The 114130-nt window shown below is 69.9% G+C and carries 103 protein-coding genes (2 of these 103 only partly in view); 40 read left to right on the forward strand and 63 right to left on the reverse strand.

Annotated features, from left to right (window positions below):
* Positions 1-188, forward strand: partial view of an ABC transporter ATP-binding protein gene (locus tag MIAR_RS07175; protein ID WP_285633422.1) — the final stretch only. The gene continues 601 nt to the left of window position 1, outside the view; the window shows 188 of its 789 coding nt (coding positions 602-789); its start codon lies beyond the left edge, outside the window; it ends in the stop codon at positions 186-188.
* Here the strand turns inward: MIAR_RS07175 and MIAR_RS07180 are convergent.
* Genes MIAR_RS07180 through MIAR_RS07195 form a run of 4 tightly spaced genes read right to left on the reverse strand, consistent with a single transcriptional unit; the run spans position 172 to position 2917 of the window.
* Entirely contained in the window at positions 172-921 is a 750-nt protein-coding gene (locus MIAR_RS07180; RefSeq protein WP_285633425.1) for a hypothetical protein, read from the reverse strand. The two genes, MIAR_RS07175 and MIAR_RS07180, sit on opposite strands and share 17 nt — an antisense overlap.
* 12 nt (positions 922-933) lie before the next feature.
* Positions 934-1437 (reverse strand): GNAT family N-acetyltransferase, encoded by a 504-nt coding sequence (locus MIAR_RS07185; protein WP_285633428.1) that lies wholly within the window; start codon positions 1435-1437, stop codon positions 934-936.
* A complete protein-coding gene (locus MIAR_RS07190) occupies positions 1434-2132 on the reverse strand; it encodes a uracil-DNA glycosylase (RefSeq protein ID WP_285633431.1) in 699 nt (232 codons plus the stop codon). The genes MIAR_RS07185 and MIAR_RS07190 overlap by 4 nt, the downstream gene beginning before the upstream one ends.
* Positions 2132-2917: an SDR family oxidoreductase gene (locus MIAR_RS07195; protein ID WP_285633434.1), complete on the reverse strand. Its 786-nt coding sequence runs from the start codon at positions 2915-2917 to the stop codon at positions 2132-2134. Before MIAR_RS07195 ends, MIAR_RS07190 begins: the two co-directional genes overlap by 1 nt.
* A gap of 136 nt (positions 2918-3053) precedes the next feature.
* Here MIAR_RS07195 and MIAR_RS07200 point away from each other — a divergent pair, with 136 nt between their 5' ends.
* A complete protein-coding gene (locus MIAR_RS07200) occupies positions 3054-4376 on the forward strand; it encodes a bifunctional o-acetylhomoserine/o-acetylserine sulfhydrylase (RefSeq protein ID WP_285633437.1) in 1323 nt (440 codons plus the stop codon).
* Between the two features lie 68 nt (positions 4377-4444).
* Here MIAR_RS07200 and MIAR_RS07205 read toward each other — a convergent pair whose 3' ends face one another.
* The gene (locus MIAR_RS07205; RefSeq protein ID WP_285633439.1) at positions 4445-6472 is read right to left on the reverse strand and encodes a cell wall-binding repeat-containing protein; all 2028 of its coding nucleotides are present in this window, start codon (positions 6470-6472) and stop codon (positions 4445-4447) included.
* Between the two features lie 149 nt (positions 6473-6621).
* Here MIAR_RS07205 and metX point away from each other — a divergent pair, with 149 nt between their 5' ends.
* The gene (gene metX / locus MIAR_RS07210; protein WP_285633441.1) at positions 6622-7827 is read left to right on the forward strand and encodes a homoserine O-acetyltransferase MetX; all 1206 of its coding nucleotides are present in this window, start codon (positions 6622-6624) and stop codon (positions 7825-7827) included.
* 33 nt (positions 7828-7860) lie between these two features.
* On the opposite strand, the gene MIAR_RS07215 is transcribed toward metX, so the two are convergent.
* From MIAR_RS07215 to MIAR_RS07235, 5 genes are all read right to left on the reverse strand, one after another.
* Positions 7861-9051, reverse strand: coding sequence for an MFS transporter (locus MIAR_RS07215; RefSeq protein ID WP_425561585.1), 1191 nt, complete (start codon positions 9049-9051; stop codon positions 7861-7863).
* Positions 9052-9142: 91 nt separating this feature from the next.
* Entirely contained in the window at positions 9143-9793 is a 651-nt protein-coding gene (locus MIAR_RS07220; protein ID WP_285633446.1) for an NUDIX hydrolase, read from the reverse strand.
* 1 nt (position 9794) lies between these two features.
* Positions 9795-10112, reverse strand: a complete 318-nt coding sequence (locus MIAR_RS07225) for a thiamine-binding protein (protein ID WP_285633448.1) — start codon at positions 10110-10112, stop codon at positions 9795-9797.
* 27 nt (positions 10113-10139) lie between these two features.
* Positions 10140-11369 (reverse strand): hypothetical protein, encoded by a 1230-nt coding sequence (locus MIAR_RS07230; protein ID WP_285633451.1) that lies wholly within the window; start codon positions 11367-11369, stop codon positions 10140-10142.
* 46 nt (positions 11370-11415) lie between these two features.
* Positions 11416-12252, reverse strand: coding sequence for an ADP-dependent NAD(P)H-hydrate dehydratase (locus tag MIAR_RS07235; RefSeq protein ID WP_285633454.1), 837 nt, complete (start codon positions 12250-12252; stop codon positions 11416-11418).
* 85 nt (positions 12253-12337) lie between these two features.
* Here MIAR_RS07235 and MIAR_RS07240 point away from each other — a divergent pair, with 85 nt between their 5' ends.
* Complete coding sequence (locus tag MIAR_RS07240; protein ID WP_285633458.1) at positions 12338-13405, forward strand: NADH:flavin oxidoreductase/NADH oxidase; 1068 nt, start codon at positions 12338-12340, stop codon at positions 13403-13405.
* A 61-nt stretch (positions 13406-13466) separates the two neighbouring features.
* Here the strand turns inward: MIAR_RS07240 and MIAR_RS07245 are convergent, their stop codons facing one another.
* The 3 genes from MIAR_RS07245 to guaB1 form a co-directional block, all read right to left on the reverse strand.
* Positions 13467-14522: a hemolysin family protein gene (locus tag MIAR_RS07245; protein WP_285633461.1), complete on the reverse strand. Its 1056-nt coding sequence runs from the start codon at positions 14520-14522 to the stop codon at positions 13467-13469.
* Entirely contained in the window at positions 14519-15844 is a 1326-nt protein-coding gene (locus MIAR_RS07250; protein ID WP_285633464.1) for a hemolysin family protein, read from the reverse strand. Before MIAR_RS07250 ends, MIAR_RS07245 begins: the two co-directional genes overlap by 4 nt.
* 114 nt (positions 15845-15958) lie before the next feature.
* Positions 15959-17419, reverse strand: coding sequence for a GMP reductase (guaB1, locus tag MIAR_RS07255; RefSeq protein ID WP_285633467.1), 1461 nt, complete (start codon positions 17417-17419; stop codon positions 15959-15961).
* A 163-nt stretch (positions 17420-17582) separates the two neighbouring features.
* Here guaB1 and MIAR_RS07260 point away from each other — a divergent pair, with 163 nt between their 5' ends.
* Positions 17583-21251 (forward strand): multifunctional oxoglutarate decarboxylase/oxoglutarate dehydrogenase thiamine pyrophosphate-binding subunit/dihydrolipoyllysine-residue succinyltransferase subunit, encoded by a 3669-nt coding sequence (locus MIAR_RS07260; RefSeq protein ID WP_285633470.1) that lies wholly within the window; start codon positions 17583-17585, stop codon positions 21249-21251.
* A gap of 95 nt (positions 21252-21346) precedes the next feature.
* On the opposite strand, the gene MIAR_RS07265 is transcribed toward MIAR_RS07260, so the two are convergent.
* The 12 genes from MIAR_RS07265 to MIAR_RS07320 all read right to left on the reverse strand — a co-directional run bounded on the left by MIAR_RS07265 (position 21347) and on the right by MIAR_RS07320 (position 34282).
* Positions 21347-22648: an APC family permease gene (locus tag MIAR_RS07265; protein WP_285633473.1), complete on the reverse strand. Its 1302-nt coding sequence runs from the start codon at positions 22646-22648 to the stop codon at positions 21347-21349.
* 108 nt (positions 22649-22756) lie between these two features.
* The gene (locus MIAR_RS07270) at positions 22757-23764 is read right to left on the reverse strand and encodes an N-acetylglucosamine kinase (RefSeq protein WP_285633476.1); all 1008 of its coding nucleotides are present in this window, start codon (positions 23762-23764) and stop codon (positions 22757-22759) included.
* A complete protein-coding gene (locus MIAR_RS07275; protein WP_285633479.1) occupies positions 23761-25017 on the reverse strand; it encodes a family 4 glycosyl hydrolase in 1257 nt (418 codons plus the stop codon). Before MIAR_RS07275 ends, MIAR_RS07270 begins: the two co-directional genes overlap by 4 nt.
* Before the next feature lie 36 nt (positions 25018-25053).
* A complete protein-coding gene (locus MIAR_RS07280; protein WP_285633482.1) occupies positions 25054-26199 on the reverse strand; it encodes an ROK family transcriptional regulator in 1146 nt (381 codons plus the stop codon).
* An 84-nt stretch (positions 26200-26283) separates the two neighbouring features.
* Positions 26284-27141 (reverse strand): ABC transporter ATP-binding protein, encoded by an 858-nt coding sequence (locus MIAR_RS07285; RefSeq protein WP_285633485.1) that lies wholly within the window; start codon positions 27139-27141, stop codon positions 26284-26286.
* On the reverse strand, positions 27141-28070 hold the full coding sequence (locus MIAR_RS07290) for an ABC transporter ATP-binding protein (RefSeq protein ID WP_285633488.1): 930 nt from the start codon (positions 28068-28070) through the stop codon (positions 27141-27143). Before MIAR_RS07290 ends, MIAR_RS07285 begins: the two co-directional genes overlap by 1 nt.
* Positions 28067-29131 (reverse strand): ABC transporter permease, encoded by a 1065-nt coding sequence (locus MIAR_RS07295; protein WP_285633491.1) that lies wholly within the window; start codon positions 29129-29131, stop codon positions 28067-28069. Before MIAR_RS07295 ends, MIAR_RS07290 begins: the two co-directional genes overlap by 4 nt.
* Positions 29124-30128, reverse strand: a complete 1005-nt coding sequence (locus MIAR_RS07300) for an ABC transporter permease (protein WP_285633494.1) — start codon at positions 30126-30128, stop codon at positions 29124-29126. Before MIAR_RS07300 ends, MIAR_RS07295 begins: the two co-directional genes overlap by 8 nt.
* A 38-nt stretch (positions 30129-30166) precedes the next feature.
* On the reverse strand, positions 30167-31696 hold the full coding sequence (locus MIAR_RS07305; RefSeq protein ID WP_285633497.1) for an ABC transporter substrate-binding protein: 1530 nt from the start codon (positions 31694-31696) through the stop codon (positions 30167-30169).
* 285 nt (positions 31697-31981) lie between these two features.
* Positions 31982-33292: a GNAT family N-acetyltransferase gene (locus MIAR_RS07310; protein ID WP_285633500.1), complete on the reverse strand. Its 1311-nt coding sequence runs from the start codon at positions 33290-33292 to the stop codon at positions 31982-31984.
* 79 nt (positions 33293-33371) lie between these two features.
* On the reverse strand, positions 33372-33617 hold the full coding sequence (locus MIAR_RS07315; protein ID WP_285633503.1) for a zf-HC2 domain-containing protein: 246 nt from the start codon (positions 33615-33617) through the stop codon (positions 33372-33374).
* Entirely contained in the window at positions 33614-34282 is a 669-nt protein-coding gene (locus MIAR_RS07320) for a sigma-70 family RNA polymerase sigma factor (RefSeq protein ID WP_285633506.1), read from the reverse strand. Before MIAR_RS07320 ends, MIAR_RS07315 begins: the two co-directional genes overlap by 4 nt.
* Before the next feature lie 50 nt (positions 34283-34332).
* On the opposite strand from MIAR_RS07320, the gene aroA reads away from it, so the two are divergent.
* The 3 genes from aroA to bcp are packed head-to-tail and all read left to right on the forward strand — an operon-like array spanning position 34333 to position 37184.
* Complete coding sequence (aroA, locus tag MIAR_RS07325) at positions 34333-35658, forward strand: 3-phosphoshikimate 1-carboxyvinyltransferase (RefSeq protein ID WP_285633510.1); 1326 nt, start codon at positions 34333-34335, stop codon at positions 35656-35658.
* Positions 35655-36698: a ribosome small subunit-dependent GTPase A gene (gene rsgA / locus MIAR_RS07330; protein ID WP_285633513.1), complete on the forward strand. Its 1044-nt coding sequence runs from the start codon at positions 35655-35657 to the stop codon at positions 36696-36698. The genes aroA and rsgA overlap by 4 nt, the downstream gene beginning before the upstream one ends.
* 9 nt (positions 36699-36707) lie before the next feature.
* Positions 36708-37184: a thioredoxin-dependent thiol peroxidase gene (gene bcp, locus MIAR_RS07335; RefSeq protein WP_285633516.1), complete on the forward strand. Its 477-nt coding sequence runs from the start codon at positions 36708-36710 to the stop codon at positions 37182-37184.
* 12 nt (positions 37185-37196) lie between these two features.
* On the opposite strand, the gene MIAR_RS07340 is transcribed toward bcp, so the two are convergent.
* Positions 37197-37607 carry a hypothetical protein gene (locus MIAR_RS07340; RefSeq protein ID WP_285633520.1) on the reverse strand — a complete coding sequence of 137 codons (411 nt, stop codon included), beginning with the start codon at positions 37605-37607 and terminating at the stop codon, positions 37197-37199.
* 206 nt (positions 37608-37813) lie between these two features.
* Here MIAR_RS07340 and MIAR_RS07345 point away from each other — a divergent pair, with 206 nt between their 5' ends.
* A complete protein-coding gene (locus MIAR_RS07345) occupies positions 37814-38062 on the forward strand; it encodes a WhiB family transcriptional regulator (RefSeq protein ID WP_071641453.1) in 249 nt (82 codons plus the stop codon).
* A gap of 60 nt (positions 38063-38122) precedes the next feature.
* Here MIAR_RS07345 and MIAR_RS07350 read toward each other — a convergent pair whose 3' ends face one another.
* Both MIAR_RS07350 and MIAR_RS07355 read right to left on the reverse strand, forming a co-directional pair.
* On the reverse strand, positions 38123-39595 hold the full coding sequence (locus MIAR_RS07350) for a sensor histidine kinase (RefSeq protein WP_285633529.1): 1473 nt from the start codon (positions 39593-39595) through the stop codon (positions 38123-38125).
* Positions 39596-39647: 52 nt separating this feature from the next.
* Entirely contained in the window at positions 39648-40040 is a 393-nt protein-coding gene (locus MIAR_RS07355) for an Rv3235 family protein (protein ID WP_285633532.1), read from the reverse strand.
* Positions 40041-40197: 157 nt separating this feature from the next.
* Between MIAR_RS07355 and MIAR_RS07360 the strand changes: the two genes are divergently transcribed.
* Positions 40198-40800 (forward strand): hypothetical protein, encoded by a 603-nt coding sequence (locus MIAR_RS07360; RefSeq protein WP_285633535.1) that lies wholly within the window; start codon positions 40198-40200, stop codon positions 40798-40800.
* 51 nt (positions 40801-40851) lie between these two features.
* Here the strand turns inward: MIAR_RS07360 and MIAR_RS07365 are convergent, their stop codons facing one another.
* Entirely contained in the window at positions 40852-41130 is a 279-nt protein-coding gene (locus MIAR_RS07365; RefSeq protein WP_285633538.1) for a helix-turn-helix domain-containing protein, read from the reverse strand.
* 97 nt (positions 41131-41227) lie between these two features.
* On the opposite strand from MIAR_RS07365, the gene MIAR_RS07370 reads away from it, so the two are divergent.
* Together MIAR_RS07370 and MIAR_RS07375 are read left to right on the forward strand one after the other, a co-directional pair.
* Positions 41228-41842 carry an SAF domain-containing protein gene (locus MIAR_RS07370; protein ID WP_285633541.1) on the forward strand — a complete coding sequence of 205 codons (615 nt, stop codon included), beginning with the start codon at positions 41228-41230 and terminating at the stop codon, positions 41840-41842.
* Positions 41839-43041 (forward strand): CpaE/TadZ family protein, encoded by a 1203-nt coding sequence (locus MIAR_RS07375; RefSeq protein WP_285633544.1) that lies wholly within the window; start codon positions 41839-41841, stop codon positions 43039-43041. Before MIAR_RS07370 ends, MIAR_RS07375 begins: the two co-directional genes overlap by 4 nt.
* Here MIAR_RS07375 and MIAR_RS07380 read toward each other — a convergent pair.
* From MIAR_RS07380 to MIAR_RS07390, 3 genes are all read right to left on the reverse strand, one after another.
* Positions 42989-44212, reverse strand: coding sequence for a pyridoxal phosphate-dependent aminotransferase (locus MIAR_RS07380; protein WP_285633547.1), 1224 nt, complete (start codon positions 44210-44212; stop codon positions 42989-42991). The two genes, MIAR_RS07375 and MIAR_RS07380, sit on opposite strands and share 53 nt — an antisense overlap.
* An 88-nt stretch (positions 44213-44300) precedes the next feature.
* Positions 44301-44975: a GntR family transcriptional regulator gene (locus tag MIAR_RS07385; RefSeq protein WP_285633550.1), complete on the reverse strand. Its 675-nt coding sequence runs from the start codon at positions 44973-44975 to the stop codon at positions 44301-44303.
* 35 nt (positions 44976-45010) lie between these two features.
* Positions 45011-45967 carry a carbamate kinase gene (locus MIAR_RS07390; protein ID WP_285633553.1) on the reverse strand — a complete coding sequence of 319 codons (957 nt, stop codon included), beginning with the start codon at positions 45965-45967 and terminating at the stop codon, positions 45011-45013.
* A 143-nt stretch (positions 45968-46110) separates the two neighbouring features.
* On the opposite strand from MIAR_RS07390, the gene MIAR_RS07395 reads away from it, so the two are divergent.
* Genes MIAR_RS07395 through MIAR_RS07420 form a run of 6 tightly spaced genes read left to right on the forward strand, consistent with a single transcriptional unit; the run spans position 46111 to position 53629 of the window.
* Positions 46111-47085 (forward strand): oxamate carbamoyltransferase subunit AllH family protein, encoded by a 975-nt coding sequence (locus MIAR_RS07395; protein WP_285633556.1) that lies wholly within the window; start codon positions 46111-46113, stop codon positions 47083-47085.
* Complete coding sequence (locus tag MIAR_RS07400) at positions 47078-48397, forward strand: purine-cytosine permease family protein (protein ID WP_285633559.1); 1320 nt, start codon at positions 47078-47080, stop codon at positions 48395-48397. Before MIAR_RS07395 ends, MIAR_RS07400 begins: the two co-directional genes overlap by 8 nt.
* Complete coding sequence (locus tag MIAR_RS07405; protein ID WP_285633562.1) at positions 48394-48999, forward strand: ankyrin repeat domain-containing protein; 606 nt, start codon at positions 48394-48396, stop codon at positions 48997-48999. Before MIAR_RS07400 ends, MIAR_RS07405 begins: the two co-directional genes overlap by 4 nt.
* A 21-nt stretch (positions 49000-49020) precedes the next feature.
* A complete protein-coding gene (fdrA, locus tag MIAR_RS07410; RefSeq protein WP_285633565.1) occupies positions 49021-50571 on the forward strand; it encodes an acyl-CoA synthetase FdrA in 1551 nt (516 codons plus the stop codon).
* Entirely contained in the window at positions 50571-51995 is a 1425-nt protein-coding gene (locus tag MIAR_RS07415; protein ID WP_285633568.1) for a YlbE family protein, read from the forward strand. The genes fdrA and MIAR_RS07415 overlap by 1 nt, the downstream gene beginning before the upstream one ends.
* Positions 51992-53629, forward strand: a complete 1638-nt coding sequence (locus MIAR_RS07420; RefSeq protein ID WP_285633571.1) for a hypothetical protein — start codon at positions 51992-51994, stop codon at positions 53627-53629. The genes MIAR_RS07415 and MIAR_RS07420 overlap by 4 nt, the downstream gene beginning before the upstream one ends.
* Positions 53630-53774: 145 nt before the next feature.
* Here MIAR_RS07420 and MIAR_RS07425 read toward each other — a convergent pair whose 3' ends face one another.
* Entirely contained in the window at positions 53775-54386 is a 612-nt protein-coding gene (locus MIAR_RS07425) for a TetR/AcrR family transcriptional regulator (protein WP_285633573.1), read from the reverse strand.
* A gap of 98 nt (positions 54387-54484) precedes the next feature.
* Between MIAR_RS07425 and MIAR_RS07430 the strand changes: the two genes are divergently transcribed.
* A complete protein-coding gene (locus tag MIAR_RS07430; protein ID WP_285633575.1) occupies positions 54485-54838 on the forward strand; it encodes a DUF6463 family protein in 354 nt (117 codons plus the stop codon).
* 75 nt (positions 54839-54913) lie between these two features.
* Here the strand turns inward: MIAR_RS07430 and secA are convergent, their stop codons facing one another.
* Positions 54914-57673 carry a preprotein translocase subunit SecA gene (gene secA / locus MIAR_RS07435; protein WP_285633578.1) on the reverse strand — a complete coding sequence of 920 codons (2760 nt, stop codon included), beginning with the start codon at positions 57671-57673 and terminating at the stop codon, positions 54914-54916.
* Between the two features lie 211 nt (positions 57674-57884).
* Between secA and MIAR_RS07440 the strand changes: the two genes are divergently transcribed.
* Positions 57885-58478: a PadR family transcriptional regulator gene (locus MIAR_RS07440; RefSeq protein ID WP_285633581.1), complete on the forward strand. Its 594-nt coding sequence runs from the start codon at positions 57885-57887 to the stop codon at positions 58476-58478.
* A 92-nt stretch (positions 58479-58570) separates the two neighbouring features.
* The gene (locus MIAR_RS07445; RefSeq protein ID WP_285633584.1) at positions 58571-59893 is read left to right on the forward strand and encodes a coiled-coil domain-containing protein; all 1323 of its coding nucleotides are present in this window, start codon (positions 58571-58573) and stop codon (positions 59891-59893) included.
* 64 nt (positions 59894-59957) lie between these two features.
* On the opposite strand, the gene hpf is transcribed toward MIAR_RS07445, so the two are convergent.
* From hpf to mtrA, 5 genes are all read right to left on the reverse strand, one after another.
* A complete protein-coding gene (gene hpf, locus MIAR_RS07450) occupies positions 59958-60614 on the reverse strand; it encodes a ribosome hibernation-promoting factor, HPF/YfiA family (protein ID WP_285633588.1) in 657 nt (218 codons plus the stop codon).
* A gap of 90 nt (positions 60615-60704) precedes the next feature.
* Complete coding sequence (locus MIAR_RS07455; RefSeq protein WP_285633591.1) at positions 60705-61370, reverse strand: ComF family protein; 666 nt, start codon at positions 61368-61370, stop codon at positions 60705-60707.
* Between the two features lie 99 nt (positions 61371-61469).
* Positions 61470-63176, reverse strand: coding sequence for an LpqB family beta-propeller domain-containing protein (locus MIAR_RS07460; RefSeq protein ID WP_285633594.1), 1707 nt, complete (start codon positions 63174-63176; stop codon positions 61470-61472).
* Positions 63173-64849: an MtrAB system histidine kinase MtrB gene (gene mtrB, locus MIAR_RS07465; RefSeq protein ID WP_425561561.1), complete on the reverse strand. Its 1677-nt coding sequence runs from the start codon at positions 64847-64849 to the stop codon at positions 63173-63175. The genes MIAR_RS07460 and mtrB overlap by 4 nt, the downstream gene beginning before the upstream one ends.
* 8 nt (positions 64850-64857) lie before the next feature.
* The gene (gene mtrA, locus MIAR_RS07470) at positions 64858-65538 is read right to left on the reverse strand and encodes an MtrAB system response regulator MtrA (protein WP_285633597.1); all 681 of its coding nucleotides are present in this window, start codon (positions 65536-65538) and stop codon (positions 64858-64860) included.
* Positions 65539-65707: 169 nt separating this feature from the next.
* On the opposite strand from mtrA, the gene MIAR_RS07475 reads away from it, so the two are divergent.
* The 5 genes from MIAR_RS07475 (at position 65708) to MIAR_RS07495 (ending at position 71390) form a co-directional block, all read left to right on the forward strand.
* Positions 65708-67210, forward strand: coding sequence for a hypothetical protein (locus MIAR_RS07475; protein WP_285633599.1), 1503 nt, complete (start codon positions 65708-65710; stop codon positions 67208-67210).
* The gene (locus MIAR_RS07480; RefSeq protein WP_285633601.1) at positions 67207-67863 is read left to right on the forward strand and encodes a DUF4129 domain-containing protein; all 657 of its coding nucleotides are present in this window, start codon (positions 67207-67209) and stop codon (positions 67861-67863) included. The genes MIAR_RS07475 and MIAR_RS07480 overlap by 4 nt, the downstream gene beginning before the upstream one ends.
* On the forward strand, positions 67860-69074 hold the full coding sequence (locus MIAR_RS07485) for a DUF4350 domain-containing protein (RefSeq protein ID WP_285633604.1): 1215 nt from the start codon (positions 67860-67862) through the stop codon (positions 69072-69074). Before MIAR_RS07480 ends, MIAR_RS07485 begins: the two co-directional genes overlap by 4 nt.
* Positions 69075-69157: 83 nt before the next feature.
* On the forward strand, positions 69158-70081 hold the full coding sequence (locus MIAR_RS07490) for an AAA family ATPase (RefSeq protein WP_285635680.1): 924 nt from the start codon (positions 69158-69160) through the stop codon (positions 70079-70081).
* Position 70082: 1 nt separating this feature from the next.
* Positions 70083-71390 carry a DUF58 domain-containing protein gene (locus tag MIAR_RS07495; protein ID WP_285633608.1) on the forward strand — a complete coding sequence of 436 codons (1308 nt, stop codon included), beginning with the start codon at positions 70083-70085 and terminating at the stop codon, positions 71388-71390.
* Between the two features lie 99 nt (positions 71391-71489).
* Here the strand turns inward: MIAR_RS07495 and katG are convergent, their stop codons facing one another.
* Positions 71490-73769: a catalase/peroxidase HPI gene (gene katG, locus MIAR_RS07500; protein WP_285633611.1), complete on the reverse strand. Its 2280-nt coding sequence runs from the start codon at positions 73767-73769 to the stop codon at positions 71490-71492.
* Positions 73766-74227, reverse strand: coding sequence for a Fur family transcriptional regulator (locus MIAR_RS07505; RefSeq protein ID WP_425561586.1), 462 nt, complete (start codon positions 74225-74227; stop codon positions 73766-73768). Before MIAR_RS07505 ends, katG begins: the two co-directional genes overlap by 4 nt.
* 159 nt (positions 74228-74386) lie before the next feature.
* Between MIAR_RS07505 and aqpZ the strand changes: the two genes are divergently transcribed.
* Positions 74387-75145 carry an aquaporin Z gene (gene aqpZ / locus MIAR_RS07510; protein ID WP_285633617.1) on the forward strand — a complete coding sequence of 253 codons (759 nt, stop codon included), beginning with the start codon at positions 74387-74389 and terminating at the stop codon, positions 75143-75145.
* A gap of 104 nt (positions 75146-75249) precedes the next feature.
* Here aqpZ and MIAR_RS07515 read toward each other — a convergent pair whose 3' ends face one another.
* The gene (locus tag MIAR_RS07515) at positions 75250-76239 is read right to left on the reverse strand and encodes a stage II sporulation protein M (RefSeq protein WP_285633620.1); all 990 of its coding nucleotides are present in this window, start codon (positions 76237-76239) and stop codon (positions 75250-75252) included.
* Positions 76240-76255: 16 nt separating this feature from the next.
* On the opposite strand from MIAR_RS07515, the gene MIAR_RS07520 reads away from it, so the two are divergent.
* Positions 76256-77065: an RDD family protein gene (locus MIAR_RS07520; RefSeq protein WP_285633623.1), complete on the forward strand. Its 810-nt coding sequence runs from the start codon at positions 76256-76258 to the stop codon at positions 77063-77065.
* Positions 77066-77110: 45 nt separating this feature from the next.
* Here the strand turns inward: MIAR_RS07520 and MIAR_RS07525 are convergent, their stop codons facing one another.
* From MIAR_RS07525 to MIAR_RS07540, 4 genes are all read right to left on the reverse strand, one after another.
* A complete protein-coding gene (locus MIAR_RS07525) occupies positions 77111-78322 on the reverse strand; it encodes an ABC transporter permease (RefSeq protein ID WP_285633626.1) in 1212 nt (403 codons plus the stop codon).
* Entirely contained in the window at positions 78319-79131 is an 813-nt protein-coding gene (locus MIAR_RS07530) for an ABC transporter ATP-binding protein (RefSeq protein WP_285633629.1), read from the reverse strand. The genes MIAR_RS07525 and MIAR_RS07530 overlap by 4 nt, the downstream gene beginning before the upstream one ends.
* Positions 79128-80024, reverse strand: coding sequence for an efflux RND transporter periplasmic adaptor subunit (locus tag MIAR_RS07535; RefSeq protein WP_285633631.1), 897 nt, complete (start codon positions 80022-80024; stop codon positions 79128-79130). The genes MIAR_RS07530 and MIAR_RS07535 overlap by 4 nt, the downstream gene beginning before the upstream one ends.
* 180 nt (positions 80025-80204) lie before the next feature.
* Positions 80205-80429, reverse strand: a complete 225-nt coding sequence (locus MIAR_RS07540) for a DUF3499 family protein (RefSeq protein WP_285633634.1) — start codon at positions 80427-80429, stop codon at positions 80205-80207.
* A gap of 98 nt (positions 80430-80527) precedes the next feature.
* Between MIAR_RS07540 and MIAR_RS07545 the strand changes: the two genes are divergently transcribed.
* Positions 80528-80959, forward strand: coding sequence for a hypothetical protein (locus tag MIAR_RS07545; RefSeq protein WP_285633637.1), 432 nt, complete (start codon positions 80528-80530; stop codon positions 80957-80959).
* Between the two features lie 128 nt (positions 80960-81087).
* Here the strand turns inward: MIAR_RS07545 and MIAR_RS07550 are convergent, their stop codons facing one another.
* The 4 genes from MIAR_RS07550 to manA form a co-directional block, all read right to left on the reverse strand.
* Positions 81088-82473, reverse strand: a complete 1386-nt coding sequence (locus MIAR_RS07550) for a DUF5719 family protein (RefSeq protein WP_285633640.1) — start codon at positions 82471-82473, stop codon at positions 81088-81090.
* Positions 82470-85406 carry a glycosyltransferase gene (locus tag MIAR_RS07555; RefSeq protein ID WP_285633642.1) on the reverse strand — a complete coding sequence of 979 codons (2937 nt, stop codon included), beginning with the start codon at positions 85404-85406 and terminating at the stop codon, positions 82470-82472. Before MIAR_RS07555 ends, MIAR_RS07550 begins: the two co-directional genes overlap by 4 nt.
* A 113-nt stretch (positions 85407-85519) precedes the next feature.
* Positions 85520-85837 carry a WhiB family transcriptional regulator gene (locus MIAR_RS07560; protein WP_285633645.1) on the reverse strand — a complete coding sequence of 106 codons (318 nt, stop codon included), beginning with the start codon at positions 85835-85837 and terminating at the stop codon, positions 85520-85522.
* A gap of 191 nt (positions 85838-86028) precedes the next feature.
* Positions 86029-87165 carry a mannose-6-phosphate isomerase, class I gene (gene manA, locus MIAR_RS07565; RefSeq protein WP_285633648.1) on the reverse strand — a complete coding sequence of 379 codons (1137 nt, stop codon included), beginning with the start codon at positions 87163-87165 and terminating at the stop codon, positions 86029-86031.
* A 129-nt stretch (positions 87166-87294) separates the two neighbouring features.
* Here manA and MIAR_RS07570 point away from each other — a divergent pair, with 129 nt between their 5' ends.
* Positions 87295-88713 carry an O-antigen ligase family protein gene (locus tag MIAR_RS07570; RefSeq protein ID WP_285633651.1) on the forward strand — a complete coding sequence of 473 codons (1419 nt, stop codon included), beginning with the start codon at positions 87295-87297 and terminating at the stop codon, positions 88711-88713.
* Positions 88710-90008: an O-antigen ligase family protein gene (locus MIAR_RS07575; RefSeq protein WP_285633654.1), complete on the forward strand. Its 1299-nt coding sequence runs from the start codon at positions 88710-88712 to the stop codon at positions 90006-90008. Before MIAR_RS07570 ends, MIAR_RS07575 begins: the two co-directional genes overlap by 4 nt.
* Before the next feature lie 25 nt (positions 90009-90033).
* On the opposite strand, the gene galE is transcribed toward MIAR_RS07575, so the two are convergent.
* Positions 90034-91023, reverse strand: a complete 990-nt coding sequence (gene galE, locus MIAR_RS07580) for a UDP-glucose 4-epimerase GalE (RefSeq protein ID WP_285633657.1) — start codon at positions 91021-91023, stop codon at positions 90034-90036.
* Here galE and MIAR_RS07585 point away from each other — a divergent pair.
* From MIAR_RS07585 to MIAR_RS07595, 3 genes are read left to right on the forward strand one after another with little or no spacing between them, the layout of a single operon-like run.
* Entirely contained in the window at positions 90989-93013 is a 2025-nt protein-coding gene (locus tag MIAR_RS07585) for a glycosyltransferase (protein WP_285633660.1), read from the forward strand. The two genes, galE and MIAR_RS07585, sit on opposite strands and share 35 nt — an antisense overlap.
* A complete protein-coding gene (locus tag MIAR_RS07590; RefSeq protein ID WP_285633663.1) occupies positions 93010-93963 on the forward strand; it encodes a glycosyltransferase family 2 protein in 954 nt (317 codons plus the stop codon). The genes MIAR_RS07585 and MIAR_RS07590 overlap by 4 nt, the downstream gene beginning before the upstream one ends.
* A complete protein-coding gene (locus MIAR_RS07595) occupies positions 93963-94553 on the forward strand; it encodes a hypothetical protein (protein WP_285633666.1) in 591 nt (196 codons plus the stop codon). The genes MIAR_RS07590 and MIAR_RS07595 overlap by 1 nt, the downstream gene beginning before the upstream one ends.
* 7 nt (positions 94554-94560) lie before the next feature.
* Here the strand turns inward: MIAR_RS07595 and MIAR_RS07600 are convergent, their stop codons facing one another.
* From MIAR_RS07600 to MIAR_RS07630, 7 genes are all read right to left on the reverse strand, one after another.
* Positions 94561-95298, reverse strand: coding sequence for an ABC transporter ATP-binding protein (locus MIAR_RS07600; RefSeq protein WP_285633669.1), 738 nt, complete (start codon positions 95296-95298; stop codon positions 94561-94563).
* Positions 95298-96116, reverse strand: coding sequence for an ABC transporter permease (locus MIAR_RS07605; RefSeq protein ID WP_285633672.1), 819 nt, complete (start codon positions 96114-96116; stop codon positions 95298-95300). Before MIAR_RS07605 ends, MIAR_RS07600 begins: the two co-directional genes overlap by 1 nt.
* Positions 96117-96123: 7 nt before the next feature.
* The gene (gene glf / locus MIAR_RS07610) at positions 96124-97272 is read right to left on the reverse strand and encodes a UDP-galactopyranose mutase (RefSeq protein WP_285633675.1); all 1149 of its coding nucleotides are present in this window, start codon (positions 97270-97272) and stop codon (positions 96124-96126) included.
* 290 nt (positions 97273-97562) lie between these two features.
* A complete protein-coding gene (locus tag MIAR_RS07615; RefSeq protein WP_285633678.1) occupies positions 97563-99002 on the reverse strand; it encodes a cell wall-binding repeat-containing protein in 1440 nt (479 codons plus the stop codon).
* 90 nt (positions 99003-99092) lie between these two features.
* Positions 99093-100298, reverse strand: a complete 1206-nt coding sequence (locus MIAR_RS07620) for a hypothetical protein (protein WP_285633681.1) — start codon at positions 100296-100298, stop codon at positions 99093-99095.
* Between the two features lie 4 nt (positions 100299-100302).
* Positions 100303-101598 carry a nucleotide sugar dehydrogenase gene (locus MIAR_RS07625; protein ID WP_285633683.1) on the reverse strand — a complete coding sequence of 432 codons (1296 nt, stop codon included), beginning with the start codon at positions 101596-101598 and terminating at the stop codon, positions 100303-100305.
* Between the two features lie 43 nt (positions 101599-101641).
* Positions 101642-102805 carry a glycosyltransferase family 4 protein gene (locus MIAR_RS07630; RefSeq protein ID WP_285633686.1) on the reverse strand — a complete coding sequence of 388 codons (1164 nt, stop codon included), beginning with the start codon at positions 102803-102805 and terminating at the stop codon, positions 101642-101644.
* A gap of 128 nt (positions 102806-102933) precedes the next feature.
* On the opposite strand from MIAR_RS07630, the gene MIAR_RS07635 reads away from it, so the two are divergent.
* On the forward strand, positions 102934-104712 hold the full coding sequence (locus MIAR_RS07635; protein WP_285633690.1) for an ABC transporter ATP-binding protein: 1779 nt from the start codon (positions 102934-102936) through the stop codon (positions 104710-104712).
* Between the two features lie 12 nt (positions 104713-104724).
* Here the strand turns inward: MIAR_RS07635 and MIAR_RS07640 are convergent, their stop codons facing one another.
* On the reverse strand, positions 104725-105810 hold the full coding sequence (locus tag MIAR_RS07640; protein ID WP_285633693.1) for a glycosyltransferase: 1086 nt from the start codon (positions 105808-105810) through the stop codon (positions 104725-104727).
* Positions 105811-105981: 171 nt separating this feature from the next.
* Here MIAR_RS07640 and MIAR_RS07645 point away from each other — a divergent pair, with 171 nt between their 5' ends.
* Genes MIAR_RS07645 through MIAR_RS07665 form a run of 5 tightly spaced genes read left to right on the forward strand, consistent with a single transcriptional unit; the run spans position 105982 to position 110848 of the window.
* Positions 105982-107142 (forward strand): N-acetyl sugar amidotransferase, encoded by a 1161-nt coding sequence (locus MIAR_RS07645; protein ID WP_285633695.1) that lies wholly within the window; start codon positions 105982-105984, stop codon positions 107140-107142.
* Entirely contained in the window at positions 107139-107744 is a 606-nt protein-coding gene (gene hisH / locus MIAR_RS07650; RefSeq protein WP_285633698.1) for an imidazole glycerol phosphate synthase subunit HisH, read from the forward strand. Before MIAR_RS07645 ends, hisH begins: the two co-directional genes overlap by 4 nt.
* Positions 107741-108505 carry an AglZ/HisF2 family acetamidino modification protein gene (locus MIAR_RS07655; protein ID WP_285633701.1) on the forward strand — a complete coding sequence of 255 codons (765 nt, stop codon included), beginning with the start codon at positions 107741-107743 and terminating at the stop codon, positions 108503-108505. The genes hisH and MIAR_RS07655 overlap by 4 nt, the downstream gene beginning before the upstream one ends.
* A 22-nt stretch (positions 108506-108527) precedes the next feature.
* A complete protein-coding gene (locus tag MIAR_RS07660) occupies positions 108528-109694 on the forward strand; it encodes a glycosyltransferase (RefSeq protein WP_285633704.1) in 1167 nt (388 codons plus the stop codon).
* Positions 109691-110848, forward strand: a complete 1158-nt coding sequence (locus MIAR_RS07665; RefSeq protein ID WP_285633707.1) for a glycosyltransferase family protein — start codon at positions 109691-109693, stop codon at positions 110846-110848. The genes MIAR_RS07660 and MIAR_RS07665 overlap by 4 nt, the downstream gene beginning before the upstream one ends.
* 33 nt (positions 110849-110881) lie before the next feature.
* On the opposite strand, the gene wecB is transcribed toward MIAR_RS07665, so the two are convergent.
* The 4 genes in view from wecB to MIAR_RS07685 are tightly spaced (at most 40 nt apart) and all read right to left on the reverse strand, a layout consistent with a single transcriptional unit that may run on beyond the window.
* Positions 110882-111934 (reverse strand): non-hydrolyzing UDP-N-acetylglucosamine 2-epimerase, encoded by a 1053-nt coding sequence (gene wecB, locus MIAR_RS07670; RefSeq protein ID WP_285635682.1) that lies wholly within the window; start codon positions 111932-111934, stop codon positions 110882-110884.
* 40 nt (positions 111935-111974) lie between these two features.
* Positions 111975-112964 (reverse strand): Gfo/Idh/MocA family protein, encoded by a 990-nt coding sequence (locus MIAR_RS07675; protein WP_285633711.1) that lies wholly within the window; start codon positions 112962-112964, stop codon positions 111975-111977.
* A complete protein-coding gene (locus tag MIAR_RS07680; protein WP_285633714.1) occupies positions 112964-114061 on the reverse strand; it encodes a DegT/DnrJ/EryC1/StrS family aminotransferase in 1098 nt (365 codons plus the stop codon). The genes MIAR_RS07675 and MIAR_RS07680 overlap by 1 nt, the downstream gene beginning before the upstream one ends.
* Positions 114058-114130 carry the end of an acyltransferase gene (locus MIAR_RS07685; RefSeq protein ID WP_285633717.1) on the reverse strand. 539 nt of this gene lie beyond the right edge of the window, so only the last 73 of its 612 coding nucleotides appear in the window; its start codon lies beyond the right edge, outside the window — the gene reads right to left on this strand; it ends in the stop codon at positions 114058-114060. Before MIAR_RS07685 ends, MIAR_RS07680 begins: the two co-directional genes overlap by 4 nt.

The following is a 114130-nucleotide window of genomic DNA, read 5'->3' on the forward strand; positions in this document are numbered from 1 at the left end:
ACGAGGGCCTGACGGTCATCATGGTCTCGCACGACATCGGCGTTGTGCAGAACCTCGCCGACACGGTCATGGTGATGAAGGACGGACGGATCGTGGAGCACGGACCGACGGATGCCGTGCTGCAGCACCCCGCCGAGGACTACACGAGGCGGCTGCTCGCGGCGATCCCGGTCATCCCGCACCCCTGACCGCGATCCGGCGTCCGGATCCGAACGCGGCGATCTGGGCGCCGAGGTCGGAGAGACCGACCGCGACATCGACGAGGTCGAGGTCCGCAAGGGCATCCGCCAGCAGGAGACACTCGCCGGACAGCTCTCGTCGCAGCCTTCGCCCCTCGCGCGTGCGCCGCCACGTCCGCGAGCCGGCGAGTCCTGCTTGCAGTGCGTCGAGATCGACGAGCAGCTCCCACATCTCGGGATGCACGATCATCCAGTTCGACGTCATCGCCGGCAGGCGGTGGTCGGCCAGCAGGCCGGCAGCCGCGAGCTGCGCCCTCCGGCGAACACGCCACCGTCGCAGCGGTGAGAGCCGCGCGAGCAGACGGCTGAGCGGGGCGAACAGCAGAACCTCCTCGTCGTCGACGGCGACGGCGAGACGACGCCGCCCGCTCCGGCGCGTCAGCCGGCTCTTGCCGTCCAGGTGCGGGACCGCGATCCTCACCAGGCCGGCGAGGTGCTCGCGCACCTCATCCGCACTCAGGTCGACATCGATGATGTCCCTGGTGAAATGGCCGTCGACGACGAGGGAGAACCAGGTCGCTCCCGTCGAGTGCACGACCGCCCACCGTGTGGGGTCGCTGGTGCTGAGGAGGCTCAGGAACGCCGAGTCGCTCCGCAGCGTGACGCACGAACGGATGCCGGCGTCGACCGGCTTCAGGGCGATGAGCGCGGCGCGGACGTCATGCAACGGATCGGCGGTCACGGAGCCCCGCGATCACAGGGTCTTCTGCAGCAGGAACACTCCTTGCGGCTCGCCGAACTTCAGACCGACCTCGGTGAGCCGCCCCGCATCGGTGAAGCCCGCCTTGCGGTGCAGGGCGATGGAAGCCTCGGCCCCGCGGTCGGCGATCACGGCGATGACCTGGCGCAGACCCGCCGTGCGGCAGGCGTCCAGGAACTCGGCGAGCAGCGCCCACCCGATCCCCCGCCCACCGGCCGTCGGGGCGAGATAGATCGAGTTCTCGATCGTGAACCTGTACGCCGACTTCGGGGACCACTGCTGGCCGAGCGCGTAACCGAGGAGCTCGCCGTCCTCGGTCTCGGCCACCAGGAACGGGATGCCCGCGTCCGCGATCTTCGCGGCCTTGTCCGCCCAGGTCTGCTCCGTGGACTCGACCTCGTCGTACGTGACCGTCGAGGTGCGCACGTAGTGGTTGTAGATGTCGCGGATCGCCGGCAGATCGGCGTCCGCCACCTGCCGGATGCGCAGCGCGCTCATGCCTCTCCCTCCACACGCCAGTCGACGGGCTGCGCGCCCATCGACTCCAGCATCGTATTAGCCCGGGAGAACGGCTTCGACCCGAAGAACCCCCTGCTCGCCGACAGCGGCGAGGGGTGGGCGGACTCGATGATGGGAGTGTCCTCCAGCAGGGGCTTGAGGCCCCGGGCATCCGCTCCCCAGAGGATCGCGACCAGCGGCTTCCGGCGCGCGACCAGCGTGCGGATCGCGAGCTCGGTGACCTTCTCCCAGCCCCAGCCGCGGTGCGAGGCCGGGGTGCCGGGCCGCACGGTCAGCACCCTGTTCAGCAGCAGCACGCCCTGGTCGCTCCAGGCGGTCAGGTCGCCGTGCGGAGCCGGGGGGATGCCGAGATCGTCCTGGCGCTCCTTGTAGATGTTCCCGAGGCTGCGCGGCAGCGGCCGCACCTCGCGGTCGACCGCGAACGACAGGCCGATCGGATGCCCCGGCGTCGGGTACGGGTCCTGACCCGTGATCAGCACGCGCACGTCCGCCAGCGGCCGCTGGAAGGCACGCAGCACCTGGGCCCCCGCGGGCAGGTACCCGCGACCGGCGGCGTTCTCGGCGCGCAGCCGGTCCCCCAGCTCCGTGATCAGCGGCTGCACGGGCGCGAGCGCCTGTGCCCACTCCGGATCGATCTGCCCGGCCTCGGCCAGCTGGGCGAGCGTCTGCGGCATCAGTCGACGTCGGTGCGCACGTGCAGCGGCCCGCGCGCCAGCAGGTGCTGCGCGGACTGCGCCACAGGACGCATGGTCACGAGATCCAGGTTCACGCGACGCGGCGCGTTCAACGCGAAGGCGATCACGTCGGCGACGTCCTCGGCCAGAAGCGGCTCCTCGACGCCCGAGTAAACGGCATCCGCGGCGACCCGGTCGCCCCCGAGACGATTGAGGGTGAACTCCTCGGTGTGCACCATGCCGGGAGCGACCTCGACAACGCGGATGGGCTCGCCGTTCAGCTCCTGACGCAGCACCTTGACGAGCATCGACTCCGCAGCCTTCGCCGCGTTGTACCCGGCGCCGCCCGGATAGGCGGTCTGCGCGGCCGTCGACGTCACGAAGACCGTGTCGGCGTGGCCGGAGTCCTCCGCGGCGCGGCGCAGCAGCGGCAGGACGCCGGCGACGAGCCGCTGCGTCGAGAGCACGTTCGCGTCGTACATCCACTGCCAGTCGTCGATCGAGCCGTTCTCGACGCTGTCGGTGCCCCGGGCGCCGCCGGCGACCTGCACGAGCGCGTGCACGGGGCCGGTGCGCTCGAGCTCCTCGATGAGCGCGGCCACGGCATCCGGATCGGTCAGGTCGCAGGCGATCGCCGACGATCCCGTCTCCGCGGCGAGCGCCTCCAGCCGTTCCGCCCGTCTGGCGACGCCGACCACGTCCCAGCCCTGCGCGCGCAGCGCACGCACTGCGGCCTCTCCGATACCGGTACTCGCCCCTGTTACCACGGCACGTCTGTTCAGCATGCATCCACCGTACGGCTTTCGGGGCGCTTCGCTGTGTTACGTAACATTTCCCGGCGGTTGTCCGGCGTCGTGCTCGCTCCGTAACCTCGCTTCCAGGCATCCGGCCGCACGACCACACTCACTCTGGGAGAACCTCATGTCCACACCCGAGAACTGGCGCTTCGAGACCAAGCAGATCCACGCCGGCGCGGCACCCGACCCGGTCACGAAGGCGCGCGCCACGCCGATCTACCAGACGACCTCCTATGTGTTCGACAACGCCGACCACGCCGCGAACCTGTTCGCCCTGGCCGAGTTCGGGAACATCTACACCCGCATCCAGAACCCCACCCAGGACGTGCTCGAGCAGCGCCTCGCCGCGCTCGAGGGCGGCACCGGTGCCCTCGTGCTCTCCAGCGGCCAGGCGGCGTCCACGTTCGCCGTGCTGAACATCGCTCAGGCCGGCGACCACATCGTGTCGTCCAGCTCGATCTACGGCGGCACCTACAACCTCTTCAAGTACACGCTCGCCAAGCTCGGCATCGAGGTCACCTTCGTCGAGAACCAGGACGACCCGGCCGAGTGGCGCGCGGCGCTCCGCCCGAACACGAAGCTGTTCTTCGCCGAGACCATCGGCAACCCGAAGATCAACGTGCTCGACATCCGCGCCGTCGCCGACATCGCCCACGAGGGCGGCGTGCCGCTGATCGTCGACAACACGATCGCCACCCCGTTCCTCATCCGCCCGTTCGAGCACGGCGCCGACATCGTCGTCCACTCGGTCACCAAGTTCCTCGGCGGCCACGGCACCACCATCGGCGGCGCGATCATCGACGGCGGCTCCTTCGAGTGGTCGAAGAACGTCGAGAAGTTCCCCGGCCTCACCGAGCCGGACCCCTCCTACCACGGCGCGAGCTACACCACCGCCGTCGGCGACGGTCTCGCGTACATCATCAAGGCCCGCGTGCAGCTGCTGCGCGACCTCGGCTCCGCGATCGCCCCGCAGAGCGCCTGGAACCTGATCCAGGGCATCGAGACCCTCTCGCTGCGCGTCGAGCGTCACGTGCAGAACGCCCAGGAGATCGCCGAGTGGCTCGAGAACCACGACGACGTCGCCTCCGTGAACTACTCGGGCCTGCCGTCCTCGCCCTGGTACGCCAAGGCCAACGAGTACGCCCCGAAGGGCGTCGGCGCGGTGCTGTCCTTCGAGCTCAAGGGCGGCGTGGAGGCCGGTCGCGAGTTCGTGAACAGCCTCACGCTGTTCAGCCACCTCGCCAACATCGGTGACGTGCGCTCCCTGGTCATCCACCCGGCCTCCACCACCCACTCCCAGCTCTCGCCCGAGCAGCAGCTCACCGCCGGCGTCACGCCGGGCCTGGTGCGCCTGTCGGTCGGCCTCGAGAACATCGACGACCTCAAGGCGGACCTGGAGACGGCGCTGGTCGCCGCGCGTCGCGTCGCCGAGGCCGCTCGCGCCTGATCGCGCTCTCCTCCTCAGAGACATGGATGCCCCGGACCGCGCGGTCCGGGGCATCCATGCATCCGGGCTCAGTTGCGCGCTGGGCAGGCCGTCACGGCGCTGAAACCGAGCACGCCGTATCCGCCGAGGAGGCTGACACGCTCGACGCCGGTGCGCACGAGGTCGCCGACCACCGCCGCAGGAGTGCACGTCGCGGGTGCCAGGTAGATCGCTCCAGGCCTCACGCCCTGCAGCGTCGCGGCCGCGAGCGCATCAGGGTAGTCAGCGCCCGCCGCGATGTAGGCATCGGCTGACGGACCAGGCGCCGCCAGGCGCGCCACCGCCAGGGCCGTCTCGTACCGATCCGCGCCCGCTGCTCGCACCACCTTCGCGCTGGGGCTCAGGCTTGAGGAAACGCCGGTCGTGACCGCGCCTGTGCCGCCGAGCACCGTCAAGGTCTGCACCCCGAGCCGCCGCAGCTCGGCGACGGTTGCCGCGTCGGCGCGGCCGGCCGCGCCGTCGACGAGCAGGATGGGAGCCGACCGGGCGATCGCGGCCGGAACCGCCGCGACAGCGTCGGGGAAATCGCGGCCCGTCGCGACGAGCGCCTCGCCTGCCGTCCCGGTGGGGAACGCCGATGCGATCACGGCGCGTGACGTGGCGTAGCGATCGGCGCCCCAGATACGGGAGACCGAGGGGGCGAGGGAGCGCAGCTGCGTGAGGACCTGCTCCGACACCGCTCCCGCCCCGCCGACGACCACGATCCGCGCGGGATGCAGCCGGGACAGTTCGGTGCGCGTCACCGACGGCAATGACGACGGCGCGGTCAGCAGCAACGAGGCGTGGTTCTTGGCGACGACCGGCCCCACGGAGAGCGCATCGGCGAAGGAGGCACTCGAGGCGATGTACACCGTGCGCGGACCCGTGCCCGGGAACGCGGCCCGCGAGATCGCCGCTGCGGTCGCGTAGCGGTCGGCGCCACTCAACCTGGTGGTGCTCGCCTCGCCGATCACCGCGTCGTAACAGGAGTAGTCGCTCACGGGAACTCCGCCGGCGGTGCTGGCGGTCTCGACCAGGCACACCCGGTGACCGGCGGCCTCCACGGGGAGGACCATCGACCCGCCGGGCGTCGTGCTGGCTATGGTCGCGGCGTCGAGATCGACATCACTGAGCACATTCCAGCCCGCGCCGTCCGAGGCGCCGCGCTGCCAGATCAGCCGGTCCACAACCGAGGCATCGGCCGGAACCCAGGTGCCCGGCGTCATGGAGACGGCCCTGCCGACCACCAGGTTCGAGGTGCCCGGGCCTGTGGCGCGACTGGTCGCGTACGCGGAGTCGATCGTGATCGTCCTGCACGACGGATCGGTGACCAGTCCCGCGTTCTCATCGCCGAACGTCGCGCAGACGGTGTAGGTCCCCGGCGGCGCGGGATCGATCACCTGGACCACGCTGTGCAGGCCGATGGCTCCCGGATGCTGCGACGCCAGCTCCGACGGGGGCGGCGCGGTGTAGGGGCCGCCCACCAGTCCTCGCGGCGGCCGCTGATCAGCGGGCACGCCGCTCGCCGGCGTGTAGGTCACCTCGAATCGCCCCCAGCCGTGGCGGTCCCAGCTGTCGCTGAGCCATCCGTCGATGTACAGACCCGACTTCCCGGGGTGCGGGCCGATGCCCGTGACCGCACCGTCCACCGCCCGGGGCGGCACGGTGACGCTGCTGCATCCGAGGCTCGTCCACGTCGTGCCGGGGACGCCCGGCGCCGCGGACGCGCACGCCCTGTACACGCCGGGTGCGGTCGGGGACGCGATCGTCCAGAACCCATGGTGCACGATGTTGCCGAACTGGTCCCGACCGGGGTGATCATCCACGCCGTTGTCGAACTGGTGGGTGGCCAGCAGCGGCTGATCGAACGCGGTCGAGACCGCGGCACCGTCCGGTCCGGTGAGAGTCACGCGCACGGCGTTGTTGTTGCCGACCTCTGCGCCGGAGAGCTTCGCCCAGCCGTAGATCTCGATGACCGGCCCCTGTTGGTATCGCACCGAGATGAGTTCGATCCGGCCCGTCATCGTGGCCGTCGCCGCGGTGGCCGGCCCGGCCGCGAACAGCGATGAGAGAGCCACAAGTACAGAAATGAGCAGAGCTGTCCGACGCGCCATCGCGCCCCCTTCGTCGGGATGGCCTGAATGTTCGAGAGACTACACCCGAGCCGCGCGCGGCGTGCGCTGTAACCTGCCGCTCCCGCGGGCGGGCACCCGGGAGAATGGGACACATGGACTGGCAGACGACCTCAGAGGACACGGTGCCCTCGGCACCCGTGACCGAGGCCGACCAGCGACTGCTGCGCGCCCGTCCCCCCGCCACCGGCGCCTGGCGCGACGGCGACCCCGCGGGCGACCGCCGCTTCACCTTCCTGGGCGACCTGCGCACCGAGAGCGGCCAGCACCTGCCCGTGATGCGCCTGGCCTGGGAGTCGTGGGGCGAGCTCAACGCGGCACGCGACAACGCGGTACTCATCCTGCACGCGCTGACCGGTGACAGCCACGTCCGCGGCGAAGCCGGCGCAGGGCATCCGACGGCCGGCTGGTGGGATTCCGTGGTCGGCCCGGGTGCGGCGATCGACACCGATCGCTGGTTCGTGATCGCCCCGAACATGCTGGGCGGATGCCAGGGATCGACCGGCCCCGCGAGCATCGCCCCGGACGGCCGGGAGTGGGCGTCTCGCTTCCCCTACCTCACGATCCGCGACCAGGTGGCGGCGCAGATCCGCCTGGCCGACGAGCTCGGCATCGAGACCTGGGCCGCCGTGATCGGCGGCTCCATGGGCGGCATGCACGCCCTGGAGTGGGCCGTCATGGAGCCTCAGCGCGTCGAGCGCCTGGCCGTGCTCTCCTCTCCCCCGGTGACCACGGCGGATCAGCTGGCCCTGAACTTCGTGCAGCTGGAGACCGTGCGCATGGACCCGCGCTTCGCCGGCGGCGAGTACTACGACGCGGCGCTCGGCGAGGGCCCCCACCGCGGTCTGGCGCTGGCCCGCCGCATGGCGCTGCTGAACTACCGCAGCCCCATCGAGCTGAATCAGCGGTTCCAGCGCTCCTGGCAGTCCGGGGTCTCCCCGCTCGGCCACGGCGGTCGCTTCGCGGTGGAGTCCTACCTGGACTTCCACGGCAACAAGTTCACCCGCCGCTTCGACGCGAACAGCTACATCACCGTGGTCGAGGCGATGAACTCCCACGACATCGGTCGCGACCGCGGCGGTGTCGAGGAGGCGCTGCACACCGTCACCGCGAAGAGCCTGGTGATCGGCATCGACACCGACCGGCTGTTCCCCGTCGACGGACAGCAGCGCATCGCGCGCAGCATCCCGAACCTCATCGACGACGAGGCGATCGTGCTGGCCAGCGACTTCGGCCACGACGGCTTCCTCATCGAGACCGACGAGGTCGGGATGCATCTGCAGCGGCTGCTCGACGCCTGAGTCGTCCCGCAGCGACCGCCGGCGACCCGCGGCTCAGACCATGACCGATGCCTGTTGCGACCGCCGCTCGGCACGGTACGCGATGACGGTGATGCCGAGTCCCAGCAGCGCCAGCCCTGCGCCCACCCACTCCGGAGCGGTGAAGCCCAGCCCGAGCGATATCGCGATGCCGCCGAGGAACGCGCCCAGACTGTTGCCGATGTTCAGCGCGGAGTGGTTCAGCGCAGCGGCGATCGACTGGTTGTCTCCGGCGACGTCCATCAGCCGGGTCTGGATGGCCGGGCTGATCATCGCCGAGAGCGCGCCGACGATCAGCGCCAGGACCACCAGCGCGGCGAACGACCAGGCCAGCATCGCGAGCAGGACGAGCGCCGCGGCGAGGCCGGCCAGGCCGAAGTGCAGCGTCGCGCGCAGGTCGCGGTCGGCGAAGTAGCCGCCTGCGAGGTTGCCGATCGTCATGCCCACACCCACCAGCACCAGCGTCACGGGGACGGCCCACTGCGGCGCTCCGGCGACCTCGGTGACGAGCGGGGCGATGTAGCTGTACACCGCGAAGAAGCCGCCGAATCCGATCGCGCCGATGCCCAGCGTCAGCCACACCTGCGAGGAGCGGAACACGCCCAGCTCGGAGCGCATCGTGCGGCCGGGATCGCCCTCGTGGGCGGGGACGAACAGCGCGATGCACACGGCGCCGAGCGCGAAGACCAGGGTGACCACGAGGAACGCGGTCCGCCAGCCCCACTGCTGACCGAGATAGGTGCCGACGGGCACGCCGACGACGTTCGCGATCGTGAGTCCGGTGAGGATGAAGGCCACACCCTGAGCGCGACGCCCCGGCCCCAGAACGTCGGCCGCGACGAGCGCGCCGATGCCGAAGTAGGCGCCGTGCGGCAGGCCGGCCAGCAGACGCGCCATGCCGACCAGCCCGAAGCCGGGCAGCACAACGACGAGGGCGTTGAACAGGGTGAGGGCGACGGCGAGGCCGAGCATCACCCGGTGACGCGGATACCGCGCGACCGCACCGGCGATGGTCGGCGCGCCGATCACGACGCCCAGCGCGTACATCGACACGAGCACGCCGCTCTGGCCGATCGCCTGCTCCTGGCTGCGCGCCCAGAGGTCGGGCAGCAGGTCCTGGGCGATGTCGGGAAGCAGGCCCATCATGACGAATTCGGTCATGCCGATGCCGAAGCTGCCGATGGCGAGAGAGAGGAGCGCCCTCATCGCCGCACCCCTCGAGAGGTTCGAGGGAGTCACCTGTCCATGCTAGCGGCGGGCGAGCGCCACGATGACGGGATGACCAGCGGATGCCGCATCAGCGGCGCTCGTAGCGCCAGGGCAGCGTGCCCATCAGGAGCCGATGCCTGGCATCCGGTCCCCCGGGCTCCTCCGCGTGCTCGGCATCCCCCGCCCAGAGCGCGAAGCGGCCGTCGACGCCGTCGCGCAGGTTCGTCGCGTAGAGCGCCGGTTCGCCGACGGCGGCGAGCGCGTCATCGACCGTCCGGTGCCCGAGCAGTCCGTTCAGGGTCACCCAGGTCGGCGGGAAGAGCGTCAGGCTGCTCGCCTCGTGCTGCGCGAACATCTGCTCCGGGCTCAGCCACATCGCCTCCTCGATCTCGCCGGGGTTCACCCGCACCTCGTCGCCGAGGTCGCGAGCGAGGAAGAACCACGTGCGGAACTTCACGGGCTGCTCGGGCGGCGGCGTCCAGCGCGAGAGCAGGGTGACATCCGCGATACGGATCGCGGTCTCCTCCCGCGTCTCCCGCACGGCCGCGGCGCGGGCGGCATCAGCCTCATCCTCCGCATCCCCCCAGTCGCCGGGGTCGACACGTCCACCGGGGAACACCCAGGCTCCTGCGAACGACCCCTTCGACGGGCGCCGCAGCATCAGCGTCTCCACGCCCTCCGGTCCGTCGCGGAGCACGACGGCGGTGCCCGCGACGCGGATCTCCCCGTCGGCGCTCATCTCAGTCCTGGTCGGCGGCGTCGATCGCCGCTTCGAGCCGCTCGATCTTGGCGTCCAGCTCCCCGCTGTAGCCGGGACGGATGTCGGCCTTCAGCACCAGTGAGACGCGGGAGCCGAACGGCATCACCGCCTCTGTGGCGCGCTTGACGACATCCATCACCGTGTCCCAGTCCGGGCCCTCGATCTCGGTGAACATGCTCGTGGTGCGATGGGCGAGACCGGACTCGCGAACGACGCGCACCGCGGCGGCGACCGCGTCGTGGACGGAATCGCCGGAGCGGCCGTTGCCGGACGGGGCGACTGAGAAGGCGACGAGCATGGGCGTCCTCCGATTTCAGGGGTGGTTTCAGGTGGTGGTCATAGATCCGCGCGGTACGCGCACGACCGCGCGCACCGCATGGACGAGCAGGACGACCAGCAGCAGGTTGCGCGCGGTGAGCAGCAGCACGGGCAAGGCTTCGGCGCGCAGCAGCTGGTCGTAGGTGAGCGGGTAGATCGCGAACGTCAGCGCGCACAGCACCAGGACGAGCAGCGCCGCGGTGCGCGCTCGGACGCGGTCGAAGACGATCCAGAGGATGACCGGCGGGATCAGCCAGGTGTGGAACTGCGGAGAGCCGACCTTGTTGGTCACCCTCAGCCCCGTCACCAGCGCCAGCGTCAGCGGCGGCAGGAGTCGCTGCCACGCCGCCCCGCCACGCGCGCGAAGAGCGCCGACGACGAGGATCCCGGCGACGACGAGCACCATCAACGGCGTCAGCAGTGTGGAGACGAGGTCGGCCCCGGGCGCCGTGATCTGGAAGGTGAGGATCTCATAGCTGTACTCGATGCGCGCGGCGCCGACCACGACCATCCACAGGAACGGCGTGGCCCCCACGGCCTCGATCTGCAGGCCGCGGCCGGTCTGCATGCCGAGGAAGCCCAGCAGATTCCCGCCTGCGCCCAGCATCAGCAGCACGCCGATGATCACGATCGTGACGGATGCTGCGCTCAGCAGCACCTGCCAGGACCGCCGGCCGGCGGCGATCGCGGCAACGACCACCGCGCCGGGCCAGATCTTCACCCACGCGCCGATCGTGAGCAGAGCGGCTCCCACCCGCGGTCGGTGCGCGAGCCACAGCCCGCCCGCGACCACGACGGGCACGGTGATCGCGTCGATCCGGTACATGGCGATCGGCCCGAGCAGCATCAGGGCGCTGATCCAGAACCACGCGGCGACCCGGCGGCGCCGGGTGCCGCCACGGCCGACGAGCGCCGCGAACCCGAGCAGGTCGCAGAGCGTGACCAGCAGCGCCCACCCGATCAGGTAACCGGCCTGCTGTCCCAGGGCGACGGTGAACGGCACTGCCAGCAGCTGCGCCAGCAGCATCGGCGCCAGCGCCAGCTGCGGGTAGACCCAGCTCTCGGTGATCCCGACGACCGGGCCACCGCCGAGCGCGGCGGACGACCAGGGCTGATAGACCAGCACCACGTCGCCCATGGGCTGCGCGGGCAGAACCCAGCCGAGCCAGGCTACGACCGCATGCACGGCGAGGAACACACCCCACAGCGGTGCGGCGCGGCCGGACTTCCCTGTCATCCGCATGCCGGCTCTCGGCCGCCGGCGCGCACGCTCCACGCTGCGTTCATGCGATCAGCTCCCCGATCGCGAGGGGAAGCGCGTCCGCGACGTCGATGGCGACGATCGGGTGCCCGACGGCACCGTCGCCGGATCCCGACGCGACCGCCGCCGCGCGCCCGTGCAGCCAGCTGGCCGCCGCCGCGATCTCGGCGAGGGGCTTTCCGGCGTTCGCTGCGAGCAGGGCGCCGAGCACGCCTCCCAGCACGTCGCCCGTGCCGGCCGTGGCGAGCCATCCCGGCCCGTTCGACACCAGGATGGGCTCCGCGTCCGGTGCCGCGATGATCGTGCGGGATCCCTTGCACAGCACGACGGATCCCAGCGTCTGCGCGGTCTCCACGACCTCGGCGATCCGCTGACCGCCGGACGCGGACTGCTCCCCCGAGGCGAGCCCGAGCTGCTCGCGCAGCCGGGCGAGCTCGCCGGCGTGCGGGGTCAGGATGCACGGTGCGGTCGCGCCGCGCGCGAGATCCAGGGCGCCCGCGTCCACCACGACGGGTGCGGATCCGGCGAGGATGCGGCGCAGCGCCTCCTGCTCCTCCGGGCTGCGATGGGCGGCATCCGTGCCCGAACCGATCACCCAGGCATCGACCCTGGTGCGCCCGAGATCTGAGCCCACCACGGTCTCCGGGCGGCGCGCCAGCACGGCATCCGAGGCCTCGCCCGCATACCGGACGTACCCCGAACCCGCGCGCCAGGCCGCCTCCACACCGAGCACCGCCGCACCGGGGTAGGCGGCGGATCCGGTGCGCAGCGCGACGACGCCGCGGGAGTACTTGTCGTCATCGGCCGCGGGAACGCGGAGGAAGCCGGCGGTGTCGGCCTGCGTCCATTCGCGCGTCATGAGACCACGCTATCGCGCGGAGGCCGAGGACCGTCCCGGATCCGGGACGGCCCTCGCCCGTGTCCTCAACGGGTAGCGTCGTAGGGTGACCCTGCTGTTCTCGCCGCTCACCCTCCGCTCCCGCACCTTCCGCAACCGCCTGTGGGTGTCGCCCATGTGCATGTACAGCGCTGTGGAGGGCGTGCCGCAGTCCTGGCACCGCACGCATCTGGCGCAGTTCGCATCAGGCGGCGCAGGACTCATCGTCGCCGAGGCGACCGCCGTGACCCCGGAGGGCCGCATCTCCCCGCGTGACACCGGGCTGTGGACCGACCAGCAGCGCGACATCTGGGCGGAGATCGTCTCCGACGTGCACGCGCGCGGCGGCATGATCGGCATCCAACTGGCGCACGCGGGTCGCAAGGCGTCCACCTGGTGGCCGTGGGCCGATGAGCAGGGATCCGTCCCCGCGGATCAGGGCGGCTGGCAGACCGTCGCGCCGTCCGCGGTTCCCTTCGAGGGTTTCGCGCCCGCCGAGGCGCTCGACTCCGCCGGCATCGATCGCATCGTGGCCGGGTTCGCCGCCGCGACGCGTCGGGCAGTGGATGCCGGATTCGACGCGCTCGAGGTGCACGGCGCGCACGGCTATCTTCTGCACCAGTTCCTGTCGCCGCTGTCGAACGTCCGCTCCGACGAGTACGGGGGTTCGCTGCAGAACCGCGCCCGGCTGCTGCTGCGGATCGTGGACACGGTCCGGGAGATCGCGGGTCCCGATCTGCCGGTGCTCGTACGGCTCTCGGCGACCGACTACGCCGAGGGCGGCTTCGTCCCCGAGGAGGCGGCGGAGGTCGGCAGGTGGGCGATCGAGCACGGAGCCGACCTCGTCGACGTCTCCAGCGGCGGCACGATCGCGCACCCGAAGGTGCAGCTGCGTCCGGGCTACCAGGTGCCGTTCGCGGAGATCGTCCGCGCCGGCGGGCGGGTGCCCACCGGCGCGGTGGGGCTGATCACCTCCGCGGCCCAGGCCGAGGAGGTGCTCGCCTCCGGCGCAGCGGATGCGGTGTTCGCCGGCCGCGAGTGGCTGCGCGACCCGCACTTCGCGCTGCGCGCGGCGCATGAGCTGGGCGCCGAGGTCACCTGGCCGCCGCAGTACCTGCGCGCGCGCTGGCGCTGAGCGTCACCTCCGCGGGAGGCAGCGCTCAGCAGCCGCGTCGCACTCGGCGATGGCGCGGCGCTCAGCGGCCGTGGCCACGGCGCGTGGCATCCTGCACCTCGCCGACGAGCTCCTCGAGGATGTCCTCCAGGAAGAGCACCGCGGTCGTCTCCCCCGAGGAATCCCGCACCTTCGCGAGGTGACGTCCGCCCCGGCGCATCGCGGCGAGCGCGTCCTCCAGGTCGGTGTCCTCCTGCACGGGCACCATGTGGTGGATCCGCTTGGCGGGCAGCGGCTCGTCGATGTGCGAGTCGGACTCCTCGGAGGCCCGCAGGACGTCCTTGAGATGCACGTAGCCGATCGCCACGTCCTCGTCGTCGACGATCACGTAGCGCGAGAACCCGTAGCGGGCCACTGCCTTCTCCACATCGCCGGGCGTCGCGGTGTCGGGCAGGGTGATCAGCTCGGCCAGCGGCACGGCGACATCCCGCGCCTTCTTGTCGGTGAACTCGACCGCAGCGGCGACTGCGCCGGAGGTGTCCGTCAGGACGCCCTCGCGACGCGAGCGGTCGACGATCGTCGCGACCTCCTCGATCGTGAACGTCGAGGCCGCCTCGTTCTTCGGCTCCACGCCGAACAGCCGCAGGACCAGGTTCGCCGAGCCGTTCAGCAGGGCGATCACGTGCCGGAACACGCGGGAGACCCACACCAGCGGCGGTGCCAGGATCAGCACGGCGCGGTCGGGCACCGAGAACGCCAGGTTCTTCGGCACCATCTCGCCGAACACGACGTGCAGGAACGACACCAGGGCCAGGGTGATCACGAAGGCGAGCACCGAGATCAGCCCGGGATCCCAGCCCAGCGCGTGCATCGGGATCTCCAGCAGGTGATGGATCGCCGGCTCGGACACGTTCAGGATCAGCAGCGAGCAGATCGTGATGCCCAGCTGCGAGGTCGCCAGCATCAGCGTGGCGTGCTCCATCGCGTACAGCGCGGTCTTCGCCGCGCGCGAGCCCTGCTCTGCGAGCGGCTCGATCTGCGAGCGGCGCGCGGAGATGACGGCGAACTCGCCGCCGACGAAGAACGCGTTGGCGACCAGCAGCACGATCAGCCACACCAGGCCTGCCCAGTCGCTCATCGGCGGGCCTCCGTCTCGTCGTCGGTCTCGGCGGCGGGGTCGGCGATGTAGCGGATGCGATCCACCCGCCTGCCGTCCATGCGCACCACCGTGAGAGTGCCCGATCCGATGCGCACCTCGTCGCCGAGGGCGGGCACGCGCTCGAGCAGGCTCATCATGTAGCCGCCGATGGTGTCGTAGACCTCGCCCTCGGGCACTTCGATGCCGGTGCGTGCGAGGAGTTCGTCCGGGCGCAGCTCGCCGGGGAAGGTGATCGAGTCGACCCGGCGGACGATGCCCGCGCGGGAGCGGTCGTGCTCGTCGAACACCTCGCCGACGATCTCCTCGATGAGGTCCTCCAGGGTGACGATGCCGGCGGTGCCGCCGTACTCGTCGACGACGATCGCCATCTGGTACCCCTTCGAGCGCAGCTCGGCGACCAGGGCGTCGAGGTGCACGGTCTCCGGCACCCGCAGCGGCTCCGTGCTGAGTGCTCCGACGGGCACCTCCAGACGCCTCTCGCGGGGCACGGAGACGGCGGCCTTGACATGCACGACGCCCGTGATGTCGTCGAGGTCGTCGTCGTACACGGGGAAGCGGCTGTGACCGGTGCTGCGGGCCAGGCGGATGACGTCGTCCGCGCAGTCGCCGACCGAGATCGCGTGCATGCTCGGGCGCGGGGTCATGATGTCATCGGCGGTGAGGCGGGCGAAGTTGAGGCTGCGGTCCAGCAGCGTCGCCGTGTCCTCCTCGAGCACGCCCTGGCTGGCCGACCGGCGCACCAGCGAGGAGAGCTCCTCGGCGCTGCGTGCGCCGGAGAGCTCCTCCTTCGGCTCGATGCCCATGGCGCGCAGCACGGCGTTCGCGCTGCCGTTGAGCATCAGCACCGCGGGCTTGAACACCACGGTGAACGCCGTCTGGAACGGGATGACCAGCTTGGCCGTCTGCAGCGGGAGGGCGAGCGCGAAGTTCTTCGGCACCAGCTCGCCGATGATCATCGACAGGAATGTGGCGACGAGCATCGCCACGGTGACCGAGACCGGTACGGCCGCGGCATCCGGAACGCCCCATGCCTCGAGCAGCGGCTCGAGGAGCTTCGAGATCGCCGGCTCCATGGTGTATCCGGTCAGCAGCGTGGTGAGCGTGATGCCCAGCTGCGCCGAGGAGAGATGCGTCGAGGTGATCTTGAGAGCACGGATGGTGAGCATCAGCCGGGACTCGCCGCGCGCCTGGCGCGCTTCGAGCTCTGCGCGGTCGAGGTTGACCAGGGCGAACTCGCTGGCCACGAACAGGCCGGTCCCGACGATGAGGAGGAGCCCCACGCCCAGCAGCACGAATTCCATCAGCTGAAGTCCTCACTCAGGGCGAGGATCGGGCGGTGGGGCGAGGGACTGCAAGAAGGAGGGTCGTCCATGGTGCGGACGATCTTACAGAATCCTGCTGTGAGCCGCGCGACGCTACCAGCTCACCGGCAGCGCCTTGCCCTCCTCGTAGCCGGAGGCGGACTGCAGGCCGACCAGGGCGCGGTCATGGAACTCGGCGACGGTGGCTGCTCCCGCATAGGTGAACGAGGAGCGCACGCCCGAGGTGATCATGTCCAGCAGGTCCTCCACGCCGGGCCGGAGCGGGTCCAGATAGATCATCGACGAGGAGATGCCCTCCGCGAACAGCTCCTTGCGAGCGAGCTCGTAGGGGTCCAGCCGCTCGAACCTGGCCTGCACCGCCTTCGTGGACGCCATCCCCCAGGACTCCTTGTACGCGCGACCCTCGGCGTCGTGCATCAGCTCGCCCGGCGCCTCGATCGTGCCGGCGAACCACGATCCGATCATGACGGATGCTGCGCCCGCGGCGAGCGCGAGCGCGACGTCACGCGGATAGCGCACTCCCCCGTCGGCCCACACGTGCGCGCCGAGCTCGCGCGCCGCCTGCGCGGTCTCGAGCACGGCGGAGAACTGCGGGCGCCCGACGGCGGTCATCATGCGCGTCGTGCACATCGCGCCGGGCCCCACGCCGACCTTGAGGATCGACGCCCCTGCCCGCACGAGGTCGTGCACGCCGTCGGCGGTGACGATGTTGCCGGCGACCAGCGGGATGCCGAGATCCAGACCCGCGACGGTCTGCAGCGCGCGCAGCATCCCCTCCTGATGCCCGTGGGCGGTGTCGATCACCAGCACGTCGACTCCGGCGGATGCCAGGGCGCGGGCCTTGCCCGCGACGTCCCCGTTGATGCCGACCGCGGCCGCGACCGCAAGTCGCCCTGAGGAATCCACCGCAGGGCCGTACAGGCTCGAGCGCAGAGCGGTGCGCGGGGTCAGGGTGCCGACCACGTGCCCGTGATCGAGCACCAGGACGATCTCGGCATCCGCCGCGTCGATGGCGTCGTACGCGGCGCGTCCCTCGCCGATGTCCTCGGCGGCCAGTGCGATCGGCCCGGCGTGCACGAGGTCGCCGAGGGCGGCGTCCGGCAGCGCGGTCGCGAGCCGCGGCGCGGGCAGGATGCCCTGCACGTCGGCGCGCTCGAGAGGCCCGTCCCCGCGGTGATCGGCGACGACGATGCCGTGACCGGGCAGCGAAGGCAGCAGCCGCAGCGCGTCGGCGACCGTCGCCCGCGGGGAGAGCACGAGAGGCGTGTCCCAGCGCACCGGCTGGCGCTTGACCCAGCGGATCGCCGCATCCAGCTCCTGCAGCGGCAGGTCCTGGGGCAGCACGCCGATCCCGCCGCGCCGGGCGAGCGCGGCGGCGAGCCGCGGCCCGGTCACCGAGTTCATGTTCGACGACACCAGCGGAATCGTGGCGGGCGTGCCGTCGTGCGGCGCCAGATCCACCTGGAGCCGGCTGGAGACGGCGGATCGCCGTGGCACCAGGAAGACGTCCGAATAGGTCAGATCCACTGCGGGCAGCTCACCGGAGAACTTCATATCGTCACGCTACCCCTCCACGCCCGGAGCGAACCGCCTGACCGGGGAGCATCCCGATGGCGATTGGCATTAGGCTGGGAGACTGTTACAGACGTGCGACCCGACGCGCTCTCGCCGCCGAGCCGCATGCACAGCTTCAGCGATGAAAGTAGGGCGGTAGAGCGTGTCGAACCAGGTGACCGGCGTCGGGGGCGACGGGGGGTTCGGAGCCAATTCGTGGCTCGTGGACGAGCTGTACGAGCAGTTCAAGCAGGATCGCAACTCCGTCGACAAGGAGTGGTGGCCGATCCTGGAGAACTACACTCCGGATGCCGCTGCGGCGCAGACCGCGCGCACGTCGGACACGCCGAGTGTCGCACCGGTGACGGCGCCGATCCCCGTGATCGGTGCACAGCCAGTGGCCCGCACCACGACGAAGCCCGCGAAGCAGGCGCCGATCCCCGCACAGGCGCCCAAGCCGCAGGCCAAGGAGGAGACGGAGTCCGCTGAGGAGGACAAGGTCACGCCGCTGCGCGGCATGCCGAAGACCCTCGCCGCGAACATGGACCAGTCGCTGACGGTCCCGACTGCGACCAGCGTCCGCACCATCCCGGCCAAGCTGATGATCGACAACCGCATCGTCATCAACAACCACATGTCCCGCACCCGCGGCGGCAAGGTCTCCTTCACGCATCTGATCGGCTGGGCGCTGATCAAGACGCTCAAGGAGTTCCCCAGCCAGAACGTGTTCTACGCCGAGATCGACGGCAAGCCGTCGGTGGTCGCGCCCGCTCACGTCAACCTCGGCATCGCGGTGGACGTCCCCAAGCCCGACGGCACGCGCGCCCTGCTGGTCCCCAGCATCAAGCGCGCCGACACGATGACCTTCGGCGAGTACCTGCTCGCCTACGAGGACCTCATCGCGCGCGCCCGCAACAACAAGCTGACGGCGGCGGACTTCGCCGGCACCACGGTCTCGCTCACGAACCCCGGCGGCATCGGCACCGTGCACTCCGTGCCGCGTCTGATGAAGGGCCAGGGCGCCATCATCGGCGCCGGCGCGCTGAACTACCCGGCCGAGTTCCAGGGCTCCAGCGAGAAGGTGCTCACCGAGCTGGGCATCGGCAAGGTCATCACCCTCACCAGCACCTACGACCACCGCGTCATCCAGGGCGCCGGCTCGGGCGAGTTCCTGAAGAAGGTGCACGAGCTGCTGATCGGCGAGCGCGGCTTCTACGACGACATCTTCGCCGCGCTGCGCATCCCCTACCAGCCGATCCGCTGGAACGCGGACATCGCCGTCGACCTCGCCGAGCGCGTCGACAAGCAGTCCCGTGTCATCGAGCTCATCAACGCGTACCGAGTGCGAGGCCACCTGATGGCCGACATCGACCCGCTCGAGTACGTGCAGCGCTCGCACCCCGACCTGGAGATCGAGAGCCACGGCCTGACCTTCTGGGATCTCGATCGCGAGTTCGTCACCGGAGGCTTCGGCGGCAAGCGCGTCATGAAGCTGCGCGAGATCCTCGGCGTGCTCCGCGACTCGTACTGCCGCACCCTCGGCATCGAGTACATGCACATCCAGGATCCCGAGCAGCGGCGCTGGTTCCAGGAGAAGGTCGAGGTCAAGTACGTCAAGCCCGGCCACGACGAGCAGCTGCGCGTGCTGAGCAAGCTCAACGAGGCCGAGGCGTTCGAGACCTTCCTGCAGACGAAGTTCGTCGGGCAGAAGCGCTTCTCGCTCGAGGGCGGCGAGTCGCTGATCCCGCTGCTCGACGAGATCCTTCAGGGCGCGGCGAACGCGGGCCTGGACGGCGCAGCGATCGGCATGGCTCACCGTGGCCGTCTGAACGTGCTCACCAATATCGCGGGCAAGACGTACGGACAGGTGTTCCAGGAGTTCGAGGGAACCCTCACCCCCGGGAACCAGCGCGGCTCCGGCGATGTGAAGTACCACCTCGGCACCGAGGGCACCTTCGTCGCCGAGGACGGCGCCGAACTGCCCGTGTACCTCGCCGCCAACCCCTCCCACCTGGAGACGGTCGACGGCGTCCTGGAGGGCATCGCCCGCGCCAAGCAGGACCGCAAGCCGATCGGCACCTTCACCTGGCTGCCGATCCTCGTGCACGGCGACGCGGCGTTCGCCGGTCAGGGCGTTGTGGTCGAGACCCTGCAGATGTCGCAGCTGCGCGGCTACCGCACCGGCGGCACCGTGCACATCGTGGTGAACAACCAGGTGGGCTTCACGACGCTGCCGACCGACTCGCGCACCTCGGTGTATGCGACCGATGTCGCCAAGACGATCCAGGCCCCGATCTTCCACGTGAACGGCGACGACCCCGAGTCGGTCATCCACGTGGCCCAGCTGGCGTTCGAGTACCGCGAGCGCTTCCACCGCGACGTCGTGATCGACCTGGTCTGCTACCGCCGCCGCGGTCACAACGAGGGCGACGACCCGTCGATGACCCAGCCGCTGATGACCGACCTCATCCAGGCGAAGCGCTCGGTGCGCAAGCTGTACACCGAGGCCCTGGTGGGACGCGGTGACATCACCGAGGAGGAGTACGACAAGGCCAAGGCCGACTTCCAGAACCGCCTGGAGATCGCGTTCGCCGAGACGCACGCCGCCGAGACCGGCGCCACCCCGATCGCCCCCGAGCTGACGCAGGTCGACCCCCAGGTCGGCGAGCCCGAGGTCACCGGCGTGCCGCTCGAGGTCATCCACCTCATCGGCGACGCGCACGCGAACAAGCCCGACGGCTTCACCGTGCACCCCAAGCTGCAGCAGCAGCTCGACAAGCGCGTCGAGATGAGCCGCACGGGCGGCATCGACTGGGGCTTCGGCGAGCTGCTCGCGTTCGGCTCGCTGCTCGTCGAGGGCACCCCCGTGCGTCTGGCCGGTCAGGACTCCCGCCGCGGCACGTTCGTGCAGCGCCACGCCGTGCTGCACGACCGTGAGAACGGCCAGGAGTGGCTGCCGCTGACGAACCTGTCGGCCTCTCAGGGACGGTTCTTCGTGTACGACTCGCTGCTCAGCGAGTACGCCGCACTGGGCTTCGAGTACGGCTACTCGGTCGAGAACACCGAGGCGCTGGTGCTGTGGGAGGCGCAGTTCGGCGACTTCGTGAACGGCGCCCAGTCGGTCATCGACGAGTACATCTCGGCTGCCGAGCAGAAGTGGGGCCAGCAGTCCGGTGTGGTCCTGCTGCTGCCGCACGGCTACGAGGGCCAGGGACCGGACCACTCCTCCGCTCGCATGGAGCGCTTCCTGCAGCTGTGCGCCCAGGACAACATGACCGTGGCACGGCCCTCCACGCCCGCGTCGTACTTCCACCTGCTGCGTCGTCAGGCGTACACGCGTCCGCGCAGGCCGCTGATCGTCTTCACCCCGAAGGCCATGCTGCGCCTGCGCGGTGCCACCAGCCAGGTCGAGGACTTCACCCAGGGACGCTTCGAGCCGGTCATCGACGACGACCGCGCTCTGGACCGCGCCGCGGTGAAGCGCGTCGTCGTGCACGCCGGCAAGATCCACTGGGACCTGGCCAGCGAGCTGGAGAAGAACCCGAACCCCGAGATCGCCCTGGTGCGCCTCGAGCAGTTCTACCCGACGCCGATCGATGCACTGAAGGCCATCACGGACTCGTACCCCAACGCCGAGCTGGTGTGGGCGCAGGACGAGCCCGAGAACCAGGGCGCCTGGCCGTTCCTGGCGCTGGCGTTCGCCGAGGTGCCCGGCCCGCGGCAGTTCCGCGTGGTGTCCCGTCCTGCCGCGGCCTCGCCGTCGACCGGATCGTCGAAGGTCCACGCTGCCGAGCAGGCCGCGCTGCTGAAGCAGGCTCTGACGCTGGACTGAGCCGCGTCGCAGTCGACAGGATGCCGTCCCTCCTCGCGAGGGGCGGCATCCTTCGTCTCAACGGGTCATGAACGCCCCGCGGGTCGCGCGTCAGCCTAGGAGCGCGAGGTCCTGCGCAGGCGCCCTCGGACCACGCCGACCAGCACGGCAGCACCGGCGAGCAGCACCGGCACGATCAGCGCGGCGCCGGCGAGCGGCAGCATCGCCACGGTGAGCACCGCCGCGACCACGGCCAGTCGATGCCCGAGGGTCCGGCGCGGGAGCAGGCGCACGGCGGCGACCATCCCGAGCGCGTAGATGGCGACCATGCTCGCGGTGTGGATCAGGATGAACGGCTGCAGATCCCCGCCGGTCACCAGCACGATCGTGAAGTAGACCAGGATGATCGCGCCCGTCAGCAGCAGCGCGCGACGCGGCACCTCGCCGTTCCCGACCCCCTTCGACAGCGGGGCGGGAAGGTCTCCGGCCGAGGCCAGTGACGCGCCGAGCTTCGCGAATGCGGCGAGGTAGACGTTCATCACTCCGAGCGCCACGATCCCGGCCGCGGCGCCGACGAGTGCGGGCGCCGCCGACAGCCCGCCCAGGCTGGCGAGATCCAGCAGCACAACGTTCCCCTCCCCCGCGCGCGACCCGAGCGCTCCGACCGTGACGACCTGCAGCACCAGGTAGCTTGCGCCGGACAGCGCCAGCGTGACCGCCGTCGCGATCGGGATGGTCCGCCGCGGGTCGCGGAACTCGCCGGAGATGTGCGTGCCCACCTCCCATCCGGCGAATGCCCACACGAACATCACGACCGCGGTGCCCACGCCGCCCCAGCCGTGCGGGAGGAACGGTTCGAAACGGGCCGGCTGCACGGCGGGAGCCGCGACCGCGATGACCGTGACGACCACGGCCATCAGCAGGGCGGTGAGCACGAGCTGCAGCCAGCCGGCCACCCGCACGCCGAACAGGTTGGTGATGAACGGCAGCGCCAGGAACGCGAGGGCCAGAAGCGGCACCATCCCGGCGTCGATGCCGACGATCGTCGCGATGTAGCGGGCGCCGAGCATCGCCACGACGGCGCCTCCCGCAGCCACGCCGAACATGAACCAGTAGCCGGCCGCGCGAGCCGCGGTCGGGCCCAGCGTCCGCCGCACATAGGAGGCGACTCCGCCCGGGTCCGGATGCCGGGCCGCCAGGGCCGCGAACGTCCCGGCCAGCGGGATGGCGAGCAGAGTCACGATGGCCACCGACAGGATGCTCGCGGGCCCCGCGGCGCGCGCGGCGAGCCCGGGAAGCACGAGCAGACCCGTGCCCAGTACGGATGCCAGGTACAGCGCGATCCCCGGCCCGAGGCCGAGCCGCCCGGCGGGCGCTCCGGACGAGGGTGCACGGAGGGTGGATTCGCGGATGCTCACCCGCTCACGATAGCCAGGCCCGGGGACACCGGAACCACCGCGCGACCGTCGCGCGCGAGGAATGGCCGGATTGCGTCGGAACGCGACCGGAAGGCGTCGAACGGATGCTCAGAGCAGCACGGGCCGGGCGAATCTCTCATCCGATTCCAGCTCCGCGCGCACCCCGGCGAGTGCGCCGGCGTCGACGCCCACCCGCTCGAGCGCGAGCAGCGCCGCCCCCAGGACGGGCGGTGAGTCGACGATCGTCAGGAACGCGCGAGGGATCCGCAGCGAGATCCCCTCCTCGATCCCGGACAGCAGCAGGGGGTCCCGTGCTCGTGCGACGCCACCGCCGAACACGATGGGAACGTCGACCTCGAGCAGCCCGAGCCGCCGGATGCAGGCGTGGGCGTAGGCGACCACCTCATCCGCCTGCCGGCGCACGACCCGCTGCGCGACGACGTCTCCGTCTGCCGCGGCGCGGAAGACCAGGGGCGCCAGGTAGCCGAGGCGGTCGCCCTCGCGGCGCCCCAGATGCACGTCCTCGATCATCGCGCCGACGCTCGGGGCATCGACGGCGTCCAGCAGCAGCGGGAGCAGCTCCGTCCACGGCCCGCGTCCGTCCTCCGCCCGGGCGGCGTGCCAGAGCGCCGCGGCGCCGAGCTCTGTCCCGCCGCCCCAGTCCCCCGACAGCGGTCCGAGGGCGAGGAAGCGCACGTCGGTCCCGTCCTCGCGCACGCCGATCGCGTTCATCCCGGTGCCGCAGATCACGGCCACGGCGTTGCGGGAATCGGTGCCCGCGCGCAGCAGGGCGTGCAGGTCGTTCTCCGCGACCGTGGGGCCCGCCGCCCAGGGCAGGTGGGCGATGGCCGCGCGGAAGGCCCCGATCTCCTCGTCCAGGTCAAGACCGGACAGGTACACCCCCACCTGCGCGAGCCGCCTCGGGTCCCGCCCGTCCAGCACCCGGTCGATGAGACCGTCGATGACGTGCACCGAGTTCCTCAGTCCCTCCACCTGCGGGCTCGATCCCGAGCCGCGCTGCCAGCCCAGCATCCTGCCGCTCAGGTCGAGCAGCACGACGTCGGTCTTCGAGCCCCCGCCGTCGACCGCGATCACCAGATCCGCCGCCACGGTCATGCCCATTCCAGGAAGCGCGAGTTCGCCGCCATGAGCAGGTCGGTGAGCTTCTCCGCGCGGTCGTGCTGCATCACCAGCGGGTGCGAGCGCATGGCGCGGAGAACGCGGTCGCGGCCGCCGTTGACGGCCGCATCCAGCGCGAGCCGCTCGTAGCCCGCGACCGCGCTGATGAGTCCTCGGATGTCGTCGGGCAGCGGAGCGACCGGCTCGGCGACGAAGCGTCCGTCCACGTGCCGCGCCGGCACCTCGATCACGTGGTCGTCGGGCAGGAAGGGCAGCACCCCGTCGTTGCGGAGGTTGACCACGCGCGGTGGCTCGGACCCGCCGCGGATCGCCAGCAGCAGCTCGATCGCGGCTTCGGAGTAGTACGCGCCGCCGCGCTTCTCCAGGATCTCGGGCTTGGTGTCGACGCTGGTGTCCGCATACAGCGCCAGCAGCTCCTGCTCGATCGCGCGCACCTCGTGCGCCCGGGTGGACTTGTGCAGCTGCTCATGCAGCACCTCATCATGCGCGTAGTAGTAGCGCAGGTAGTACGAGGGGATCACCCCCAGCTGTGCGAGGAGCGCGGGTGCCAGCTGCACGTCGTCGGCCAGCTCCTGCAGATCGCTCTGCAGAGCCTGCGGCAGGGTATCGACGCCGTCGATGAAGACCCCGCGCTCCCAGGTCAGGTGGTTCAGCCCGACATGCGCGAGTGCCACGCGATCGGGCGAGACACCGGCCTCGGCCGCGAAGCGGCGCTGGAAGCCGATGGCGACATTGCACAGGCCCACGGCGCGATGCCCTGCCTGCAGCAGAGCCCGGGTGACGATGCCCACCGGGTTGGTGAAGTCGATGATCCAGGCATCCGGCTTGGCGTGCGCGCGCACGGCCTCGGCGATCCGGAGCACGACGGGCACCGTGCGCAGCGCCTTCGCGAGGCCGCCCGGCCCGGTGGTCTCCTGCCCGATGCAGCCTGCGTCATGCGGCCAGGTCTCGTCCTGATCACGGGCGTCCTGCCCGCCGATGCGGAGCTGGATCAGCACGGCGTCCGCATCCGCCACCCCCGTGACGAGGTCATCCGTGGTGCGGAACCGGGTCGGGTGGCCACCGCGCGCCAGCATCCGCTTCGCGACACCGCCGACGAGCTCGAGCCGCGACGGGTCGGTGTCGACCAGGACGAGTTCCTCGATCGGCAGTTCGGCCTGCAGGCGGATGAAGCCGTCGATGAGTTCGGGCGTGTAGGTCGATCCGCCGCCGACGATGGCCAGTTTCATGTGCTCTCCTTGTGTTCGTACCGGTTGCGCCGTGGCTCACCAGGTGGGGATTCGGTCTTCGAGACGGGTGCGGATCTGCTCGACGAGCAGCCGGCGCGCGCCCGCGAGCACCGAGCTGTCTCCGGTGACGCTCAGGCGCACGTCAGTGTCGGGACGTTCGCCGCTGCGCAGCTCGTGGGCGACCATCGCCGCGAGCCGCTCGCCGCCGGCGAGGGACGTCGGCCCGCCGAGCACGATGAGCTCGGGGTCGAGCACGGCGAGCACGGGTTCGATGGTCACGGCGATGCGCGCCGCGACCGTCCGCAGCGCCGACTCCTGACTCGCGAGGGCTGCGATGCCGCCCGGGTACCGAGCGCCCGCGGGCGCGTCCACGAGCGCGAGGATGCTGTCCGATCCGAGCAGCTGCGTGGTCACCGCGCCGCTGTGCTGGGAGCGTCCGGCCACGACGAGGTAGCCGATCTCACCGGCCCCGCCGTGGGCTCCGCGATGGATCCGGCCGCCCAGATCGACGCCCACGCCCAGCCCGACGCCCAGCCACAGCAGGGCGAAGCTGTCCGCCTGCTGCGCGACGCCGAAGGCCCGCTCCGCCATGGTGGCGAGATTGACGTCGTTCTCCAGAACGACGGCTACGCCGAGTTCGGACTCGATGCGGGCACGAGCCCCGACGGACGGCCATCCGGGCAGGGAGTCGGTCAGGGACAGGGCGTCGGACTCGCTGCTCACCGCGGCCTGGACGCCTGCGGTCACCACCTCCACGGTGCTCCGCTCGATGCCGGACGCCGCACACGCCGCGTCGATCGCTCGGTCGATGTCGCGCTCCGGCGAGCGCTGCTCGCCGCGCATCTCGAGTTCCACGATCGGATGCCGGAGGTCCAGCGCGTCGACGACCACCGCCTGGATGCAGTCCTCGAGCATGCTCACCGCCACGCCTGCGACGCGATCGCTCCGCACGCCCCAGCTCACGGCGCTGGGGCCACGGCTGCCTGCGACCTCGCCGACCGGCCCGATCAGCCCCGCGCTCTCCAGCCGCGAGATCATCTGCGTCGCGGTGGGCTTCGACATCCCGGAGAGCTCGCCGAGCCGGGTGCGAGTGAGTGCTCCGTGCTCGAGGAACAGGTGGAGCGCCTCGCGGTCGTTCCGCGTGCGCAGCCACGCGGACGTGCCCGGGTCGATCTGCGACATGAGTGCTCCTCTCGGGGTTCGTCGTCGTGCGGGGGCGCCGCACGACGAACGGTCGCCTGCGGGGGAAGGGAATCGATTCGGCCGTCAGCCTGCGGCGAGTTCCGCGCGGACCTCGTCGCGCAGCCGGCCGAGGTTCTCGGGTTCGGGCGCGGCGGCGAGGAGCGTCCTGGTGTACTCGTGCTTCGGGTCGAGGATGACCTCGTCGGCCGGGCCCCGCTCCACGACGTCGCCCTTGTAGAGCACCATGATCTCGTCGCTGAAATGACGAGCCGTGGCGAGGTCGTGGGTGATGTACAGCACGCCCAGGTGGTCCTCTCGTTGCAGGTCGGCCAGGAGGTTCAGCACGCCGAGCCTGATCGACACGTCGAGCATCGACACCGGCTCGTCCGCCACGATGAACCGTGCACCCGGAGCGAGCGCGCGGGCGATCGCGACCCGCTGCCGCTGGCCCCCGGAGAGCTCGTGCGGCCTGCGATCGACGAACGACTCCGCGGGAGACAGCCGCACCCGCTCCAGCAGCTCGAGCGCGCGCTCGCGCACGCTCGCCCCGGACAGCCCCGGATGATGGATCCGCAGCGGGCGCTCCAGGTGATGCATGATCGTGTGGAACGGGTTCAGCGACGCGAACGGGTCCTGGAACACCATCTGCACCTCGGAGCGGTACGCGGCCCTGGCCCGCCCGCCGCGACCGGTCGGCCGCCCGTCGAGCAGGATCTCCCCGCTGGTGGGGCTCTCCAGCTTCATCAGCATCCGCGCGATCGTCGACTTCCCGCTGCCGGACTCGCCGACCAGCGCGACGGTCCTCCCCGCTTCGATGGTGAACGAGACGTCCTTCACCGCGTGCAGCACGTTCGTCCGCATTCCCGAACGCAGGTGGAAGTCCTTCACCAGGTGTCTGGCCTCCAGCGTCGGCGGCTGGGTCCTGGAATCCGTCGTCCTCATCACGATCCCTCTCCGGTTCTTCCGGCCGCTTCCGTGCCGACGAGACCCGATCCGGCGCGGACGAATCCGCCCCGCTGCCCCCTCAGGCTCGGGAAGCTCGACAGAAGCCGCCGGGTGTACTCGTGCTCGGGTGCGCGGTAGATCTGCTCGGCAGGACCCTGCTCGACGATCCGTCCGTCCAGCATCACCGCGATCCGGTCGCTGATCTCGATCAGCATCGGAAGGTCGTGGGTGATGAAGATCACGGCGAAGCCGAGCTTCTCGCGCAGCCGCATGATCTCGCGGATGATCCCCCGCTGCACCACGACGTCCAGCGCGGTGGTCGGCTCGTCCATGATCATCACCTGCGGGTCCAGGGCGAGCGCCATCGCGATCATCATGCGCTGGCGCATGCCGCCGGACAGCTCATGCGGGAAGCTGGCGAGCCGAGCGGGATCGACGCCGACGAGTGTCAGCAGCTCCTCGGCCCGCGTCTGCTTGTCCCGCCGCGACATGCCGGGCCGATGCGTGTCGAAGATGTCGAAGATCTGCGCGCGGACCGTGATCACCGGGTTGAGCGAGTTCATCGCACCCTGGAAGACCATCGAGATCTTGTCCCAGCGGAACGCCCGGAGCGCTCCGCCACCGAGGGCGGCGACGTCGATGTCCGCACCGGATCGATCGTGGAAGACGATCTCACCCGAGGTCATCAGCGCCGGCGCCTTCAGCAGCCGGTTGAGCCCGTATGCGAGCGTCGTCTTGCCGCATCCGGACTCTCCGGCGAGACCCAGGATCTCACCGCGGTTCAACGTCAGCGAGACCTCTCGGACCGCCTGCACGGGCGGATCCACCTCGTATTCGATCGTCACGGCGCGCGCCGTGAGCACGGGTTCGACATCCGCAGGTGCGGACTCCGGCTCCGCGGCGGGCGCGATGATGAGGTCGGTCATGCCGCCACCTTCTCTCCCCTGGTGGCTGCTTCGGCGCGCTGGGCGCGGCGCTGCCTGCGCACGGCCGCCGGTGCGAGCCGCAGCTTCGGGTTCACGATCTCGTCGATCGCGAAGTTGATCAGCGAGAGGCCCGTGCCGATCAGGGCGATGATCGCGCCCGGCGGCACGAACCACCACCAGGCGCCGCTGCCGACCGCCTGTCCGGTCTGCGCATCGTTCAGCACGGTGCCCAGCGTGATCGACCCGGTCGGACCGAGGCCCAGATAGGACAGACCTGCCTCGCCGAGCACGGCGAAGATCACGCCGAAGATCAGCTGAGCCGCCAGCAGCGGCACGAGGTTGGGCAGGATCTCCACGAAGATGATGCGCAGAGGACGCTCGCCCGCGACCACGGATGCCGCGACGTAGTCCCGCGTGCGCAGGGACCTCGCGGTCCCGCGCAGCACCACGGCCGATCCCGCCCATCCGGTGATGCCGAGCACCAGGGCCACCAGCAGCGAGCTGCGGGCCAGCGCTCCGAGCCCTTCGGTGTGCTGCACGTAGGTCGCGATGATCATCACCAGAGGCAGCCCCGGGATGACGAGCATGATGTTCGTGATCAGCATCAGCACCTCGTCCAGTGCGCCACCGAAGTATCCGGCCAGGACGCCGAACACCAGTGCGAGCAGCAGCGCCACCAGTCCGGCGACCACTCCGACGAAGAGCGACCCCTGGGTCCCCGTCGCGATCTGCGCCAGCACGTCGTGACCGAGCTTGGTCGTGCCCAGCAGGTGCGCGGGAGACGGCGGGAGCAGCGGTTCGTGGGATGCATCGTGCGGGTCCCCCACGACCAGTGGACCCAGCAGACCGAACAGCGCGATCGCGCCGATGATGATCAGACCGCTCAGCAGCTTGCCGGTGATCCTCGGCAGAACGCGCCCGGAGCGGCCCATCCGCGCGACCGCGACGGTGTGCGTGTCCGCGGGTGCGTCGTGCGCACCCGCTTGAGTGCGCGCGCTCGTGGGCGTGACTGCGCCCGTGTCCGCGCCGGCGCCTGCGGGCGCCTCGATCAGTTCAGCCATTTCTCCGCACCCTTGGATCGATGAACCCGTACAGCAGGTCGACGAGCACATTGGCGGCGAGCACCGTGAGGGTGATCACCAGGAACACGCCCTGCATGAGCGCGTAGTCCAGCCCCTGCACGGCCTGGATCATCAGCTTGCCGATGCCGGGGTAGCTGAACACCTGCTCGGTGACGATGGACCCCGCCACGACGAACCCGAGCGCGATGCCGAATCCCGCCAGGCTCGGGATTGCCGCGTTCCGCGCGGCGTAGGCACGGCGGATCCGAGACGGCCGCAGCCCCTTCGCCTCCGCGGTGAGGACGTAGTCCTCGGCCATCTCCTGCACCATCATGTTGCGCATGCCCAGGAGCCATCCGCCCACTGAGGAGATCACGATGGTCGTCGCCGGCAGCAGCGCGTGCACGACGACGCTGCCGATGAAGCCGAGGCTCCATTCCGGACCCGCCGGATACTCGAACACGCCGTAGCCGCCGAAGATCGGCAGCAGGCCGAGCTGCACCGAGAAGACGGCGACCAGCACCAGGGCGAGCCAGAAGTACGGAATGGACTGCAGGAACGTCGTCACGGGGACCAACTGATCGACCCAGGTCCCCCGTCGCCATCCCGCCCAGGCTCCCGCGACGATCCCGATGACGAAGGAGATCACGGTCGCCGTCCCCACCAGGGTCACGGTCCACGGCAGAGCGTCGGCGATGAGGTCACCCACCGACGCGGGATACCGCGTCGAGGAGACACCGAGGTCCCCCTGCAGCATCCGCCCCCAGTAGACGAGGTACTGATCCCACAGGCTCGTGTCCTTCCCTGTGCCCAGCAGCGCGTGGATCGATGTGATCGTGGCCTCCGAGAGCGGGCGCCCGCCGCTGGCCCGGCGCAGCTTGCCGATCATGATCGCGGCAGGGTCGCCCGGCATCATCCTCGGCAGGAGGAAGTTGAGCGAGACCGCGGCCCAGAGCGTGATCACGTAGAAGACGACTCGACGCGTCCAGAACCTCATGCGCTCCTCCTCGAGACCCGAACCATGTGCGGAGGCCCCTACTTCTCGACCGGATGCAGGTGGGTCAGGATGACGGCGGAGGCCGTGGACAGGTACGGCAGCGGGTTCGCGTACAGGTCGTCGGCGGTGGGCCAGCCGGCGAACTCGGCGGTGTTGTAGAACGCCTGCGAGGCGTTGAGCACCACCGGGATGTACGGCAGATCCTGCGCGATCCGCGCCTGGATCCTCGCGTACGCCTCCTTCTTGACGCCTTCGTCCTGAGTCGCCCCGGCCACGGCGACGGCCGCGTCGACATCGGCGTTGCTGTAGCGCGCGTAGTTTTGTCCCTTGGCCGGCATCTCGCCCACCTTCGCCGTGGCACCCGTGGCGAAGTACTGGTCGTAGTTCGAGAAGGGATCCGCGACCAACGACTGCGTCAGGCCGTACAGCGCGAGCTGGAAGTCGCCGTTGGAGACCGGCGTCCAGTACTCGGCCTCGGAGACGGTTCGCGCGTTGACCCTGATCCCGGCCTTCGCCGCCTGCGCGGCGATGAGCTTCGCCGCGTCGTTGTAGTCGGTCCAGCCGTCCGGCGAGAACAGGTCGAGCTCGATGGCGGTGCCGTCCTTGCCGTAGAAGCCGTCGGAGTCCTTCGTGTACCCGGCGGCCTCCAGGATCCGGCCCGCCTCGGCGGCATCGGCGTGCTGCGGGCTGGTGGCGAGCGACGGGTCGCTCAGCCACTTCTCGTCCCGCGGCAGCAGGGCGAAGCTCGGGCTGGACTCCCCTGCCAGGCCCGCGAACGCCTTCTTGCTGATCGATGCACGGTCCATCGCCGCATTGAGCGCCTGGCGGACGGCGGGATCGGTCTGCGCGCCCGTGCAGCCCAGCGCCGCGTCGGCGCAGGTCATGATCACGGTCGGGTCCTGCTGCTGGTTCATGGTGGCGACCCTGCCGCTGCCCGTGACGCCGTCCGGGTTGGCCACGAACTGCCCGACCCAGTCGAGCTCGCCGGTCTTCAGCAGGTCCTCGGCGGACTGGTTGGAGTCGATCCCGACGTCCTGCACCTTCTTGATGTCGGGCGCGCCCTCGCGGAACAGCGGGTTGGCCTCGAGCGTGTAGGCGGCATCGGTGAAGGTCTTGAGGACGTACGGGCCGGATCCGACCGGCTTCGGGTTGGTCTCCGACATGTAGTCGGTGATCTTCGACCAGATGTGCTCGGGCACGATGAAGGTCGCCCCGAGGATCATCGAGGCTGCGGTGAACTTCGGCGTCGAGTAGGTCACGACCACGGTCGTAGCGTCCGTGGCCTCGACCGAGACGGTGTCCGGATCGCGGTTGGAGCCGTAGCCGAGGCTGAACGCGACGTCCTCGGCGGTGAGGTCCGCGTCATCACTCCACTTCTGATCCGGCTTGATCCTGATCGTGAGGACCGTGCCGTCCGCGTTGAACTCGAAGGAGTCGCCGATGAGTCCCACCGGCGCCTCGGCGGAGAGCTGGTTGAAGAAGAACAGCGGCTCGTAGATCGCGCCGAAGGTCAGGTGCGCCGCCGTGTCGACGGCGAAGGGGTTGAAGTTGTTCGCGATCGGCGTCATCGACCCCGACCACACACGCAGCGGCCGTTCGCCGGTCGACTGGGCGCCTGAAGGCGCGCATCCTCCCAATGCCAGGGCGAGCGCGGCAGTGCCTGCGACAAGAGGAATCGTCTTCCTCCACCGGATGTCGTGCATGGGGACCTCGTCTCAAGTGCTTCGTTGGCTTGTCGAGCGGTGCGGAGAGGACTCCGCCAGAAGCGAGGTTATAGTAAAGGTTCTTTCCGGTAAAGACCTTTCCAATTGATTTCTGCAGAGAAGTGCGCAGGGGGCCCCGTGCCTGCGGGCTCAGTACCAGATGCTGAGGGTGGGTGCCGGGTCGGCGTGCAGGGCGCGTCCGAGAGCCGCGACGGCCGCCGCGTCGCCCTGCACCCGGCCGGCGGCTGCGAGCTGGGTGAGCGGCACTCCCCCGGCATACGCACTGGACAGCGTCGCGACGTCGAGCACGACGTCGGGCGCGGCATCCGTCGCCTCGACCTCGGCAGCACCTGCCGCGTCGACGCTCAGCCGCCACGTCCCCTCCGCGAAGCCGTACCCGTCCTCGACGCGGATCACCGTCTCGACGGATGCCGCATAGCGGCGCGCACGCAGTGCCGCAGGCGCGTCCAGGATGCGCAGCCAGCCGTGATCCCGCACCGCGACGTCCACCGCGTGCGGATTCGCGACCAGGCGCACCACCGGGTCGTCGACCGGACGCAGATCGGCCTCGATCCGATCGACGAGGTCGTGATTCACCGCGAAGCCCCACAGAGCGCTCAGCGCTTCGTCGGTCTCGGCGACGAGCTGGCGGATCGTCATGCTGTTCCGGAACGATCCCGGGAGCTCCTTCAGCGTGTAGGCGATCGCGCCGCGCACGACGCCGTCGACGTCCCGGTAGTGCACGCCGCGCGCGCTGGCATCCTTCTTGGAGCCCGCGCCCAGTCCCGCCTGACCCAGCCAGCGTCCGCGCCAGCCGGCGATCTGGCCGGCTCGCGCGAAGCGGGCGCGCTCGTGGAGCTCCCCGAGCTCCCTCGCGAGCTCATCGAGACCGACGTACTCGAGCCTTCCCGGCGCCTGCGGCGCGCGCCACCCCGAGGTGCGCGCGTCCACCGCGATGCGCGAGACCGGCACGGCCGGACCGAAGCCGTAGCGGCCGTAGATGGTCGCCTCCGTCACGGTCAGCCCGGCCATCGGGACTCCCGCGGATGCCGCGGCGCGCAGCTCGCCCTCCAGCAGTCCCCGGGCGATGCCGCGCCGACGATGCGTCGCGGCCACCGTGACCATGCTGATCGCCCACATCGGGATGGCGCTCCGTGCGTCACCGCCGGGAAGGGACATCGACGCGACCCAGGAGTTCACGGTGCCGACCGGCAGCGCCGAGGCCACCGCATCCACCTCGTACACTCCGACGTTGCGGCGCTCCGCCCACGTCTCGCGCATGCGCTCGATCTCCGCATCAGAGGGCGCACCCCCGAGGAATCCGCGTTCGGCGGCCTGCGCGAACGCGACGGCGGAGCCGTAGTCGGCGATGTCGACGACGCGGTAGTCGAAGCCCTGCTCTCGCAGCCTCCGCGCGGACTCGGGATCGGCAGGGACGGTGCGGGCGTCGACGGAGTTCACCCGCCCAGACTACTCAGCGGGCAGCGGAACGGGTCGGTGCAGCGCAGCGGAACGGGTCAGTGCGGCGCGGCGGAGCGGGTCAGTGCGCGGCGGCCTGGGCGGCGCGCAGACGCGCGAAGACCTGCTCGCGCAGCTCCTCAGGAGCGCTCTCCTTGCAGGCGCGCGCCACGACCTCGGTGAGCGTCGTCGCGACCAGCGCCTCGCTCCGGCAGAACTCGCAGTTCTCCAGGTGCTCGCGGATCTCGGAATGCTCCGTCGTGCAGATCTCGTTGCGGAGGTACTCCTCCAGGTCAGCTCGCGCCTTCTCGCAGCCGCAGTCGGTCATTTCGTGCTCCTCGGTTGAGCCGCCGCAATTCCTCGCTCGGCGGCATAGTCTGCCAGCAGCTCGCGGAGCATGCGCCTGCCACGGTGCAGGCGGCTCATCACGGTGCCGATGGGGGTCTTCATGATGTCGGCGATCTCCTGGTAGGAGAATCCCTCGACGTCTGCGAGGTACACCGCGAGGCGGAAGTCCTCGGGCACCTGCTGCAGCGCGTCCTTGACGGCTGACGCCGGCATCCGGTCGATCGCCTCGGCCTCGGCCGAGCGGCTGTGGGATGCCGTGGTCGACTCCGCCCCGCCCAGCTGCCAGTCCTCGAGGTCGTCGATCGTGCCCTGGAACGGCTCGCGCTGGCGCTTGCGGTAGATGTTGATGTAGGTGTTCGTCAGGATGCGGTACAGCCACGCCTTCAGGTTCGTGCCCTGCGTGAACGAGGACCACGCCCCGTACGCCTTCACGAAGGTCTCCTGCACGAGGTCAGCCGCGTCGGCGGGATTGCGCGTCATGCGCATCGCCGCCGCGTAGAGCTGATCCATGAAGGGGATCGCCTGCTCCTCGAAATCCCGTCGAGGGTCCGCGGTTGTCGTCTCGTCCATCACCGGCCAGTCTAGGCGGGCGAGGAGCTCCTGAGCGGAGGAGTCGACAGCATCCGTCGTCAGCGTCGCGGACATCCGTCACCTCTTCTCTCCGTGTGTCGCAGGCTTCACTAGGCTTAGAACCGATGAGCACTGACCGGTATTCCCCCGCCCCCGCCCGCGGTGCGTACCGCGCGCCGGAGAGCGGACGCCCCGTGCACGCCTCCGTGACGATCCCCGGTTCGAAGTCGCTGACGAACCGCGAGCTGATGATCGCCGCCATCGCCGACGGACCGGGCCACCTGCTGCGGCCGCTGCACTCGGACGACTCGCGTCGCATGATCGACGCGCTCCGGCTGCTCGGCGTCGGCGTCGAGGAGGTCGCCTCCGACGGCGAGTTCGGCCCCGACCTGCTCGTCACCCCCGCCCCCCTGAAGGGCGGAGTGACCATCGACTGCGGCCAGGCCGGCACCGTGATGCGCTTCATCGCGCCGCTGGCCGGCCTCGCCGCGCAGGACGTGCACCTCACCGCGCACGAGACCGCGCTGCACCGCCCCATGGGCGCACTCATCACGGGCCTGCGCGATCTGGGCGTCGACATCGATGACGAGGGCACCTGGTCGCTGCCCTTCACGGTGCGCGGGCACGGCCGCATCCGCGGCGGCCGGGTCGAGATCGACGCCTCCGGCTCGAGCCAGTTCGTCTCTGGCCTGCTCCTCGCGGCGCCGCGGTTCGATGTCGGGCTGCACCTCGTCCACACCGGCGAGCACCTCCCCAGCCTCCCCCACATCGACATGACCATCGAGTCGCTCAGCCGTCGCGGCATCCGCATCGAGCGCCCCGCCGTCGGCGAGTGGCTCGTCGAGGCCGGGGTCCCCCGCGCGAAGGATGTCGCGATCGAGCCGGACCTGTCCAACGCGGCCCCGTTCCTGGCCGCGGCGATGGTCACCGGTGGCGAGGTCACGGTGGCGGGATGGCCGCTGCACTCCACGCAGCCGGGCGCGCTGCTGCCGGAGATCCTGCACGCCATGGGCGCGCACACCAGCAGGCATGCGGGTGCGCTCACTGTCAAGGCGGGCGACGGGATCCGCGGTCTGGACATCGACCTGTCCGCGGCCAGCGAGCTGACACCGACGATCGCCGGACTCGCGGCGTTCGCCGACGGTCCCACGACGATCCGCGGGGTGGCGCACATCCGCCAGCACGAGACCGACCGCATCGCGGCCCTCGTCGGCAACCTGCGCGCCCTCGGCGGCCAGGCCGAGGAGCTGCCCGACGGCCTGCGCATCACCCCCGTGCCTCTGACCGGCGCCGTGTGGCCCGCCCATCACGACCACCGGATGGCGACCACGGGCGCGCTGATCGGCCTGCGGGTTCCCGGCGTCGAGATCGACGACATCGGCACCACCGCGAAGACCCTTCCCGAGTTCACGATGCTCTGGGAGCGGATGCTGACGGGCGCCACCGCGTGAGCTGGCTGGGCGACGACGACGAGGACTCCGACTTCGAGGAGTTCGACGAGAGCAGCATCCGGTCGCGTCCGAACCCGAAGGCCAACCGGCCCCGCACCAAGCGCCGCCCTGCGCATGAGGATGCCGAGATCGGGCGCATCCTCGGCGTCGACCGCGGCAGATACAGCGTGCTGATCGGCGAGGACCGTCCCGATGAGCGCACCGTGACCTCGGCCCGCGCGCGCGAGCTGCGCCGCACGCCGATCGTCACGGGCGATCGGGTCAGGGTCGTCGGCGACACCTCCGGCGATGAGGGCACGCTGTCCCGCATCGTGGGCATCGTCGATCGCACCTCGCTGCTGCGCCGCAGCGCCGACGACACCGATCAGGTCGAGCGGGTCATCGTCGCCAACGCCGACCAGATGCTGATCGTGGTCGCCGCGGCCGACCCGGAGCCGCGCGCACGTCTGGTCGACCGCTATCTCGTGGCGGCCCTGGATGCCGGCATCCGCCCGCTCCTGGTCGTGACCAAGACCGACCTCGCCGATCCGTCGGACTTCCTGTCGCACTTCGACGGCCTCGACCTCACCGTGTTCACCAGCGCCCGCGGGCAGATGCCCGTGGACGAGATCGGCGCGGCCCTCATCGGCCACTCCACGGTGTTCGTCGGGCACTCCGGCGTGGGCAAGTCGACACTGGTGAACGCGCTGGTCCCGGGAGCCGGACGCGCCACCGGGCACGTCAACGAGGTCACCGGCCGCGGACGGCACACGTCCTCGTCGACGGTCTCGCTGCGCTACGTCGCGGATGCGGGGCGCGGCTGGGTGATCGACACCCCCGGGGTGCGCTCGTTCGGGCTCGGGCATGTGGACCGCGCCAACATCCTCGCGGCCTACACCGAGCTCGCCGAGATCGCCGAGGACTGCCCGCGCGGGTGCACGCACCTGCCCGACGCCGAGGACTGCGCGCTGAACCTGGCCGCGGCGGACGGCACGCTGGGCGAGGCGGGACGCTCTCGCCTGGAGTCGCTGCAGCGTCTGCTGGAGACGTTCGGCGGATAGGCTGGTGGCGTGACCACGACGCGCCTGGAACCCGGTACCCCTGCCCCCGACTTCACCCTGCTCGATAAGGACGGGACCAGCGTCTCGCTCTCCGATCTGCGCGGGAAGAAGGTCATCCTGTACTTCTACCCCGCGGCGATGACGCCCGGATGCACCACGCAGGCCTGCGATTTCCGCGACAGCATCTCCTCGCTGCAGGGTGCCGGTTACACGGTCGTCGGCGTCTCGCGGGACGAGCCCGCCAAGCTGAAGAAGTTCCAGGAGCGCGATGGCCTCACCTTCGAGCTGCTCAGCGATCCTGACCACGCCGTGCACACCGCCTACGGCGTGTGGGGCGAGAAGATGAACTACGGCAAGGTCGTCGAGGGCGTCATCCGCTCGACCTTCGTCATCGACGAGCAGGGCGTCATCGAGCTCGCTCAGTACAACGTAAAGGCCACCGGCCACGTGGCCCGGTTGCGCAAGGCGCTCGGCGTGGACGCCTGACCGCAGGCGTCCTCACTCGTCGTCGGACGGGCGCCCCTGCAGTCGGGGATCGTCGGCGCCCTCCCGGCGCACGGTCGCGATCAGCGTGACCAGCCCCACGACGCCCACGATCCCGAGGACGAGCACGAACGTCCAGGGTGTGGGCCGGATGGTGAGCGCCGCAAGCGACAGCGCGATGGCGAGCACCTGGAAGACGATGCCACCCGAGCGCGCCCAGGACGCACGGCGCAGCACGCCGAAGGCGAAGGCGATCAGCGCGGCGGCGCCGATCAGGGTCAATCCGATCAGTGCGATGCCGCTCGCTGCCGACGACGCATCGCCCGCACCGAGGGCGAACAGCTCGATGATGCCGACCACCGCGAGTGCGACGCCCTCGAGTCCCAGGATGACGGCTGCGATGGCGGCGGGGCCGGATCGGCGCACGGGAACTCCTCAGGGATGAATGTCACAAAAACCCTTGATTTCGCACATTCCATGTAACAGAATAGACAAAGCCATGTGCTCCCACATCGGAGTGGGGCGGGTGCAACACCCGCATGACCAGGGTAGCTGACTCCCGATCCGCTTCCCGAACTCGAGTGCCGCGTCTGCGGCCACCACACCGAAAATCTATCTCTGAGGAGCCATCCATGGATTGGCGCGACAAAGCGGCCTGCCTTACCGTCGACCCCGAACTGTTCTTCCCGGTCGGCAACACCGGCCCCGCGGTCGACCAGATCGAGAAGGCCAAGGCCGTCTGCGCCACCTGCACCGTCACCGAGATCTGCCTGCAGTACGCCCTGGAGTCCGGCCAGGACTCGGGCGTGTGGGGCGGCCTTTCCGAGGACGAGCGCCGCGCGCTGAAGCGGCGCGCCGCACGCGCGCGCCGCGCCGGCTGAGCTCCCCCACGCGACGAAGAAGCGCCGGTCCCCATCGGGACCGGCGCTTCTCTCATGCCGTCAGGCGGCGATCCACCGCATGGGGATCGCGATGGTCACCTGCGTGCCCTCGCCCTCGGTGCCCTTCCACTCGATCGTGCCGCTGAGCTCCCCCTGGATCAGGGTGCGCACGATCTGCGTGCCGAGTCCCTGGCCGACCCGCCCCTCGGGAAGGCCGTGCCCGGTGTCGGTCACCGTCACGGTCAGCAGCTCCGACGTGCGGGTCGCCTCGATGCGGACGATGCCCTCCTGCCCCGCGAGGCCGTGCTCGACCGCGTTGGTGACGACTTCGGTCAGCGCGAGCGCGAGCGGCGTGGCGTACTCGCTGGGCAGCACGCCGAAGCGCCCTTCCAGCTGCGTGCGCGCCCGGGTGTTCGGAGCAGCCGCGACCTCGGCGACGAGCTTGAGCACGCGGTCGAAGACCTCGTCGAAGTCGACGGTCTGGGACAGGCCGCTGGCGAGGGTGTCGTGCACGACCGCGATGGACTCGACGCGGCGCATGGCCTGGGTGAGCGCATCCCTGGCGTCGTCGGAGCGCGTCCTGCGCGCCTGGATGCGCAGCAGCGAGGCGACCGTCTGCAGGTTGTTCTTCACGCGGTGATGGATCTCGCGGATCGTCGCGTCCTTGGTGATGAGCTCCTGCTCCTGGTGGCGCAGCTCCGACACGTCGCGGCACAGCACGATCGCGCCGATCCGGGTGCCGTGGTCCTTCAGCGGGATCGCGCGCAGCGACACCGTCACGCCGCGGGCCTCCATGTCGGTGCGCCAGGGGGCGCGGCCGGTCACGACCACGGGGAGCGACTCGTCCACCTGGCGGGAGGGCGGCACGATCCGCGTGGTCACCTCGGCCAGCGACTCGCCCTCGAGCTCGTCGTCGAATCCCATCCGGTTGAACGCCGACAGCGCGTTGGGGCTCGCGAAGGTGGTGATGCCGTCGACGTCGAGCCGGATCAGGCCGTCGGATGCACGGGGTGCACCGCGCCGGGGCGCGGTCGGCGCCGCGAGATCCGGGAACTCGCCGGAGGCGATCATGCGGAACAGATCGTTCGCGCACTCGTCGAAGCTGATCTGCTGGCGGGACGGCATCCGCGCCTCGCCCAGGTTGGTGTGCCGGGTGATCACGCCCACGATGGCGCCGCCGTCGTGCTTGCGCTTGATGGGCACCGCGCGCACGCGCGTGGGAGTCTCCTCGAACCAGTCCGGTGACGAGGAGTCCACGATCTCGCCGGACTCGAATGCCGACTGCACCTGCGTCCGCCACTGCGGACGCACCTTCTCCCCCACGATGTCGCGATAGAAGAGCGTCGCTGCTCCGCTGGGCCGGGAGTGCGCGACGGCCACGAAGGAGCCGTCGGCGGTCTCGATCCACATCACGATGTCCGCCGAGGCGAGGTCGGCCAGAAGCTGCCCGTCGCCCGCGAGGCGATGCAGCCATTCGACATCCGCGTCGTTCAGGCGGCCCTGGGCGTGTACGAGATCACTGAGCGTTGACACTCCCTCAGCCTACTGGGGGCGTTCGGCGCCGAACGCGTCCGCCGCGCACGCGTCACAGCACCGCGAACGAGCTCGCCCGCCATCTGCCGTCCAGGCCCTCCAGACGCACCGCGACCGCGCGCGTCCGGCCGGGACCTGCGACGATGACGACCGCCTCGACGATGCCGTCCACCGGCTCGGTGACGCGGATCGAGAGGATCTGGAAGTTCGGCCGCGCCGGGGCGATGCCGCGCGCGCTGCGCGCACGCGCCGAGAGGTTCGCCCGCGTGGCCAGCGCGCGGAACGCGTCCTCGCTGAGCCAGCGCGCCAGCTGGTCGACCTTGCGGATGCCGGCGAGCACTTCCAGCGCCCCGTTCGTCAGGCTCCGCAGCAGCGGGACAGGATCGGGAAGCGCGGCGCTCGGAGTCGGCTGCGGTGCGAAGTACTCGGTCAACGTCGTCGTCATGGTTCCGCGATCCCCCCGGGTCGTGGCAGTCGTGCTTGCTGAGATATCGGCTCGAACTCCTTGCAGTACAGCACGCGGGACGGCCTCACGGAAGGCGCGGGCACCGATCTGTGGATAACTCGCGCGCGCCCGTTGCGGGTCGCCTACGCTCGTTCGGGTGGAATGGGATCACCTCTTCGCCGACCTGGAGGGTCAGCTCGCCGCTGAGTGGGAGGCGGAGCGCGCCGCGCTGGATGCCGAGACGGAGCGCCTGCGGATCTCGAAGCTGACGCTGCGCGACCGGCTCCGCGCGGTGGCCGACGAGCGCACCCGGATGGTGCTGGAACCGGCCGACGGCGAGCGCTGGGAGTGCACGGTGCACACCATCGGCGCCGACTGGATCGGCGTCGTGCTCACCTCCGACCCACGGCTGCGCATCCTGCCCGTCGCGGCGATCTCGGCGATCGGCGTCGATCACGGCGCCCTGCTGTCCTCGCTCGGCACGGATGCCGCATCATCCGCGCCCACGGTGCGAGAGCGGATGACGCTCGGCTTCGTGCTGCGCGACCTCGCACGGCGACGCACCCCGGTGACGGTGGCCCGGCGCGGCGCAGATCCGCAGCACGGCACGATCGACCGCGCCGGCGCCGATCAGCTCGACCTCGCCATGCATGACGCCGGCGAGGTCCGCCGCGCGCGATCGGTGCGCGGCTTCCGGATGATCCCCTTCGACTCGCTGGTCTGGATCAGAGTGGAGAGCGGCGAGACGGCGGCATCCTGAGAGCTGACGCGCCAGATCTCGGCGTCTCACGCGTGGCGCGGCACGATGCGGTCAACTGCGACGGTACGGAGTGGTGCCCCAGAGCTCGGGGAAGCTCGCCTCGTTGGCCTGGCGCCACAGCGCCTGGCGTCTGGCATCCTCGGACTGCTCCTCGAGGTAGTCGGCCAGGCTGGCCTCCTCGACCCGCCAGCGCGGGGGTGAACCCAGCTGCGAGCCCCGCAGACGCCCCTGCTGCACGAGATCGATGACCTCATCGACCTCGATGCTCAGCAGCTCGGCGACCTGCGCGGGCGCGAGGAAGCGCGGAGCCATGTCGGATGCTTCGGGCATGCGTTCATTCTCCCCTGCCCGGGCGGCTCACGCCCCTGAGAATCGGCCCTGTGGATAACTTTTCGGGCACCTTCATCGAATCTGTGACGATGTGTGCATGATGTCCTCGCGTGCGCACCGCCCGTTCTTCGGCGATCTCCGGTTCCTGATCGGCCTCGTGCTGGTCGCGGTCTCCATCGCCGGGGTGTGGATGCTGGTGTCCTCCTCGCGTCAGACGACGCCGGTGCTGCAGGCCACGCGCACCGTCCTGCCCGGAGAGAGCGTCAGCGCCGCGGACTTCCAGGTCGTCGATGTGGGTCTGGGCGGGGTCGTCGACGCGTATCTCGCTCCGCAGGAACTGAAGTCGGGTGCGGTCGCGACGCGCACTGTCCCGAAGGGCGAACTGGTGCCCTCGGCGAGCATCGGCGACCGGGAGGCGTCTCGCACGACGACCATCGTGGTAAGCAGCACGGCCATTCCCGCCGGCGTGGAAGCGGGCAGTGCGGTGGAGCTCTGGCAGGCGCCGCTGAAGGATGACGGCCGTACTCGCGACGCCCCGCGTGTGCTCGTCGGTGATGCCGTCATCGGCAGGGTGGCCGAGGCCGAGGGCATGCTCAGCGAGAACCGCACCGACGTGGAGGTGGTGATCGACCGCGCGGACGTCGCAGAGGTGCTGGCGGCGATCACGGGCGGCTCCGTCATCTCGATCATCCCCGCGGGAGCGGGCTCGTGACCAGCATCCTGCTGTGCGCGCCGGATGCTGAGGCCTCGATGCTGGCCTCCGATCTGGAGCTCGAGGGCGTCGACGTGCGTCGTCTTGACGCGTCCGAGCTGACGGCCGCCGCCCTGGACGGAGCGGATGCCCTGCTGATCGCGCCCACGCGGTCGACGCTGACCGCCGAGCTGATCGGCGCGTGCGATCGCGCAGGCGTGCGCGTTATGCCCGTCGGCGACGCCGACACCCGACTGGCGACGCGGTTCGGCCTGCCGGCACCGCTCCCCTACGGCACATCGGCGGCGCAGGTGCTGCGGGCGCTGGCAGCGAGCTCGCCCGGCGCCCCGGCCGGCCGGCCGTCACGTGTGATCGCGGTCTGGGGTCCGCACGGTGCTCCCGGCCGCTCGACGATCGCCGTCCAGCTCGCGGTGGAGCTGTCCCGGGCGGGCCGGCGCACGGCCCTCGTGGATGCCGACAGCGTGGCGCCGTCCCTCGCGCTCGTGCTCGGCCTGGGCGAGGACGCTCCCGGCCTCGCCGCCGCATGCCGCCGAGCCGAGCTGGGGACTCTGGACGTCGCCGAGCTCTCCCGGCTGTCGAGCCCGGTCGAGACCTCCGGCGGCACGCTCGAGGTGCTCAGCGGGCTGAACAGGCCCAGCCGCTGGCCGGAACTCGGCGCGGGTCGAGTGCGAGCGACGCTGGCGGCCTGCCGCAGCTGGACCGACGAGACCGTCGTCGACGTCGCGGCGGAGCTCGATGCGGACGACGACGGTCTCGACCCGGGAGCGCCCGCCCGGCACGCCGCGACCGCCGCCGCCCTGCTGGAAGCGGATGCCGTGGTGGCGGTGCTCTCCGCCGACCCACTCAGTGTGAGCCGGTTCATCCGCGCCCACGCCGAGCTGAGGCATGTCCTGGGCGGCACACCGGTGACGGTGGTCGCGAACCGCGTGCGTCCCGGCCCGCTGGGCATCGACGCACGCGGGCAGATCCGGCGCACGCTGGACCGCTTCGCGGGGATCGACGACGTCGCGTTCGTCCCCGAGGATCAGCGCGCGGCGGATGCCGCGGCCCTGCACGCGCGCGCGATCGCCGACGTGTCGCCGCGTTCGCCGCTGGTCATGGCCGTGCGTCGCATCGCCTCATCGCTGGGCGCACGCGCCGAGATGGCTACTGCCGGTAGCTCGCGAGGAAGTTCCCGAGTCGCTCGACGGCCTCGCTGAGCACCCTCGCCTCGGGCAGGGTGACGACGCGCAGGTGGTCCGGGTTCGGCCAGTTGAAGCCGGTCCCCTGCACCAGCAGGATCTTCTCGGAGACGAGCAGGTCGTAGACGAGCCTCTCGTCGTCGCGGATCTCATGCACCTCGGGGTCGAGTCGCGGGAAGGCGTAGAGGGCCCCCTCCGGCTTGACGCAGCTCACGCCCGGGATCGACTCCAGTCCCTTCCAGGCGATGTCGCGCTGCTCGTGCAGGCGGCCGGACGGGACGATCAGCGCGTCGATCGACTGCACGCCGCCCAGCGCCGCCTGCACGGCATGCTGCGCGGGTACGTTCGGGCACAGTCGCGTCGACGCCAGCAGGGTGATGCCCTCCAGGAAACCCCGAGCGTGGGACTTCGGGCCGGTGATCACGAGCCAGCCCGAGCGGTAGCCGGCGACGCGATAGGTCTTCGACAGTCCGTTGAAGGTCAGGCAGAGCAGGTCGGGGGCGAGCGTCGCCGTCGGCGTGTGCACGGCGTCGTCGAAGAGGATCCGGTCGTAGATCTCGTCCGAGAGCAGCAGCAGCTGGTTCTCACGCGCGATCTGCACGATGCCCTCGAGCACCTCGCGTGAGTACACCGCGCCGGTGGGGTTGTTCGGGTTGATGATGACGATCGCCTTGGTCTGCGGCGTCACCTTCGAGCGGATGTCCTCGAGGTCGGGCTGCCACCCGTTCTCCTCGTCGCACACGTAGTGCACCGGAGTGCCGCCGGCCAGCGAGGTCATGGCGGTCCACAGCGGGTAGTCCGGCGCGGGGATCAGGACCTCGTCGCCCTGATCGAGCAGCGCCTGCATGACCATGGTGATGAGCTCGGAGACGCCGTTGCCCAGGAACACGTCGTCCGGGTCGAAGCGGGGGAAGTCGGGGATCTCCTCGTAGCGGCTGACCACCGCACGGCGGGCGGAGATGATGCCCTTGCTCTCGCTGTAGCCGTGCGCCGTCGGGAGCGCGGCGAGCATGTCGCGCACGATCTGGTGCGGCGCCTCGAAGCCGAAGACCGCCGGGTTGCCCGTGTTCAGCTTGAGGATCTGATGCCCCTCCGCCTCCAGACGCGCCGCCTCGACCAGTGCCTTGCCACGGATCTCGTAGAGGACGTTCTTGAGCTTGGACGACTGGTCCAGGGTTCGGCGGGTCATCTGCCAAGGATACCGACAGCGCAGGGGCCGGCCCGCCACCGTGCCAGGCCACCGGGGTCGTCCCGGAGGGCGACGGAGCGGTCGTCGTTCAGTCGGCGATGACGGGCATCGAGGAGGTGCGCAGTGCCTCGGTGTGCGCGATGCGCTCGAGCCGGCTGCTCTCGACGTGCCGGAAGGCGAGATCCGCGGCGCGGGCGCCGTCGCGGTCCCGGATCGCCTCGTAGAGCGCGACGTGCTCCTCGGCGATGTGATGCAGGTCATCGTGCTGCGCGAGCGCCCAGCGCAGCCGGCTGCGGATGCCGCCCATCAGGTCGGTGAGCAGGCGGTTGTCGGCCAGGTCCACGACGATCTCGTGGAAGTCGGCCGCCGCACGTCGGGAGATGAGCTGGTCGGCGCTGCGGGCGCTCTCCTGCTCGTCCTCCAGGGCGGCGCGCAGCCTCTCCAGGCCGTCTCGGCGATGGCGCTCCGCCGCAAGACGGAACGCCATCGGCTCGAGCACCTGGCGGACCTCGTCGAGGTCCGCCAGGTCTGCGGCGGTGAATTCACGGACGATCGCCCAGGTGCGCGGTCGCAGTTCGACCAGCCCCTCGGCCTCGAGGACCTTGAGTGCGTCGCGGACGGGCACGCGGCTGACACCGATCTCGGCCGCGAGGTCGCGCTCAATCAGCTTGCTGCCCGGAGCACGCTCGCCGATGATGATCGCGTCGCGCAACCACGCGGTGACCCTCGTCGACTCGAGCTCGCGCTCTTCTGCTCTGCTCACGCATTCATCCTCGCACGCCGGTGGCGAGAAGCCGGTCAGGCCTTCTTTCCTGCGGGTGCCTTCTCGACCCAGCGGATGCCCTCGTCGAGGGTCGGAACGATCTCGGTTCCGATCCTGCGGGCCAGGAGGTCGTCGAGTCGGTCCAGCGGACCGATCAGCGTGCGCCCACCGGCGCGGCCGACGCGGATCGCGGCGTCGATCTTGGGCTGCATGGAGCCCTCGGCGAACTTCATCGCCGCGACCGCGTCGACGGAAGCGGTGTGGATGTCGCGCTGCTCCGGGGTGCCCCAGTTCTCGCTCACGTAGTCGCCGTCGGTGAGCAGGATGAGGGTGTCGGCGCCGATGTCGGCCGCCAGGGCGGCCGAGGCGAGGTCCTTGTCGACCACCGCCTGGACGCCGATGTGGCGTCCCTTCGAGTCCTCGCGCACCGGCACGCCGCCACCGCCGACGCACACGGCGAGACTGCCGGCCTCGAGCAGGCGACGGATCAGCGGGGCCTGCACGATCGAGATCGGGCTCGGGGAGGGCACGACGCGGCGGAAGGCGCTGCCGTCCTTGGCGATGGTCCAGCGGTACTCCGCCGCGGCCTCGGCGGCGTCGTGCGCGGAGTAGGTCGGGCCGATGAGCTTGGTGGGGCGCGAGAAGGCCGGGTCGTTCTCATCGACGACCGTGGTCGTGATGATGCCGGCGACCTCGCGCTCGCCGTTCAACGCGTTCGAGAGCTCCTGCTGCACGACATAGCCGATCATGCCCTGTGTCTCGGCGCCGAGGATGTCCAGCGGGTACGCGGCGACGTCCTGGTAGGCAAGGTTCTGCAGCGCGAGCAGACCCACCTGCGGACCGTTGCCGTGGGTGATGACGACCTCGTTGTCACGAGCCAGGTTCGCCAGCGATTCGCACGTCGACTTCACGTTCGAGCGCAGGAACTCGGCGGTCATCGGCTCACCACGACGGGCGAGGGCGTTGCCCCCGAGGGCCACTACGACGCGCATGCTTACTCCTTCAGTAGAAGACTTTTGGTATTCCAAATTTAGGAATGGTATTCCATCCGCTTGAATGGTATACCTGAGGAGACACAAAGTGAAGACGGGTCGCATCGCACATCCACGATGACGACCGTCATGGAGAGAAGACGATGACCCCCGTCGCAATCCCGGTCGCCCTGACGGCGGCCAGCTGGGATGCTGCGCTTGAGGAGACGCTCTCATGCGCAGCAGAGCGCGCGTTCGCCGATGGCACGCGCGCCACTGCGCTTTCCGCCCGCACCCCGGCTCACGTGCACTCGGTGCATCGCCGGGTCGTCAACGTCCTCATCGATGACGCCCTGGTCGCGCTCGCGAGCCTCGACGTCGATGATGCGCCCGCCACGGTCCGCGTCCCCGTCGAGGACTGGGTACGGCTGGGTGTGACGCAGGACTCCCCCGTCGCCGTCTCCGCGGACCGCATCGAGCTCGCGGGCGACAGCCACGACGTCGTGGTGTCCCTCACCGGTGCACGCGCGTGGAGCGCCTCGGCATCCGATCTGGAGCGGCTCGGCGTCGACGAGCTCACCTCGGCCTCGGCGGTGCTCGACGGATTCCGGGCATCCGAACCCGTCACGCCGTTCGGACTTGCGGCACGAGAGCTCCTGGTGGCCCGGACGGCGCGGCTGCGCCGCGAGCTCCTCGACGGCGACGCGCGGTCCGTGCACGCCGCCGCGAGCTCGCTGATCGGGCTGGGCGAGGGACTCACCCCTTCCGGAGACGACATCCTCACCGGCCTCGTCTTCGTCGCCGCCCAGCCGGGCGCACTGCTGAGCCGCCGGATGCCGTCCCTCGTCGCCGCCATCCGCGACGGTCGGACCTCGACAGGCCTGCTCAGCCACGTCACCCTGTCGCACGCAGCCGAAGGCCGTGCGCGCCAGAGCCTGCACGATCTTGCCGGCTCCCTCGTCTCCGGTGATCTCGATCGCATGCGCTCTATCGCCTCCGCGATCCTCGAGATCGGCCACACGTCCGGTGCGGACATCCTCACCGGCATCCGGCTCGCGCTCGACGTCGAGAGGTCGCTCCGCGCCTCCCGGAGCGCAGCCGCCACCCCTCCGACGGAATCGAGGATCTCTCTTGACTGAATCAGCTGCAGGCACCGCCGCGGCGACCGCATCGGATGCCTCGGCATCCGACGAGTTCGAGCGCGAGCCGGTCCCGGAGAGCCACCGCAAATCACTGTTCACGGTCTCGGCCGTCTGGTTCGGGTTCCCGATGATCCTGACCAACGCCGTTCCCGGCGGCCTGGTGGTCGCCATGCTCGGCTTCTGGCAGGGCGTCGGCGCGATCCTCGTCGCCAACGCGATCATGTTCGTCTACGTCAGCCTGCTCAGCTGGCGCGCCGGCCGCACCGGGAAGAGCTTCTCGCTGCAGGCGATCGAGACCTTCGGCACCGCGGGCTACGCGATCGCCTCCGGCTTCCTCTCCACGGTCGTCGTGGGCTGGTTCGCGTTCAACACGGGTGCGACCGGCGCGACCCTCAGCGAGGCGTTCGGCTGGAACGAGATGCTCGTGGCCGCCGTCGCCGGCGTCGTGTTCATCGCCGTCACCTACCTCGGCATCCGCGCACTGTCGGTGCTCGGCACCATCGCCGCGCCGCTGTTCATCTTCGCGGTCATCGTCGCGGTGGTCATCGCGTCGCAGACCGCGGACTTCTCCGCCGTGCTGAGCTACGGCGGAGAGAAGGTGAACGACGCGATGACCTTCGGCGTGGCGGTCACCGCGATCATGGCGACGTTCGCGGACTCGGGCACGATGACGGCCGACTTCACCCGCTGGGCGCGCAACGGCAAGGAGGCCGTGCTGGCCACCGTGACCGCCTTCCCGATCGCCAGCCTCGTCGCACAGCTCAGCGGCGGCGTGCTCGTCGCCGCAGGGGCCATCGCCCTGCCCGCGGTGAACGGCGGCAACTTCGCACCGATCCTCACCGGCACCGGAAACCCGCTGCTGAACGTGTTCCTGCTGCTGTTCGTGGTGATCAACCTCGGGTCCGTCTGCACGCACTGCCTGTACAACGGCGCCCTCGGCTGGTCGCACCTGACCCGGTCGAAGATGCGCCTGCTGACGCTGATCCTCGGCGTCATCGGCGTGATCGTCGCCGTGCTCGGGGCGTGGCAGTTCTTCGCCAACTGGCTCGCGCTGCTCGGCGTGCTCGTCCCCCCGCTGGGCGCCGTGCTGATCGCCGACCAGATCATCCTCGCCCGCCGCAACGCCGGCCGTCCCGAGAAGCGGTTCCGCGTCAGCGCTCTGATCGCCTGGGCGATCGGCGCCGGCTTCGCCCTGATCTCGCATTTCTTCGCCCCGGCCCTCTCGGATGCCGTGGTCGGCCTGGTCGTGGGATGCCTCGCATACCTGGCCCTGGAGCAGTTCACCCCCAAGAAGGAGATCACCCGATGACAGACAACAGCGCGGACCAGCGCTATCTGGATGCCGCCGCAGCAGGCGATCTGGACGGCGTGCGCGCCGCCCTCGCCGACGGCGCGGACAGGAACGCCGTCGACTGGGAGGACGCCACCGCGATCCTGCATGCCGCCCGCGGGAGGCACTTCGACGTGGTGCGCGCGCTCATCGCGGAGGGTGTCGACATCGACGCCCAGGACCAGACCTGCTCCAACCCGTTCCTGCTCGGCTGCATCACCGGCGACGTCGAGCTCGTGAGGATCATGGTCGAGGCGGGCGCCGACCTCACGCGCCTGACGCGCATGGGCGGCAACGGTCTCACGCCGGCGGCCGAGAAGGGCCACATCGACGTCGTCCGCTACCTGCTGGAGAACACCCGCATCAACGTGAACCTCACGAACAACCTCGGCTGGACCGCCCTGATCGAGACCATCATCCTCGGCGACGGCGGCCCCGTCCGCCAGGAGATCGTCCAGCTGCTGCTCGCGCACCGTGCCAAGCCCGGCATGACCAACGAGTGGGGCGTCTCGCCGGCGGATCTCGCGCGCGAGCGCGGCTTCACCGAGATCGCCGCCATCCTCGACCAGGCGCAGGCCTAAGACTCCCTCGAAAGGACACCGATGACCAGGCACATCGAAATCAGGAAGAACACCTACCTCGACTCCGTCTCGCTCATGTCGATGAGCACCAAGGCGAACGCCGTCGAGGGCGTCACCCAGGCTCTGCTGGGTATGGCGACCCCCATGAACAAGGAGGTGCTCGCCAACGTCGGCGTCAACGACACCGCCGTCGACGAGGCCAAGCCGAGCGATCTGATGATCGTGATCGACGCGAGCGACGACACCATCGAAGCCGCCATCGCAGCGGTCAACGACATCCTCACCCGCAAGGACAAGAAGGCCGGGGAGGCCCACGAGGTGCGCTACCGCACGCTGGACGGCGCCTTCGAGGAGAACCAGGACACCAACCTGGTACTCATCTCGGTCAACGGTGCGTTCGCCGCCCGTGAGGCGCGCAAGGCGCTGAACGCCGGCAAGAGCGTCATGATCTTCTCCGACAACGTGTCCGTCGAGGACGAGCTGTCGCTGAAGAACCTCGCCCACGAGAAGGGCCTGATCGTGATGGGGCCGGACTGCGGCACCGCGATCATCAACGGCACCGGCCTGGCCTTCGCCAACGCGGTGCGCCGCGGCAGCATCGGCGTCGTCGGCGCCTCGGGCACCGGCAGCCAGGAGGTGTCCGTCCGCGTGCACGACTTCGGCGGCGGCATCTCGCAGCTGATCGGCACCGGCGGTCGCGACCTCAGCACCGACATCGGCGGCATCTCGATGATCGACGGCATCCGGGCGCTGGACGCCGACCCCGAGACCAAGGTCATCGTCATCATCTCCAAGCCGCCGGCAGAGGACGTGGCGGCGAAGGTCCTGGCCGAGGCCGGCTCCGCGTCGAAGCCCGTCTTCGTCACCTTCCTGGGTTCGGACCGCACCGAGTCCGGATACGACAACGTCACGATCGTCACGGAGGGCACCAAGCCCCTCGCGATCGCCGCCGTCGTGGCATCCGGCATCGACGAGTCGACGCTGGACAAGCACCCCCTGAACATCCCGCTGATCGAAGAGGTGCGCGCCAAGCTCGCCCCCGAGCAGAAGTACATCCGTGGCCTGTTCTGCGGTGGCACGCTCTGCGACGAGTCGATGTTCGCGGCCCTCGACAGCTACGAGAACGTGTACTCCAACATCCAGAAGAACCCGGCGTACAAGATCGGTGCGATGGATGCCTCGAAGGAGCACACCTTCCTCGACATGGGCGACGACGACTTCACCAACGGTCGACCGCACCCCATGATCGACCCGTCGCTGCGTCTGCAGCGCATCGTCCAGGAAGCGGACGACCCCGAGGTCGGCGTCATCGCCATGGACTTCGTGCTCGGTTTCGGCTCGCACGAGGACCCGGTCGGCGTCACCATCCCGGCCATCACCGAGGCCAAGGCGAAGGCCGCCGCCCGCGGTCAGCACCTCGAGATCCTCGGCTACGTCCTCGGCACGGACCTCGACACCCCGGCGCTGGCCGAGCAGGTCGCCAAGCTCGAGGCCGCCGGCGTGACCATCGCCTCCTCCTCCACCAACCTCGGCCTGCTGGCCCGTGAATTCGTCGCGAAGGGTGACAACTGATGAGCGTCAACGACCTTTTCTCCTCCGAGCTGAAGCCGGTCAACCTCGGCCTCGACATGTTCGCCGATGACCTGAAGACGCAGGGCGTCGAGCCGGTCCTGATGGACTGGACCCCGCCGGGCGGCGGCGACCCGGAGGTCATCGCCGCACTGAGCCGTCTCGAGGACCCCGCGGTCGCCGAGAAGATCGACGCCGCCAACGAGGTCGCCCTCGAGCGCATCCTCTCCTCGCAGCCCTTCCTGGAGGGCTTCGGACAGGCGATCGACACCGTGCCCGGGATGACCGCCAAGACCATCCTGCACGCCGGCCCGCCGATCGAGTTCACCCGGATGTCGGGCCCGATGAAGGGCGCCGTCACCGGCGCGCTCGTCTTCGAGGGCCTGGCCAAGGACGTCGACGAGGCATTCGAGCTCGCGGCGTCGGGCGAGATCACTTTCTCGCCCTGCCACGAGCACCAGTCGGTCGGCTCGATGGCCGGTGTCACCAGCGCGAGCATGTGGGTGCACAAGGTCACCAACCGCACCCACGGCAACACCGCCTTCACCAACCTGTCCGAGCAGCTGTCGAAGATCCTGCGCTTCGGGGCCAACGACCAGTCGGTCATCGACCGTCTGAACTGGATGCGCGACGTGTTCGGTCCCGTGCTCGCCGGGGCCATGGCGCTGAACGAGGATGGCCTGGACCTGCGTCTGATGCTCTCGCAGGCGCTGCACATGGGCGACGAGGCGCACAACCGCAACGTGGCCGGCACCACCCTGCTGATCCAGGCGCTGGCCCCGTACATCCTCGAGACCGACTTCACCACGAAGGAGAAGCGCGAGGTCTTCGACTTCGTCGCCTCCTCGGACTACTTCTCCGGTCCCACCTGGATGGTCGCGGCGAAGGCGTCGATGGACGCGGCGAACGGCATCGAGAACTCCACGATCGTCACCACCATGGCCCGCAACGGCGTCGACTTCGGCATCCGCGTGTCCGGCACCGGCGGACAGTGGTTCACCGGCCCCGCGCAGGAGGTCATCGGCCCGATGTTCGCCGGCTACACCCGTGAGGACTCCGGTCTGGACATGGGCGACTCCGCCATCACCGAGACCTTCGGCATCGGCGGTTTCGCGATGGCCGCTGCTCCCGCGATCGTCGCCCTCGTCGGCGGCACGGTCGACGAGGCCATGGGCTACTCGCGCACGATGAACGCGATCACGACGGGCAACAACCCGAACATCACGATCCCCGCGCTCGACTTCATGGGGGTCCCCAGCGGCATCGACGTGCGCAAGGTGATGGAGACCGGCATCCTCCCGATCATCAACACCGCCATCGCCCACAAGGAGCCGGGCATCGGCATGATCGGCGCGGGCATCACCCATCCGCCGGTCGAGGCCTTCCAGAAGGCGCTCCGCGCCCTCGCCGAGACGGTCGCGCTGTGAGCGCCCCCGCGCCGGCATCCGTGTCCACCGCCGGCCAGCTGAAGTGGTGGAAGAAGGGCGACATCGCGGCGTTCTTCGCGCTGTTCACCAACAACCTGACCAACATCATCACCTTCACCGCCCTGCTCACCATGGCGGGGCTCCCGGTGGACATGGTGGTCGGACGCATCGCGCCGGCGTTCGGCCTGGCGATCCTGCTCACCTCCTCGATGTACGTGTGGTTCGCCAAGCGCCTCGCCGCCAAGGAGGGTCGCGACGACGTCGTGGCCCTTCCCTCCGGTCCCAGTGCGCCCTCGATCTTCACGGTCACGTTCCTGGTGATCCTGCCGGTCTACTCGACCACGCAGGATGCCGAGCTCGCCGTGGGCATCGGCCTCGTCTGGGGCTTCCTGGAGGGTCTGATCCTGTTCGTGGGCTCGTTCTTCGGCGACCTGCTGCGCCGGGCCGTCCCCCGCTCGGTGCTGCTGGCCTGCCTCGCGGGGCTGGGCCTGCTGCTGCTGGCGATGAACCCGATGCTGCAGTCCTTCCAGTTCCCCGTCGTCGCGTTCGTGGTGCTGACGCTCGTGCTGATGAACTGGTTCGGCCGCTCGCCGTTCCTGGGCAGGGTTCCGACCGGTCTGCTGCTGCTGATCGTGGGCACGGCCGCCGCCTGGGCGTTCGGCCTGCAGACGCCGGAGGCGGTCCAGGCCGCGCTGGTGCACGCGGGGTGGCACCCGCCGCAGGTGTCGATCACGAACTTCATCGACGGCGTCGCCCACGCCGGACCGTTCCTCGCCTCGGCGGTGCCGCTGGCGCTGGCGAACTACGTGTTCGACCTGGAGAACATCGAGGCGGCCGAAGCCGCCGGCGACCACTACAGCGCCCGTCCCGTGATGCTCGTCAACGGCGGCGCCACGATGGTCGGCGCCCTGATGGGCAACCCGTACCCCGTCACCGTGTACATCGGGCACACCGCGTACAAGGAGATGGGCGCCGGGATCGGCTACACGATGCTGAACGGCATCACGATGTTCGCGGTGGGACTGTTCGGTATGAGCGCCCTGCTGCTGTCGGTGGTCCCGATGGCGGCGATCGCGCCGATCCTGATCTACATCGGAGTCGTCACCGCCGCGCAGTCGGTGCGTGAGACGCCGAAGGTGGAGCTGCCGGTGATCTTCATCGCGCTGTTCCCGTGGATCGCGAACTGGGCGAACAGCCTCATCAACAACACGCTGAAGGCGGCGGGCACGAGCACGGCCGAAGTGGGAGCGGATGCTCTGAACCACGCCGGCACGTACTTCGCCGGCATCTCCACGCTCGGCAACGGCGCACCGCTGTCGTCGCTGCTGTGGGGCATGATCGCGATCTTCGCGATCCGCAACAAGCCCCTGCAGGGCGCGATCATCGGTGCACTGGCGGGCGTCCTGTCGTTCTTCGGCGTCATCCACGCGCATGTCCCGGGCCTGCCCGAGAAGTTCGCGCTGTCCGACACGCACGTGATGTTCCTCGTCGCGTACCTGATGGTGGCGGTGCTGTTCCTGGCGAAGTGGCTCCAGGACCGGATCACGAACGAGTCGGTGACCTTCACCGCGAACGACGAGATCACGCTCAGCAACGCCGTCGCGCCGTCGCTGATCCAGGCTCCCCAGCGCTGAGCCGCCCAGAGGGTCCGGGAGTGCACCGCTCCCGGGCCCTCTGCACACCCGAGCTCAGTGCAGGGCAGGGCAGGGCTGGATGGCCGTGTCCACCCCCTCACCTTCAACGAAGGCCGGTACCCCGTGGGGCCGGTCTTCTTCGACTTCAGGTGGAGATGCCGCCGTCTTCGGCCCGCAGGGGCAGAGCGTCGAGGGCCGCCGCCACGGCTGCGCGCACGACATCGTCGATCCACGACGGGATCGGGGATGCCTGCGCGATGAACCCGCGGATCAGCCCGTAGGGGATCGCGCGCACCACTGTGTACGCCTGTACGGTCAGGGCAGGGTCATCCGCGCCATAGCGCTCGCGGATCACATCGCGGAAGCGCGCTCCCATCTCGTCGTTGACATGCAGAATCTGCTTCTGCAGCTCCTCGGACCCCACCCCGGCAAGCTGCCCCTGCCCGAACATCTTCATCGCCCGCGCCTCGGTGGGGTGCGCTCGGCAGTACCTCGACTGGTGCAGAGCGGCCTCCAGGAGCGGATCGTCCGCCTCCATGGCCTCGAACAGCGTCGTGTGGAAGCGCTCGATCGCCCGCAGCCACAGGCGTGCCAGCAGCTCGTCGCGCGAAGAGAATCGCAGATACACCGAACCCGCGTGCACCCCGGACGCCCGGCTGATGTCCGCGATCGACGGCCTGATGATCGCGGGATCTGCGAGGAGGTCCCTGGCGGCGTCGAGCACCTGATCATCAGTGAATCGCCGGGGCCGGGCCATCCCGAAAGTCTATGCGCTGACGCCTGGGCAGTGCCGATCGCCGCATGCTCTTGTGCTGTCCGCCTTCTGATGTCAGATTATTGAATATGGATTCAAAAATGCGCCCCTGGGTGGGCATCCTGCTGCTCGTCGTCAGCCTCGGTCATAGCGCCATGATCACCTCGATCTGGATCGCCTCCGGACTGGCGCCGAGCACCGCTCTGTTCTGGTCCGCCGCATTCGGCGTGGCGCTCCTGATGTGCGGCGTCACCGCCGTGGAGCTCGAGCGCGCACGCGGGTTCGTCCCCCTGTCCGTGCTGATCGCGCTGGCCGCGCTGACCCTGTTCGGTCTGGCGATCATGCCGGTGTCCGGCTTCCTTACTCTGATCGCGCCCCTGACCGTGGGGGTCGTCCGATGGATCCGGGGACGCGCATCGACCCGGCGCACCCCGGTGGTCGTGCACGTCGACTGACGGACCCGCCGGCCGGGCTGACGCGAAGGAGGCCGGTCCCCGCGGGGACCGGCCTCCTTGCAGCGCCTGGGGCGCCTACTTCTTCTTCTTGCTCTGCGCGCGGCGCTGCTCGCGGTTCGCCGGAGCCGGCTGCTCCTCGGCATCCACCTGCTGGCCGAACGCACCGCGCTGGGCGGTGGCGGCGCGCTCGGTGGCGGCCTGCTGCACCTGGCCGCGCTCGTTGCGGATCTCGACGTCGCCCGCGTCGTTGGGCGCCGAGTACTCCAGCTTCTGCTCGGGCTGCTGGTCGACCAGACCCTTCGCCTCGACCTCGGTCTGGTCGGCGCCGGCGCGGCGCACCTCGACCTCGAGGTTGTAGAGGTAGCCGACCGACTCCTCCTTGATCTGGCCCATCATGGACTGGAACATCGAGTACCCCTCGCGCTGGTACTCGATCAGCGGGTCGCGCTGCGCCATCGCGCGCAGGCCGATGCCGTCCTTCAGGTAGTCCATCTCGTACAGGTGGTCGCGCCAGCGGCGGTCGAGCACCTGCAGCACCACCCGGCGCTCGAGCTCGCGGGTGGCCGCCTCGCCGAGGGCCTCCTCGCGCTTCTGGTACGCGATCAGGGCATCCGAGAGCAGCTCGCGCTTGAGCCCCTCGGCGGAGATGCCGCCCTTGCGTCCGCCGGCCTCGGCGACGACCTCGTCGATCGTGACGTTCATCGGGTACAGCGTCTTCAGCTCGGTCCAGAGCGCGTCGAAGTCCCAGCTCTCGTTGTGGCCCTCACCGGTGTGATCGTCGACCACGCCGCCGATGGCGTCCTCGATGAAGTGCTTGACCCGGTCGGCGATGTCGTCGCCGTGCAGGATCTGCCGGCGGTCGGCGTAGATCGCCTCACGCTGGCGGTTCAGGACGTCATCGTACTTGAGCACGTTCTTGCGCATCTCGGCGTTGCGGGCCTCGACCTGCGACTGCGCGCTGCGGATGGCGCGGCTGACCAGACCCGACTCGATCGGGACGTCGTCCGGGAAGTTGGTGCGCGCGAGGATCGCCTCGGCCGCCCCCGACTGGAACAGGCGCATGAGGTCGTCGGTCAGGCTCAGGTAGAAGCGGCTCTCGCCGGGGTCGCCCTGTCGGCCCGAGCGACCGCGCAGCTGGTTGTCGATGCGGCGCGATTCGTGACGCTCGGTGCCGAGCACGTACAGGCCACCGGCCTCCGTCACCTTGACCGAGTCCTCGGCGACCTTCTTCTTCATGGCCTCGTAGGTCTCGTCCCACGCGGCCTCGTACTCCTCCGGCGTCTCCTCGGGGTCCAGTCCCTTGGACTTGAGCTCCTGGACGGCGAGGAACTCCGCGTTGCCGCCGAGCATGATGTCGGTGCCTCGGCCGGCCATGTTCGTCGCGACCGTGACGGCGCCGAGCTTTCCGGCGAGGGCGACGATCTCGGCCTCGCGAGCGTGATTCTTGGCGTTGAGCACCTCGTGCTTGACGCCCCTCTTCGCCAGCAGGCGGGAGAGGTACTCGCTCTTCTCGACGCTGACGGTTCCGACCAGCACCGGCTGCCCCGCTGCGTGGCGCTCGGCGATGTCCTCGACGACCTGCGCGAACTTGGCCTGCTCGTTCTTGTAGACGAGGTCCGGCTGGTCCTTGCGGATCATCGGCTTGTTCGTCGGGATCGGGACCACGCCGAGCTTGTACGTGGACATGAACTCGGCCGCCTCGGTCTCGGCGGTACCGGTCATGCCGGCGAGCTTGTCGTACAGGCGGAAGTAGTTCTGCAGCGTGACGGTCGCGAGGGTCTGGTTCTCGGCCTTGACCGGCACATTCTCCTTGGCCTCGATCGCCTGGTGGATGCCCTCGTTGTAACGGCGTCCGACCAGGATGCGGCCGGTGTGCTCGTCGACGATCATCACCTCGTCGTTCATGACGACGTAGTCGGTGTCGCGCTTGAACAGCGAGATCGCCTTGATCGAGTTGTTCAGGAAGGAGATCAGAGGGGTGTTCGCCGACTCGTAGAGGTTGTCGATGCCGAGGTAGTCCTCGACCTTCTCGATGCCGGGCTCGAGCACGCCGACCGTGCGCTTCTTCTCGTCGACCTCGTAGTCCACACCCGGTTCGAGCGTGCGCGCGATCTTCGCGAACTCGGTGAACCAGCGGTTCGCCTCGCCGGAAGAGGGGCCGGAGATGATCAGCGGCGTACGGGCCTCATCGATGAGGATGGAGTCGACCTCGTCGACGATGGCGAAGAAGTGCTCGCGCTGGACGAGGTCTTCCTTGCGCCATGCCATGTTGTCGCGCAGGTAGTCGAAGCCGAACTCGTTGTTCGTGCCGTAGGTGATGTCCGCCGCGTACTGCTGGCGGCGCACGTCGGGAGTCTGACCGGAGATGATCGTGCCGGTTGTCATGCCGAGGGCGCGGTGCACGCGCCCCATCAGCTCGGACTGGTACGACGCCAGGAAGTCGTTGACCGTGATGACGTGCACGCCCTTGCCTGCGATGGCGTTGAGGTAGGACGGGAAGGCCGCGACGAGCGTCTTGCCCTCACCGGTCTTCATCTCGGCGATGTTGCCGTTGTGCAGGGCGGCGCCGCCCATGATCTGCACGTCGTAGGCGCGCATGCCCAGGGTGCGGCGCGCGGCCTCGCGGACGGCGGCGAACGCCTCCGGCAGGAGCTGGTCGAGGGTCTCGCCCTTCTCGTAGCGTGCCCGCAGCTCGGCGGTCTCGCCGCGCAGCTCCTCATCGGTGAGCTTCTCGAAGTCGTCCTCCAGCGCGTTCACGGCCTTGACGGTCTGCTTGAGCCTGCGAAGGATGCGTCCTTCGCCGGCGCGCAGCATCTTCTCGAGAGGATTCGCCACGGATGTCTCCCTTGGATCTCGGGTGCCGGCAAGGGTCGTCGCCGGGCATACCGTGTCATGTTACCGGCCCGTGACATGCATCCGCTGTGCGCTGCGGGGGCGGCCGGCCACGCTGAGCGCGAACAGGACACGCGGATCATGGCTTCGGTGCGGCGTTTCCGGGCATGCATATACTCGGCAATGCAATACCCGGGAGATGATCGGAGACCGCATGTCCGTCCGCCAGAGCCTGCTCGCCATCCTCGATCAGGGTCCGTGCTACGGATACCAGCTGCGCGCCGAGTTCGACCGCCGCACCGGGTCGACCTGGCCGCTCAACGTCGGTCAGATCTACAACACCCTCGAACGGCTGGAGCGCGACGGCCTGGTGCGGAAGGGCGATGTCGACGACCAGGGGCACGTCTACTACTCGATCACGGATGCCGGTCGCGACGAGGTGCGGGACTGGCTGGACTCCCCCGTTCCGCAGCAGGCCGGCACGCGCGACGAGCTGCCGATCAAGCTCGCGCTGGCGGCGACCCTCCCCGGCGTGGACGTCGCGGCCGTGATGCGCCGTCAGCGCGAGACGTCGCTCGAGGCTCTCGAAGGACTGCGTGCGACGCGGCCGCCGAGCGCGAACGGCGGTGAGGACCTGGCCGCGGCTCTCGTCGCCGATGCACTGATCTTCCGCGCTGAGGCAGAGGTGCGGTGGATCGACCATGTGGCGTCGCAGCTGCTGGCCGGCGCGCCCCACACCCGCGAGCTGGCGCTCAGCGCGCAGACCCCTCGGCGAGGGCGGCCACCGCGCGCGGCGCACGCCGCCTAGCGACTCTCGACAGTGCTTCGGCGGGCCGGTGTTCGCCGAAGGCGCATCGGATGCACAGCGCTCGCATCACACGAGGCTCGTAGGATCGGTTCATGGCCGGATTCTGGGGCAGACGTAGACGTGAAGAGGAAGCGCTCGCAGCGCAGGACGCGGATCTCGCGCGCCGCGCGGAGCAGGCGCTGGTGGCCGCGGACGAGCGCATCCGCACCACGTCCGACGAGCTCGCGTTCGCGCAGGCGGAGCTCGGCGACTCCCTGACCGCGGATCTGAAGGCGGCCCTGGATGCCGTGCGCCTGCACCTGCGCGAGGCGTTCCAGCTGCATCAGCTGAACCACGACGAGATCCCGGACACGGTCGAGGAACTGCGCACCCGCAACGCGCGGATCGCGCAGCTGTGCGAGTGGGCGGAGGCTCTGCTCGATGAGAAGACCGGCACGCTGGCCGAGACCGTCGCGAAGGTACGTCGCGCGCCCGAGGTGACGGCGCAGGTCCGCAGGGATGCCGATGCGCTCGCCGCCCGCATCCCGCAGGCCCGAGACACGATCGCACGGCTGTCGTCGCGCTACTCCGAGACGGCCATGCGACGCATCGCGTCCTCGGGCGACGAGGCCGAGCAGCTCATCGCGTTCGCCACCCACGGAGCCGATGTCTCCGAGCGACGCCGGGCCGCCAAGCAGAACGAGGAGGCCAATCTCGCCCTCGAGACCGCCACGGAGGCGGTGCGCCGCGCCGGCGCGATGCTCGACGCGGTCGAGGACTTCGAGATCCAGGCTCTGCGTGCCGAGTCGACGCTCGCGAACGTGGTCGCCGACTCGCGCGGCGACATCGTCGCGGCGCGCAACGCACCGCAGACCCCCGAGGTCGTCGCAGCCGCGGCCGCCCTCGAAGCGGCGCTGGGCGCACTGGCTCCGACCGGCACCCCGAACGACCCGTTCGCCGAGCTCACGCAGCTGCGGGCGGCGAACAGCGCACTGGACGATGCGATCGCCAAGGCGCAGTACCGAATGGAGCATCCGCTCCCCTCCGTCGACCAGGTGCAGCACGCTCTCGACGACGCCGACCGCCAGCTGGGCGTCGCCCGCGGTCTGATCGCCGGCCACCGCGGCTGGATCGGAGCCGACGCACGCACCCGCCTCGCCGAGGCAGAGCGGCTGCGCGTGGACGTGCCGGGCATGATCGCCGCGGAGGACACCCGCGAACAGGCGCTGTCGTCCGCACGTCGGGTCGCGCTTCTGGCATCCGAGGCGCTGCAGCTGGCCCAGCGCGACATCGACTCCTCCCGCCCGCAGCAGCAGCCGTGGGGCGGCGACGGCTGGGGTGGAGGCGGACGCCGCGGAGGTGGCGGCGGCGACATCGTCAGCGGCGTGCTCGGCGGCCTGGTTATCGGCAGCATCCTGGACGGCATCTTCGACTGATCCGCCACCTGACCTGAAGAGGCGCCCTTCCCGATCGGGAAGGGCGCCTCTTCAGGTCAGTCGGTCAGGATGCCAGCGCCTCTGCAGGCGGAGCGGCGGTGGTCAGCGAGATCACACCGTAGTCCCAGCCCTTACGACGGTAGACCACGCTCGGGTGGTCGGTGCGGGCGTCGACGAACAGGAAGAAGTCGTGCCCGACCAGCTCCATGCGGTCGACGGCCTCCTCCACGGTCATCCACTCCGCGTCGAAGTTCTTCGTGCGGATGACGACCGGCGAGTACTCCTCTTCCTGGTCCTCCACGATCGGGACGGCGCCGGTCGCGACGGCGGTGAGCACGTCGACGGACGCGGGCTGCACGTCGATGCCGGCGAGCGATCCGCTGCCCTTCTCGAAATGTGCGCCCCGGGCCTGGTTGCGGCCGTCGATCCTCTTCTCCTTGGCACGCCGGAGCTGCTCCGCGAGCTTGTCCAGCGCCATGTCCAGCGCGGTGAACTTGTCCGCGTCGACAGCCTCCGCCCGGACGACCGGTCCCTTCCCGAGGAGCGTGAGCTCCACGGTCTCATCAGGGACGCGACCGTTGCGATAGGCCCGATGGGTGACCTTGATCTCGAGCCGGAGAGCTCGCGGCGCGAGCGTCTGAATACGCGCCGTCTTCTCCTCGACAACCGTGCGGAACCGGTCGGAGATGCTCACTCCGACGCCGACGATGCTCGTTTCCATCACTGCCTCCTTGTCCCGGTCCTCCCGGCCAAGGGCGGACCGTGGTCGCCTTGTGAACCCCTACGCTAGTCCCCGCGCCCGGACATGTCACTATCCGTTCACCTGGATTTTCCGTGTGTCGTGACGGCCGGGCGTGGCGGCCAGCGCGACCGCGCACAGGGGCCGGAATCCGGCTGCGCGTAGCGCTCGCGCGGCCTCGTCCAGCGTTGCACCCGTCGTGACCACGTCGTCGACGATCACGACCTCGCAACCCGCTCCGGCATTCCCTGCGACCCGCATGCTGCCCGCGACGTTGAGGGCCCGCTCCTCCCGGTTGAGGTCGCGCTGGTCCCGTGTGCGGCGGGCCGGGCGCAGCATCCGCTCTGCTCGGGCGCCGGCGCGCCGGATGAGCAGCTCCGGCACGCGGTAGCCGCGGCGCCGAAACGCGGCGCGGCTGGTCGGCACGGGAACGAGAAGCGCACCCGGCGGCACGTGCGCCGTCAGCGAGACCGACAGCGCACTCCCCAGCGGGCGGGCCAGCGCGGTCGCCCCCTCCTCCTTGACGCGGCGGATGCAGCGCGCCGGCACGCCCTCGTACCTCAGCGCCGCGTGCACGAGGAGACCGCCGGGCGTGCTGAGGTCGAGCGGGTCGGCGATCAGCATCCGCCGGCACTCGTCGCACAGCAGCTCCCCCGTCCGATCGCAGCCCGGGCACGCGGCCGCCAGCAGCAGCGCCAGCATCTCCTCGGCGATCCGTCGCGCGCGTCCGTTCCCCATCCGACGATCATGGCGCCGCCCGCGTCGCGCACGCGCGCCGGTTCACGGCATCCGTGCACAACTCCGCCGAACCCGGTGATGTGCAGGAGGAGCCGCAGTTCAGTACCCGGCGCGGGTCCCCAGCACGCGGATGCCCTCGACGGACACCTGCCACGACGACCCGCGCTGCGCGTACACCGAACCGTCCGAGCCGAGTACGCGCAGCCCTGTCGTCGCCTTGGCGCCGGCGAGCGCCGCCGCGGCGTCCGGCGGCGCGGTCGTGACGGAAGGACCGCCCACCGGGTACATCGTCAACGCCGGATCCGGCGTGCTGGAGAGCACCGCCAGGGTGTCCGAGCCGACCCACCCCAGGCCGAGCGTCGGACCCGCGAGGGTGCTCACAGCGTGCGGCTGTCCCAGCGCGGTGGGCTCGGACGACTTGCCGCGCAGCACGGCCGCGACGACCAGCCGCCGCTGCCCCGCCTGAGTCACCACCGCGGCGACGCGCGCGCCGTCGGCGGCGACGCGCAACTGACTGATGGAGTCGTAGCCGGGCCAGGCATCCGCGATCAGATGCTGGGCCGGGCCCTGAACGCCCCATGCCAGCAGCTCCCCCGGCGCGCCACGCGGGACCGTCCACGTGAACCCGAACGGGTCCAGGGACGGCTCGATCAGGTCGGCGCGCGCGTCGAGCTTCGTGGAGTTGCCGTCCGCCAGGGCCCACACGCTGCCGTCCTGCAGCTGCACGGACGCGAGCGCCGCATCCAGCGACACGTCCACGGCGCGGATCGGTGCGGTGATCTTGGCGATCTGAGCAGTCAGTCCGCCGACGGGCTCGATCGTGTCACCCGACACGGCGCGACCGAACGTCTCGGCGTTCTGCACGAGCACACCGGCCTCCTGGACGTTCTCGTCCAGGGGGACGGTGCCGGCCTCCAGCGGTGCGCCGTCGACGGTGAAGCGCACTTCGGCGACGCCGGCGCCCGACAGGCTCCCCTCCAGTTGCGTGCGCATGCGCGCGAGATCGGACGCCGATGCCGACAGTGCGCTGCGCGAGAGCGCCACCGTCGCCACCTGCGAGGAGTCGACGGTCACGGCGTCGCCCGCGAGCGTGATGTCCTCGGTGAATGCGTTGCGCACGGCGGGCGCCAGCCAGTCGCTGGGCTTGCCGGAGATCAGCGCCCGTGCGACGGACGTCGCCATCGCCGTGCGCCGCGGGAACCAGCGCACGTCGGGGACGAGGTGCGACCAGCTCGTGTCGAAGTACTTCAGCGCGTACTTCTGGTAGACCTGCCCGAACGTCTCGGCGTCCAGCACGATCCCGTCGGCTGCCTTGGCGATCCGCCACTCGCCCTTGACCCGTTTGAGCTGATAGGTGGCCTTGCCCAGCCCGGACTCGGCGTTGTACGCGCCCGAGGCATCGACGTTCGCCACCTGATCGAACTGGGCGTGCACCTCCGCGTTCTTGGCCGACTTGTCATCGGAGTCGAGCGAGGACTGGAACTTCCGCTGCAGCACGGACTCGTCGATCGTCACGAGAGTGCCCGGTTTCCATGTCGGCCGGAAGTCGTCGGTGAGGAATTCCTGCGCGATCCCCCAGTTGTCCGCCGGGGTCATCGACGCCTCCAGGAAGCCCTTCACGATGCCCTCCGGGCTGTCGCCCGGCTTCGGGCCGGACGCGATCGGCGTGTAGATCAGCGTGTCCTCCTCGCCACCGATCGCGAGGCCGGGGTTCGGCGGTCCCGACGTGGGCAGACCCGTGCAGCCCGCGAGCAGCAGGCCGAGGACGGCGACGGCGAGAAGACGGATGCCGCGGATGCGCCTCATGAGCGATCGCCCCCTTCCGGGTCGGGACGGCGCACGACGATCGGCTGCGTGACGCTGCCGAGGTCGGCGAGGGTCTCCGGTGGCTCGAGCGGGATCGGACCCTGGCCGGTGGCCTCGCCGCTGGCACGGGGGATCGTGAGCACGAAGTTGCTACCCACGCCGAGCTCGGACCACACCTGCAGAGTGCCGCCGTGCAGTCTGGCGTCGCCCAGCGCGATCGACAGCCCGAGACCCGTCCCGCCGATGGTGCGCTTGCGCGAGGGGTCGGCGCGCCAGAAGCGGTCGAACACGTGCTCGGCGTCCTCGGGGCGCATGCCCATCCCGAAGTCGCGCACGCCCACGGCGACGGCGTGCTGGTTGCTGTCGACCGTGACCACCACCGGCTGCCCCTCCCCGTGCTCGATCGCGTTGCCGATGAGGTTGCGGAGCACCCGGCGCACCCGGCGCGGGTCCATGTCGACGGGCGAGTATCCGCCGGGGGCCACCATCCGCAGCTCGATTCCGTGCGTCTCCGCCAGCGGCCTCATCTGCTCGACCAGCTCCTCGGCCAGCTGCGCCAGGCTGGTCGCCTCGACCTCGAGCTGCACGGATCCGGCGTCGTAGCGGCTGATCTCCAGCAGGTCCGAGAGCAGCGTCTCGAAGCGCTGCACCTGGGTGTGCAGCAACTCGGCAGTCCGGGCGGTGGTCGGATCGAACTGGTCCTTCTGATCGTTGATCATCTCAGCGGCCAGTCGGATGGTGGTGAGCGGCGTGCGCAGCTCGTGCGAGACGTCGGACACGAACCGCTGCTGCACGAGCGAGAGCTCGGCGAGCTCCTTGATCTGCGCCTCGATGCTGTCGGCCATGGCGTTGAAGGAGTGCCCGAGGCTGGCCAGCTCGTCGGCGCCGTGCACGCGCAGGCGCACGCCGAGGTCTCCCGACGCGAGTCTCGCGCTGGTCTCCGCGGCCTCGATGATCGGCACCGACACGGATCTCAGCACCAGCCAGAGGATGCCGGCGATCAGCGTGACCAGCGCGAGTCCTGCGAGCCACAGGGTGCGCTGCACGAACTGCAGGGTCTCGTCGGTGTCGGCGAGGTCGTAGGCGATGTAGACCTCGTAGCGCGCGACCCCCCGGATCTCGAGGATCTGGCCCACGACGATCCCCGCCGAGTCCGGAGCATCGCTGTGCGCGAGCGCGATGGACTGCCATGCCTGCCGGGCCGGGACGTCCTTCACACGGGTGATCAGCTCGCCGCTGAGCTGCGCGGGGCTGAACTGCTGGCTGTTGAAGCCCGGTGGGATGTAACCCTCGCCGAATGCCTCGGACACCACGCCCACGATGAGCTTCGACGACGCCGCGCGGCCGAGCTCGTTCTGCGCCTGACGCCACAGGCTGGACAGGGTGGCGCGGTCGTCGCCCGCCACACCGGACTCCAGCACTCGCTGCGCCTGCGCCACGGCGGCGCGCGAGTTGTGGAGCGCCTCGTCCTTGCGTGCCTCGAACAGGTCGTTGCGGATGACCAGGCCCATGATGACGCAGGTGACGAGGATCGTCAGCGCCGTGGCCACCAGGGTGATGACAGTGGCGCGGAACCGCATGGAGTGTCGCCATTCGGCGATCACCGCCTCGGGCCAGCTGCGCGGGGACCGCCAGTCCACGGCCTGCACCCGCGTCGCGGTCGTCGCGATCACGAGAACTCCTAGCTGACGCTCCCGGCGCGGTACCCGACGCCGCGCACGGTCATGACGATGCGCGGGTTGTCCGGGTCGAGCTCGACCTTGGCACGCAGCCGCTGCACGTGCACGTTCACCAGGCGCGTGTCGGCCTTGTAGTGGTAGCCCCAGACCTGCTCGAGCAGCATCTCGCGGGAGAAGACCTGCTGCGGCTTGGAGGCCAGCGCGACCAGCAGCTGGAACTCCAGCGGGGTCAGCGCGATCGGCGTGGATCCGCGGCGCACCTCGTGGGCGTCGACGTCGACGGTGAGGTCGCCCACGCGCAGCACCTCGGCGCTCGCCTGCGGAGCGGGACGGAGGCGGGTCCGGATGCGGGCGACGAGCTCCTTCGGGTTGAAGGGCTTGACCATGTAGTCGTCCGCGCCCACCTCGAGCCCTCGGACGACATCGGCGGTGTCGGTGCGCGCGGTGAGCATGATGATCGGCACGCCGGACTCGGCGCGGATGCGGGTGCAGATCTCGATGCCGTCCATGCCGGGGAGCATGAGGTCCAGCAGCACGAGGTCGGGACGCGAAGTGCGCCACTCGTCCACGGCCTGCGCCCCGTCGGCGCAGAACAGCACGTCGAATCCCTCGGTGCGCAGCACGATCCCGATCATCTCGGCGAGCGCCGTGTCATCGTCCACCACGAGGATCCGTGAGGTCATCTTCTGCCCAGCCTCATCTTTCTCTGCGAAGCAGCGCGTCGATTCCCCTGCCGCGCGCGACTCGGATCAGCCTACTTGAGAAACCGGGTCCCGTACCGGAGTGGATCGCGTGCCCACGCAATCCACGCGCCCTGTGCCACGATGGACATGCACATGGAGGGGAGTGCCGATGAGCGGTCAGACCTGGACGCCCGCGCCCAAGAAGGGCGCCATCCCGTTGCATCCGATGACCTTCGGCATGGTGCTCGGCCGGGCCTTCGCGGCCCTGCGGCACAACCCGAAGGTGCTGTTCGGGTTCGCGATCGTGGTCGAGTTCATCGTGACGCTGGCCACCGTGGGCGTGCTGATCCTCATGGTCTGGTTCATCGCTGTGCGCATCCAGTCCGTGCCGCCCTCCTCCCCCGACTACTGGCCGATCCTCATCGGATCCACCGCGCTCGGCGGCCTGGCCGCGATCGTGATGGGTCTGGCATCCGTCGCCTTCACCTCGGTGGTGCAGGGGCTGGTGGCCGCCGACGTCTCGTTCGCGACGGTGTCCCGCAAGGCCTCGCTGCGTCTGCTCTGGTCGCGGGTGAAGCCCGCGTTCTGGAGGCTGTTCTCCTACTCGCTGCTGCAGGGCCTGGCGGCGCTCCTCTGGGTCGCCCTTCTCTTCGGCGTGGTGGGCGGCATCCTCGCGGCCCTCGGCCCCGACAACGGCGGCGCGATCGCACTGGCCGTGATCCTGGGACTGCTGCTGGGGCTCGGCAGCATCCCGCTGTACGTGTGGCTGACCACCAAGCTCCTGGTGGTCCCCGCCGTGCTCGTGCTCGAGCGTGCGACGATCCGGAGCGCCGTGGTGCGCTCCTGGCGGCTCATCCGCGGCCGGTTCTGGTTCGCCTTCGGCGTGATGTTCGTGATCGGCGCGATCATGGGCATCGCGGTGCAGGTCGTGGCGATGCCGGCATCCCTGTTCTCTGGCATCATCGGCGGCATCCTGAGCCCGACCGGCGGCGGCGACGAGACGACCGCGATGATCGCCGTCGTACTCGCGAACGTCATTCCGCAGGTTCTCGTACTCGCGGTCCAGGCGATCGCACTGGTCGTCACGGGGACCGGCGGCACGCTGATCTACATCGACAGCCGGATGCGGTACGAGGGACTGGACCAGGCCCTGATCCGGTACGTCGAGCTGAGCGCGCAGGGCACTCCGGACGACCAGCTCGGCGACCCGTTCGCCGTGGACCCCGAGCGCGCGGTGTCGAAGAATCCCCCGCCCGTGCAGAAGCCGGCCTACGCCGCCTATCCGGGCCAGTACCCGTCCCCCGGTCAGTACCCGTACCCCGCACAGGCGTACCTCGCACAGGGCTATCCGGCACCGCCCGCGTACGGCGCTCAGCCGGCATACGGTCAGCCGGCGTACGGCGCTCAGCCTGCGTATCCGCAGGCCCCGTACGGCGCCCAGCCGGGATACCCGGCGACCGCCGCGTATCCCGGTGGCGCGGGCACCCCCTACACGGCACCCGGCTCCGCACAGGTTCCGTCCACCGCACCCGCATCCCCGTACGCGGCTCCGCCGGCTCCCCCGGCATCCGGGCAGCAGGCCCCGGCGTCCGACCCGCCCGCCCCGCAGCCTCCGCAGGTGATCCCGCCCTCCTCCGCCAGCCCGTGGGCTCCCCCGGGCGGAGACGCATGATCCTGCTCCCCCTCGCCGACATCTTCGTCCCCGACGGGGAGGATGCGCGACGTCAGGCCGCGGAGGAGCTGTCGAAGCAGGAGTACCAGGCCGCCAAGCCGACCTGGTTCGACGAGTTCGTCGCCGGCATCGTGCAGTGGTTCGTGAATCTGTTCACGCAGAACGGCGCAGGCGGCGTCGCGCCGTTCGCCCTGACGCTGATCATCGTCGTCGTGATCGCGGCCCTGGTCGTGGCGCTGCTGGTGTGGGGGCGACCCCGCGCCTCGCGTGCCGTGGCGCGCCGCCGCGACCTGCTCGGCGAGCGAGACGACCGCACGGCCGCCCAGCTGCGCGCCGACGCCGAGCGCCTGGCTCGCGAACAGGACTGGGACGCCGCGATCGTGCTGCGCTACCGCGCGCTGGCTCGCGGCCTGCTGGAGCGCGACCTGATCGACCCCGCGCCGGGTGCCACCGCCCAGGGCATCGCGCGCGAGGCGCGCATCCCGTTCCCCGGCTTCGCCGACCGCCTGCACGACGCGGCCACCGTCTTCGATGCGGTCCGCTATCTGCGCAGTCCTGCCGACGAGGCGGCGTACCGTGCGCTGGCCTCGACCGATGACGACCTGCGCTCCGCCGCACCCGTGCTTGCCTCCCCCGAGGCGGTGCCGGCATGACGCTCGCCCCGACCGCCCCCGCCGAGACCCCGACTGCCGAAGAAGCGCCCACCAGCACCGCGGCACGTCCAGCTCCCGGGCGCACCGGCCGCATCGTCGGCTGGCTGCTGGTGATCGTGCTGCTCGTGGGCATCGCGCTCCTGTCCATGCGATTCATCGTCACGAGTCCCGACCTCGGCGGCACCCTGAACCCGCAGAGCCCCAGCCCGAGCGGGGCGAAGGCCCTGGCCGAGCTGGTGCGCGATCGCGGCGTGGACGTCGAGGTCACCGAGAGCCGCGCCGCCGCGGCATCCGCTCTGCGCCCGGACACCACGCTCGTGCTGACCGATCCGTACACCCTCACCGACAAGGCCGTGAACACCCTGCTGGAACGCGCGGACCGCGTCGTGCTGCTCACCAGCAGCGCCCGGATGCTGCGCCTGCTCGACCTCGGAGAGGACGCGCCTCTGGAGGCAGGCTCGATCGACGCGCAGTGCGACCTGCCGGAGTTCGCGCATGTGGGCGACATCCGGGCCGAGCGGATGTTCACCCCCTCCGCGGGTGCCGACGGCTGCTTCCGCACCGAGTCCGGCGCGGCCGCCGTCCTGCGCAGCGCCGAAGGGGGCCGCACGGTCACGCTGGTCGAGGGCGCGCGGCTGTTCTCGAACGACGCGCTGGCCGAGGACGGCAACGCCGCGCTCGGGCTCGCCCTGCTCGCGCAGACCGAACGGGTCGTCTGGTATCAGCCGTCGCTCTCCGACAGCGACATCTCCTCCGGCCAGAAGAGCCTCGGCAGCCTCACCCCCGAGTGGGTCACGCCCGCCATCCTGATGCTGCTCGTCGCAGGTCTCGCCGCCATCTGGTGGCGGGGTCGCCGCTTCGGACCGCTCGTGGCGGAGTCCCTGCCGGTGACCGTGCGCGCGTCCGAGACCATGCAGGGTCGTGCGCGACTCACGGCGAAGGCCGCGGATGCCGCGCATGCCGGCGACTCGATCCGCACCGGCACGGTCATCCGCCTGTCGGCGCGGCTGGCGCTGGGGCCGCGCGCCTCGATCGAGGAGGTCGCGGATGCCGCATCCGATCGCCTCGGTGTACCGCGCACCTCGCTGTACGACCTGCTCGGCGGCCCGGCGCCGCAGAACGACCACGAGCTCATCGACCTCGCCCGCCGTCTCGCAGAGCTCGAGGCGGCGGTCGAGAACACCGTCCACATCGAAAGGAACCGCCCGTGAGCGACGAGCAGATCCCCCACACCCCGGCCCCCGATGTCCGCGCCGGTGCGATCCCGGCGGACGACGACGCCCTGCGCCAGGCCATGCACCGGGTGCGCGCCGAGGTCGACAAGGCCGTGATCGGCCAGGCAGGCACCGTCACGGGTCTGCTGGTCGCGCTGCTCGCCCGCGGCCATGTGCTGCTGGAAGGTGTGCCCGGTGTCGCCAAGACGCTCGTGGTGCGCAGCTTCGCCCGCGCGGTGGGCCTGGACACCAAGCGCGTGCAGTTCACTCCGGATCTCATGCCGGGCGACGTGACGGGCTCGCTGGTGTACGACGCGCGCACCGGCGAGTTCGAGTTCCGCGAGGGGCCGGTGTTCACGAACATCCTGCTGGCCGACGAGATCAACCGCACGCCGCCCAAGACCCAGGCCGCGCTCCTGGAGGCCATGGAGGAGCGTCAGGTGTCGGCCGACGGCATCAGCCGCACGCTGCCGGACCCGTTCCTCGTCGCGGCCACGCAGAACCCGGTCGAGCACGAGGGCACCTACACGCTGCCCGAGGCGCAGCTGGACCGGTTCCTGATGAAGCTCGTCGTCGGCATGCCCGAGCGCGACGCCGAGGTCTCGGTGCTGCGCCTGCACGCCGACGGCTTCTCGCCGCGTCTGCTCACCGGCGTGCAGCCGGCCGTGAGCGGCGACGAGATCCGCGCGGCGCAGGATGCCGCGGCTCGCGTGCGGGTGACGGATGATGTGCTCGGCTACGTGGTGGATCTGGCGCGCGCGACGCGGCTGTCGCCCTCGGTCGAGCTGGGTGCGAGCCCGCGTGCATCGACCGCGCTGCTCGCCGCCGCGAAGGCGTGGGCATGGCTGAACGCCTCCACGGCGGTCACCCCCGATCACGTGCAGACCATGCTGATGCCGGTCTGGCGCCACCGCCTGCAGTTGCGTCCGGATGCGCAGATGGAGGGCGTGTCGGCGGATGCCGTGCTGCAGTCCGTCGTGCAGCAGACGCGGGTACCGATCTGACATGTTCGTGACCGCACTGCTGGCGCCGCTGGTCGCGCTGGGGATCGTGCCGATCGTGCTGCTGAGCGCGCTCGGCTATCCGGCGTGGGCGGTGTTCGGCGCGTGGCTGCTGCTGTGCGCGCTTCTGGTCGCGCTGGACGTCGCGCTCGCGGCGAGTCCGCGGGCGGTCGTGATCACGCGTCAGGTGCCGTCGCGGGCGCGCCTCGGCGAACCCGTCGTGGTGAGCATCGCCGTGCAGAACACCGGCACGCGGACGCTGCGCGGCTGGCTGCGGGACGCCTGGCAGCCCACGGCCGGCGCGCCGCTGGAGCGCGAGCGGATCAGCATCCCGCCGGGTGAACGGCGTCGCCTGCAGATCCCGCTGCTCCCCCGTCGGCGCGGCGAACTCGTGAGCGACTTCGCGACGATCCGCTCGCGCGGGCCGCTGGGTCTGGCGGGCCGGCAGGCCGGGCACGACGTGCGCGGCGCACTGCGCGTGCTGCCCGCCTTCACCTCGCGCAAGCACCTCCCCTCGCGTCTCGCACGGCTGCGGGAGCTGGACGGGAACACCTCGATCCAGGTGCGCGGCCAGGGCACCGAGTTCGACTCGCTGCGCGAGTACGTGCGCGGCGACGACATCAGGTCGATCGACTGGCGGGCGACCGCGCGGGCCGGCACAACCATGCTGCGCACCTGGCGTCCGGAGCGCGACAGGCATGTCGTGATCCTGATCGACACCGGCCGCACCGCTGCGGCGCGCGTCGGCGACAGCACCCGCCTCGACGCCTCGCTCGAGGCCGCCCTGCTGCTGGCCGCTCTGGCCTCGCGGGCGGGCGACCACGTGCACCTGCTGATGTACGACCGCGCCGCGCGAGCCCGCGTCACGGGCGTCGACGGCGCGGGGCTCCTGCCCGCACTCACGGACGCCATGGCCCCGGTGCACGCGCGGCTGGTCGACACGGACTGGGCGGGCGCATTCGCGTCCGTCCGCACCATGACGACCCGCCCGTCGCTGATCGTCGTGCTGACCGCGCAGGATGCCGCGGAGTCCGCCCGCGGGTTCCTCGGTGCCTTCCCCGATGCCTCGCGCGCCACCACGCTGCTGGTCGGCTCCGCCACCGATGACTCGATCATGCAGGTCGCGAGGCGTCGCGACTCGCGCATCGACGTCTACCTCGCGGCGGCAGCCGAGCAGACCATGCGCGACGCGCAGGTGGTGGCCGACGCCGTGCGCCGTGCGGGCGGCGAAGCCATCGCCGCCGACCCGGAGGCGCTCCCCCCGCGCATCGCCGACCGCTACCTCGAGCTCAAGGCCGCGGGCCGCCTGTAGCCGGCATCCGCGACGCGTCGCCCGTCCAGGCACTCCGGACGTAGAAGACGGGAACGGCCCCCGCCCCGAATGGGGCGAGGGCCGTTGCGTGAGAGACGCTCAGACGAGGTCGAAGCGGTCCAGCTCCGTGACCTTGCCCCACGCGGCGGCGAAGTCGCGCACGAACTTCTCGGTGGCGTCATCCGAGGCGTACACCTCGGCGAGCGCGCGCAGCTCGGAGTTCGAGCCGAACAGCAGGTCGACGCGCGTGCCCCGGCCCACGAGCTCGTCGGAGCCGTCCTTGCGGCCCTCGAACGCGTGGGAGCCCGGGTCCAGCGGCTTCCAGGTGGTGCCGAGGTCGAGCAGGTTCACGAACACGTCGTTGCTGAGCACACCGGGGCGCTCGGTGAACACGCCGTACTCGGAACCGTCCCAGTTCGCGCCGAGAGCGCGCAGGCCGCCGACGAGCACGGTCATCTCGGGCGCGGTCAGCGTGAGCAGGTTCGCCTTGTCGAGCAGCAGGTGCTCGGCGGGGATGGCCGCGGTGTCGCGGGACACGTAGTTGCGGAACCCGTCGGCCTTCGGCTCGAGGAAGGCGAACGACGCGACGTCGGTCTGCTCCTGCGTGGCGTCGGTGCGACCGGGGTGGAAGACCACCTCGACCTGCACGCCGGCGTCGGCCGCGGCCTTCTCGACCGCCGCGTTGCCCGCGAGCACGACGAGGTCGGCGAACGAGACGCGCACGTCGTCGGTGCGCGCATCGTTGAACTCGGCCTGGATGCCCTCCAGGACGGCAGTGATGCTGGCCACCCGCGCCGGGTTGTTCGCCTCCCAGTCCTTCTGAGGCGCCAGGCGGATCCGACCGCCGTTGATGCCGCCGCGCTTGTCGCTGCCACGGAACGACGCGGCCGCCGCCCAGGTGAACGCGACGAGGTCGGAGACGCCCAGGCCCGAGGCGAGCACGCGCTGCTTGAGGGCAGCGGCATCCTCCGCGCCGATCAGCGCGTGGTCCACGGCAGGCACGTTGTCCTGCCAGATGAGCTCCTCCGCGGGCACCTCTGCGCCGACGTAGCGGCTGCGCGGCCCCATGTCGCGGTGGGTCAGCTTGAACCAGGCGCGCGCGAAGGCGTCGGCGAACGCCTCGGGGTCGTCCTTGAAGCGCTGCGAGATCTTGCCGTACTCCGGGTCGAAGCGCAGCGCGAGGTCGCTGGTGAGCATGCGCGGCTCACGACGGCCGCCGGAATGCGCCAGCGGCACCATGTCCGCGCCACCGCCGTTGATCGGACGCCACTGGTTGGCGCCGGCCGGGCTCTTGAACAGCTCCCACTCGTAGGCGTACAGGATGTGGAAGAACTCGTTGTCCCAGCGCGTGGGGTGGTAGGTCCAGGTGACCTCGAGTCCGGAGGTGATCTGGTCGTCGCCCTTGCCGGTGCCGTTGTTGTTCTTCCAGCCCAGGCCCTGCATCTCCAGGCCCGCCGCCTCGGGGTTGTCCTCGAGGTTGGAGTCGGATGCCGCACCGTGGGTCTTGCCGAAGGTGTGGCCACCGGCGATCAACGCGACGGTCTCCTCGTCGTCCATCGCCATGCGGGCGAAGGTCTCCCGGATGTCGCGGGCGGACGCCAGCGGGTCGGGGTTCCCGTTCGGGCCCTCGGGGTTCACGTAGATGAGCCCCATCTGCACGGCTGCCAGCGGCTTCTCGAGGTCGCGGTCGCCGGAGTAGCGCTCGTCACCCAGCCAGGTGGTCTCCGGACCCCAGTACACGTCGTCGTCCGGCTCCCAGGCGTCGATGCGACCACCCGCGAAGCCGAAGGTCGTGAAGCCCATGTCCTCGAGCGCGGCGTTGCCGGCGAGGATCATGAGGTCGCCCCAGGAGAGCGCCTGGCCGTACTTCTTCTTGATCGGCCAGAGCAGGCGGCGCGCCTTGTCGAGGCCGACGTTGTCCGGCCAGCTGTTCAGCGGTGCGAAGCGCTGCTGCCCGGTACCGCCGCCACCGCGGCCGTCGGTCACGCGGTACGTGCCCGCGCTGTGCCAGGCCATGCGGACCATCAGCGGCCCGTAGTGGCCGAAGTCAGCGGGCCACCAGTCCTGCGAGGTGGTGAGCACCTCGACGATGTCCTTCTTGACCTGGTCGAGGTCGAGCGCCTCGAAGGCCGCCTTGTAGTCGAAGTCGGCGCCGAGCGGGTTGCGCTGCTCGCCGTTCTTGGCGAGCACCTTGATGTTGAGCTGCTCGGGCCACCACACGCGGTTGGCCGAACCCATCGTGGGGTGCGGCTGAGCGTGGATGACCGGGCACGCACCGGCGTCCGCCGGCTCGACGGGCTCCTCGGTGACGGTCTTCGTCTGGTCGATGTCGGCAGCGTTTTCTCCGATGCCGGGCATGTCGTCGCGAACGTCGGTCATGATGTCCTTCCGGTGGGGGTTGGTTCTTCAGGAATGGAAGTCTGCAGCGCCGCGCACGAGGCGCACAGGCCCCAGTACGTGACCTCGGCGACGGCGATGCGGTAGCCGTGCGCGTCGTCGGGGATCAGGCAGGGCGCGTGGCCGGTCGCGCAGTCGACGTCGGTGACCGCACCGCAGGAGGTGCAGATCAGGTGGTGGTGATTGTCGTCGACGCGGAGCTCGAACATCATCGGATGCCCCGCGGGTTCGATCCGGCGCACGAGTCCTGCCGCGGCGAAGTCGCCCAGCGCGTTGTAGACGGACTGCAGGCTGGTCGAGGCGACCACGTCCCGGACGGTGTCGTGCACGGCGTCGGCGGTGGCGTGCGGATGCGCGAGCAGTGCGTCGTACACGGCCCGGCGCGAGTCGGTCACGCGCAGGCCCGCAGCGCGGATCGCCGCCTCCGCGGCATCCGTCATCAGCTCCTCGCGCATGCCTTCATTCTACCTTCTTTTGAGTGGATCAAGAAAAGAGCGGATGCCACGGCGCGGCGCGCCTCACAGCGGATGCACAGCACCGGCGACATCATGTCCTCGCACGGCGATCTCGCCGTGCACACGACCGGAAGGACATGGAAGATGTCTGAGTCAGTCAGCACCACAGAGAAACCCTCCCTCGGCGCGAAACTCGCCGCCGAGGGATTCGGCACGTTCCTGCTCGTGTTCGGCGGCGTCGGCACCGCGCTGTTCGCGTCGAACCACTTCACCGATCCCGGCGCGAACTCGGCGGTCTACGTCGCGGTCGCGCTCGCATTCGGCCTCACCGTGCTCGTCGGGGTGTACGCCTTCGGGCCGATCTCCGGCGGTCATTTCAACCCCGCCGTCACCGTCGGCGCGGCTGCTGCGGGACGCATCCCGTGGCGCGACGTCGCGCCATACATCATCGCTCAGGTCGTCGGCGGCGTGATCGCCTCGACCGCGCTGGTCCTGATCGGCCTCTTCGGTCCCGACAAGTGGCTGCAGACCGCTCAGGACGCCGGGTTCGCCAGCAACGGCTGGGACTCGCACTCCCCCGGCGGCTTCGGCATGATGTCGGCGATCATCATCGAGGTCATCCTCACCGGAATCTTCGTGATGGTCATCCTCGGCTCCACCCACGCGACGCGTGGCACGGCGAACGCCGGCATCGCGATCGGCCTCACCCTCACGCTGATCCACCTGATCTCGATCCCGGTGGACAACACGTCGGTCAACCCGGCCCGTTCGATCGCCGCGGCGATCTACGGGGGCGGCGAGTCCCTCGCGCAGCTGTGGGTGTTCCTGGTGTTCCCGATCGTGGGCGCACTGATCGTGGGCTACGCCTACAAGGCGCTGTTCGACGGCACCACCAGGGCCTGACGACACGCGGAGGCGTTCGGCCTCACCGCATGCAGGAGGGGACGGCTCAGGCCGTCCCCTCCTCGCTTCCGGGGCCGCTCCTCGCTTTCCCGGGCCGCGACGCGTCAGCCCGCGAACAGCGTGGGCGTGCCGGACTCGTACTCGATCAGGTCGCCGGTCTCGCCATCACGCGCGGCGCGACGGCCTGTCACCAGCATGTAGAACAGCACGATGCCGAGAGCGACGGCGCCGATTCCGATCTTGACCGGCCAGGGCAGAGCCGATCCGGTGACGAACCCCTCGACGAGCCCGGACAGCAGCAGCACGAAGACCAGACCCATCGCGACGGTGGCCAGGGAGCGCCCGCCGGCCGCCAGCGACTCCCCCCGCGTACGCCGGCCCGGCACCGCCCACGACCAGAAGATGTGCAGCCCCGCGGCCGCGGCGATGAAGATCGCGGTCAGCTCGAGCATGCCGTGCGGCAGGATGTGCAGCATCATGACGTCCAGGCGGTCGTGCGAGGCCATCACCGCCGCCGCCACGCCCAGGCCCATCGCGTTCTGCACGATCACCCACACCGGCCACACCCCGGTCACACCGAAGAGCACGCACTGCAGGGCGATCCAGGCGTTGTTCGACCACACCTGCCCGGCGAACGACGCCATCGGCTCGTAGTAATCCACGAAGTCGTGCTCGGCGTACTGCTTGAGCACCTCCGGGCTCCCCAGTGACGCGATGCGGGCAGGGTCCGAGGAGATCCAGGCGCCGCTGATCAGCACGATCAGCACGAAGACCACCGCGACGACCGCCGTCGTCCAGCGCAGCCGGTACAGCGCCGCCGGCAGCTGCAACCGGAAGAACCGGGAGGTCTGCGCGAGGATGTTGTCGGACGCGCCGGTGAAGCGCAGACGTGCGGCGGCGAGGATCGTGGACAGGTAGGCGCCCTGCGGCGAGTCGCCGACGGAGGTCTTCAGCTCGGCGAGATCCGCGGATGCCGCACGGTAGCGCGTGATGAGCTCGTCGACCTCGGTCCCGGTCAGCCGGCGCTTGCGGCTGAGGGCGTCCAGCCGCTCCCACTCGGAGCGGCGCATGTCGGTGAGAGCATCGGCATCCACGTGATTGACTCTACTCATGTCGCTTCCGATCACCGATGAGCAGGAGATCCTCTCCGGCGAGGCCGTCGCCATCGACGTGCAGCCGATCGGCTTCGTGCTGCGGGCCGCCGGCGCCCTGATCGACATGGTCATCGGGTTCGCGGTGTTCGCGGCGTTCGAGATCCTGCAGTTCTGGCTGCTCAGCCTGAACCTGCTGGATCTGCACACGCTGCCGATCCTCAGCATCTGGGCCGCGGTGATCAGCTTCCTCGTGCTGCCGATCACCGTCGAGATGGCGATGCGGGGTCGCAGCGTGGGCAAGCTCGCTGTGGGCGGGCGGATCGTGCGCGTCGACGGCGGCGCGATCAGCTTCCGCCACACCTTCATCCGCGCGCTCGTGGGCGTGCTGGAGATCTACATGACTCTGGGCGGCGGCGCGGTGATCGCGGGAGCGGTGACCGCGCGCTCGCAGCGGCTGGGCGACCTGGTCGCCGGCACCTACTCGCAGCGGGTGCGCACCCCGCGACTGCCGTCGCACGTGCCCTATCTGCCGCCGTCGCTGTCGACGTGGGCGCCGATCGCGGACGTCGCGCGACTCCCCGATCGCCTGGCCCGGCGCGTCTCCCAGTTCCTGGCGAACGCCGATCAGCTGCTCCCCGCCGCCCGCATCCGGGTGGCCGAGGAGCTCGCGGCCGAGGTCGCCGCCTTCGTCTCCCCTGTTCCGCCGGTCTCGCCGGAGGAGCTGCTGCGCGGGGTGACCGTGCTGCGCCGCCAGCGCGAGCAGCGCGCGCTGATCATCGCCGACGAGCGCGCCGAGCGGCTCACCGGGCGGCGCGTGCGGGTCTGACTCGCAGCATCCGCTCTGCATCCGAGCTGGGCGCGCGGAGACGCCTCAGAACCGGATCGCGTCGATCACCTTCACCCGCAGTGCGACCAGCGCCGGGACGAACCCGGCGACGGCGCCGACGATCACCGCGGCGACGAGGCCGGTGATCGCCGCGCGCATGGGGAACGGCGGAACATCCACGAGCGCCGGGAACATCCACTCGGTCAGCATCGGCATCCGCAGTGCCGTGACCACGATCGCGATCCCGATCACCCCGGCGACGGTCGTGGCGACCAGGCTCTCCAGCAGCACCGTGGTGAAGATCCGTCCCGCGGTGGCCCCGAAGGCCCGCCGCACGCCGATCTCGCGCACCCGCTGCCGCATCGCGACCAGCTGCACGTTGATCAGGCTCAGCGCACCGAGACCGAGGATCAGGGCCGCGACGCCGCCGATCAGCAGCTCGACCATGCGCTGCCCCTCCAGGTAGCCCGGGTTCGCACCCCAGTCGGTGCGGTTGACGATCACCTGCTGCCCTTCCGGGAGGCCGGCGCGCAGATCCATCGCGAGGGCGGGGCCGACGGCGGCGACGTCCTTCCTGCCGACCCAGATGTCGTAGCGCACCTGCGCGTCCTCGGGCAGCCTGTCCACGCGTGACGCGTAGGAGTCGAAGAGCACGTCGACGCGCTTCTCCTCGTCCCACGCCCCCTGCCGGGGTCGCACGCCGACGATCTGGTAGGTGCCGCCGGCGGGACCGGCCAGGGTGAGCGTCGGATGCTGCGCCATCGGCACGCGCCCGAGCACCTCCCAGAGCGCCTCCGACACGATCACGGGCGGCGCGAGCGCCTCGCCGTCGTCGGCGCGGAACTCGCGGCCCGTGAGCAGCTTCTCGCGGTGGATCCTGGAGTATGCGGGATCCAGCAGCCGCGCCGAGGTTTCGTGCAGCCCGTCCGGTGCCTGGACCGGGATCATCAGGCCCTCGGCGATGCGGGCCACGTCACTGAACCCGTAGCGCTCGGACACCGTGGTGAAGCGCTCGTCGAAGGCGGCGGTGTCGACCGGGCCGTTCTCCCCCATCGCGGTGACGGCGATGGTGGCCTCGCGGCCCCCGTAGCGGTCCATCTCCTCGGTCTGCGACTGCATGGCGAGCTCCGAGACCGCCACGACGGCGGTCAGCGCCGCGACCGACACGGCGATGCCGATCAGACTGAGCAGGACGCGCAGTTTGTGCACGCGGATCTCCGCCCAGGCATCGGCGAGCGATCCGATCAGCCAGTTCATGATGCCCGCTCCACAGCATCCGCCGCGACGGCATCCGCCGGTGCGTCACCGGCCGGCACGCTCGCGGCGAGAGCGAGCCCTGCGGGCGCATCGTCGTGCAGAGTGGACGCCTCGAAGGCGCGACGCAGGTCGGCGGTGGCGAGCACCCCGCCGTCGAGTCGATAATGCCGTCGGGCTCGGGCTGCGACGTGCAGATCGTGCGTGATCGTGACCAGTGCGGCGTCCGTCTCGGTGGCGACCTCGTCCAGCAGCGCCATCACGCTGGCGCCGGTGTCGATGTCCAGGGCGCCCGTGGGCTCGTCGGCGAGGATCAGCACCGGCCTGCGCACCAGGGCCCGCGCGATGGCGACGCGCTGCTGCTCGCCGCCGGAGAGACGGTCGGCGTTCTGCTCCACGCGATGCCCGAGACCGACGCGCTCCAGCATGTCGGCGGCGATGCGGCGCCGCTGCCAGAACAGCCGGCCCTTCGCGTGACCCAGCGGCATCATCACGTTGTCCAGCGCGGTGCGACCGGGCAGCAGGTTGAACTGCTGGAACACGAACCCGACGTGGTCTCCGCGCAGCCGGTCCAGGTGCCCCTGCCTCGTGCGCCGCACCTCGCGTCCGGCGAAGGAGACCGTGCCGGTCGTGGGCGTGTCCAGCATGCCGAGGATGTTCAGCAGCGTCGACTTCCCGGATCCGGAGCGCCCGACGATGGAGACATGGTCGCCGGCGCCGACCTCGAGCGTGACTCCGCGCAGGATCTCCAGCGTGCTGTCGTCCGGCAGGAGCACGCTCTTGGTGACGTCCTGCAACGCGACGAGCGTCACCAGCTCGTCCCCGACTCGCAGTACTGGCCGCCCTGACCGTCGTCGTAGCACTCCTCCTCGGAGGGCGCGGCGAAGCCGGGTACGAATTGGCGGATGCTGTCGCCTTCGGCGAGCCCGTCCGTGACCTCCACCTTCTCGCCGTCGTTCACGCCGAGCGTGACCTTGCGCTCCTCGGGCTTGGACCCGTCGCCGGCATCCACCCAGACGGTCCCGCTGCCCGCACCGCCCTTGACGGCGGTGACGGGGATCACGAGCGCGTCGTCGACCTTGCCGAGCGCGAGCTCGACGGACGCCGGGAGTCCGGCGAACACCTTCTGGTCGCCCGGCACCGCGCAGCGGATGCTCGCCGTCCCGTCCTCGGCGATCTGCACGCCCACTCCGGTGCAGGTGAACGGCGCCGGACCGCCGTTGATGCTGACGGTCGCCTCGGTGGGCGCGTTCACGAGCCGGTACAGTTCGGCCGGCTTGACGGTGGCCAGCACGTGGTGGCGGGCCGGGGTGAGCTTCAGCACCTCTCCCCCGACGCTGGCCATCTGCCCCTTCACGAGGGCCAGCTCGGAGACGTCCCCCGCCTCCGGGGCGCGAAGCTCGACGGTCTTGGCAGGATGCGCCTGCTTGATCGTCATGAGCAGCTGCCCCTTTGCGACGGCCGCCCCGTCGGCGACGTGCACCGCCGTGACCGTGCCGTCCGTCTCGCTGCGGACGACGTAGGGCTCGTCGCGCGCGATGGTGGCGTCCAGCTTCAGCGCGCTGACCACCGACCCGCGCTCCACGGCCGTGACGGGATCGGCGACGCCGGCGGAGGGATCCGCGGGAGCGGCCTGCGTGACATCGGGGAAGAACGCGAGCTTGACGAGCGCCGCGGCTGCTGCACCCAGAACCAGGACGAACACGAGCGGGAGGATCACACGGCGCCAGACGACCACGGTTGCCTTTCCTGGGCAGCCGCCCTGGCGCCCCCTCGGCATCAGGCTAGGGGAAGGCCCGCCGGAAACGGATCAGGGTTCACCCCCATCTGTCGTCGCGTCGCCCCTGAGTGCGCTCGACACGCGCCGCCGGCCTCGGCGGATGCGTCAGCCGCGCATCGCCTCGTGCCGCACGACGAGCCAGCCGGCGGGAACCGAGAGCCGCTCCGCGTGCAGTGCGCACAGGTCGTGCGCGTGCGGGTCCCCGCCCGGACCGAGCGGGCCGAGTGCCGCCATCTGATCGCCGTAGTCGAAGGTGAGCGTGGCGACCGCCTCGCGCGCGCAGGCCACCTTGGAGCAGAGCCGTTCGTCGGTGCGGAGTGAGTCGTCCATCTCCCTCAGCGTAGGACCGCGGATGCCGGATGCGCGGGTGCCGCGCGGCATCCGCACCGAGCCGCCCGGGACTTCGAAGACGACCTAGACTTTCAGACATGCCCCGCCGTCGTTCCTCCCGCGCTCCCGGCCGCCGCGGCGCCCGCCACGGCCGGCACGGCAGGCTGGGCCGCAGCGAGGTCGTGCGGCCGCCGCTTCCGCCGCTGGACGGCAGGCTGGACCGGTTCGACGTCACGGTCGGCAGCGCGGTGGAATATCTTCGCGGAGCCTGGGAGGAGCTGCGGGACGTGCGCTTCGAGATCTCGGCGATGCCGCTGCATGATCGCGAGGACGGCATCCCCCGGTGGCGGGTCGACCATGCCGCGCAGCGTGTGTCGCTGTACCGCGTGCCCATCGAGCGGCTGCTGCCGAAGGGTCACGACGACGCCATGCATCGGCGCGTCGCGATCGAGAGCGCGGTGTTTCACGCCGCCGCCGAGTACGTCGGTCGCGAGCCCTGGGAGCTCGGTCCCGAGGGCCGGGACTACTGAGCCACCGGCGCTGACCTCCGCCCCGCCCCCTCCTCCTGGGTTGCTGAGCCTGTCGAAGCACCCACCACGAGAACGCCACGACGCTTCGACAAGCTCAGCGACCCATGAATGGACGGCGGCTGGGCTTGTCAGGGACGCACGACGATCGGCTGCTGCGTGGCGGCCCCCGCCCAGAGCGGCCAGCTCGCGATCGCCGCAGAGCCGTTCGCGCCGAGCATGCCGATTGCTGCGTTCACACGACCGCTGGGCTCGAGGGTGTAGCCGCCCGCATCGACGGTCACGGCGGCCGAGCCACCGGGCTTCAACTGGACCGTCCGCTCGTCCGCGCCGCCGAGGGCGACCGTGACGGGCTCCGATTCCGCGTTGTGCAGATAGAGGGTCGCCGGCGCCCCGCCCGGGACGGAGAACATCGTCGTAGCGCCGGAGGACAGCTCCGGCGAGGGCAGCGACCATGCGAGGTCCTGCTGATCCCCCGCCCGCACCGCCTGCCGCGCCCCGGCGACGATCGGCTCGTTCGACGAGAGCTCGATGTCGTAGGAGCCCTCCTTCAGCCCGGTCAGGGTGACCTCTGACGGTGAACCGGCGAGGAGATCCACCGGATACTCGTCGATGACCGAGGCGGAACCGGCGGCGCGCACGCGCAGCGTGGCCTTGGCATCCTGATCCGGCGCCAGCATCCGCACTACGATGCCGGACGTGTCGTCGCCCTCGGTGGCCGGCGCGGACCGCACCCCCAGGAGGATCTGCTCGGTCTGCGCCCCGCTGATGCCGTCCTGAAGGTCGATGCCGACGGCGTCGAGCGTGCGCACCAGCGTCGACTGCAGGCTCGCTCGCACCGCCGCGCCCGACGAGGAGACGTGGACGACCGGGGTCCGCGACCCCGCCGCAACGGATGCCAGAGGCACGCCGAGCTGCGTTCCCGCCGGCACGACCACGGTCGATGCCGAGCGCCTGTCGCCGTACACGTCCAGGTCGACGGTGGCGGTGACGGCACCGGGGTTGGTGAGCAGGATGATGTCGGATGCCCCGGTCGAGACGTCCCCGCCGACGAGCCAGCTGCTCAGCGACGGCTCGCGGCAGGGCGCCGCGGCGAAGCCGCTGGCGTCCTCATCGGAGAGCTGCACGGACTCGGTTGCGGAGAACAGCGGCACCTTCCGGTCCTTCACCGCGCCGACGATGGCCTGGGTCCCCGCGGCTCCGACGGCATCCGGCGCCTCGAGCGGTTCGGCCTTCGTGTCGTCGGTGTCACCGTCCGTCCGCAGGCTCATGGTGGCGGCCGAGACCATGAGTCCCGCCTGCGTGGCGTCCCGCCCGAGCACCCGGAAGGACCCGTTGCACACCAGTAGGGCGTCGCTCGGCACGGGTCGGACGGTCGTCGTGGCGGGAGTGGCGCGTATCTCGGGGAGCGGCGCCGCGGCGGCCGCGGCCACGCCCAGTGCGCAGGCTGCGGCCACGACGGCCCCGATCGCCACGCGCGTCCCGGTCGCGGCGAGACGAATGGTGCGCTGCTTCATCGGGTGGCCTCCGCTTCGTCCTGGTGTTCGCCGACGGACGCCGTCCCGGCTGATTCCTCCGCGGTGTCGTCGAACTCGGCCGTACGCGGCGCGGCCTGGTCGTCGTGATGGTCGGCGATGCGGCGACGAGGCAGCACGATCGGCTCCGAGGGCTCGCGCCCGACGATGCGGGAGCGGGAGCGCGCGGCACGTCGGGAGGCCCGGGTGGGGATCGCCAGCAGCAGCGCCGCCAGCAGCACGATCAGCTGCACGACTCCGACCAGCGCCGCGATCGTGCCCTGGGTCGCCGTCAGCTGGGGTCGCGGGGAGATCGTGCCGTCCACGCGCCACAGCATCCCGCGCGCGGTCTGCCCGGCCTTGACGAACCCGGAACGCTGATCGATGGAGGTCGTGGCCGCGTCGCGCATCGAGCGGGCGCGGTCCTGCTCCCGCGGCACCTGCGTGAGCAGCACGAAGCTGATCCCGTCCTTCGCCAGCGCGGACGCGGCGTCGAAGTCGCGCCCGGACATCAGATCGACCGACGCGGTCGCGACGTCGTCGCCGAGCGGCTTCGTCGCCGTGTTCATCAGGGTGCTCTGCGCGCCGAGCGTCGAGCTCGCGCCCCAGACGACCTGAGCGGAGAGACTGCCGTCATTCAGGGGCGTGAGCACCAGCGTGCCGCTGTCGACGGTCCGGTCGGACTGCGCGGCGACCAGCGCCGGAAGGGTACTCGCCGGCCCGTTGTGGACCAGCGCCTGATCGAGTTGGACCGCCAGCAGAGAGGGAGTCGCGCACGCGGCGACCGCGATGCCCGCGAGAAGGGCGGCCGCGGTCCGCAGCGCGGTCAGCGCGACGACGGTGTCCAGCGTGACCAGCGCAGCGCCCACGACGCCCAGCCAGGCCAGGCTCAGGCCGCTGCCCGGCCAGACCGCCGCGCCGACACCGTCGACGGAAGACACCACCACGCTCACCACGAACAGCGCCGTCCCCAGGCCCGCCAGTGTGGTGGCCAGCAGCACGTAGCCGGCACGCCAGCGCGGCGACAGCGCCGACAGCAGGGCGAGCAGCGCGACGGGGGCGAGCAGCAGCGGCACCCACGGCGCGAACGCGCCGCCGAGGAACCAGTCCCAGCCTGCGCGGTCGACGGACGGGAAGCCACTCGCGACGTCCAGGCGCCGGGCGGCGCCCTCGACGGCGAGCACTGCGCCGGGGTCGGCCAGCAGCGCCCACGGCTCGCCGTCGCGCAGCCGGCGCACCACGAGCGGCGCGAACATCGCGGCGGACGGGATCAGCAGCCAGAACACGCGGGCGGCGCCTCGCAGACGACGGGTCGAGATCATCAGCACCAGCGTCACGACCCACAGCAGCACGAAGGCGGGTGCCAGCGACGGTGCGCAGGCCAGCGCCGCCGCGGTGAGAACGGAGGCCGCGCCGGCGGCGCCCCAGGAGCGGTGCGCGACGACCGCGGCGTGGAACACCCACGGCAGCAGGAGATGCAGCAGCACGGCGGCGGGACGCCCCTGCACCAGTGCGGTGAGGAAGGTCGGCGCGAGCGCCCACAGCACGCCTCCGAGGATGCGCAGGCCGGCACGGTCGGTGACGCGGGTGGCGGCGAACCATCCGCCGAGCACAGCCAGTGGCAGCGCGGCGAGCCACAGGACCACGAGCGCGAACGAGGGCGCCCCGGGCGACAGGGTCCCGAGCACGGCCAGCACCCCGGCGAACGGATCGGCGGGACCGACGAACCCCAGGCCCACATCCCGCAGGCCCCACGCGGCATCCCCCCAGAGCGCGGATACGGTGCGCCGGAGCGGGAGCAGGGCGCCGCCGCCGATCGTCGGCCATGCCAGCATCGAGACAAAGGCCGCGATGCTCACCACGAGAGCGGCCAGCACGGCCCACGCTCCGCCGCCGCTGAAGAAGTTGAGTTCGCTGACCGCACCGCGCTCGGTGCCGTGCCCGTCGTCCAGTCGCTGCTTCAGCTGCGCCCGGCTCACGCGCAGGGGCGCGATCTCGGCCCATGAGGCCCGCCGGAAGGAGCGGATGGCGGCGCGGGATCGCGCGAGTGCGCCGAGCCGCACCATGGCGGTCAGCGCTGCGCCCCACTCCGGCACGACCTCGCCCGGCCGCTTCGCGATGAGATGGGTGATCGATCGCCACAGCGCGAGGGGCAGCAGCGAGATCCAGTGCAGCGGAACCGCGATCGCCGGCGCATAGGCGAGACGTCGATGCAACTGCGACCGGCGCGTCGCCCATGCGCGCGCCATCTGGGTGCGAGGGCGACCGCTGGAGCCCGCGGCCGGAACGCCCAGGCGGGCCTTCGGCACGAGCACCAGGCGCGCGCCGCCCAGTCGGGCCCGGACTCCGAGGTCGAGGCCCTCATCCGCGTCGGCGAGGGCGGTGTCCGGGCGCAGCACCGTCGGCGCCTCGCCGCGGATCAGCATGCCGCGCACATCGGCGCCGAGCGCATCCTCCACGTCGTCATGCTGGCCCTGGTCGAGCTCACCCGAGGCGAGTTCGATGGTGCGGCCCCAGCGGGTCATACTCACGCCCATCGACACGATCTCGCGGTCGTCGTCCTGCTCCACGAGCTTGGGCGCGGCGACCGCCGCTGACGGCGAGCGCTCCAGCGCCCCTGCCAGCAGCTGCAGTGCATCCGACTCGGGGACGGTGTCCTCGGCGAGGATCCACACGGCGCTTCCCGCGGCAACACGAGGACCAGCGAGCGCCACCGCCTCGGAGAAGGTGGTGCTGGCCCGCGCCTCGATGATGCCCTCGACGATGTGCCCGATGCCGGGGAGCGCACGGACGGGCGCGGCGTCGCCGAGCACGACGACCGTCACTGCAGCCGGGGGCAGGGACTGCGCACTGAGTGCGTCGAGGGTTCGGCTGAGCTGGGCGCTCGCGGATCTCCCCGCGCGCGCGACGATGATGGCATGGGCACGTGCTGGCATGGCCCTGTCAGCCTAAGCAGGCTTACCCGCGCGGTCGGTCACCGCCGCGGCGCGTTCACGAAGAAGTCAGCCGATCCGCCCTCGAGGGGCGAGCGCTCTGCGGTGCGACGCGCTCAGCTGGCGCGGCGCTTGAGCTTGCGGCGCTCGCGCTCGCTGAGCCCGCCCCAGATGCCGAACCGCTCGTCGTTGTTCAAGGCGTACTCGAGGCACTCGCCGCGCACATCGCACGAGGAGCAGATCCGCTTCGCATCGCGCGTCGAACCGCCCTTCTCGGGGAAGAACGCCTCGGGGTCGGTCTGCGCGCACAGCGCATCGACCTGCCAGGCGAGTGCGCCGTCGTCCTCCGCCTCGACTCGGCGTACACCGGGTACGCCGAGGTTCACCGGATCGACGAACCAATTCTCAGGAACGTCTGAGCGGTATCCCGTCATCTCGATCCTCCAACCCTGCTCATGCCCCCCACGGGCCGTGCTTCAGATAATTACACCCGTGTCATTCGCTCCGGTCAAGTCGCGGATGGTAAACCCTCAAGGCCGCCTTGAAGGTTCATTGACGCCTCCTCGGCGTGTCGCGCCGACCGCGGAGCACACCGACCGGGCGTCTCACGAACCGCGGGGACCGGTCAGGAGCGCCCCGGCTCGGCGATGAAGACCTCGCCCGCGCCGTGCAGGGCGAGCGCGGTCTCGTCCGCACTCGCGAACACGGCGGCACCGACTCGCACCGGGACCGTCGCCGCGTCGGAGCCCGCCACGGAGACCTCGCCTGCGGTGACCAGTGCCATCGCGGGCCCCGTCACCTCGACGGTCCGCTCTCCGGAGAGCTCGATGCGACGCAGCGCGAAGTCGGCGACGGGGATGTCGTACTCGGTGACCTCTCCCCCGGCCGGCTGCACGGGCACGACACCGGGCTCGGTGTCGACGATCGAGAGCAGCTCGTCCACGTCGATGTGCTTGGGCGTCAGTCCTCCGCGCAGCACGTTGTCGCTCGCCGCCATGATCTCGACCCCGAGACCCGAGATGTAGGCGTGCAGCAGTCCGGCCCGCAGGAAGATCGCCTCGCCGGGGCGCAGCACGATGTGGTTCATGAGCAGCGCCACGACGACTCCCGGGTCCCCCGGGTAGCGGGTGGCGATGCCTCGCACGGCACGCAGCGCCTCCGCGAAGCCCTCCGCATCCGCTGAGCCCTCCGCATCCGCTGAGCCCAGCCCGTCGATGATGTCCTCGACGGCAGCCTGCGCGTCTCCGGAGAGCAGCCAGCCGATCGTGGCGCGCAGCGCCTCCGCATCCGCTCCCGCGCCGAGATGCTCCCGCAGTGCGACGACGCCGGACGTGTCCGGGAACGACGCCAGCATCCGCAGGGTGTCGGCGACCGGCCTCAGCCCTCCGAGAGCCTCGAAGCGGTCGCTGAGGGCCACGATGAGTTCCGGCTTGTGATTGTCGTCACGGTAGTTGCGGGCGGGATCCGCGGGGTCCAGGCCCGCCTCCCGGGCGAACCCCTCCCGTGCCTGCGCACGGGTGGGATGCACCTGGATCGACAGCGGATCGGCGGCCGCGAGCAGCTTGAGCAGATAGGGCAGCGATCCGCCGGTCACCGCGTCGAGCGTGCCCGCGCCCTGGACCTCGGCCGGGTCGCCGGGGTGATCGCCGAACCAGACCTCGGCCTCGGGCCCGACCGACGGGCTGCGTCCTTCGAGGCCGGCCAGCAGAGTCGTCGATCCCCAGGCGTAGTCGCGCGGCTCGTTCGTGATCGTCAGCAGCATGCCTCCCAGCGTAGGGCGTGACCGGAGCGCGCGACCGGAGGGCGCGGCCGCAGGGCTCACCGGTGGTCTCTCCGCGGCGGGCCGCGGAGTCACAGGCCGCGTGGGCCGTCGGGCGGTAGCCTGAACGCGATGGCCGTGTACACCAAGCATCCCGTGGCTGCGCCACCCGCCGCGCCCGCCCGTGAGACGACGGGCCACCTGATGGTGCGCGCGTACGCCGTGCTGTGCCTGTTCAGCGTGTTCGCGCACACGGCCGTGTACAACCTGCTGGGGACGGCGGGCTCCGCGGCGGTGCTCGTCGTGCTCACGCTCGGAGCGCTGGGCATCTGGGTGCCCGCGATCGCGAGACAGCGCCCGACCCGCTTCCCCTGGCGCCGGCTGCCGTGGGCCGCGCTGGGCTACGGTGCGCTGGCGCTGATCTCGGTGCTGTGGTCGCGATGGCCTGGCGCGACAGTGCTGACCTGGTCACTGATGGCCGCGATCACCGCCACTGCGCTGATGGTGGCGACGATGCTCACCTGGCAGGAGATCGTGCGGGCGCTCTCGACCACGCTGAAGCTCATCCTCGGCCTGTCCGTGGTGATCGAGCTGTGGGTGTCGCTGGTGGTGCGGCATCCGATCCTCCCGAACTTCGCCGAGCTGCCGCCGGGCAAGATCAACCCGGTCAGCTACTGGGTGCGCGGGAACCTCTTCAACGGCGGACGCATCCAGGGGATCGTCGGCAACGCGCATGAGCTGGCGATGATGTGCCTGTTCGCGCTGCTGGTCTTCGCCGTGCTCTACGCGGCGCGGGTGCGCCGACGCGGCCTCCTGATCGGGTGGGCCGTGCTCGCCGTCGTACTGCTGGTGAAGGGCGCGTCCACGACCGTCTACCTCGGCATCGTGGTCATCCTCGCCGTCGCCGCCGCCGCGCTCATCGCCCGTGCCGCGAAGACTCCCGCGGCACGCCGCGGCGTGTACCTCGCGTTCACCGCGATCGCGGTCATCGGGGTCGCCGCCGCCGTTCTGCTGCGCGACCGCGTGCTGGGGCTCTTCGGCAAGGGCTCCGACCTGACCGGCCGGGTGGAGATCTGGCAGGCCGTGTGGGAGCGGGCGATCACGCGACCGGTGTTCGGCAACGGGTTCTCATCGCCGTGGGTGCCCTGGGATCCGGCCTTCGACCGCTGGATCCTGAACCACGGGATCACCGTGTTCCACGCGCACGACATGTGGCTGGACGTCTTCCTGCAGCTCGGAATCGTCGGCGTCGTGGTGATGCTCGTCGCCTGGCTCGCGCTGCTCTGGCGCTCGTGGTTCTTCGCGGTGGACCGTCCGCGGTGGGACCTCGACGCGCAGCGACCGTACTCGGCGCTGTCCCTGCTGCCCCTGCTGCTGACCACCGCGCTGCTCTTCGAGGGGATCGCGGAGTCCGCGCCGATCATGCTGTGGGGCTGGATGCTGCTGATCCTGCTGTCGTTCAAGATGAAGTCGGTGCCGCTGATCGGCATCGGAGTCGGCGAGCGCACGCCCGTGATCTCGCACGGGCCCCAGGCCCGGCAGGTGCCATGACCGTGCTACGGCCCATCGCGGCGCTGCTGGCATCGGCGGAGTTCGCTCGCGCCTACACACTCACTGCGCTCGCTGCGGCCTTCGCATCGTTCATGATCGAGCGGCTGACGTCGACGACCACGATGGTGACGATCTTCGCCCTGCTCGCCCTGGTCGGCGCCGGGATGCTCATCGCCCGCCGCGAGGAGCTCTCGCTGCTGCGTTTCGCCCCCACTTCGCTGCTCGGTTTCCTGACGCTCGCGATCGTCAGCGTGCTGTGGTCGGGGAACAAGCCGCACACGGTGCTCGGATGGCTGGCGCTGCTGGGCATGGCGACCATCGCGATCACGATCGGACACGTGCGCGACACCCTGCAGACCGTGCGCGCCATCGGCGACACGCTGCGCTGGCTGCTGTGCATCTCGCTGGGGCTCGAGATCCTCGCCGGCATCCTGCTGGACATGCCCCTCCCCCTTTTCGGGATCGAGGGAAACCTCGCGCTGGGCGGACCCATCCAGGGCATCTTCGGCACCCGCAACCTGCTCGGCTTCATGGCCGTGGTGGCGCTGATCACGTTCGTGATCGAATGGCGCACCCAGTCGGTGAGCCGCGTGGTCGGTGTGCTGTCCGTCGCGCTGGGCGGCTTCCTCGCACTGCTGTCCGCCTCGCCGACCGTGGTCGTGCTCGCGGCCGCCGTCGGGGTGACGACCGTCGCGCTCACCATCGTGCGGCACGCCCCGCCCGCCCGCCGCGCGCTCGTGCAGTGGCTGCTGGGTGCGGTGGTGGTGGCCGGGCTCGTGCTGGCATTCGCGCGACGGCATCAGATCATCCAGCTGCTGGATGCGGGCTCGGACTTCTCGACCCGGGCGGACCTGTGGAACGCCATCCTCGACTGGGTCGGTGAGAAGCCCGTCACCGGTTACGGCTGGTTCGGTCCCTGGACCGGGGGCGAGTACCCGTTCCAGTACATCAATTTCCAGTTGTCGAACCATCACCAGTCGGCGCTGAACTCGTACTTCGACGTGCTGCTGCAGCTGGGGGTGCTGGGACTCGCCCTGTTCCTGGTGCTCGGAGGCGTCGCGACCGTGCGTTCCTGGCTGGTGGCCAGCGTGCGGCGTTCGGTCGTGTACGCCTGGACGCCGCTGCTGCTGGTGACGCTCGCCGTGGAGTCGATGTTCGAGAGCTTCACGCTCGTCGGGGCCGGCTGGCTGCTCCTGGTGCTGTGCGCTCTGCGAGCAGGACAGACCAGGTCATGGCGTCAGAACATCGACGACGCGCACACCGGGGTGATACCGACGCTGGGGCCGCAGCGCTAGCCGAGCCACCGCCCGGGGTCTCGGCTCAGCCGAGCTTCTTGAGCTTCTCCGCCCAGGCCAGCGCGTCACGGACACCCTCGTCGATGGTCCGCTCGGCCTTCCATCCGAGAGCCTGCTCCGCGCGGCCGACGAGCGCGAAGGCGCCTGCCTGATCACCCGGTCGGCGTGGGCCCTCAACGACCTCGAGATGCTCTCCCGTGACGCGGTCGAAGGCGTCGACGAGCTCTCGAACCGTCACGCCCTCTCCCGTGCCGACGTTCATCGCGACATAAGGCGCGTCTGTCGTCGCGATGTCGTCGAAGCGCTGGACGGCAGCGACGTGCGCACGTGCGAGATCCCAGACATGGACGTAGTCGCGCAGGCCCGAGCCGTCGCGCGTGTCCCAATCGGTGCCGGTGATCGTGAACGGGATGCCCGCGTCGTGCGCGGTCATGATCTTGCCCAGCGCATGCGAGGGGGCTGGGTTCTGCAGGCCGGTACGCAGCTGCGGGTCCGCGCCGATCGGGTTGAAATAGCGCAGGGCGATCGCACGGATCTCCCCCGCGGCCGCCGCGTCGCGCAGGATCTGCTCGACCAGCCACTTGGTGTTCGCATAGGGGCTGCCCGGTGCGATCTCGCCGGTCTCATCGACGCCGCCACCGGAGTCCCCGCGGTATACCGCCGCAGACGAGCTGAACAGCACCCGCGTGATCCCCCGATCGGCCAGGTGCCGAATCAGCGTGATCGTGCGCCCGACGTTCACGTCGTAATATCCCAGCGGGTCGGCCACCGATTCGGGCACGACGATGCGAGCCGCGCAGTGGATGACGAGGTCGATGTCCGGATGCTCGTCCACGATTCGATCGAGCAGTGCGACGTCCGCGATATCGCCCTCGTAGAGCTCGCGACCCTCGCCGAAGACCGAACGACCGGTGGAGAGATCGTCAAGCAGCACGACGTCAATACCCGCGTCGGTGCAGGCGCTCGCAACAGTGGACCCGATGTATCCGGCGCCGCCGGTGATCAATGCCTTCATCGGGGCCATGCTATCCCGTGCTCCCGGGCCACCCGCTCCTCCAGCGTTCCCTCGGCGACGCCCGGTAGGCTGTCACCTCGTGACCCATGTGCTGCAGAACGTCGTCTTCCCCCTCGACCGGGACCCCGATCTGCTCCCTCTCTACGCGGACCCCGAGACCTGGTCGGTCATCGACGAGGAGCCGGTGCGCGTCTCGAACAGGGCGCACCTCGGCAACATCCTTGGCCGCCATCGCGCCCGCATCGTGTCGGGCCGTCGCGTTTCTCTGGGCACCTACTTCAACGCGTTTCCGGCGTCGTACTGGCAGCACTGGACGAGCGTGCGTCAGGTGCGCCTCACCGTTCACACCAGCGGCCCGGCGACGATCCTCGTGTACCGCTCGAACGGCAGCGGCATCCGGCAGCGCATCGCGACGCGGGAGGTCTCGGGCGAGACCTCGACGTCGTTCGACCTTGAGCTCACGGAATACAGTGACGGAGGCTGGATCTGGTTCGACGTCGTCGCAGACGATAAGCACGCGATCCTCGAGGGCGCCGAGTGGACTACGGAGCAGGAGCCTGCCCGTCTCGGTAAGGCATCTCTCGGCATCACGACCTACAACAAGCCCGACTACTGCGTCGACACGCTGCGCGCACTCGCGGCGTCCCCAGACGCGATGGAGTTCGTCGACCGCGTCTTCCTAATAGATCAGGGCACGCAGCTGGTCGCGGACCAGGACGGCTTCGACGAGGTCGCCGCAAAGCTCGGTGAGACGCTGCAGGTCATCCGGCAGGGCAATCTCGGCGGTTCCGGCGGCTTCGCACGTTCGATGCACGAGACGCTGCAGCGTCCCGAGAGCGATTTCGTGCAGCTACTGGACGACGATGTGCGCCTGGAGCCGGAGTCACTCCGCCGATCGATCGTCTTCGCCCGCTACGCGACCACGCCCGTCCTCGTCGGCGGGCACATGTTCGATCTGCTCGACCGTCCCAAACTGCACGGATGGGCAGAGGTCGTCGACGAGCATCCGTTCATGTGGCGCAACCTCTATCAGGAGAAGATGCCGCACGATTTCGGCGTCGCCAACCTGCGCCAGTCACCCCTCCTGCACATGAGGATGGATGCGGACTACAACGGCTGGTGGATGTGCCTGATTCCACTCGACGCGATCCGCGAAGTGGGGCTCTCGCTGCCGGCGTTCATCAAGTGGGATGATGCCGAGTTCTGCCTGCGCGCGGGCAAGGCCGGATTCCCGACCGTCTCGCTGCCAGGCGTGGCGCTGTGGCACGTGTCGTGGGTGAACAAGGATGACACGATCGACTGGCAGGCGTACTTCCATGCACGCAACCGCATCGTCGCGGGCCTGCTGCACTCGAGCGCGCCGCGCGGCGGCCGGCTGCTGAAGCACAGTCTGCGCGTGGATCTCAAGCACCTGATGATGATGCAGTACTACCCGGTGGCTCTTCGCACAAGGGCGCTGCGCGACGTGCTGTCCGGCCCCGGCCACATGCGCGAGAACCTCGCGACCGCCATGCCGGCGGCAAGGACACTGGCGGCGGAATTCCCCGAGACGGTCGTGCACCGCGATCCCCGCACGGTGCTGCACTCGCGTCGCGGCAGGCAGGTATACAAGCAGACCAAGCAGCACGAGTTCGACAGCCCCACAGGACTCGCGTTGCGTTGGTTCACTTTGCGGACGCTCGTCGCTCACTGGCTCCGCACTCCAGATCCTGCGAATGTCGCTCAGCCCGAGGTCGAATTCGGCAAGGGCGACGCACAATGGTGGCGAGTGCCGTATTTCGACAGCGCTTTGGTGAGCTCCGCCGACGGTTCCGGAAAGAACATCTACACCAGGGACCGCGCCCAATACCGTCGCATGTTGAGAGAGTCGATTCTGCTGCACCGGCGATTGAAGCGGAACTGGGCGAAACTCCAAGCGGAATACCGGGACGCGCTCCCCGAGCTCGTATCAGACGCCTCCTGGGAGAAGATGTTCGAGGCGCAGGCATGACCGCCGCATTCGATCCCGCCTCCGCGGCGATCGTCATCGTCACCTTCAACCGGTCGCATCTGCTCAAGGGGCTGCTCACCAGCATCCGCACGATGGATCCGAAGCCGGGTCGCGTCGTCATCATCGACAACGCGTCCACCGATGACACCACCGCTCTGGTCGAGTCGTTCCGCGACGACCTCGGCACCGAGATCGTCTACCGTCGTCTGGAGACGAACACCGGGGGCTCCGGCGGATTCAGCGAAGGAATGCGCACCGCCTACGAGCTCGGTGCCGAGTGGATCTGGATGATGGACGACGACGTCGAGGTGCTCCCCGACGGCCTCGCCCGGATGGGGCACTGGTCCGGTCGCTTCAAGAGCATCCAGGGCCGCCGCTACGACTACGACGGCAGCGAGTTCTACTGGCAGTACCGCATCGCCGATCGGATGGGTATCCCGATCCCGTTCGCCCCGTCGAAGTTCGAGGCGTCCGGGTTCAAGGAGATGAACAGCGGATGCTTCGAGGGGATGTTCATCCACCGCTCGATCGTGCAGCAGATCGGCCTCCCCGACCCGCGCTTCTTCATCTACTGGGACGACCAGATGTACGGCTGGCTGGCCTCGCGCCTGACCACCGCAGTGATCGTGGACGAGTTCGTACTGCGTCGCACCCGCGAGATCAAGCAGTGGGACATGGGCATCCGTCACATGAACGCGTCCAGCAACGCGTACCGCTACTACATCATGCGCAACCGCGCCTTCATCAAGCACTACTACCGCACGAAGGGCGCCTACAACCCCGTGCTGTTCGGTCTGGGCACCACGGCCACGTTCTTCAAGGAGCTCATCCGGCTCTTCTTCGTGGAGCGCACGGTGCGCGGCACGAGCAACCTGTTCCGTGGCCTGCGCGACGGCGGCCGGATCGGCCGCGACCGCACCTGGCAGCCGATGCCGCCGCTGGAGGCATGATGAGCGAGCCGCAGCCCGAGTACGTGTGGGCCTTCCCCCCGGAGAAGCCGAAGCGCGGCCGCGTCTGGCTGATCGTGGGCCTCGCGGTCGTCGCGGTCGCCATCGTCGCAGTGCTGCTCTGGCTGTTTCTGCGCCCTGCGACCCCTGCACCGGTCCCGACGGCCACGACGAGCGCGTCACCTTCGGCATCCGCGAGCCCGACGCCGTCAATGAGTCCGTCCGCTTCGCCGACCCCGACGCAGCCGCCGGCGACGACTGCACCTCCGGTTCCGGACCCGGCTCTGTCCGTCTTCCAAGGCAAGGTCTCGCCCGTGCTCAACAACGCGCAGCGCGGCTTGCAGATCGTCGGAGAGTCCGACCCCCAGGAAGCGGCGCAGAACGTGGGTTTCCTACAGGAGGACGCCGGGAGACTCGCTGAGGTCGTCGCACCGGATTCGATCGCCTCGCGCTGGAGCACCGGGCTCGACACCTACGCCACCTCGCTACAGGCGCTTCGCAAGGCGTACGAGGGCGGGACTGCGGCCGATCGCGAGCTGTCCGCCACGAAGTCGGCGCTCAAAGCGCTGACCGATATCGCAGCTGGACGCTGATCGACCCTCAGTGCGTGTTGTAGTCGGCGTTGTAGCGGTCGAGCACGTCGGCGATCGGGGCGTCCATCGCCAGAACGCCCTTGTCCAGATACAGGCCGCGCGTGCAGAAGCGCCGTAGGTCCCGCTCGTTGTGGCTGACGAAGAACAGGGTGCGGCCGTCGGCGAGCAGCTCATCGATGCGGGTGTAGCACTTGTCGCGGAAGGCCTTGTCGCCGACCGCGAGCACCTCGTCCACCAGCAGGATCGGCTCATCGAGCTGAGACACCACCGAGAACGCCAGGCGCACCTTCATGCCGTTGGAGAGGTGCTTGTACGGGGTGTCCTCGAAGCCCTCGAGCTCGGCGAACCCGATGATCTCGTCGTACCGGCTCGCGATCTCCGCGCGCGACATGCCGTGCAGGCCCGCCGTCATCCTCACGTTCTCGCGCACCGTGAGGTCGCCCACGAATCCGCCGGTGAGCTCGATGAGGGGCGCGACTCCGCCGTGCACCTCGACCCCGCCCTCATCAGGCAGCAGGACGCCTGCGACCAGTCGGAGGAGCGTGGACTTGCCCTGGCCGTTGCGTCCGACCACGCCGATCGACTCCCCCGGCTGCACCGAGAAGCTCACGTTCCGCAGCGCCCAGAACTCCCCCGGCCTCGAACGGCGGGATGCCCCGGCGAACAGGTCCTTGAAGCTTCGGCGTCCACGGCGGTTGCGGCGGAAATGCACGCCCAGATCCTGCACCTCGATCGCGGCCGACATCACAGCTCCTTCAGCACGGGACGCTCGAGCGCACGGAACACCCACACGCCGAGGGCGAGGATCAGCAGGCTCATCACTGCGCTGATGATCACGGTCTGGGTGTGCCACTGGTCCGGGAAGAAGGCCATCCGGTAGAGCGTGAAGATCCCCGCCAGCGGGTTGAACGCGCCGATGGTCTCGAAGGCACCGGGCAGGTTCGACACGTTGTAGATGATCGGCGTCGCATAGAACAGCGCTCTCAGGATCAGCCCCGTCGTCCGCTCGAGATCGGCGTACAGGGCGCACAGCGGCGCGACGATGAGACCGAGCCCGACAAGCAGGATCGTCTGCAGCAGGATCGCGACAGGGAGCCAGAGGATGCCCCACCCGATGTGCGCGACCTGTTCGGGGTTCTTCTCGAAGAGCATGTTCGCGACGACGAAGATCGCCAGCACCGGCATCGAGAAGAGGAACTCGATACCCTTGCTCAGCACGATGCGATTCACCCAGATGGAGCGCGGGATCGCCGTCGAGCGCACCAGGCGGGAGTCGCGCTTGAACGCCTTGGTAAAGTCCGACACCGAGGAGTTGAACCACACCCACGGCAGCAGTCCGCTGATGAGGAAGACGATGTACGGGTCCTCGCCGACGTCGCGGTGGAAGACACGGGTGAAGACGAACCAGTAGATCGCGCTCATCACCAGCGGGTCGAGCACCGACCACAGATACCCGAGCGCGCTCGTGGAGTAGCGGACCTTCAGATCGCGCGCGGAGAGCAGCCACAGCGAGTGCGCGTATCGCTGAGGTGTGCCCGGGGCACCGACCGTGGTCCTGCTCATCCCGATGTCAGTCGTCCTGGCCGGAGAGGTCGTTGCGCCACATCGAAAGCGCGGACCCGATCGCCATGTGCATGTCGAGGTACTGGTACGTGCCCAGGCGCCCGCCGAAGTGCACGTCCTGCTCGCCCTTCGCGAGCTCGCGGTACGCGAGGAGGCCGTCGCGGTCGGCGGGTGTGTTCACGGGGTAGTACGGCTCGTCCTCCCGGTTCGCGAACCGGGAGAACTCGCGCATGATGACCGTCTTGTCGGAGCTGAAGACGTCCTTGCGCTCCGGGTGGAAGTGCTTGAACTCGTGGATGCGCGTGAACGGCACGTCGAGATCCGGGTAGTTCATCACACTGGTGCCCTGGAAGTCGGCGACGTTCAGCACCTCCTGCTCGAAGTCCAGCGTCCGCCAGCTGAGCGCGCCCTCCGCGTAGTCGAAGTAGCGGTCGACCGGGCCCGTGTAGACCACCGGCAACTGTCCCACCGTGGCGCGCTTGTTGAGCGGCTGCGACTCGTCGAAGTAGTCGACGCCGAGCTTCACCTCGATGTTGGGGTGGTCAGCCATCCGCTCCAGCCAGGCGGTGTAGCCGTCGGTGGGCAGACCCTCCCAGGTGTCGTTGAAGTAGCGGTTGTCGTAGGTGTAGCGCACGGGAAGGCGGCTGATGATGTCACCGGAGAGCTTGTGCGGGTCGGTCTGCCACTGCTTGGCCGTGTAGTCGCGGAAGAACGCCTCGAAGAGCGGGCGGCCGACGAGGGCGATGCCCTTCTCCTCGAAGTTGTCGGCCGTCTTGACGTCGAACTCCCCCGCCTGCTCCTTCACCAGGGCGCGCGCCTCGTCTGGTGAGTACGACGCCTGGAAGAACTGGTTGATGGTGCCGAGGTTCACCGGCATCGGGTAGACGACGCTGTTGTGGTTCGTGTACACCCGGTGCACGTAGTTCGTGAAGGTCGTGAACCGGTTGACATACTCCCACACCGTCGCGTTGGACGTGTGGAACAGGTGAGCGCCGTAGCGGTGCACCTCGATGCCGGTCTCCGGCTCCGCCTCGCTGTAGGCGTTGCCGCCGATGTGCGAGCGGCGGTCGATGACGGTCACCTTGCGGCCGGCCTTTGCGGCGCGCTCAGCGATGGTGAGGCCGAAGAAACCCGACCCGACGACGAGGAGATCCATGGCATCCATGTTATCGGCGGCAGGCTGGGAGCCTGTGACGACGCCCGGGCGACCGGTCTCCTCGACACGGGGAATGCGGCCCGCGACAGCGCCACCGAGGTGGCATACCGATGTGAGCCGGACACGCGCGTGACCGAGGCCCGCTGCGATCGACCGCGGCGAGCGCGAGGCGGCCCGAGCCACTATCCCGGAGTCGGCCCGACCGCGAGCGTCGGCGGACGACGGCACGGCCGGTCGACCCACGACGGCCTGCGACGCCCGAGGATGCCGCAGGCCGCTTCAGTGGTCGCTCAGGAGTCGGCCGCGGCCCGCACCGTCTTCATCACAGAGTCGGTGACGATCGTCGGTCCACCCAGCACAACGATCCGCTGCGGGCGCAGCCGCGCGATCTCGTTCAGCACCGAGGACGGGACCGTCTTCGACTCCGTCAGCAGCACCGGGCCATTCAGGTGCCCGGCCGCCGCTGCGCCCGCGAGCGCATCGGCGAAGCTGGCACCGCTCGCGACGTAGGCGACCGGCACTCCGGGGTCACCGAAGGTGGCCTTGGAGATCGCGACGGCGGTGTCGTAGCGATTCGACCCGGACAGGCGCTGCGTGCTCGTCTCGATGCCGGTGGATGCCACGGCCGCAGCGACGACGGCATTGCTCACGGCACCGGTGCCGCCCAGCACGATAATCTGCGTGGGCGCGAGGGCCCTGAGTGCCGTCGCGGTCTCGCCAGGAAGCCTGTTGGTCTCGGTCAGCAGCACCGGAGCCCCGACGACGCCGGCGGCAGCGGCGCCGGCAAGGGCGTCCGGGAAGTCCAGACCGTTCGCCAGGTAGACGACGTCCGATCCGTCCCCCCAGAGTGATGCGACATCCGCGGCCGTGCCGAATCTGTTCGCACCGAAGAGACGGAACGCATCGACAGTCGAGGTGGACGCCGCCGAGCTGCCGACGGCATCGCTTACGGATGCCGGACCGCCCGCGACGATGAGGTACTCCGGCGACAGCGCGCTCAGTTCCGTGAGCACGGGTCCGGGGAGCTTCTTCGGCTCGGTCAGGAGCACCGGCCCGCCAAGCGCGCCCGCAGCGGCGGCAGCGGCGAGCGCGTCCGGGAAGTCGAGCCCGTTCGCGAGGAATGCGGCCGGCACCGGCGCTTCGGGGAACGCGTCTGCGGCCACGGCGACGGCCGTCTCGAAGCGGTTGGCACCGAATCGGCGGTCGACCGTGGTCAGCGGCGTGGTGAAGGTCGCCGACCCGAACTCGCCGAGGCCGACCGCGTTCTGCGCCGCCACGCGGATCTCGTAGGAGCCGCCCGGATCGAGGTCGGTGATCCACACCGCTGCGTCGGTCCAGTCCGTGACCTCGTCGAGCATGGCGCCGTTCTGCAGGAGCTGCACGGTGTAGCCGGTGATCGGCGAGCCGCCGTCTGCGCCGGCCCATCGGAAGCGCGCATCGGAGGTGTGCACCCAGTCCACCGTGATCGACGGGACACCGGGAGCGATCGCCTCGCTCGCGCTGATCTGCGATCGCGGCGCCGGACGCTCAAGTGCGTCGGGTGCGCCCGGCATGCGGTTCAGGTGCGGGCCCTCCGGGGCCTGCTGCGGTTCGGCCTGATCCGCGGGGGCCCGCGGAATCGTCGGACGGTCCGGATCGGTCGCCATGGCGGCCGAGGGCGGTAGGACGAGCGCGATGGACGCTGCCGCGATCACTGCGGTCAGCGTCATTCGGCGCACACGTGCAGTCATGGATCCTCATCTCAGACAGCGACACCCCGCGAGTCCCCTACGGTGCGGATCAGCCGATGTGTGATCCTATCCTGAGAATTCCCTGTACGGTCAGATCCCGGCGGCTCCCGCTGACGGATCCGCGACGCCGAGGAATGGCGCCAGGGCCGCTGCTGAGCGCCGCCCGTCGTGCACATCCCGCACGAAGGCGGGACCGCGCGCCGCAACGGCGGCGTACCGATCCGGCCGCGCGACGACGTCCCGCAGCAGATCCTCGAGTCCATCCGCGGTCGACTCGAGGATCGGCAGCTCCACTCCGGTGCGCTCGCGCACCTCGCCGCGGACCAGATCCGAGACGTGGCTGATCACCAGACGCCCGGAGGCCATCGCCTCGCACGCGGCGACGCCGTAGATGCCCAGGGAGAACTGGTCCAGGACGATGTCGCTCGCCCCGTACACCGCCGGCATGTCGCCGGAGGGTATCCCCTGCACCTCGCGGTACTCGATGACGCCTTCGTCGTGCAGGCGGCGCACGACGGGGTCGATCAGCGCGCTCCCCTTGAGCCCGGCCCGGCTGGGCGCGTGCACGACCACCGGTCGGGCTCGGGTCAGCGCGGTCGACGGCGCTGCCGCGTCCCAGCGATCCGGATCCACGACCACGGGCAGCCATGAGGCCTCGGGGACGTACGCCAGCAGGTCGGGCGTCGATACGAACACCGGCAGACCCGTGGCGTCGATGAGCGCGCGGTTATTCCGCGCGATCTCCTCGAGCTGTCGGGTCTCCGCGTCGTCGTCGGCGAACGGCGAGTCCTTCTCCTCCTGCGCGTTTCGGCTCGGCAGGCGGATGTCACTGCCGTGGAAGAGAAGCGCGACCTCCACTCCGGCATCCGTCATCGCCCGCAGATGGTCCGCGACCGGGGCGTGGGTGCCGAACAGCCGCGCCCCGGACTCCACGATCACATGCGTGAAGGAGCGCAGTATCGCCGCGCGCTCGGCATCCTGCCACCGGCGGATGCCGGAGGCGACCTCCGCGGGCACGGAGTGGTCCGCGGGGAACATGAATCGATCAGCGCGTCCGCGATACATCAGGTCCACGGCGGACACCCCGGGCAGACGCTCCGCCGCCCGCGCCCAGGCATAGCCCTGCCCCGCCGAGTTCACCGGGCCGATGAGCAGGGTGCGCTCCCCGGGGGTCGCACACGTGACAGGGGTCTCCCTGTGCATCCGTCGCCGCCACGGGTGGATGCGATCAGCCACCTGGTACGGGAGCGCGACGAAGATCGAGGTCGCGAGCTCACGCAGCACGCCCGTCATCACGACTTCAGGCTGCGGCGCCGACCACGATCCGGGGCGTGCCCGCCCACAGCGCGGCGTCGGTGGCGTTGCGACCGTCGACGAGCAGCTTGATCCCGGGGATCTGCTCGGGAGACACGGTCTTGTAGTCGGCATGGTCAGTCTGCAGGACGGCGAGCTCCGCCTCGGCGCCGAGCGCGAAGGGCTCGAAGCCGAGGCCGCGCAGCTCGTCGTCGGTGTACAGCGGGTCGTGCACGAACACCTCCGCGCCGCGCTGCTTCAGCGCCGCGACGGTCGGGAAGACGCCGGAGAAGGCGGTCTCCTTCACGCCACCACGGTAGGCGGCACCAAGAACGACGGCCCGGCGTCCGGTCAGGTCGCCCAGCACGCCAGCGGCCTGGGCAACCAGTCGTTCAGGCATGGAGGCGTTGAACTGACGCGCCACGCGGACGATGTCGGCATCCGGATCCGTCGACAGGTACAGACGCGGATACACCGGGATGCAGTGCCCGCCGACCGCGATGCCAGGACGGTGAATGTGGCTGTAGGGCTGAGAGTTGCAGGCCTCGATCACCTTGTACACGTCGATGCCGTGGCTCGCGGCGAAGACGCCGAACTGGTTGGCCAGGCCGATGTTCACGTCACGGTAGGTGGTCTCGGCGAGCTTGGCCATCTCGGATGCCTCGGTGGAGCCCAGGTCCCAGACACCGTTCGGCTGCGCGAGGTCGGGACGCTCATCGAACTGCAGCACGGCCTCGTAGAACTCACGGGCGCGACGGGTGCCCTCATCCGACAGAGCGCCGATCAGCTTGGGGTACTTGCGCAGGTCGGCGAAGACGCGACCGGTGAGCACCCGCTCGGGCGAGTAGACGACGTGGAAGTCGACGCCCTCGATCAGACCGGAGCCCTCCTCCAGCATCGGCTTCCAGCGAGTGCGGGTCGTACCGACGGGCAGGGTGGTCTCATACGAGACGAGCGTGCCGGGGGTCAGGTGCTCGGCCAGCGACTTCGTCGCGGCGTCCATGTACTTGAAGTCCGGCTCCCAGGTCTCGTCGTTCACGAACACGGGAGCGACGAGGACCACGGCATCCGCGCCGGGGATCGCCTCGGAGTAGTCGGTGGTCGCGCGCAGGCGACCGGTGGGGATCAGCTCCTCGAGCTTCTCCTGCAGGTGCGCCTCCCCGGGGAAGGGCTCCACCGCCGCGTTGATCGTGTCGACAGCCCTCTGGTTGACATCGACTCCGATCACATCATGGCCGGAAGAGGCGAACTGGACGGCGAGGGGAAGCCCGATCTTTCCGAGGGCGACGACAGCAATCTTCACACCACAATCGTAGGGGATCCTCCTGAACGCGGGGTCGGTGCCGTCAGCCGCGGACGATCTCCTCGGATCGCTCCACGATGCGCTCGGCGACCGCGGAGAGCGAATACCGGCCAGCGGCCCATGCCGCCAGCTCGACGCGTCGCGAGGTAGCGAGCGGCTCTTCGGCGGCCGCCAGCATCGCCGTCCGCGCGGCCGCGGCATCCCACTCCACCGCCGTCCCCACCGGGTGGTGCTGCGACTCGGTCCGCAGGAACGGACCCGTCGGCCCCGCGCCGGCGAAGATCACCGGGCAACCCGAGACGAGCGATCCGTACACCTTGGTCGTGAAGGCGTAGTCGTAGCCGGCGCCGGGCTTGAGACTGGCCAGCGACGCCGTCGCCGAACTCAGCACCTCCGCGAGCTGCTCCGGCGGGACGGGATCGCGGAACTCGACCCCGGTCAGTCCGAGTTCGGCGATGCGGGCGCGCATCCGCGGCTGCTCGGAGCCGTTCCCGATGAACAGCAGCCGGGCGTCCGGGTGCGCCTCGCGCACCCCGGCGAACGCCTCCAGGAACACGTCGGCGCCGTGCCACTCCGAGTACGAGCCGGGATAGACGAACAGCGGCGCGGTCGGCGGGTCCTGGGGGGCGTACCGGAACGACGCGGTGTCGGTGCCGAATCCCACGGCCGTGGCGGGCACATCGATCCCGATCTGGCGCATCCGGTCGATCAGCCCCTCCGAGATGGCGAACGCGTGCGCGGTCCCCCGCATCGCGAAGCGCTCCACCGCGCGCAGGGCTCCGAGCACCAGCGGAGACGAGGTGACGACACCGGCCGCGTCGGCCCAGAGATCGGCTGCGTCGTATACGTACGGCGTGCGGCGCAGGAGGGACACGGCGCGCACGACCGCGCCCGTCGTGGGGGGCGGCTCCACGAGGTAGAGGTCCGCTCGCCGCGAGAAGAGCAGGCGGAACAACACCGGGATGTCGAACGACAGGTACGACAAGTATCCGCGGACGTATCCCTGCCGGTCGCGCTTCACCCGCGCGCGGCGCACGCGGATCCCGCGCGGGTCGGCTCCGGATGCCGCAGGCGGCGGCGTGCTGGTGAGCACTTCGACCTCATGGCCGGCATCACGGAACGCCTCCGCGGTCGCGCGGAGCAGGAACGAGGCTGCCGCCGGTTCGGGCGTGAAGATGCGGCTGACGATGACGATACGCATAGGCATTGGCGCACGGACGCGCTCGGGCGCATGGCATGCGCCCGTAACGCTAGCACGCCAGGTTCACCCAGCCTGAGCCGGATAGACTTCCGGGGCCGGCTCAGGGCTCCATGCTGAGCCCGAGTGGGAGACGAATGAATTCTGTCATCGCCTTGTATCGCGAGGTCACCAGTGTGCTGCCTCCCGAGGCTCGCCGCTTCATCGCCACGTACTCGTGGTTGCTGGCGTCGCTGGCCATCTTCGACGCCGCCGCGCTGGGCCTGCTCGCGCTGGTCATCGGCCCTCTCGCGGCGGGCACGCCCGTGCGGCTTCCGTTGATCGGTGAGCTGGACGGAATGGGCGTCATCATCGCGATTCTGCTGATCTGCGCGATGATGATCACCAAGGGCCTCCTCTCCACACTGGTCATGTGGTGGGGCACGCGCCGCATCGCGCGATACCAGGTGGTCGTGGGTGACCGGCTCTTCCGCGCCTACATCCACGCTCCGTGGACGCTGCGCCTGAAGAAGAACTCCTCTGACATGCTGCGCTTCACAGACGGCGGCGTGGACGCGATGATCAACTCGTTCCTGCTCCCCGGCGCGACCCTGCTCGGCGAGGCGGTGAGCCTTTTCGTGGTCGTCGCCACGCTGGCACTCGTTCAGCCCGCCATCGCCGCGATCACGCTCGTGTACATCCTCCTGCTGGGCGCGGTCCTCTACCTGTGGATCGCGAAGCACGCGCGCGTCGCCGGCGAGGTCAACCTCGCCGCCTCCATCCGCACCTCGCGACTGATCCTGGAAATCATGTCAACGCTGAAGGAGATCAGCCTTCGCAACAAGGAGGACGCTGTCGCGGACGTCGTCACGAAGAGCCGGACGGAGAGCTCGCGCGCTCGAGCGAACACCTACTTCCTCGGCCAGGTGCCCCGTTACGTATTGGAGTCAGGCATCATCGGCGGCTTCATCGTGGTCGGCGGTGCAGGTTTCCTCATCGGCGGACAGGAGGCCGCCATCACTGCAGTCGCGATGTTCGGCCTGGCCGGTTTCCGCATGGCACCCTCCATCACGCGGTTCCAATCGATCATGTCCATGATGCAGTCGACCGCCCCGTACCCGCGCAAGGTGCTCGACGAACTCGCCGAGGCCGAGCAGCAGATCGCCACCGCTCCCGGCGGCGGCGATGGCGCGGTACCCGAGGCGCCGAAGACCCTGCGGCTCGACAACGTGTCCTACCGCTATTCGCCGGAAGCAGCACTCGCCGTGCGTGACGTGTCGATCGACATCCCGTTCGGGTCGTTCGTCGCCTTCGTGGGAGCGTCCGGATCCGGGAAGTCGACGATGGTCGATCTGATCCTGAGCCTGCTCGAACCCACTCAGGGCGTGATCAGCGTGGACGATGCCCCGCTCACCTCGATGGCCCGCTCCTGGCGGGAGCGGGTCGGCTACGTCCCCCAAGATGTCGCCCTGTTCGACGCGACGATCGGCAGGAACGTCGCCCTGACCTGGGATGATGACGTGGATGCCGCGCGCGTGGAGACGGCGCTGCGCCAGGCTCACGTCTGGGACATCGTGTCCAGACGCGATGGGGGCATCGATTCACAGGTCGGAGAGCGAGGCATCTCGCTCTCCGGCGGGCAGCGTCAGAGGCTGGGTATCGCCCGGGCCTTGTACGTGGACCCGCTGGTACTCGTCATGGACGAGGCAACCAGCGCGTTGGACACCAAGACCGAGGCGGCCGTCTCGGAGTCGATCACGAGCCTGGCGGGTCAGCGGACGCTGATCGTGGTCGCCCACCGGCTGTCGACGATCCGTCACGCGGACCAGATCTTCTTCATGCGCGACGGAGAGGTCGCCGGACGCGGCACGTTCGACGAGCTGGTCGCCGCCGTGCCCGACTTCGCACATCAGGCCGCTCTGGCCGGCCTCGCCTGATCGACGGGGCGCTCAGCCCCGGTTCAGCGTCCGGCGGATGATGCCGCGCTGAACCTCGGCGTCGACGTCCGAGCTCAGCTCGTGGGCGGCGGCGTCCGCGTGCTGCTTGAAGGCGCGCACGTCGTCCTCGGTGAGTGCACTCAGAGCGGCCACCAGATCGGCCGGCTCGAAACCGTCAACCGTCAGCCCCAGCCCGTGGGAGTCGATGAGCGCATCGATCTCGACCGCCCTGCCGAAGACCACACCCAGGCGGGACTGTACGAAGTCGAAGAACTTGTTCGGCAGCATGAACCGGTGGTTCGTCGTCGTCGGACGGAGCAGGTACACGCCGAGGTCGAAGCCGTTCAGCGCGGCGGGGAGTTCGTGCGGCGCGACCGGATCGTGGAAGGTGATCCGATCGCTGCCGGCCGCCCGAGCCACGAGCTGCCGGCGGTACGCGTCATCGTCACCGAACACCAGGAAGAAGTCGAGACTGAACCTGTCGTCCAGGTCGTGCATCGCGTCGATCAGCGTCTCGATGCAGCGCTCCGGAACCGCGACGCCGCTGTGCACCAGGCGGATTCGCCCCGGCTGCAGCGGGCTCGGCGAGAGCTCTACGAAATCTCGGGCATTGCGGACGACGTCCGCCGCGGCTCCGAACTCCTTCTCGTACAGTTCGGCGATGAGCGGGCTCACCGTGCTGACCGCGGCGCAGCGCGGCAGGTAGATGCCGCACAGGTAAGTCATGAACGGCGCGACCAGCAGCCGCCAGCTGAGGATGTGGGACTGCTCCTCGGGCGCCCACTCATGCAGGTCCGCCCAGACGGGGGCGCCGTGCGCGGCCTCGAAAGCCACCGGAAGGGCTCGTGCATCGTTGGCGACGACGAGGTCGAACCGCTTTCCCTTCAGCAGATCCCGCGCGGCGGCGAGCGCCGGCGCCGCGAACTCGGCCGCCGCGTGGCGCCGGGTCGCCAGCTTCAGCACGCCGGCCGGCGTCTGCGGCAGGGACGGCAGTCCCGCGGGCACCTCGATGTGTCGTGCCGCGCCCGCGGGCGCGGGCCCGAACCCCACCGTGGTCACATCGCCGAACTCGCTCAGCACCGCGATCTGACGGAGCACACGGGCATCCCGATCGAGGGGCGAGAAGGAGATGCTGAGGATCTGCGGCCGGGATTCGCTGTGTGCTTGCTGACTCTCTGACACAACCCCCGATGGTATCGTGAAGAGTTGTGATTTTGTCGGCATCGTCCGACTGACGCGGCGACGAGTCGACCCTTGGAGGATCCCCGGATGACGGGTGGAACACGCCCCTATCAGCGGTGCACTCGCACCATCATGGACACGACCGATCCGAACATCACGTTCGACGCCGAGGGCGTGAGCAACTACGCGCTCGACTACGACCAGTACATGGGCAAGGTCGTCGACCGGGCGCTCTCCGGGGAGGCCGAGCCCGAGCTGCAGGCGCTCGTCGCGAGGATCAAGGAGTCCGGTCGCGGCAAGCCGTACGACTGCATCATCGGCGTCTCGGGCGGTGTCGACAGCACCTACCTGCTGATGCGCGCGGTCGAGCTCGGGCTGCGCCCGCTCGCCGTGCACTTCGACAGCGGCTGGAACTCCGAGCTCGCCGTCGGGAACATCCAGAACCTGATCAACACCACCGGGGTCGACCTCTACACCCACGTCGTCGACTGGCGCGAGATGAAGGACCTCCAGCTCTCGTTCTTCAAGGCGTCGGTCGCGAACTGCGACATCCCCACCGATCACGCCTTCGGCTGGGTCGCGTTCGACCAGGCCAAGAAGTACGGCATCAAGTACATCCTCTCGGGATCGAACTACGCCAGCGAATCGATCTTGCCCTCAGCCTGGGGCTACTCGTCCGACGACGCCAAGCACCTCAAGGCGATCCAGAAGCGCTTCGGCTCGGTGAAGCTGAAGACCTACCCGATCATCGGCCGCTTCAAGCGGCACATCTGGTACCCGTATGTCCGCGGGATCAGGACCGAGCGTCCGCTGAACCTGATGCCCTACGTCTACAAGGACGCCAAAGCCGCCATCACAGAGCGGGTCGGCTGGCGCGACTACGGCGGCAAGCACTACGAGTCGGTGTTCACCCGCTACTTCCAGGGCTACTACCTGCCGCACAAGTTCGGGTTCGACAAGCGCCTCGCGCACTACTCCTCGCTGATCGTCTCCCACCAGCTCGGCCGGGACGAGGCTCTCACTCTGATGGAGACCGAGAACTACCCGGAGGATCTGCGGGCGCAGGATCACGAGTTCATCGCCAAGAAGCTCGGGGTCTCGACAGCGGAGCTGGAACGCATCTTCGACGCTCCCCCGGTGGACTACACGGCGTACCCGAACTCGGAGAAGTCGTGGAACCTGCTGCTCAGCGTGCTGCGGGTGCCAGCCAGGATCATGAAGAGCCTCGGTGTGAAGAAGGCCGCGTGACGGTCGGCATCGTCGATTACGGACTCGGCAACCTCGGCTCCGTCCGGAACATGCTCAAGCGCGTCGGCGCGCAGTCCGTCTCGGTCCGCACCGCGGACGAGATCGCCGAGGTCGACAAGGTACTCCTGCCCGGGGTGGGCGCCTTCGACACGGGCGTGACGCGTCTGGCCGAAGCGGGGCTGATCGACGCGCTCCGCGACTTCGCGGGCACCGGACGTCCGCTGCTGGGCATCTGCCTGGGCATGCAGCTGCTCCTGGACGGGAGCGACGAGGGCGTGAAGAGCGGGCTCGGACTCATCCCCGGACGCAGTGTGCGCTTCGACGAGAAGCTCGGCATCCGCGTGCCGCACATGGGATGGAACCTGGCGAACCCGACCCGCGAAGACCCGCTGGTGGCGGAGCTGCCCGAGGAGAGCCGGTTCTACTTCGTGCACAGCTACCACGTGGTTCCCGAGCGGGCCGAGGACACTCTCGCGATCACCGACTACGGCATCCCGTTCTCCTCGATGGTCAGGACGGGGAACGTGATGGGCGCGCAGTTCCACCCCGAGAAGAGCCACACCTTCGGCATGACGATCATGAGGAACTTCGCCGCACTATGACTCTCTTCCCGCGCGTGATCCCCGTACTGCTCGTCAGCGATGGATACCTCGTCAAGCCCGTGAAGTTCAGCGGCGACACATACATCGGCGACCCGATCAACGCGGTGCGTATCTTCAACGAGAAACAGGTGGACGAGCTGCTGATCTGCGACATCGATGCCTCGGCCAAGGGCACCGGAGTCAATTACACGCTGATCGAGGAGATCGCCAGCGAGGCGTTCATGCCGGTCGGCTACGGGGGCGGTGTCGCGTCAGCGGATGAGGCCCGGCGCATCACGGGGATCGGCATCGAGAAGGTGGTGCTCAACACCGCCGCCTTCGCGCGTCCCGAGGTGATCACCGAGGTGTCCGAGGCGCTGGGCTCATCGAGCACGGTGGTGAGCGTCGACGCCAAGCGGCGACTCACCGGCGGCTGGGACACCTACACGGCTCGCGCCTCCCGCAAGACGGGGCTCACCCCGGCTGCGGCCGCGGCGCAGGCGCAGCAGTACGGCGCCGGCGAGGTGATGATCTCGTCCATCGACCGTGAGAGCAGCCGCTCAGGGTACGATCTGAAGCTGATCCAGAGCGTGGCAGATGCCGTGACCATCCCGATCGTCGCCCTGGGCGGCGCAGGATCCCTGGCTGACTTCGCGCCGGCACTGGCCGCCGGAGCATCCGCTGTCGCCGCGGGGACCATGTTCGTGATGACGGGAAAGCACCGCGCCGTGCTGATCACCTATCCCCCCGCCGCCGACATCCGATCGCTCCGCCCGAGCTGACAACCGACGAACAGGAGCCGACATGCAGGGATCCGCGCGGAAGAAGATCCTGGTCTTCACCTTCACCCCGATCAATCGGGAGCCCCGTGCGCTGAAGCAGATCGAGCTGCTGCGCGACGACCACGATGTGACCACCGCCGGGTTCGGCCCGGCCCCGGTGGAGGGCGTCCCGCACATCGAGCTTGAGTCGCTCCCCACCTCCCACGGCCTGCTCGCGATCCGGGGCATGTACTCCCTGATCATCCTGCTTCGCCAGTACCGGCTGCTGTCCAAGGTGCTCCCGCGGAACGCCTCCGCCCTGGCACGGCTGACCCCGCACGAGTGGGACCTGATCATCGCCCACGACGTGTCCACCGTCCCCGTCGCGCGCAAGCTGCGCTCGCGCTTCGGAGTGCTCGTCGACCTGCACGAGTACGCGACCCGGCAGGGCGAGAACTCGCTGCGATGGCGCCTCGTCGAGGGCGGCTACTTCCGATGGATCCTCAAGCGCCACGTGCGCAGGGCCGCCGCGGTCAGCACGGTCGGCCAGGGCATCGTCGACGAGTACCGGCGCGAGTTCGGGATCGAATGCGATCTGGTGGTCAACGCCACCCCGTATCGCGACATCGAGCCCTCGAAGACGCCTGAGCCGATCCGCATGGTGCACAGTGGCGCCGTCGCCGCGACGCGCAAGCTCGAGATCATGATCGAGGCCGTCAAGCTCACCCGCACCCCGGTCACGCTGGACCTGTACCTGGTCGGCGCGGAGGACGCGTACTTCGCGTCCCTGCGGAAGATGGCGGAGGGCGACCCCCGCATCCGCTTCCGCGATCCGGTCCCGTACGACCAGCTCGTCACGACCCTGAGCCAGTACGACATCGGCCTGGCGATGATCGCCCCGTCGACGTTCAACCTGCTGTGGTGCCTCCCGAACAAGTTCTTCGACTATATTCAGGCCCGACTGGCCATCATCACCGGACCGTCGCCGGAGATGGCCAGGATCACGCGCGAACACGACCTCGGCGCGGTGACCGAGGAGTTCACTGGCGAATCGCTGGCCGCTCTGCTGGACAGGATCGACGCCGCCAAGGTGGATGCCTGGAAGGCCAGCGCTCACCGTCAGGCGCGCGAGCTCTCGAGCGAGGTCCAGGTGAAGGTGTGGCGCCGCATGGTCGACCGCATCTTCTCCCGCGCGGACGCCTCGGCATGACGGCCGCGGCTGCTGCGCACGCACGCCCCCGGATCGCGATCCTCAGCCCGGCTCCGCTGGCGCGATCTCCGCGGGCCCTCAAGCAGGTGCGCGCCCTGCGCGGCGATCACGACATCGTGACCGCGTCCCGCGGGGACTCGCCGTTCCCGGAGATCGAGCACGTGCGCCTGCCGGACCGCGAGCAGCGGTGGGGCGCCCTGGGCCGGATACTGTACCTGATGGCGCTCGCGCTGCACCTTTATCCGCTGATCACGCGTCTCAGCGCGCAGGATCATGCGATCCGCGCCGCGCTCGGCGACCGCGACTGGGACCTCGTGATCGCCCACGACGTGCAGACCGCGACGGTCGCGGAGACTCTGAGGTCCCGCTGCGGAGTGCTCGTCGACCTGCACGAGTACTTCCCCCGGCAGAACGAGCACTCCCTCGCCTGGCGTCTGCTGATCGCGCCGTACTTCCGGTGGATCCTGAGCGGTCCGGTGCACCGTGCCGCGGCAACCACGACCGTGAGCTCAGGCATCGTCGAGGAGTACCGCCGAGAGCACGACCTCGACCCGACGCTGATCATCAACGCCTCGCCGTACCAGGAGCGCCAGGCCGCGCCTGTGCACGCCCCGCTGCGCCTGGTGCACAGCGGGGTCGCGGCGCCGCACCGGCACGTCGAGATCCTCATCGACGCCGTGAAGGCGTCCGAAGCCGACGTCACGCTCGACCTGTACCTGGTCGGAGCGGACTCCGATTACGGCCGCGGCCTCCGGGAGCGGGCCTCCGCCGACGCCCGCATCCGCGTGCACGAGCCGGTGCCGTACGACGAGCTCATCGCGACGCTGGCCGACCATGATCTGGGGCTGCACGTGCTCCCGCCGATCAATTTCAACCACCTGCACGCGTTGCCGAACAAGCTCTTCGACTACGTGCAGGCCCGGCTCGGCGTGGTGATCGGGCCCTCCCCCGAGATGGCGCGGATCGTGCGGGAGGCGGGCGTGGGTGTCGTCGCCGAAGACTTCACGGCCGACTCCCTGCACGCGGCGATCGATGCGCTGACGCCGGAGGCCGTCGCCGAGTACAAAGCGGCCTCGGAGAGGTCCGCGCGCGACCTCTCCTCAGAGCGGCAGACTGAGATCCTCCTGAACCTGGTCTCCCGGCTTCTCGACTGAGCCACCGACGGCCTTCAGCGCCGACAGCGACCGTCAGGACCGGGCGAGGAGCTCATCCACGACCCGTACGGCGGCGCTGCCGTCGCCGTACGGGGTCTCCTCCGTGGCGTGCGGAACAGGACGATGTACGGCCTCCACGATCGCGTCGCGCTCCGGCGCGACGAGCACGTTCCAGCCGAGGTCGACGGTCTCCACCCATTCGGTCTCAGGACGCACCGTGGTCGCTGGCGTGCGGAGCAGGAACGCCTCCTTCTGCAGGCCGCCGGAGTCGGTGATCACGCCAGCCGCGCCCATGACGGCCCGGACCAGCTGCGGGTAGGCCAGGGGTGCGCGCGTCTGGAGGGAACCGCCCTCCAGCGCCACGCCCAACCTCTCCGCGGTGTGCACGAGGCGGGGGTGCGCGAGCAGCAGCACGGGCTTGTCCAGTGCAGCGAGACCGTCGACGATGCCGCGGAGGTGGTCGGCGTCGTCCGTGTTGTCGGGACGGTGGATCGTGGCCACGTAGTAGTCGCCCTCTGAGACGAGGTCGGGGAGCGGGTCGCCTGCGACGCGATCGCGGACGCCGGTGAGCACGTCGGTCATCACGTCGCCAACGACGACGGTCTTCTCGGCCAGGCCCTCGTTGCTCAGGTGGGCCGCCGCGACCGCGGTGGGCGCCAGCAGCAGATCGGAGGCGTGATCGGTGAGCACGCGGTTGTGCTCCTCCGGCATCCGGCGGTTGAACGATCGCAGCCCGGCCTCGAGATGCGCGACCGGGATGTGCAGCTTGATGGCCGCCACGGCGGCCGCGAGGGTCGAGTTGGTGTCGCCGTACACGAGCACCCAGTCGGGCCGGCGCTCGAGGAGCACCTGCTCGATGCCCTCCAGCATCGCACCGGTCTGCGCGCCGTGGTTCCCCGACCCGATGGCGAGGTTCACGTCCGGAGCCGGGATGCCGAGGTCGCGGAAGAACACGTCGCTCATGAGCTCGTCGTAGTGCTGCCCGGTGTGCACCACGATGTGCTCGGCCCTGCCGACCATCGCGTGCGCGACTGGCGCGAGCTTGACGAACTGCGGGCGCGCGCCGACGACGCTGAGGATCTTCACCATCGTGTGGTCTGCCTTCTGATGAGTGATGCTGAACGGATCAGAGACGATGCGCGGCGGCGGTGCGGGCCGACTCCAGCGCGGCCTCGACGACCGCGAGGGTCTGCTGGCCCTGCTCCATGGTCACGACGTCCGTGCTCTGGCCCAGCACCGCATCGCGGAAGGCCTCGTGCTCTACCTTGAGGGGCTCGCGCTTGGCGAACGCGTAGCGAGTGACGTCGCCCTCGGACACGCCGCGGAACGTCGACACCGACTCCCACTCCAGCGGGATGGTGCCGTTGGCGTAGAAGGTCAGGTCGCCGGTGGAGGTGTCGGCGACGAATGCGCCCTTCTCTCCGGTGACGACCGTGACGCGCTCCTTCATCGGGGAGAGCCAGTTGACGGTGTTGCTCACGATCACGCCCGACTTGGTGCGGCCCGTGATCACGATCATGTCCTCGTGCTCACGACCGGACTTGAACGCGGTCTGCGCGAAGACGTGGTCGTAGTCGGACTGCACCACCCACGCGGTGAGGTCGACGTCGTGCGAGGCGAGATCCTTCGCGACGCCGACGTCGGCGATGCGCGACGGGAACGGCCCCTGGCGACGCGTGGCGACCTGGTACACGGCGCCCAGCTCGCCCGCCTCGATGCGACGGCGCATCTCCTGAAGCGCGGGGTTGAAGCGCTCGATGTGCCCCACGGCGCCCACCAGGCCGCCGGCCTTGAAGGCGTCGACCATGCGCTGGCCGGCCTCCAGGCTGTGCGCGATGGGCTTCTCGACGAGCGTGTGCACGCCGGCGGCCGCGAGCTTCAGCGCGGCGTCCTCATGGAACCGCGTCGGAACCGCGACGACCGCGATGTCGATGCCGACCGCGATGAGCGCATCGATGTCCGGGAGCACCTCCAGGTTCCCGGCGACCCCGTGCGGGTCTCCGCCCGGGTCGGCGATTCCGACCAGGTCGACGCCATCCAGCTCGCGCAGGACACGCGCGTGGTGACGTCCCATCATCCCGACCCCGAGCAGGCCGGCGCGCAGCACGTCGGCCATCAGGCGCCCGCCCCGGCGACGGCGTTCACCGCGGCGACGATGCGATCGAGGTCCCCCTGCGACAGCGAGGGGTGCACGGGGAGCGAGACGACCTCGCGGGCGGCGCGCTCGGTCTCCGGCAGGTCCAGGCCGGGGGCGTACGGCGCGAGCGAGGGCAGCCGGTGGTTCGGGATCGGGTAGTACACGCCCGCGCCGACCTGGTGCTCCTCCTTGAGGGCCTTCACGAACCCGTCGCGGTCCTCGGGTACCCGGATCGTGTACTGGTGGTACACGTGCACGGCGCCCTCGGCGACCGGCGGCGCCACGACGCCGCGCAGGTTCGCGTCCAGGAACGCCGCGTTCTGCTGACGGGTCTTCGTCCAGGCGTCCACCTTGGTCAGCTGCACGCGGCCGATCGCTGCGTGGATGTCGGTCATGCGGGCGTTGAATCCGATGACCTCGTTCTCGTACTGGCGCTCCATGCCCTGGTTGCGCAGCAGCTTCACCCGACGCGCGATCTCGGCGGTCGCGGTGGTGACCATGCCACCCTCGCCGCTGGTCATGTTCTTGGTCGGGTACAGGCTGAACATCGCGAACTCGCCGAAGGAGCCCACCGGGCGTCCATCCAGCGAGGCGCCGTGCGCCTGCGCGGCGTCCTCATATAGCGCGACACCGCGGTCGGCGGCGAGTTTCTCCAGTTCGCGCATGTGAGCCGGGTGACCGTACAGATGGACCGGCAGGATGCCCTTGGTCTTGGGGGTGATCGCCGCAGCGACCGCCTCAGGATCCAGCGTGAATGTCTCCGGCTCGATGTCGACGAACACCGGTGTCCCACCCGTGAGCGCGACCGAGTTGCCCGTCGCGGCGAAGGTGAACGACGGCACGATGACCTCGTCGCCCGCTCCCACGCCGGCGGCCAGCAGGCCCAGATGCAGGCCCGCCGTGCCCGAGTTCACAGCCACAGCAGGGCGCCCGGGAACGAAGTGCTCAGCGAACTCCTGCTCGAACGCGGCCACCTCGGGACCCTGAGCGACCATACCGCTGCGGAGCACGCGATCGACGGCCTCGCGCTCCTCATCGCCGATGATCGGCTTCGCCGGGGGAATGAACTCGCTCACGCGGCCTCCTTGGTCAGGGTTCCATTGGTTTCGATGTAGCGATCGCCCGTGGTCGGGCAGATCCAGGTC

The organism is Microbacterium arabinogalactanolyticum, from assembly GCF_030268005.1.
In the GTDB taxonomy this organism is placed as follows: Bacteria; Actinomycetota; Actinomycetes; order Actinomycetales; family Microbacteriaceae; genus Microbacterium; species Microbacterium arabinogalactanolyticum.

What these genes read in the sequence shown, in the direction of transcription:
- aqpZ (WP_285633617.1), top strand. Translation starts at nt 74,387, where the DNA reads ATGTCTGAGTCAGTCAGCACCACAGAGAAACCCTCCCTCGGCGCGAAA.
- galE (WP_285633657.1), bottom strand. Translation starts at nt 91,023, where the DNA reads ATGAAGGCATTGATCACCGGCGGCGCCGGATACATCGGGTCCACTGTT.
- MIAR_RS07520 (WP_285633623.1), top strand. Translation starts at nt 76,256, where the DNA reads ATGTCGCTTCCGATCACCGATGAGCAGGAGATCCTCTCCGGCGAGGCC.
- glf (WP_285633675.1), bottom strand. Translation starts at nt 97,272, where the DNA reads ATGGATCTCCTCGTCGTCGGGTCGGGTTTCTTCGGCCTCACCATCGCT.
- MIAR_RS07675 (WP_285633711.1), bottom strand. Translation starts at nt 112,964, where the DNA reads ATGGCCGACGTGCTGCGCGCCGGCCTGCTCGGGGTCGGGATGATGGGA.
- fdrA (WP_285633565.1), top strand. Translation starts at nt 49,021, where the DNA reads ATGACCAGGCACATCGAAATCAGGAAGAACACCTACCTCGACTCCGTC.
- MIAR_RS07575 (WP_285633654.1), top strand. Translation starts at nt 88,710, where the DNA reads ATGACCGTGCTACGGCCCATCGCGGCGCTGCTGGCATCGGCGGAGTTC.
- MIAR_RS07380 (WP_285633547.1), bottom strand. Translation starts at nt 44,212, where the DNA reads ATGACCCGCCGAACCCTGGACCAGTCGTCCAAGCTCAAGAACGTCCTC.
- MIAR_RS07490 (WP_285635680.1), top strand. Translation starts at nt 69,158, where the DNA reads ATGCACCGGGTGCGCGCCGAGGTCGACAAGGCCGTGATCGGCCAGGCA.
- MIAR_RS07595 (WP_285633666.1), top strand. Translation starts at nt 93,963, where the DNA reads ATGAGCGAGCCGCAGCCCGAGTACGTGTGGGCCTTCCCCCCGGAGAAG.
- MIAR_RS07635 (WP_285633690.1), top strand. Translation starts at nt 102,934, where the DNA reads ATGAATTCTGTCATCGCCTTGTATCGCGAGGTCACCAGTGTGCTGCCT.
- MIAR_RS07245 (WP_285633461.1), bottom strand. Translation starts at nt 14,522, where the DNA reads ATGAGCGACTGGGCAGGCCTGGTGTGGCTGATCGTGCTGCTGGTCGCC.
- MIAR_RS07280 (WP_285633482.1), bottom strand. Translation starts at nt 26,199, where the DNA reads ATGTCGCAGATCGACCCGGGCACGTCCGCGTGGCTGCGCACGCGGAAC.
- MIAR_RS07295 (WP_285633491.1), bottom strand. Translation starts at nt 29,131, where the DNA reads ATGGCTGAACTGATCGAGGCGCCCGCAGGCGCCGGCGCGGACACGGGC.
- MIAR_RS07225 (WP_285633448.1), bottom strand. Translation starts at nt 10,112, where the DNA reads ATGCTCGTCGCCTTCTCAGTCGCCCCGTCCGGCAACGGCCGCTCCGGC.
- MIAR_RS07395 (WP_285633556.1), top strand. Translation starts at nt 46,111, where the DNA reads ATGACCCCCGTCGCAATCCCGGTCGCCCTGACGGCGGCCAGCTGGGAT.
- MIAR_RS07365 (WP_285633538.1), bottom strand. Translation starts at nt 41,130, where the DNA reads ATGCCCGAAGCATCCGACATGGCTCCGCGCTTCCTCGCGCCCGCGCAG.
- aroA (WP_285633510.1), top strand. Translation starts at nt 34,333, where the DNA reads ATGAGCACTGACCGGTATTCCCCCGCCCCCGCCCGCGGTGCGTACCGC.
- MIAR_RS07285 (WP_285633485.1), bottom strand. Translation starts at nt 27,141, where the DNA reads ATGAGGACGACGGATTCCAGGACCCAGCCGCCGACGCTGGAGGCCAGA.
- MIAR_RS07630 (WP_285633686.1), bottom strand. Translation starts at nt 102,805, where the DNA reads ATGCCTATGCGTATCGTCATCGTCAGCCGCATCTTCACGCCCGAACCG.
- MIAR_RS07645 (WP_285633695.1), top strand. Translation starts at nt 105,982, where the DNA reads ATGACGGGTGGAACACGCCCCTATCAGCGGTGCACTCGCACCATCATG.
- MIAR_RS07305 (WP_285633497.1), bottom strand. Translation starts at nt 31,696, where the DNA reads ATGACGCCGATCGCGAACAACTTCAACCCCTTCGCCGTCGACACGGCG.
- MIAR_RS07430 (WP_285633575.1), top strand. Translation starts at nt 54,485, where the DNA reads ATGCGCCCCTGGGTGGGCATCCTGCTGCTCGTCGTCAGCCTCGGTCAT.
- MIAR_RS07585 (WP_285633660.1), top strand. Translation starts at nt 90,989, where the DNA reads ATGTATCCGGCGCCGCCGGTGATCAATGCCTTCATCGGGGCCATGCTA.
- manA (WP_285633648.1), bottom strand. Translation starts at nt 87,165, where the DNA reads ATGCTGCTGACGATCACGAACGAGCCGCGCGACTACGCCTGGGGATCG.
- MIAR_RS07235 (WP_285633454.1), bottom strand. Translation starts at nt 12,252, where the DNA reads ATGACGCGCGAATGGACGCAGGCCGACACCGCCGGCTTCCTCCGCGTT.
- MIAR_RS07570 (WP_285633651.1), top strand. Translation starts at nt 87,295, where the DNA reads ATGGCCGTGTACACCAAGCATCCCGTGGCTGCGCCACCCGCCGCGCCC.
- MIAR_RS07250 (WP_285633464.1), bottom strand. Translation starts at nt 15,844, where the DNA reads ATGGAATTCGTGCTGCTGGGCGTGGGGCTCCTCCTCATCGTCGGGACC.
- MIAR_RS07190 (WP_285633431.1), bottom strand. Translation starts at nt 2,132, where the DNA reads ATGCCGCAGACGCTCGCCCAGCTGGCCGAGGCCGGGCAGATCGATCCG.
- MIAR_RS07275 (WP_285633479.1), bottom strand. Translation starts at nt 25,017, where the DNA reads ATGAAACTGGCCATCGTCGGCGGCGGATCGACCTACACGCCCGAACTC.
- MIAR_RS07550 (WP_285633640.1), bottom strand. Translation starts at nt 82,473, where the DNA reads ATGAAGCAGCGCACCATTCGTCTCGCCGCGACCGGGACGCGCGTGGCG.
- MIAR_RS07355 (WP_285633532.1), bottom strand. Translation starts at nt 40,040, where the DNA reads ATGACGACGACGTTGACCGAGTACTTCGCACCGCAGCCGACTCCGAGC.
- hpf (WP_285633588.1), bottom strand. Translation starts at nt 60,614, where the DNA reads ATGGAAACGAGCATCGTCGGCGTCGGAGTGAGCATCTCCGACCGGTTC.
- MIAR_RS07605 (WP_285633672.1), bottom strand. Translation starts at nt 96,116, where the DNA reads ATGAGCAGGACCACGGTCGGTGCCCCGGGCACACCTCAGCGATACGCG.
- MIAR_RS07505 (WP_425561586.1), bottom strand. Translation starts at nt 74,227, where the DNA reads ATGACGGATGCCGCGGAGGCGGCGATCCGCGCTGCGGGCCTGCGCGTG.
- MIAR_RS07455 (WP_285633591.1), bottom strand. Translation starts at nt 61,370, where the DNA reads ATGGGGAACGGACGCGCGCGACGGATCGCCGAGGAGATGCTGGCGCTG.
- MIAR_RS07590 (WP_285633663.1), top strand. Translation starts at nt 93,010, where the DNA reads ATGACCGCCGCATTCGATCCCGCCTCCGCGGCGATCGTCATCGTCACC.
- guaB1 (WP_285633467.1), bottom strand. Translation starts at nt 17,419, where the DNA reads ATGAAGTTCTCCGGTGAGCTGCCCGCAGTGGATCTGACCTATTCGGAC.
- MIAR_RS07370 (WP_285633541.1), top strand. Translation starts at nt 41,228, where the DNA reads ATGATGTCCTCGCGTGCGCACCGCCCGTTCTTCGGCGATCTCCGGTTC.
- MIAR_RS07185 (WP_285633428.1), bottom strand. Translation starts at nt 1,437, where the DNA reads ATGAGCGCGCTGCGCATCCGGCAGGTGGCGGACGCCGATCTGCCGGCG.
- MIAR_RS07660 (WP_285633704.1), top strand. Translation starts at nt 108,528, where the DNA reads ATGCAGGGATCCGCGCGGAAGAAGATCCTGGTCTTCACCTTCACCCCG.
- katG (WP_285633611.1), bottom strand. Translation starts at nt 73,769, where the DNA reads ATGACCGACGTTCGCGACGACATGCCCGGCATCGGAGAAAACGCTGCC.
- MIAR_RS07215 (WP_425561585.1), bottom strand. Translation starts at nt 9,051, where the DNA reads ATGAGGGCGCTCCTCTCTCTCGCCATCGGCAGCTTCGGCATCGGCATG.
- MIAR_RS07300 (WP_285633494.1), bottom strand. Translation starts at nt 30,128, where the DNA reads ATGAGGTTCTGGACGCGTCGAGTCGTCTTCTACGTGATCACGCTCTGG.
- MIAR_RS07665 (WP_285633707.1), top strand. Translation starts at nt 109,691, where the DNA reads ATGACGGCCGCGGCTGCTGCGCACGCACGCCCCCGGATCGCGATCCTC.
- MIAR_RS07390 (WP_285633553.1), bottom strand. Translation starts at nt 45,967, where the DNA reads ATGCGCGTCGTAGTGGCCCTCGGGGGCAACGCCCTCGCCCGTCGTGGT.
- metX (WP_285633441.1), top strand. Translation starts at nt 6,622, where the DNA reads ATGGACTGGCAGACGACCTCAGAGGACACGGTGCCCTCGGCACCCGTG.
- MIAR_RS07290 (WP_285633488.1), bottom strand. Translation starts at nt 28,070, where the DNA reads ATGACCGACCTCATCATCGCGCCCGCCGCGGAGCCGGAGTCCGCACCT.
- MIAR_RS07445 (WP_285633584.1), top strand. Translation starts at nt 58,571, where the DNA reads ATGGCCGGATTCTGGGGCAGACGTAGACGTGAAGAGGAAGCGCTCGCA.
- MIAR_RS07555 (WP_285633642.1), bottom strand. Translation starts at nt 85,406, where the DNA reads ATGCCAGCACGTGCCCATGCCATCATCGTCGCGCGCGCGGGGAGATCC.
- MIAR_RS07495 (WP_285633608.1), top strand. Translation starts at nt 70,083, where the DNA reads ATGTTCGTGACCGCACTGCTGGCGCCGCTGGTCGCGCTGGGGATCGTG.
- MIAR_RS07525 (WP_285633626.1), bottom strand. Translation starts at nt 78,322, where the DNA reads ATGAACTGGCTGATCGGATCGCTCGCCGATGCCTGGGCGGAGATCCGC.
- MIAR_RS07545 (WP_285633637.1), top strand. Translation starts at nt 80,528, where the DNA reads ATGCCCCGCCGTCGTTCCTCCCGCGCTCCCGGCCGCCGCGGCGCCCGC.
- MIAR_RS07475 (WP_285633599.1), top strand. Translation starts at nt 65,708, where the DNA reads ATGAGCGGTCAGACCTGGACGCCCGCGCCCAAGAAGGGCGCCATCCCG.
- mtrA (WP_285633597.1), bottom strand. Translation starts at nt 65,538, where the DNA reads ATGACCTCACGGATCCTCGTGGTGGACGATGACACGGCGCTCGCCGAG.
- MIAR_RS07540 (WP_285633634.1), bottom strand. Translation starts at nt 80,429, where the DNA reads ATGGACGACTCACTCCGCACCGACGAACGGCTCTGCTCCAAGGTGGCC.
- MIAR_RS07230 (WP_285633451.1), bottom strand. Translation starts at nt 11,369, where the DNA reads ATGACAGGGAAGTCCGGCCGCGCCGCACCGCTGTGGGGTGTGTTCCTC.
- MIAR_RS07315 (WP_285633503.1), bottom strand. Translation starts at nt 33,617, where the DNA reads ATGACCGACTGCGGCTGCGAGAAGGCGCGAGCTGACCTGGAGGAGTAC.
- MIAR_RS07600 (WP_285633669.1), bottom strand. Translation starts at nt 95,298, where the DNA reads ATGTCGGCCGCGATCGAGGTGCAGGATCTGGGCGTGCATTTCCGCCGC.
- MIAR_RS07220 (WP_285633446.1), bottom strand. Translation starts at nt 9,793, where the DNA reads ATGAGCGCCGACGGGGAGATCCGCGTCGCGGGCACCGCCGTCGTGCTC.
- MIAR_RS07425 (WP_285633573.1), bottom strand. Translation starts at nt 54,386, where the DNA reads ATGGCCCGGCCCCGGCGATTCACTGATGATCAGGTGCTCGACGCCGCC.
- MIAR_RS07320 (WP_285633506.1), bottom strand. Translation starts at nt 34,282, where the DNA reads ATGTCCGCGACGCTGACGACGGATGCTGTCGACTCCTCCGCTCAGGAG.
- MIAR_RS07415 (WP_285633568.1), top strand. Translation starts at nt 50,571, where the DNA reads ATGAGCGTCAACGACCTTTTCTCCTCCGAGCTGAAGCCGGTCAACCTC.
- MIAR_RS07200 (WP_285633437.1), top strand. Translation starts at nt 3,054, where the DNA reads ATGTCCACACCCGAGAACTGGCGCTTCGAGACCAAGCAGATCCACGCC.
- MIAR_RS07460 (WP_285633594.1), bottom strand. Translation starts at nt 63,176, where the DNA reads ATGAGGCGCATCCGCGGCATCCGTCTTCTCGCCGTCGCCGTCCTCGGC.
- MIAR_RS07195 (WP_285633434.1), bottom strand. Translation starts at nt 2,917, where the DNA reads ATGCTGAACAGACGTGCCGTGGTAACAGGGGCGAGTACCGGTATCGGA.
- MIAR_RS07405 (WP_285633562.1), top strand. Translation starts at nt 48,394, where the DNA reads ATGACAGACAACAGCGCGGACCAGCGCTATCTGGATGCCGCCGCAGCA.
- MIAR_RS07615 (WP_285633678.1), bottom strand. Translation starts at nt 99,002, where the DNA reads ATGACTGCACGTGTGCGCCGAATGACGCTGACCGCAGTGATCGCGGCA.
- MIAR_RS07485 (WP_285633604.1), top strand. Translation starts at nt 67,860, where the DNA reads ATGACGCTCGCCCCGACCGCCCCCGCCGAGACCCCGACTGCCGAAGAA.
- MIAR_RS07655 (WP_285633701.1), top strand. Translation starts at nt 107,741, where the DNA reads ATGACTCTCTTCCCGCGCGTGATCCCCGTACTGCTCGTCAGCGATGGA.
- MIAR_RS07270 (WP_285633476.1), bottom strand. Translation starts at nt 23,764, where the DNA reads ATGACCGTGGCGGCGGATCTGGTGATCGCGGTCGACGGCGGGGGCTCG.
- MIAR_RS07440 (WP_285633581.1), top strand. Translation starts at nt 57,885, where the DNA reads ATGTCCGTCCGCCAGAGCCTGCTCGCCATCCTCGATCAGGGTCCGTGC.
- MIAR_RS07345 (WP_071641453.1), top strand. Translation starts at nt 37,814, where the DNA reads ATGGATTGGCGCGACAAAGCGGCCTGCCTTACCGTCGACCCCGAACTG.
- MIAR_RS07480 (WP_285633601.1), top strand. Translation starts at nt 67,207, where the DNA reads ATGATCCTGCTCCCCCTCGCCGACATCTTCGTCCCCGACGGGGAGGAT.
- MIAR_RS07560 (WP_285633645.1), bottom strand. Translation starts at nt 85,837, where the DNA reads ATGACGGGATACCGCTCAGACGTTCCTGAGAATTGGTTCGTCGATCCG.